This is a genomic window from Streptomyces sp. NPDC059679 (genome assembly GCF_042734105.1).
GTDB lineage: Bacteria > Actinomycetota > Actinomycetes > Streptomycetales > Streptomycetaceae > Streptomyces.
The window spans coordinates 1-93,377 of record NZ_JBHWES010000048.1 but is presented as its reverse complement, the minus strand read 5'-3'; the positions used below and the strand labels follow the sequence as shown (position 1 = coordinate 93,377).

General features: G+C 72.1%; 78 protein-coding genes, 2 pseudogenes and 1 riboswitch. Of the genes and pseudogenes, 53 read left to right on the top strand and 27 right to left on the bottom strand.

Annotation, left to right across the window (positions count from 1 at the left end):
- The 3 genes and pseudogenes from ACFV2X_RS37405 to ACFV2X_RS37395 form a co-directional block, all read right to left on the bottom strand.
- Nucleotides 1-134 (bottom strand): annotated as a pseudogene (locus tag ACFV2X_RS37405) (ABC transporter permease); the annotation flags it as partial.
- Complete coding sequence (locus ACFV2X_RS37400) at nt 131-1,090, bottom strand: ATP-binding cassette domain-containing protein (RefSeq protein ID WP_385625502.1); 960 nt, start codon at nt 1,088-1,090, stop codon at nt 131-133. The pseudogene ACFV2X_RS37405 and the gene ACFV2X_RS37400, both read right to left, overlap by 4 nt.
- A 32-nt stretch (nt 1,091-1,122) precedes the next feature.
- Entirely contained in the window at nt 1,123-1,788 is a 666-nt protein-coding gene (locus ACFV2X_RS37395; RefSeq protein ID WP_385625500.1) for a DUF4097 family beta strand repeat-containing protein, read from the bottom strand.
- A 237-nt stretch (nt 1,789-2,025) separates the two neighbouring features.
- On the opposite strand from ACFV2X_RS37395, the gene ACFV2X_RS37390 reads away from it, so the two are divergent.
- The 4 genes from ACFV2X_RS37390 to ACFV2X_RS37375 all read left to right on the top strand — a co-directional run bounded on the left by ACFV2X_RS37390 (nt 2,026) and on the right by ACFV2X_RS37375 (nt 5,114).
- The gene (locus ACFV2X_RS37390) at nt 2,026-2,778 is read left to right on the top strand and encodes a helix-turn-helix domain-containing protein (RefSeq protein ID WP_385625498.1); all 753 of its coding nucleotides are present in this window, start codon (nt 2,026-2,028) and stop codon (nt 2,776-2,778) included.
- A gap of 137 nt (nt 2,779-2,915) precedes the next feature.
- A complete protein-coding gene (locus tag ACFV2X_RS37385; RefSeq protein WP_385625496.1) occupies nt 2,916-3,053 on the top strand; it encodes a hypothetical protein in 138 nt (45 codons plus the stop codon).
- A 343-nt stretch (nt 3,054-3,396) separates the two neighbouring features.
- Complete coding sequence (locus tag ACFV2X_RS37380) at nt 3,397-4,326, top strand: ABC transporter ATP-binding protein (RefSeq protein ID WP_385625494.1); 930 nt, start codon at nt 3,397-3,399, stop codon at nt 4,324-4,326.
- On the top strand, nt 4,323-5,114 hold the full coding sequence (locus ACFV2X_RS37375; RefSeq protein WP_385625492.1) for an ABC transporter permease: 792 nt from the start codon (nt 4,323-4,325) through the stop codon (nt 5,112-5,114). Before ACFV2X_RS37380 ends, ACFV2X_RS37375 begins: the two co-directional genes overlap by 4 nt.
- A gap of 25 nt (nt 5,115-5,139) precedes the next feature.
- Here the strand turns inward: ACFV2X_RS37375 and ACFV2X_RS37370 are convergent, their stop codons facing one another.
- Nucleotides 5,140-5,607 (bottom strand): hypothetical protein, encoded by a 468-nt coding sequence (locus tag ACFV2X_RS37370; RefSeq protein ID WP_385625490.1) that lies wholly within the window; start codon nt 5,605-5,607, stop codon nt 5,140-5,142.
- A 73-nt stretch (nt 5,608-5,680) separates the two neighbouring features.
- Here ACFV2X_RS37370 and ACFV2X_RS37365 point away from each other — a divergent pair, with 73 nt between their 5' ends.
- From ACFV2X_RS37365 to ACFV2X_RS37350, 4 genes are all read left to right on the top strand, one after another.
- Nucleotides 5,681-7,432, top strand: coding sequence for a serine/threonine-protein kinase (locus ACFV2X_RS37365; RefSeq protein WP_385625488.1), 1,752 nt, complete (start codon nt 5,681-5,683; stop codon nt 7,430-7,432).
- Between the two features lie 88 nt (nt 7,433-7,520).
- A complete protein-coding gene (locus tag ACFV2X_RS37360) occupies nt 7,521-9,554 on the top strand; it encodes a protein kinase (RefSeq protein ID WP_385625486.1) in 2,034 nt (677 codons plus the stop codon).
- A gap of 50 nt (nt 9,555-9,604) precedes the next feature.
- Nucleotides 9,605-11,323 carry a succinic semialdehyde dehydrogenase gene (locus ACFV2X_RS37355; protein WP_385625484.1) on the top strand — a complete coding sequence of 573 codons (1,719 nt, stop codon included), beginning with the start codon at nt 9,605-9,607 and terminating at the stop codon, nt 11,321-11,323.
- A gap of 55 nt (nt 11,324-11,378) precedes the next feature.
- Entirely contained in the window at nt 11,379-13,199 is a 1,821-nt protein-coding gene (locus tag ACFV2X_RS37350; protein ID WP_385625510.1) for a GMC oxidoreductase, read from the top strand.
- Here the strand turns inward: ACFV2X_RS37350 and ACFV2X_RS37345 are convergent.
- Entirely contained in the window at nt 13,196-14,215 is a 1,020-nt protein-coding gene (locus ACFV2X_RS37345; protein ID WP_385625482.1) for an aldo/keto reductase family protein, read from the bottom strand. The two genes, ACFV2X_RS37350 and ACFV2X_RS37345, sit on opposite strands and share 4 nt — an antisense overlap.
- A gap of 133 nt (nt 14,216-14,348) precedes the next feature.
- Here ACFV2X_RS37345 and ACFV2X_RS37340 point away from each other — a divergent pair, with 133 nt between their 5' ends.
- A complete protein-coding gene (locus tag ACFV2X_RS37340; protein ID WP_385625480.1) occupies nt 14,349-15,335 on the top strand; it encodes an aldo/keto reductase in 987 nt (328 codons plus the stop codon).
- 110 nt (nt 15,336-15,445) lie between these two features.
- On the opposite strand, the gene ACFV2X_RS37335 is transcribed toward ACFV2X_RS37340, so the two are convergent.
- The gene (locus ACFV2X_RS37335) at nt 15,446-16,486 is read right to left on the bottom strand and encodes an LAETG motif-containing sortase-dependent surface protein (protein ID WP_385625478.1); all 1,041 of its coding nucleotides are present in this window, start codon (nt 16,484-16,486) and stop codon (nt 15,446-15,448) included.
- Between the two features lie 966 nt (nt 16,487-17,452).
- Between ACFV2X_RS37335 and guaA the strand changes: the two genes are divergently transcribed.
- The 4 genes from guaA (at nt 17,453) to ACFV2X_RS37315 (ending at nt 21,987) form a co-directional block, all read left to right on the top strand.
- Nucleotides 17,453-19,039, top strand: coding sequence for a glutamine-hydrolyzing GMP synthase (gene guaA, locus ACFV2X_RS37330; RefSeq protein ID WP_385625476.1), 1,587 nt, complete (start codon nt 17,453-17,455; stop codon nt 19,037-19,039).
- Nucleotides 19,040-19,197: 158 nt separating this feature from the next.
- The gene (locus ACFV2X_RS37325; protein WP_385625474.1) at nt 19,198-19,986 is read left to right on the top strand and encodes a class II aldolase/adducin family protein; all 789 of its coding nucleotides are present in this window, start codon (nt 19,198-19,200) and stop codon (nt 19,984-19,986) included.
- Between the two features lie 93 nt (nt 19,987-20,079).
- Nucleotides 20,080-21,354, top strand: coding sequence for a hypothetical protein (locus ACFV2X_RS37320; protein WP_385625472.1), 1,275 nt, complete (start codon nt 20,080-20,082; stop codon nt 21,352-21,354).
- 111 nt (nt 21,355-21,465) lie between these two features.
- Nucleotides 21,466-21,987, top strand: a complete 522-nt coding sequence (locus ACFV2X_RS37315; protein ID WP_385625509.1) for a DoxX family protein — start codon at nt 21,466-21,468, stop codon at nt 21,985-21,987.
- Here the strand turns inward: ACFV2X_RS37315 and ACFV2X_RS37310 are convergent.
- Both ACFV2X_RS37310 and ACFV2X_RS37305 read right to left on the bottom strand, forming a co-directional pair.
- The gene (locus ACFV2X_RS37310) at nt 21,980-22,315 is read right to left on the bottom strand and encodes a hypothetical protein (protein WP_385625470.1); all 336 of its coding nucleotides are present in this window, start codon (nt 22,313-22,315) and stop codon (nt 21,980-21,982) included. The genes ACFV2X_RS37315 and ACFV2X_RS37310 overlap by 8 nt on opposite strands.
- Entirely contained in the window at nt 22,312-23,646 is a 1,335-nt protein-coding gene (locus tag ACFV2X_RS37305; protein ID WP_385625468.1) for a PspC domain-containing protein, read from the bottom strand. Before ACFV2X_RS37305 ends, ACFV2X_RS37310 begins: the two co-directional genes overlap by 4 nt.
- A gap of 221 nt (nt 23,647-23,867) precedes the next feature.
- On the opposite strand from ACFV2X_RS37305, the gene ACFV2X_RS37300 reads away from it, so the two are divergent.
- The 3 genes from ACFV2X_RS37300 to ACFV2X_RS37290 all read left to right on the top strand — a co-directional run bounded on the left by ACFV2X_RS37300 (nt 23,868) and on the right by ACFV2X_RS37290 (nt 27,667).
- Nucleotides 23,868-25,598, top strand: a complete 1,731-nt coding sequence (locus tag ACFV2X_RS37300) for a protein kinase (protein WP_385625507.1) — start codon at nt 23,868-23,870, stop codon at nt 25,596-25,598.
- A gap of 63 nt (nt 25,599-25,661) precedes the next feature.
- Nucleotides 25,662-26,930 carry a PspC domain-containing protein gene (locus ACFV2X_RS37295; protein ID WP_385625466.1) on the top strand — a complete coding sequence of 423 codons (1,269 nt, stop codon included), beginning with the start codon at nt 25,662-25,664 and terminating at the stop codon, nt 26,928-26,930.
- The gene (locus ACFV2X_RS37290) at nt 26,927-27,667 is read left to right on the top strand and encodes a LuxR C-terminal-related transcriptional regulator (RefSeq protein WP_385625464.1); all 741 of its coding nucleotides are present in this window, start codon (nt 26,927-26,929) and stop codon (nt 27,665-27,667) included. Before ACFV2X_RS37295 ends, ACFV2X_RS37290 begins: the two co-directional genes overlap by 4 nt.
- An 8-nt stretch (nt 27,668-27,675) precedes the next feature.
- Here ACFV2X_RS37290 and ACFV2X_RS37285 read toward each other — a convergent pair whose 3' ends face one another.
- The gene (locus ACFV2X_RS37285; RefSeq protein WP_385625462.1) at nt 27,676-28,377 is read right to left on the bottom strand and encodes an NAD(P)-dependent oxidoreductase; all 702 of its coding nucleotides are present in this window, start codon (nt 28,375-28,377) and stop codon (nt 27,676-27,678) included.
- Nucleotides 28,378-28,498: 121 nt separating this feature from the next.
- Between ACFV2X_RS37285 and ACFV2X_RS37280 the strand changes: the two genes are divergently transcribed.
- Nucleotides 28,499-29,203, top strand: coding sequence for a TetR/AcrR family transcriptional regulator (locus ACFV2X_RS37280; RefSeq protein WP_385625460.1), 705 nt, complete (start codon nt 28,499-28,501; stop codon nt 29,201-29,203).
- Between the two features lie 13 nt (nt 29,204-29,216).
- On the opposite strand, the gene ACFV2X_RS37275 is transcribed toward ACFV2X_RS37280, so the two are convergent.
- Nucleotides 29,217-29,900, bottom strand: coding sequence for a lipoprotein (locus ACFV2X_RS37275; RefSeq protein ID WP_385625458.1), 684 nt, complete (start codon nt 29,898-29,900; stop codon nt 29,217-29,219).
- A 131-nt stretch (nt 29,901-30,031) separates the two neighbouring features.
- Between ACFV2X_RS37275 and ACFV2X_RS37270 the strand changes: the two genes are divergently transcribed.
- Complete coding sequence (locus ACFV2X_RS37270; protein ID WP_385625456.1) at nt 30,032-31,627, top strand: serine/threonine-protein kinase; 1,596 nt, start codon at nt 30,032-30,034, stop codon at nt 31,625-31,627.
- Nucleotides 31,628-31,712: 85 nt separating this feature from the next.
- Nucleotides 31,713-32,753 carry an alpha-hydroxy acid oxidase gene (locus tag ACFV2X_RS37265; RefSeq protein WP_385625454.1) on the top strand — a complete coding sequence of 347 codons (1,041 nt, stop codon included), beginning with the start codon at nt 31,713-31,715 and terminating at the stop codon, nt 32,751-32,753.
- A 34-nt stretch (nt 32,754-32,787) separates the two neighbouring features.
- Here ACFV2X_RS37265 and ACFV2X_RS37260 read toward each other — a convergent pair whose 3' ends face one another.
- The 3 genes from ACFV2X_RS37260 to ACFV2X_RS37250 all read right to left on the bottom strand — a co-directional run bounded on the left by ACFV2X_RS37260 (nt 32,788) and on the right by ACFV2X_RS37250 (nt 36,157).
- Nucleotides 32,788-33,876, bottom strand: a complete 1,089-nt coding sequence (locus ACFV2X_RS37260; protein ID WP_385625452.1) for a homoserine dehydrogenase — start codon at nt 33,874-33,876, stop codon at nt 32,788-32,790.
- A gap of 106 nt (nt 33,877-33,982) precedes the next feature.
- The gene (locus ACFV2X_RS37255) at nt 33,983-34,918 is read right to left on the bottom strand and encodes a hypothetical protein (RefSeq protein ID WP_385625450.1); all 936 of its coding nucleotides are present in this window, start codon (nt 34,916-34,918) and stop codon (nt 33,983-33,985) included.
- Nucleotides 34,919-35,116: 198 nt separating this feature from the next.
- Nucleotides 35,117-36,157, bottom strand: a complete 1,041-nt coding sequence (locus ACFV2X_RS37250) for an NlpC/P60 family protein (protein ID WP_385625448.1) — start codon at nt 36,155-36,157, stop codon at nt 35,117-35,119.
- A 301-nt stretch (nt 36,158-36,458) separates the two neighbouring features.
- Between ACFV2X_RS37250 and ACFV2X_RS37245 the strand changes: the two genes are divergently transcribed.
- Nucleotides 36,459-36,812: a hypothetical protein gene (locus ACFV2X_RS37245; RefSeq protein ID WP_014177364.1), complete on the top strand. Its 354-nt coding sequence runs from the start codon at nt 36,459-36,461 to the stop codon at nt 36,810-36,812.
- 164 nt (nt 36,813-36,976) lie between these two features.
- Complete coding sequence (locus ACFV2X_RS37240; RefSeq protein WP_089512581.1) at nt 36,977-37,624, top strand: L,D-transpeptidase; 648 nt, start codon at nt 36,977-36,979, stop codon at nt 37,622-37,624.
- A 53-nt stretch (nt 37,625-37,677) separates the two neighbouring features.
- Here the strand turns inward: ACFV2X_RS37240 and ACFV2X_RS37235 are convergent, their stop codons facing one another.
- Nucleotides 37,678-38,886, bottom strand: a complete 1,209-nt coding sequence (locus ACFV2X_RS37235) for an NlpC/P60 family protein (protein WP_385625446.1) — start codon at nt 38,884-38,886, stop codon at nt 37,678-37,680.
- A 7-nt stretch (nt 38,887-38,893) separates the two neighbouring features.
- A riboswitch (cyclic di-AMP (ydaO/yuaA leader) is annotated at nt 38,894-39,072 on the bottom strand.
- Nucleotides 39,073-39,228: 156 nt separating this feature from the next.
- Between ACFV2X_RS37235 and pcrA the strand changes: the two genes are divergently transcribed.
- A complete protein-coding gene (pcrA, locus tag ACFV2X_RS37230) occupies nt 39,229-41,727 on the top strand; it encodes a DNA helicase PcrA (RefSeq protein WP_385625444.1) in 2,499 nt (832 codons plus the stop codon).
- A gap of 69 nt (nt 41,728-41,796) precedes the next feature.
- On the opposite strand, the gene ACFV2X_RS37225 is transcribed toward pcrA, so the two are convergent.
- Both ACFV2X_RS37225 and ACFV2X_RS37220 read right to left on the bottom strand, forming a co-directional pair.
- Nucleotides 41,797-43,491 carry a M23 family metallopeptidase gene (locus ACFV2X_RS37225; protein WP_385625442.1) on the bottom strand — a complete coding sequence of 565 codons (1,695 nt, stop codon included), beginning with the start codon at nt 43,489-43,491 and terminating at the stop codon, nt 41,797-41,799.
- Nucleotides 43,492-43,672: 181 nt separating this feature from the next.
- Nucleotides 43,673-44,476 carry an esterase/lipase family protein gene (locus ACFV2X_RS37220; RefSeq protein WP_385625440.1) on the bottom strand — a complete coding sequence of 268 codons (804 nt, stop codon included), beginning with the start codon at nt 44,474-44,476 and terminating at the stop codon, nt 43,673-43,675.
- A 414-nt stretch (nt 44,477-44,890) separates the two neighbouring features.
- On the opposite strand from ACFV2X_RS37220, the gene ACFV2X_RS37215 reads away from it, so the two are divergent.
- Complete coding sequence (locus ACFV2X_RS37215) at nt 44,891-45,301, top strand: cobalamin B12-binding domain-containing protein (RefSeq protein WP_385625438.1); 411 nt, start codon at nt 44,891-44,893, stop codon at nt 45,299-45,301.
- 255 nt (nt 45,302-45,556) lie between these two features.
- On the opposite strand, the gene ACFV2X_RS37210 is transcribed toward ACFV2X_RS37215, so the two are convergent.
- Both ACFV2X_RS37210 and ACFV2X_RS37205 read right to left on the bottom strand, forming a co-directional pair.
- Nucleotides 45,557-47,602, bottom strand: a complete 2,046-nt coding sequence (locus tag ACFV2X_RS37210; protein WP_385625436.1) for a DUF5691 domain-containing protein — start codon at nt 47,600-47,602, stop codon at nt 45,557-45,559.
- A complete protein-coding gene (locus ACFV2X_RS37205) occupies nt 47,599-49,065 on the bottom strand; it encodes an SWIM zinc finger family protein (RefSeq protein WP_385625435.1) in 1,467 nt (488 codons plus the stop codon). The genes ACFV2X_RS37210 and ACFV2X_RS37205 overlap by 4 nt, the downstream gene beginning before the upstream one ends.
- A gap of 137 nt (nt 49,066-49,202) precedes the next feature.
- On the opposite strand from ACFV2X_RS37205, the gene ACFV2X_RS37200 reads away from it, so the two are divergent.
- The 8 genes from ACFV2X_RS37200 (at nt 49,203) to ACFV2X_RS37165 (ending at nt 61,376) form a co-directional block, all read left to right on the top strand.
- Nucleotides 49,203-50,447: an AAA family ATPase gene (locus tag ACFV2X_RS37200; RefSeq protein ID WP_385625433.1), complete on the top strand. Its 1,245-nt coding sequence runs from the start codon at nt 49,203-49,205 to the stop codon at nt 50,445-50,447.
- Nucleotides 50,444-52,966: a DUF5682 family protein gene (locus ACFV2X_RS37195; protein WP_385625432.1), complete on the top strand. Its 2,523-nt coding sequence runs from the start codon at nt 50,444-50,446 to the stop codon at nt 52,964-52,966. Before ACFV2X_RS37200 ends, ACFV2X_RS37195 begins: the two co-directional genes overlap by 4 nt.
- Nucleotides 52,963-54,174, top strand: a complete 1,212-nt coding sequence (locus tag ACFV2X_RS37190) for a VWA domain-containing protein (protein ID WP_385625430.1) — start codon at nt 52,963-52,965, stop codon at nt 54,172-54,174. The genes ACFV2X_RS37195 and ACFV2X_RS37190 overlap by 4 nt, the downstream gene beginning before the upstream one ends.
- Nucleotides 54,175-54,345: 171 nt before the next feature.
- Nucleotides 54,346-55,200: a hypothetical protein gene (locus ACFV2X_RS37185; RefSeq protein ID WP_385625428.1), complete on the top strand. Its 855-nt coding sequence runs from the start codon at nt 54,346-54,348 to the stop codon at nt 55,198-55,200.
- A 98-nt stretch (nt 55,201-55,298) separates the two neighbouring features.
- Nucleotides 55,299-56,759: a hypothetical protein gene (locus ACFV2X_RS37180; protein ID WP_385625427.1), complete on the top strand. Its 1,461-nt coding sequence runs from the start codon at nt 55,299-55,301 to the stop codon at nt 56,757-56,759.
- 330 nt (nt 56,760-57,089) lie between these two features.
- Nucleotides 57,090-58,265, top strand: coding sequence for an ADP-forming succinate--CoA ligase subunit beta (sucC, locus tag ACFV2X_RS37175; protein ID WP_385625425.1), 1,176 nt, complete (start codon nt 57,090-57,092; stop codon nt 58,263-58,265).
- 20 nt (nt 58,266-58,285) lie between these two features.
- The gene (gene sucD, locus ACFV2X_RS37170; RefSeq protein ID WP_014177349.1) at nt 58,286-59,170 is read left to right on the top strand and encodes a succinate--CoA ligase subunit alpha; all 885 of its coding nucleotides are present in this window, start codon (nt 58,286-58,288) and stop codon (nt 59,168-59,170) included.
- A 238-nt stretch (nt 59,171-59,408) separates the two neighbouring features.
- Nucleotides 59,409-61,376, top strand: a complete 1,968-nt coding sequence (locus ACFV2X_RS37165) for a DUF6350 family protein (protein WP_385625423.1) — start codon at nt 59,409-59,411, stop codon at nt 61,374-61,376.
- On the opposite strand, the gene ACFV2X_RS37160 is transcribed toward ACFV2X_RS37165, so the two are convergent.
- On the bottom strand, nt 61,373-61,495 hold the full coding sequence (locus ACFV2X_RS37160; RefSeq protein WP_385625422.1) for a hypothetical protein: 123 nt from the start codon (nt 61,493-61,495) through the stop codon (nt 61,373-61,375). The genes ACFV2X_RS37165 and ACFV2X_RS37160 overlap by 4 nt on opposite strands.
- A 92-nt stretch (nt 61,496-61,587) precedes the next feature.
- A complete protein-coding gene (locus ACFV2X_RS37155) occupies nt 61,588-62,571 on the bottom strand; it encodes a hypothetical protein (protein ID WP_385625420.1) in 984 nt (327 codons plus the stop codon).
- A 407-nt stretch (nt 62,572-62,978) separates the two neighbouring features.
- Here ACFV2X_RS37155 and purN point away from each other — a divergent pair, with 407 nt between their 5' ends.
- The 13 genes from purN (at nt 62,979) to ACFV2X_RS37090 (ending at nt 78,905) form a co-directional block, all read left to right on the top strand.
- Nucleotides 62,979-63,629 carry a phosphoribosylglycinamide formyltransferase gene (gene purN / locus ACFV2X_RS37150; RefSeq protein ID WP_385625418.1) on the top strand — a complete coding sequence of 217 codons (651 nt, stop codon included), beginning with the start codon at nt 62,979-62,981 and terminating at the stop codon, nt 63,627-63,629.
- Nucleotides 63,626-65,188, top strand: a complete 1,563-nt coding sequence (gene purH / locus ACFV2X_RS37145; RefSeq protein ID WP_385625417.1) for a bifunctional phosphoribosylaminoimidazolecarboxamide formyltransferase/IMP cyclohydrolase — start codon at nt 63,626-63,628, stop codon at nt 65,186-65,188. The genes purN and purH overlap by 4 nt, the downstream gene beginning before the upstream one ends.
- Nucleotides 65,189-65,354: 166 nt before the next feature.
- Entirely contained in the window at nt 65,355-66,281 is a 927-nt protein-coding gene (locus ACFV2X_RS37140; RefSeq protein ID WP_385625415.1) for a bifunctional methylenetetrahydrofolate dehydrogenase/methenyltetrahydrofolate cyclohydrolase, read from the top strand.
- Nucleotides 66,271-66,852, top strand: a complete 582-nt coding sequence (locus tag ACFV2X_RS37135; RefSeq protein WP_385625413.1) for a DUF3017 domain-containing protein — start codon at nt 66,271-66,273, stop codon at nt 66,850-66,852. Before ACFV2X_RS37140 ends, ACFV2X_RS37135 begins: the two co-directional genes overlap by 11 nt.
- Nucleotides 66,853-67,219: 367 nt before the next feature.
- The gene (locus tag ACFV2X_RS37130; protein WP_385625411.1) at nt 67,220-68,473 is read left to right on the top strand and encodes a DUF2690 domain-containing protein; all 1,254 of its coding nucleotides are present in this window, start codon (nt 67,220-67,222) and stop codon (nt 68,471-68,473) included.
- Between the two features lie 317 nt (nt 68,474-68,790).
- Nucleotides 68,791-69,780 (top strand): malate dehydrogenase, encoded by a 990-nt coding sequence (locus tag ACFV2X_RS37125; protein ID WP_089512565.1) that lies wholly within the window; start codon nt 68,791-68,793, stop codon nt 69,778-69,780.
- A 130-nt stretch (nt 69,781-69,910) separates the two neighbouring features.
- Nucleotides 69,911-70,351, top strand: a complete 441-nt coding sequence (locus ACFV2X_RS37120) for a hypothetical protein (RefSeq protein ID WP_385625409.1) — start codon at nt 69,911-69,913, stop codon at nt 70,349-70,351.
- A 59-nt stretch (nt 70,352-70,410) separates the two neighbouring features.
- Nucleotides 70,411-71,250 (top strand): serine/arginine repetitive matrix protein 2, encoded by an 840-nt coding sequence (locus ACFV2X_RS37115; protein WP_385625407.1) that lies wholly within the window; start codon nt 70,411-70,413, stop codon nt 71,248-71,250.
- Between the two features lie 194 nt (nt 71,251-71,444).
- Entirely contained in the window at nt 71,445-72,947 is a 1,503-nt protein-coding gene (locus tag ACFV2X_RS37110) for an aldehyde dehydrogenase family protein (protein WP_385625405.1), read from the top strand.
- Nucleotides 72,948-73,134: 187 nt separating this feature from the next.
- Nucleotides 73,135-74,676, top strand: coding sequence for a GMC family oxidoreductase (locus ACFV2X_RS37105; protein WP_385625403.1), 1,542 nt, complete (start codon nt 73,135-73,137; stop codon nt 74,674-74,676).
- Entirely contained in the window at nt 74,676-75,770 is a 1,095-nt protein-coding gene (locus ACFV2X_RS37100; RefSeq protein ID WP_385625401.1) for a glycine betaine/L-proline ABC transporter ATP-binding protein, read from the top strand. The genes ACFV2X_RS37105 and ACFV2X_RS37100 overlap by 1 nt, the downstream gene beginning before the upstream one ends.
- A gap of 97 nt (nt 75,771-75,867) precedes the next feature.
- The gene (locus ACFV2X_RS37095; RefSeq protein WP_385625400.1) at nt 75,868-77,907 is read left to right on the top strand and encodes an ABC transporter permease; all 2,040 of its coding nucleotides are present in this window, start codon (nt 75,868-75,870) and stop codon (nt 77,905-77,907) included.
- Between the two features lie 2 nt (nt 77,908-77,909).
- Nucleotides 77,910-78,905, top strand: coding sequence for an ABC transporter substrate-binding protein (locus tag ACFV2X_RS37090; protein ID WP_385625398.1), 996 nt, complete (start codon nt 77,910-77,912; stop codon nt 78,903-78,905).
- Nucleotides 78,906-78,984: 79 nt separating this feature from the next.
- On the opposite strand, the gene ACFV2X_RS37085 is transcribed toward ACFV2X_RS37090, so the two are convergent.
- From ACFV2X_RS37085 to ACFV2X_RS37075, 3 genes are all read right to left on the bottom strand, one after another.
- Nucleotides 78,985-79,839, bottom strand: a complete 855-nt coding sequence (locus ACFV2X_RS37085; protein ID WP_385625396.1) for a S1 family peptidase — start codon at nt 79,837-79,839, stop codon at nt 78,985-78,987.
- 255 nt (nt 79,840-80,094) lie between these two features.
- Nucleotides 80,095-80,886 carry an isocitrate lyase/phosphoenolpyruvate mutase family protein gene (locus tag ACFV2X_RS37080; protein ID WP_385625393.1) on the bottom strand — a complete coding sequence of 264 codons (792 nt, stop codon included), beginning with the start codon at nt 80,884-80,886 and terminating at the stop codon, nt 80,095-80,097.
- Nucleotides 80,883-81,383, bottom strand: coding sequence for a carboxymuconolactone decarboxylase family protein (locus tag ACFV2X_RS37075; RefSeq protein ID WP_385625390.1), 501 nt, complete (start codon nt 81,381-81,383; stop codon nt 80,883-80,885). Before ACFV2X_RS37075 ends, ACFV2X_RS37080 begins: the two co-directional genes overlap by 4 nt.
- A 47-nt stretch (nt 81,384-81,430) precedes the next feature.
- On the opposite strand from ACFV2X_RS37075, the gene ACFV2X_RS37070 reads away from it, so the two are divergent.
- The 3 genes from ACFV2X_RS37070 (at nt 81,431) to ACFV2X_RS37060 (ending at nt 84,550) form a co-directional block, all read left to right on the top strand.
- Nucleotides 81,431-82,891 carry a PLP-dependent aminotransferase family protein gene (locus tag ACFV2X_RS37070; RefSeq protein WP_385625387.1) on the top strand — a complete coding sequence of 487 codons (1,461 nt, stop codon included), beginning with the start codon at nt 81,431-81,433 and terminating at the stop codon, nt 82,889-82,891.
- Nucleotides 82,892-82,978: 87 nt separating this feature from the next.
- Nucleotides 82,979-83,326 (top strand): hypothetical protein, encoded by a 348-nt coding sequence (locus ACFV2X_RS37065; protein WP_385625384.1) that lies wholly within the window; start codon nt 82,979-82,981, stop codon nt 83,324-83,326.
- A gap of 33 nt (nt 83,327-83,359) precedes the next feature.
- The gene (locus ACFV2X_RS37060) at nt 83,360-84,550 is read left to right on the top strand and encodes a glutathionylspermidine synthase family protein (protein WP_385625381.1); all 1,191 of its coding nucleotides are present in this window, start codon (nt 83,360-83,362) and stop codon (nt 84,548-84,550) included.
- Nucleotides 84,551-84,560: 10 nt separating this feature from the next.
- Here the strand turns inward: ACFV2X_RS37060 and ACFV2X_RS37055 are convergent, their stop codons facing one another.
- Complete coding sequence (locus ACFV2X_RS37055) at nt 84,561-86,006, bottom strand: DHA2 family efflux MFS transporter permease subunit (RefSeq protein ID WP_385625379.1); 1,446 nt, start codon at nt 86,004-86,006, stop codon at nt 84,561-84,563.
- Between the two features lie 94 nt (nt 86,007-86,100).
- On the opposite strand from ACFV2X_RS37055, the gene ACFV2X_RS37050 reads away from it, so the two are divergent.
- The gene (locus tag ACFV2X_RS37050; RefSeq protein WP_385625376.1) at nt 86,101-86,841 is read left to right on the top strand and encodes a TetR/AcrR family transcriptional regulator; all 741 of its coding nucleotides are present in this window, start codon (nt 86,101-86,103) and stop codon (nt 86,839-86,841) included.
- 85 nt (nt 86,842-86,926) lie between these two features.
- Here the strand turns inward: ACFV2X_RS37050 and rocD are convergent, their stop codons facing one another.
- The gene (gene rocD, locus ACFV2X_RS37045) at nt 86,927-88,156 is read right to left on the bottom strand and encodes an ornithine--oxo-acid transaminase (RefSeq protein ID WP_385625504.1); all 1,230 of its coding nucleotides are present in this window, start codon (nt 88,154-88,156) and stop codon (nt 86,927-86,929) included.
- A 188-nt stretch (nt 88,157-88,344) separates the two neighbouring features.
- Here rocD and add point away from each other — a divergent pair, with 188 nt between their 5' ends.
- The 4 genes from add to ACFV2X_RS37025 all read left to right on the top strand — a co-directional run bounded on the left by add (nt 88,345) and on the right by ACFV2X_RS37025 (nt 91,483).
- A complete protein-coding gene (add, locus tag ACFV2X_RS37040; protein ID WP_385625373.1) occupies nt 88,345-89,292 on the top strand; it encodes an adenosine deaminase in 948 nt (315 codons plus the stop codon).
- A 78-nt stretch (nt 89,293-89,370) separates the two neighbouring features.
- Nucleotides 89,371-89,913 (top strand): VOC family protein, encoded by a 543-nt coding sequence (locus ACFV2X_RS37035; protein ID WP_385625371.1) that lies wholly within the window; start codon nt 89,371-89,373, stop codon nt 89,911-89,913.
- Nucleotides 89,906-90,727, top strand: coding sequence for a MerR family transcriptional regulator (locus ACFV2X_RS37030; RefSeq protein ID WP_385625369.1), 822 nt, complete (start codon nt 89,906-89,908; stop codon nt 90,725-90,727). The genes ACFV2X_RS37035 and ACFV2X_RS37030 overlap by 8 nt, the downstream gene beginning before the upstream one ends.
- A 141-nt stretch (nt 90,728-90,868) precedes the next feature.
- The gene (locus ACFV2X_RS37025; protein WP_385625366.1) at nt 90,869-91,483 is read left to right on the top strand and encodes a DUF4232 domain-containing protein; all 615 of its coding nucleotides are present in this window, start codon (nt 90,869-90,871) and stop codon (nt 91,481-91,483) included.
- 157 nt (nt 91,484-91,640) lie between these two features.
- Here ACFV2X_RS37025 and ACFV2X_RS37020 read toward each other — a convergent pair whose 3' ends face one another.
- Nucleotides 91,641-92,576: a GlxA family transcriptional regulator gene (locus tag ACFV2X_RS37020; protein WP_385625363.1), complete on the bottom strand. Its 936-nt coding sequence runs from the start codon at nt 92,574-92,576 to the stop codon at nt 91,641-91,643.
- Nucleotides 92,577-92,648: 72 nt separating this feature from the next.
- Here ACFV2X_RS37020 and ACFV2X_RS37015 point away from each other — a divergent pair, with 72 nt between their 5' ends.
- Entirely contained in the window at nt 92,649-92,984 is a 336-nt protein-coding gene (locus ACFV2X_RS37015) for a cupin domain-containing protein (RefSeq protein WP_385625360.1), read from the top strand.
- Nucleotides 92,985-93,061: 77 nt separating this feature from the next.
- Here ACFV2X_RS37015 and ACFV2X_RS37010 read toward each other — a convergent pair.
- Nucleotides 93,062-93,377: pseudogene (locus ACFV2X_RS37010) on the bottom strand (hypothetical protein); the annotation flags it as partial.

Sequence of the window (93,377 nt, the reverse complement as noted above, 5' to 3'; positions counted from 1 at the left end):
TAGACGAACAGCAACAGCAGCATGATCGGCGTCAGCAGCAGGTTCAGCGTCAGCGACGGGTAGCGCCGGGCGTGCAGGAGGTTGCGGCGCAGCATCGTGGCGGAGTCGCGTACGGCGAGGGACAGCGAACTCATCGGACAGTCTCCTTGGGCTGAGCGGGCTGGTTGGTGCTGGTGAGGGCGAAGAAGACGTCGTCGAGGTCGGGGGTGTGGACGGTGAGTTCGTCGGCTTCGATGCCGGCGGCGTCGAGCCGGTCGAGGATGGAGCGCAGTTCGCGCTGGCTGCCGTCGCTGGGGATCTGCAGCGACAGCGCCTCGTCGTCCCGGGTGACCTTCCGTAGCGCGAGAGCGGCGGACTGGTAGGCGGTCGGGTCCGTGAAGCGGAGTTGTATGTGCCCGCCGGGGATCAGTCGCTTCAGCTCGTCCGCGGTGCCCTCGGCAGCGATCTTGCCGTCGTTCAGTACCGCGATACGGTCGGCGAGTTCGTCGGCTTCCTCCAGATACTGGGTGGTGAGGAAGACGGTGACGCCGCCGGTGACGAGTTCGCGGATGATCTGCCACATGGTGTGCCGGGAGCGCGGGTCGAGGCCGGTGGTGGGTTCGTCGAGGAAGATGATGCGCGGGTTGCCGACCAGGGTCATGGCGATGTCGAGGCGGCGTTTCATGCCGCCGGAGTAGGTGGAGGCGGGCTTCTTCGCGGCCGCGACGAGGTCGAAGCGCTCCAGCAACTCGGCCGTGACCTGCCGTCCCTCGTGCTTGGAGAGGTGGTGCAGGTCTGCCATGAGGAGCATGTTCTCCTCGCCGGTGATCAGCCCGTCCACGGCGGAGAACTGCCCGGTCACCCCGATCGCGGCCCGCACGGCCTGCGGGTCGGCGGCGAGGTCGTGGCCGCCGACGCGGATCTGGCCACTGGCGGGGCCGGGGGAGATGAGGGTGGACAGGATCTTCACGGCGGTGGTCTTGCCGGCGCCGTTCGGGCCGAGTAGCGCGAACACCGAGCCGGCCGGGACGGCCAGGTCGACGCCGTCGAGGACGGTCTTGTCGCCGTAGGACTTGCGCAGCCCGTTCGCCGCGATGGCCAAGTCGGTCATGAGGGAGTGCTCCTTTTGGCGGGCTGCGGGTTTTAGAGGCTGCGGGCGGTGATGTCGCCGTGCGAGGTGGTGGCGCGGATGCCGAGTTCGGTGGTGCCGTCGTTCTTGAGGGCGTTGCTGATGCGGCCGTAGGCGGTGTCGGCATCCAGGGCGGCCGAGACGCCTGCGGCGGCGCCGATCGTGATGTCGCCGGACTGGGTGCGGAGCACGACCGTGCCGCGCACGGCCTCGGTGATCCGGATGTCGCCCCGTGCGGTGCTGATCTCCGCGGGGCCGTTGAGCCGGCCGATCTCTACATCGCCGTCGGTCGCGGTGAGGCGGACGCTCGCGGCCTCGTCGATCTTGATCTGGCGGTACGCGCCTTCGAAGGCGATGTCGCCGAGGCGGCCGACGCCGCGGAGCTCGGAACTGGCGGTCCTGGCCTCGATGTGGGAACCGGCGGGCAGCTTGACGGTGACCTCCAAGGATCCGGAGTGGGCGAGGAGCTGGTTCTTGGGCTCGGGAGTGTGGATCCGCAGGACGCCGTCGGCGTAGGTGACGGTGGTCTGCTCGGCGGTCTGGACGTCGCGGCTCTTGGCGGGGTTGGCGGGCAGGACCTCGATGGTGGTGTCGGCGCGGTCCGCGGCGATGAACTGGATGCGTCCGGCGGGGATGTCCAGGACGGCGGCGACCGGGGCGGGGGTGTCGAACTTCTGCATCGTGCTCTCCTGAGCTCGTTCCTCGTTTCTGACACCGGAAACGCTACGTTGCTTTCCAGATTCTGGCAACGTATTCGTTGCTCAAGCTGAGTATTTATGCAGGTGAAAGCGGTAAAACTGTTGCAACGGCCTCGAAGATAATGCAACGACGATTGTCTCGATCATTGCAATGGGTAAGAAAGGAACGCTACGGTGGGGGACCAGGGACCATCACGAAGGATCACCAAGGAGATCGCGATGCCAGGAGGCAGGCTCACCCAGCAGGAACGCCAGCAGATCGCGCTGGGGCTGGCCGACAGCCTCCCCTACGCCGAGATCGCCCGACGCCTCGAACGTCCGACCTCGACGGTCACGCGTGAGGTGATGCGCAACGGCGGCCCCACCGCCTACCGCGCCGACCTGGCTCACCGCGCCACCGAGCGCCGCGCTCACCGGCGCAGGCCCGCGTCCTCCCGAGGGGCGGAGTCGGTCCCTCAGCCGCATGGACGCGACGCCGAGGCCGTGCGCGAGTACGAGGAGTTGCTCACCACCGTCCTCATGCAGTCGGGCCTGCCCAAGATGATGGCCCGAGTGATGGCCTGCCTCTACACCACCGACGCGGGCAGCCTCACCGCGTCCGAACTCGCCCAGCGCCTCCAGGTCAGCCCGCCATCCATCTCCAAGGCGATCGCGTTCCTCGAGGGCCTGGAGCTCGTCCGCAGGGAACGCGACGAGCGCCGCCGCGAGCGCTACATCGTCGACAACGACCTCTGGTACCAGTCGATGATCCGCAGCGCCCGGGACAACGACCGGTTCGTCGAGGTCGCGCGGCAGGGCGCTGGCGTCCTCGGCTCCGGCACCCCGGCCGCCGCCCGCCTCGAGAGCGCCGCCCGCTTCCTCGACTTCGTTTCCGAGAGCCTCATCCGCGCCGCGGAGCAGGCCCGCGAAGTCCTGTACACCAAAGCCGAAACGACCTCAGGCGACACCGCCGAGCCACATTCGGATCGCTGATGGGCGGCCGGTCTTGTTCGGCAAACTGAGTGGGGGTGTGCCGCTACCGCTGCTCCGTGTGCCGCTTGACGATCGACGGCGGAGCGCCGTCCACCGAGTCGGCGGAGTAGGGGCGGACCAGTGGCCGGACCGGTCGCATGCAGCCCGACGACCGCGTCCGCCACGGCCTCGACGCGGGCCGGCCGCGCGGACGGGGCCAGCAGATGCCGCCGTCCGAGGCGGGCGCGGCGCTGGGCGGGGGTGATACGGGGGAGGTGGTCGCTCATGGGGGCTGACCGTAGGGGCCATGCCTGTCACCTCCTGGCAGGTGCGCACGCGGTGCGGCGCCGCCCACAGGGCGGCGCCAAGGCCTACGCCCTGCGGCGTATCCGGCGCTGCTTTCCTGGGCGGACATGCTCGCCGCCCATGCCGTGACGTGCGTGGACCCCCGTTGCGGCGGGCCCGCGGGGGCGCCGGAATCCGCGTGGATCTCGGGCCGGACGTGACCCGGATGACCTGGGCGACCCGCGCCAACCTGCGGTGTTCGCCCCGCAGTCCGGGCCGGTACGCCCGTCGGCGTACCACAGGGGCCTCTCCCGGCAGGACGACGCGTGCCCGCGCCATCTGCACGCTGGGGCCATGACACAGCAGGCCCCCGTGGTGACGATTCACCAACTCACCAAGCGATATGGAGACCGGGTCGCGGTCGGCGACCTCACGGTCGAGGTCCCGCGTGGCGTGGTCGCCGGATTCATCGGCCCGAACGGCGCCGGCAAAACGACCACCATGGCGATGCTTCTCGGCCTCGTGCGCCCGACCTCCGGGGACGCCACCGTCCTCGGACGGTCGATCCACCACCCCGAGCGCTACCTGGGCCGCGTCGGCGCCCTACTCGAGGGACCGGCCATGTGGCCCGCGCTGACCGGCGTGGAGAACCTGCGGGTGCTCGCCCGGCTCGGCGGCCACGATGAGCGCCGCATCCCCGAGATCATCGAACTCGTCGGCCTCGCCGATCGGGCGCGCGACCGCTACGGCAGGTACTCCCTCGGCATGAAGCAGCGGCTCGGCATCGCCGCCGCCCTGCTCGGCGACCCCGAGCTACTGATCCTCGACGAGCCGACCAATGGCCTCGACCCGGCCGGCATGATCGACATGCGCGACCTCATCGCGCGGATCGCGGCCGAGGGCCGCACCGTGCTGGTGTCCTCTCACATCCTCAACGAGCTGGAGCAGGTCTGCGACTGGCTCCTCATCATCGAGCAGGGAACGCTCGTCTACGCCGGCTCAGCACGGGAGTTCGCCGACCGGACCGGCAACGACATCCTCCTGGCCCCCGTGGACGGCGCGGATCTCCCGATCCTCGCCGACATCGTCGCCGCCGAAGGGCTGGAGCCCAAGAGTGACGGGAGTCGGCTCATGGTGTCGATCGACCACCGCGACCCGCGGCAGATGGCCGCGTCTCTCAACCGCGCCGCCTTCGCGACGGGCATCGTGCTGGCCGAGCTCACGGTCCACCGGCCCACCCTGGAATCCACCTACCTCCGACTCATTGAGGGAGACGTCGCGTGATCCGCTCATTCCGTGCCGAACTGGCCAGGCTGATCCGCCGCAGGGTGCTCATCACCACGATCGTCGTGGTCCTTGCGAGCTCTGTCGGCGGCGCGGCGATCGAGCTGGGCGGCGCCAAGCCCGCATCGGAGATGTCCCCGAACAGCATGACGCCGACGCTGGAGACCTTCGCCGGGGCCGGTGGCGGCACCGAGGTGTTCCGCGCCGTCGCGGCCTTCTCCGGCACCCTCGTGTTCGCTTTGTTCGTCGGCCTGTTCAGCCTGGAGTTCTCCCGCGGTACCTACCGCACGATGCTCTTCCGGCAGCCCAAGCGGACGAGCCTGTTGATCGGCAGGCTGGGGGCGCTGCTGGCCTTCGCGGCCGCGGCCCTGGCGTGCGGCGAGGTCGCCACGTGGCTTGCCGCCCGGTTCGTGGCGTCCGGCTACGACGTCTCGACCGACGCGTGGACCGGCGCCGACGCCCTCGGCGCGGCCGTCACCGACTACGCGTCCGTACTGGCGTGGGTCACCGGCTATGCCGTGCTCGCCATGCTGATCGCGGTGCTGCTGCGCTCCGTTCCCCTGGCCCTCGCCGTCGGCATCGCGTGGGCCGGGCCCGCCGAACACCTCATCGGGGACGCGTGGGACCCGGGTCGGCGGTTCTTCCCCGGACTCCTCCTCGAGACGCTGGGGCAGGGCGGGACGTCGGAGGTGAGCATGGCCCGAGCGCTGCTCACCGTAGCCGCCTACGTCGTCGTCGCCGCGGCGGTCGCCGGCACCGTCTTCGCGCGCCGCGATGTCACGGCCTGAGCCCACCACGGAGCGCGGTGCCGACTCAGCGGACGTGCGGTGTCGCGGCGGCGATGAAGTCGCGGACGCCCTGCCGGGTCCGCTGGCGGATGTCGTCGAGTTGGGCGCGGTCCTCCGCCTTGTGCAACTCGGTCACGTAGCTCATCAACCGCTCGGCGAGTTCCACGAGTGCGGGGTCGTCCGAGAGCATTTGCGCGCGGAACATCGCCTCCTGCGCCGCGTAACGCATCTCGTAGACGTGCTCCCCCAACTCCGGGGTGTCCTCGTCGGGCCGGTTCTCGTGGGTGACGAACCACCGCTGGATCAGCACCCGGCGGTAGTTGAGCAGCGCCCCCGCGTATGCGCAGTACGCGTCGATGCGTTCCTGCCGCAGCTTCTCCGCCCGGGCGAAGTGCTCGCCGCGTTCGGTGGTCCGCCGCTGGAAGACGTAGGTGACACCGGAACCCAACACCGTGCCGAGCACGGCTATGAAACTCGCCAGAACTGCCTCCATGGGGGAAGTTGACCACAGCACGGGCGGGCGTCGCCGGGGTCGGGGGCGGAGGGCGTCGGGGGAGTGCGGCAAGATGAGGGGCATGGGTAGCTTCGGGGGAAGTGATCGCTTGCTGGCCGGGCGTTATCAGTTGGTGTCACGGCTGGGGCGCGGCGGCATGGGTACGGTGTGGCGGGCCGTCGACACGTTGCTGGGCCGGGATGTGGCGGTCAAGGAGCTGCACTTCGACGAGGAGCTGGACGGGATGTCGGCCCTCGACGCCCAGCAGCAGCATGAGCGCACGCTGCGCGAGGCCCGGACCGTGGCGCAGATCAAGCATCCGAATGTGATCGTCCTGCACGATGTCGTGGAGGAGGACGGACGCCCTTGGATCGTCATGGAGTTGGTCGACGGCAGCTCGCTCGCCGACCAGTTGGCCGCCGAGGGGGCGGTCGGGCCGCGTGAGGCGGCGCGGGTCGGGGTCGCGCTGGTGGACGCGTTGCGGGTGGCGCATGCGAGCGGGGTGCTGCACCGGGACATCAAGCCCGCCAATGTACTGGTGGAGGCGGGCACCCGGCGGGTGGTGCTGACGGACTTCGGTATCGCGCAGGTGACGGGGAGCACGACGATCACCGAGACCGGGACGTTCGTGGGCTCGCCCGAATACACCGCGCCGGAGCGGATGTCGGGGCGCCGCACCGGTCCGGAGTCGGACCTGTGGTCGCTGGGTGTGCTGCTGTGCACGCTGGTCAGCGGCGAATCCCCGTTCCGCCGTGACTCGTTGGGCGGTGTGCTGCACGCGGTCGTGTTCGACGAGATACGGGCGCCCGAGGCCGCCGGGGCCCTGGCCCCGGTCATCGAGGGGCTGTTGCAGCGCGACCCCGACGTACGGCTGACCGGGGACGCGGCGGCGCGGATGCTGCGGATGTGCCTGGCGCCGGGGGACACCCCCGAGATCCCTCTGGAGTACACGCCGACGCAGCCCGCCGTGCCGGTGCCGACCGGCCAGACGCCAGGCCAGACGCCAGGCCAGACGCCCGGCCATGCGCCCGGGTACGGGACTGCCGGGTACGGGGCCGCGGGGTATGGGGGTGCCGGGTACGGGGGCGCCACCCCGGCGGCGGCCCCGGCGGCTCCGGAGCCCCCCACCCCCGTCGCGCCCGCCCCGCTCGGCCGGGGCCCCCGCCGCCGTAAGGCGCTGATGGCGGCCGTCGCGGTGGTCGCGCTGGCCGGCCTCGGAGCCGGGATCGCGGCGCTGGCGCTCGACCAGAAGGACGGAGACGCCGCGGACGAGGGCCGAAGCGGGGACAAGACCTCGGCCACCGCCCCGACGGACCCCGGCAAGAAGCCGTCGCCGTCGGGCAAGCGGTCGCCGACGTCCTCGAAGGCCGCCGTCCCGGACGGCTATGAGCTGGTGGACGACCCGGTCGGCTTCACGATTGCCGTACCCAAGGGGTACTCCCGCGACTTCAAGCCCCCGCGCGTCTACTACAACTCGCCCGGCATGGAGTTCCGGATCGGGATCCACGTCCAGGAGCAGGACCCCAAGGGCCCGCTGCAGCTGAGCCGGGAGGCGGACGCCAGGGGATCGGAGGACTACCCGGGCTACCGCGGCGGCCAGGTCATCGAGACGGACCGCAAGGGGCAGCCCGCCGCCCTATGGGCCTTCATCTGGAACGGCTCGGCCGACGACGGCGGCTCGCGTCAGACCTATGACCTGACCTGGAACGAGGCGGGCAAGATGTACGACGTGTGGGTGTCCGCGCCGGTTGGGAAGAAATCCGAGGGAAAGCAGCATTTCGACATGGCTGTTAACACTTTCTCTCGGCCCTCCGGCCAGAACTGAACAGCAGCGCAACGGCTTTGTCACGAGCGGTCACAGCCGTCCCGGGGCCGGTGGCGGGCCGCGTGTCCGAGAAGGTAATGATGGAGCCATGACGAACGACGGGGGACGGGCGAACGAGCCCACCAGCTACGAGCTGCGGCCGCCGCAGGCTCCGGCCACGCCGGCGCCGCCTCCAACCGAGCCGGTGCCGTCCCAGGAGCCGCCCCGCGACACGGCTCAGGAGCCGCCGGGGCTGCCTGCGCGGGGCGCTCGGCAGGGCGCCGGGGACCGGCCGCACAGCACGTACGAGCCGACGCAGCTCGACGGCCGGACCACCCCCGGGCAGCCGTCCGCCGAGCCCTCCACCCCCGTGCCCTCCACCCCCGTGCCGTCCACCTCCGAGCCGTCCGCCTCCGAGCGGCCGTCCTCCGTGCCGTCCACCCCCGGGCAGCCCCCCGCCGGGCAGTCCGCTCCCCGGCAGCCCGCCTACGGACAGCCCGACCCCCGTACGTCGCCGCCCGCGCCCGCCGCCCAGGACCCCGGCATCGGCCGTGTCATCGGCGGCCGTTACCGCCTCGTCTCGCGTCTGGGACACGGCGGCATGGGCACGGTCTGGAAGGCGCACGACCAGGTCGTCGACCGCGATGTCGCGGTCAAGGAGCCGCGGGTGCCCGAGACCCTGCCGGAGGCTGAGCGGCAGAAGGTCTACCAGCGGATGCAGCGCGAGGCGCGCGCCGCGGCCCGGATCGACCACCCCTCGGTCGTCTCCGTGTACGACGTGGCCGTCGAGGACGGCCGGCCCTGGCTGGTGATGGAGCTGGTGCGCGGCGACTCGCTCGCCGACCGGCTGGCCGAGGGCACACTGGCCCCGCGCGAGGCGGCCCGGATCGGCATCGCGGTGCTGGGCGCGCTGACCGCCGCCCATGAGGCCGGGGTGCTGCACCGCGACGTCAAGCCGGACAACGTGCTGCTCGGCCGGAACGACCGGGTGGTGCTGACCGACTTCGGCATCGCGCAGGTCGAGGGCGAGCAGGGGCTGACGGAGACCGGCGCGTTCGTCGGCTCCCCCGAGTTCATCGCGCCCGAGCGGGTGCTGGGCCAGCGGCCCGGGCCCGAATCGGACCTCTGGTCGCTGGGCGTCGTGCTGTACGCGGCGGTCGAGGGCATGTCCCCGTTCCGCCGCTCGCACGCCCCCGCGACCCTCCAGGCCATCCTCTCCGCCGAGCCGCAGACGCCCGCCCGCGGCTCGGGCGCGCTCGGCACGCTCATCATGCAGTTGCTGCGCAAGGAGGCGGCGGCGCGGCCGTCGGCGGCCGAGGCGCGGCAGGCGCTGGAGGAGGTGGTGCGGCCCCCGCAGCCGGCGCCGACGGTGCTGGCGACCCGCCTGTACGGCCAGGTCGGGGCCGGGACCGGGGTCGGGGCCGGAGCCGGGATCGGAGCCGGGATCGGGGCCGACGCCGGGGAAGGCGCCGGGGAGGCGCAGCGCGGGGGCAGCCGCTTCGTACCGCCCATCCTGCACAAGAACCGCAAGGCGCAGCTGGGCCTGGGCGGTGTGGTGCTGCTGGTGGCCGCCGCGCTGGTGCTGGTGCTGATGAAGCCGTTCGCGAGCGAGGGCAGCGGCCTCCCGTCCGGGTGGACGGTCCGGGACGAGCGCGAGGTGGTCGACGCGTCGCTGGCCGTACCCGAGGACTACAAGAGGGTGCTGGACGACAGCGACGAGGACAACCAGTCCGTCACCTTCAAGGACCCCAGTGGGGTCTTCACCATCTATTTCCTCCGGGCCGTCAAGGACGGCGAGGAGGACGTCACCGGGCTCGCGGACGCGGTCAAGCAGACGATCGCACACCGCGAGAGCACTTCCCAGACCGACTACGCGGACGCCCACAGCAAGCAGGTGAAATCCTCCCAGCAGGGCCAGCCGGCGGAGGACGTGAACACCACCTACCGCCCCTTTGCCAGCAACCGCGACGACTACATCCCCTATCTCGAGCGCACCCACATCTATGTCAACTCCGACAAGACGCAGTGGCGGCTGAGCGTGACCATGCCCGCCAAGGGAGCGGCCCGTGAGACCGGCGACAAGCTCTACCAGGAAGTCGTGAAGCACCTGGAGATCCAGGACCTCAAGACAGCCGCGAAATAGAGTTACCGTCGGGTAGTCAAACCGGCCGGGGCGGGCCTACCCTCGCCCCCATGACGGACTCGCAGGACAGCGCACAGCCCACGCAGGACGCCCCGCAGGAGGCCGCACCGGACGCCTCGCAGGAGGCTGCCCCCGATGCCTCGCAGGACGTCGCATCCGACACCGAGGAGGAGGCCGCACCTGCCCCCGCCGACGGCAACCCGGTCGCCCCCGCCGGCGCTCGTACCGCCGCCCATGTCGTCACCCCCGAGCTGATCGCCCGGCTCGCGCGCGGCGTGGTGGGCAGTGGCAGCACCACCAGCCACACCCCCTTCACCGGGGAGGTCCTGGCCGAACTGCCCGAGTCCACCCCCGAGGACGTCGCCGAGGCGTACGAGCGGGCGCGCAAGGCGCAGCTGGCCTGGGCCCGTACCCCCGTGCGTCGGCGCGCCGCCGTGCTGCTGCGCTTCCACGACCTGCTCGTCCGCCGTCAGGCCGAGGTGCTCGACCTGATCCAGGTGGAGACGGGCAAGACCCGGCTGCACGCCCACGAGGAGGTGCAGGAGGTCTGCCTCACCGCCCGCCACTACGGGCGCAAGGCCCCCGGCTACCTGGGCGCCCGCCGCCACACCGGCGCCGTTCCCGTCCTCACCAAGGTCACCGAGCTGCGCCAGGCCAAGGGCGTCATAGGGCTGATATCCCCCTGGAACTACCCCCTCTCCCTCTCCGTCGGGGATTCGCTCCCCGCCTTCGCCGCGGGCAACGCCCTGGTGATGAAGCCGGACACCGAGACCGCGCTGACCGCCCTGTGGGCCCGTGAACTGCTGATCGAGGCCGGGCTGCCCGAGGGCGTATGGCAGATCGTGCTCGGCGAGGGCCCGGTCGTCGGCCCCGCCGTCGTCCAGCACGCCGACTACGTCTCCTTCACCGGCTCCACCCGCACCGGCCGCGAGGTCGCCCAGCGCGCGGCGGCCCGGCTGGTCGGCTGCTCCCTGGAACTGGGCGGCAAGAACGCCATGCTGGTGCTGCGGGACGCCGACCTCGACAAGGCCGCCGAGGGCTCGGTGCGCGCCTGCTTCTCCTCCGCCGGGCAGCTGTGCGAGTCCATCGAGCGCCTTTACGTCCATACGTCGATCGCCGACGCCTTCCTGGAGCGGTTCGTCGCCCGGACGAAGGCGATGCGCCTGGGCACGGCCCTCGCGTACGGGGCCGAGATGGGCTCGATGGCGGGCGAGCGCCAGTTGGCGACGGTCGTACGCCATGTCGACGAGGCCCGGGAGAAGGGCGCGAAGGTGCTCACCGGCGGCCGCGCCCGGCCCGACATCGGCCCGTACTTCTACGAGCCGACCATCCTCGACGGCGTCGAACCGCCGATGGCGGTGTGCGCGGAGGAAACGTTTGGCCCGGTCGTCTCCATCTACCGCTTCACCGACGAGGACGAGGCGGTCGAGCGTGCCAACGCCACCCCGTACGGCCTCAACGCCAGCGTCTGGACGAAGGACGGGCGGCGCGGCCGAGCGGTCGCAGCCCGGCTGCAGGCCGGCACGGTCAACGTCAACGAGGGCTACGGCGCGGCATACGGCAGCGTCCGGGCGCCGCTGGGCGGGATGGGCGACTCCGGCCTCGGGCGCCGCCACGGCTCGGAGGGGATCCTCAAGTTCACCGAGGCGCAGACGGTCGCGCACCAGCGGCTGCTGCCGCTCGGGCCCGCCTTCGGGATGACGGACGAGAAGTACGCGGCGTTCATGACCCGCAGCCTGCGCGCGATGAAGGCGCTGCGCCTGCGCTGAGCGGCGCGCGGCGGAGGGAGCGGGAGGTACTGCTGTGAACGATGCGTACGACGCTGTGGACAACGACGTGCGCGACGATGCGGACGAGGACGCCTACGACGACGCGTACGACTACGACGTGATCGTCGTCGGCTCGGGCTTCGGCGGCTCGGTGACGGCCCTGCGCCTGACCGAGAAGGGGTACCGCGTCGGGGTCCTGGAGGCGGGCCGCCGCTTCACCCCAGAGACCCTGCCCAAGAACTCCTGGCACCTCCGCGACTATCTGTGGGCCCCCGCCCTCGGCTGCTACGGCATCCAGCGCATCCACGTCCTGGGCAAGGTCATGGTGCTGGCGGGGGCCGGGGTCGGGGGTGGCTCGCTCAACTACGCCAACACCCTCTACGTACCGCCCGAGCCCTTCTTCCGGGACCCGCAGTGGGGCGCCATCACCGACTGGCGGGCGGAGCTCGCCCCGTACTACGACCAGGCGCGGCGGATGCTCGGGGCGCGCCTGAACAAGACCATGACCCCCTCCGACGAGCATCTGAAAGCCGCCGCCGAGCGGATGGGGGTGGGCGAGAGCTTCCATATGGCGCCGGTGGGGGTCTTCTTCGGGGACGGCGACGACGCGGACGGCACGACCACGGCGGCCCCCGGGGAGCGAGTCCCCGACCCGTACTTCGGCGGCGCCGGCCCCTCCCGCCGGGCCTGCACCGAATGCGGCGAATGCATGACCGGCTGCCGCCACGGCGCGAAGAACACCCTCAACGAGAACTACCTCCACCTCGCCGAGCGGGCCGGCGCCGTCGTCCACCCCATGACCACCGTCGTGGCCATCAGCGAGGACCGGCGCGGCGGCTACCGGGTCACCACCGTCCCCACCGACCGCCGCCGCAAGGGCCCGCCGCGCGCGCTGCGCGCCCGCCAGGTCGTACTGGCCGCCGGGACGTACGGCACCCAGACGCTGCTGCACACCATGCGGGACAAGGGCCTGCTGCCCCGGATCTCCGACCGGCTCGGCATGCTCACCCGCACCAACTCCGAGGCCCTGGTCGGCGCGCAGACCTCGGACCGCCGCTACCGCAAGGTCCACCCGGCGCGGGAGCGGGCCGACTTCACCCGGGGCGTGGCGATCACCTCCTCCATCCACCCCGACGACACCACCCACATCGAACCCGTCCGCTACGGCAAGGGCTCCAACGCGATGGGGCTGCTGTCCGTCCTGCAGATCCCCGACGGCGGCCGGCTGCCGCGCTGGCTGCGGTTCCTGGGGGCCAACCTCCGGCATCCGACGCTCGCGATGCGCTCGATGTCCAACCGCCGCTGGTCGGAGCGCACCATCATCGGCCTGGTCATGCAGACCCACGACAACTCGCTCACCACCTACCGCAAGCCGAAGGGCCTCGGAAAGGGCCTGCTCACCGCCCGGCAGGGGCACGGCGAACCGAACCCGGACCACATCCCCGAGGGCGCCGAAGCCGCCCGCCACCTCGCCGAGTCCATCAACGGCTTCCCGGGCAGCAACGTCGGCGAACTGATGGGCACCCCGCTCACCGCCCACTTCCTCGGCGGCTGCCCCATCGGCACGGACCCCGACCACGGCGTGATCGACCCGTACCACCGGCTGTACGGGCACCCGGGCATCCACGTCGTGGACGGCGCGGCGGTCACCGCGAACCTGGGCGTCAACCCGTCCCTGACCATCACGGCCCAGGCGGAGCGCGCCATGTCCCTCTGGCCCAACAAGGGCACCCCCGACCCGCGCCCGCCTCAAGGCGCCCCGTACAAGCGCTTGTCCCCGGTCGCGCCCACAGCCCCCGCCGTCCCCGAGGACGCCTTCGGTGCCCTGAAGCTCCCCCTGCTCCCGGTCCCGAAGGTGCCGCCCGCCGCCGACTAGGCGCGCCAGTCGGGTTCGACCGCCATCATGCGCGCGGTCTTCGACGGGTCCCGATCGACCATCTCGCCGAGCACCTTGTCGACGCGCTCCAGCACCTCGTCCTCCAGGCGCACACCGGCCGCCGTGGCGTTCTCGGTCACCTGCTCGGGCCGCGAGGCACCGATGACGGTGGCCGAGACCCCCGGCTGCCGCAGCACCCAGGCGATCGCGAGCTGGGCCATGGACAACCCGGCATCCTCGGCGACCGGACGCAACCGCGCCACCCGCTCCAGCAGACCGCTGCCGAGCACCCGGCTGACGAACCTCGGGGCCCGGCCCGACGCGGTGGCCCGGGAACCTTCCGGGGGAGCCTGGCCGGGGCGGTACTTACCGGTGAGCACGCCCTGCGCCAGCGGCTGGAAGGCCAGTTGACCGATGCCTTCCCGCAGGCACAGCGGAAGGACTTCGGGCTCGATGACCCGCCACAACATGCTGTACTGCGGCTGGTTCGACACGATCCGGCTGCGCAGCCCGAGCTCCCCGGCCATCCGCAGCGCGGCCTCGATCTGGGGCGCCGTCCACTCCGACACCCCGATGTAGAGCACCTTGCCCTGCCGTACCAGATCGTCGAAGGCGACGAGCGTCTCCTCCAGCGGCGTCCGCTCGTCGAACCGATGTGCCTGGTAGAGGTCGACGTAGTCCGTCCCCAGCCGGCGCAGCGAGGCATGGCAGGACTCCATGACGTGCTTACGGGACAGGCCGCGGTCGTTGGGGCCGTCCCCGGTCGGCAGGCAGACCTTGGTGGCGATCTCCACCGACGAGCGCCGCACCCCGCCAAGGGCCTCTCCGAGCAGCTCTTCCGCGGCGCCTTGGGCGTAGACGTCGGCGGTGTCGAAGGTCGTGACACCGCAGTCGAGCGCCGTTCGCACACACGCCAGGGCCGCGTCCCTGCCGACCGACTCCCCGTGGGTCAGCCAGTTGCCGTACGTGATCTCGCTGACCATCAGGCCGCTGCGGCCGAGTTGACGATGTTCCATGGGCCGACCCTAGACCTTGTCACTCCCGTCTGCCCGGCTGCCGATTCCGGCCGACTGCGTCAAATTCGTTTGACGTGGAGCGCGCTCCAGCTCCTAGTGTCCTGGGCAGTTCCGAGCCCAGGAGGCAAGCAGCATGACCAACGTTTCCATCCGGCACCTCGGCGCACTGGCGGTCTCCGCGCAGGGCCTGGGGTGCATGGGCATGAGCCACGCCTACGGTGCCGCCGACGACGAGCAGTCGATCGCGACGCTGCACCGCGCCCTCGACCTCGGGGTGACCTTGCTGGACACCTCCGACTTCTACGGCGTCGGGCACAACGAGGAGCTGATCGGACGGGCCATCGCCGGGCGCCGTGACGAGGTGGTGCTGGCCACGAAGTTCGGCTTCGCCAACCGCCTGGGCGAGCCCACCCTGATCCGCGGCGACGCCGCATACGTGCGGCAGGCGTGCGAGGCGTCGCTGCGCCGGCTCGGGGTCGACCACATCGACCTCTACTACCAGCACCGGGTCGATCCGCAGGTGCCGATCGAGGAGACCGTCGGCGCCATGGCCGAGCTGGTGCGGGCTGGTAAGGTCCGCCACCTCGGGCTGTCCGAGGCCGGTGCGCAGACCATCCGGCGGGCGCACGCGGTGCATCCGATCGCCGCGCTGCAGAGCGAGTGGTCGTTGTGGACCCGAGACCTGGAGGCGGAGATCGCCCCGGTCTGCCGCGAGCTCGGCATCGGCCTCGTCCCGTTCTCCCCGCTCGGACGTGGCTTTCTGACCGGCCGGTACACCTCGGTCGAGGGGCTGGAGGAGACCGATATGCGGCGGACCCAGCCGCGTTTCGCCGACGGCAACCTCGAACGGAACCTGGCGATCGTCGCGAAGCTGAACGAGCTGGCCGAGGCGAAGGGGGTCACCGCCGGTCAGCTCGCCCTGGCCTGGGTGCAGCACCAGGGCGACGACGTGGTGCCGATCCCCGGCACCCGGCGGCAGCGGTATCTGGAGGAGAACATCGCGGCCCTGGACGTCGAGCTGTCCGCCGAGGACCTTGCCGCGATCGAGGCCGCCGCCCCGTCCGAGCAGATCGCGGGCACCCGCTACGACGCGACCAGCCTCACCTTCGTCAACGGCTGAGCGGCTGCCTTCGCCTTGATCCTCGTACGAAGGGGCCGCCCCGGGCGGGGCGACCCCTTCATACGCGGCTTCAACGCGGACCGGCGGCTCGGGCCGCCGCCGTCAAGACGTTACGCGGCGGCGCCGCCCGCGCGGCGACGGCGCACGACGAACACCGCGCCCGCGCCCGCGGCCATCGCGACGCCGCCGATCATGGCGATGGTCGGCAGCGCGGAGGAGGAGCCGGTCTCGGCGAGGGAGCCCTTGGGGTTGATCTTCGTGTCGCCCGCCGGCTTGGGCAGGGGCTTCTTGCCGCCCTGCGGCTCCGGCTTGGGCTCGGCCGGCGGGACGTGGCCCGGCTTCGAACCGGCCGGGAGCACGTCGAACTCGTAGTAGTCGCCGGTCGAGAAGACGCAGTTGCCCTCGTCGTCCGTGTAGACGCCGAAGGTGAGCGCGTAGCCGAAGCCGTCACCGAGGGCCTTGGCGGACACGCTCAGCCGCATGTCGAGGGTGATGGTCTCGTGGGCGCGTACGTCGGTGTAGCCGATGTAGCCCGCGCCCGGGTCGTTCTCGTCGGTGGAGATCGACGTCCAGGCGCCGGTGTCCGGGTCCTTGTACTGCAGCGTCAGGAACTTGCCGGTGCCGTCGGGGTGCTTGGAGTCCGCGGTGCCGGCGAAGACGCCGAAGTCCACGCGCTTGAGGGACTTGTCCGAGTCGTTCTCGACCTGGAACTTGAAGCCGTGGAAGCCGCTGCCCGCCACGACCTTCGACGGCAGACCGGTGATGGTGGTGGTGAGGTCCGGGTCCTCTTCGTACGACCCGTCGTCGTTGCAGTCGTCACCCGGCGTCGGCCCGTCCGTCGGGTCGTCGGTCGGCGGGGCGGTCGTGGGGGTGTCGGTGGTGGGCGGCGTGGTCGGCGGCTTGGTGTCCGTCGGGGCGTCGGTGGTGGGCGGGGTGGTCGGCGGCTTGGTGTCCGTCGGCTCGGTGGTGGGCGGGTTGGTCGTCGGGTCGGTCGGGGACGGGGTGGTCACCGTGGGGTCGGGGGCCGGGGTGACCGTGGCGGTCGGCTCGTCCGTGGGCTCGTCGGCAAAGGCAGCGGGCGCCGCCAGCAGCGCGGCGGGGACTATGGCGGCCGTCGCGGCGGCGGTCGCCAGGGCGCGGCGAAGCTTCATGAAGACCTCTTCTGGGTCCGTTCGCGCCGCTGGTCGTCAGCGGCACGCGGTGGAAGGCCGTCGCGGTGGGGACGCGGTCTGGCCGTGCGTTTGCACGTACATGACCGGCCGGGTGGCCGAAAGGTTGCCCTTGAGTTTGCTCACAGAATGGTCACAGAAAAACCCGATCAAGGTCACGGGCCCCTGACGGCGTGAGAAGGCGGCGTGCGAAGGGCCCCGGGGGCGTCCGAGCGGGGCGGGCGTCCCCGGGGCCCTAGGCGGTCAGCACCGGCGTCAGGGCAGCGCCGGTGCTGAAGGGCGGCGCCGGGGGGAGCGCCGCTGGCTTTGGAGGCCGCCGGTCTTTCGGTGTGGTGCGCTTTTGAGTCGTACCCCTGCGAGTCATACGCCTGCGAGTCGTGCGTCTGCGAGCGAGCGGTGCGCTTTCGGGTGGAGCGCGGTGGTGCAGCGGCGATACAAGAGGGGCGTACGCCCGCGTGGTCGGACCAATGACGGTAGGGAGGTCCGGGGGCGTCTTCCCTCCGTGCATCGTGGTGGATGTGGCGCTTCCGGCGCAACCGTTTCGACCGGATACGGTCGGCCCCGGGCGTCCCCGGGGCCGACCGTTCTTTGGGGTGGTGACCGGGCTGCTGTCCCCTGCTGACCGGTCACCTCGCCGAAGCGAGGTCCCACGACGCGCCGCCTGAATCACCGCAGGGGGCCGCGTCTCATCGCTTCGGCGGATCTGAGCCACGCGTGGATACTTCCGGGCCGCTCCTGGCTGGCGCGGACAACGGGCTCAACGAAGCGGCTCACGGCCTGGTCACGTGGCGTACGGGTGACGGTCCGTGACGGCGTGGGCGCGAAAAGTGCCGGGAATAGGGGCGGAATGCGCGCGGAAATGTGCCGGGAAAGCCGTGATGGCGAGCCCGTTAGAATCGATGGTCCAACCCCCAGAAACACCGCAACCTCCGCCGGAAGGCCGCCGAAGTGCCATCAGCGTCCCCTGCTGCCGCCCCCGACACCGTCCTGGTCGTCGACTTCGGCGCGCAGTACGCCCAGCTCATCGCCCGTCGCGTCCGCGAGGCCCGGGTCTACAGCGAGATCGTCCCGTCCACCATGCCGGTGGCGGAAATGCTCGCCAAGAAGCCGAGGGCGATCATCCTCTCCGGCGGCCCCTCGTCGGTGTACGCGGAGGGTGCGCCCACCGTCGACCGCGCGCTGTTCGAGGCCGGGGTGCCGATCTTCGGCATGTGCTACGGCTTCCAGCTGATGGCCACCACGCTCGGCGGCACCGTCGACAACACCGGGGCCCGCGAGTACGGCCGTACGCCGCTGACCGTCTCCAAGCCCGGCTCCACGCTCTTCGAGGGCACCCCGGCCGAGCAGACCGTGTGGATGTCGCACGGCGACGCCTGCTCGGCCGCCCCCGAGGGCTTCACCGTCACCGCCTCCACCGATGTGGTGCCGGTCGCGGCCTTCGAGAACGACGAGAAGAAGCTGTACGGCGTGCAGCACCACCCCGAGGTGATGCACTCCACCCACGGGCAGCAGGTGCTGGAGCACTTCCTCTACCGGGGCGCCGGGATCGAGCCGAGCTGGACCACCAGCAATGTGGTGGAGGAGGCCGTCGCCGCCATCCGTGAGCAGGTCGGCACCAGGCGCGCGATCTGCGGCCTGTCCGGCGGCGTGGACTCCGCCGTCGCCGCCGCACTCGTCCAGCGGGCCATCGGCGACCAGCTGACCTGCGTGTACGTGGACCACGGCCTGATGCGCAAGGGCGAGTCCGAGCAGGTCGAGAAGGACTTCGTCGCGGCCACCGGCGTCCAGCTGAAGGTCGTCGATGCCGAGGAGCGCTTCCTGACCGCGCTCGCCGGGGTGTCCGACCCCGAGGAGAAGCGGAAGATCATCGGCCGGGAGTTCATCCGGGTCTTCGAGCAGGCCCAGGCCGAGCTGGTCGCCGAGGCGGGCGCCGCGGGCGAGGCCGTGGAGTTCCTGGTGCAGGGCACCCTCTACCCGGACGTGGTGGAGTCCGGCGGCGGCACCGGTACCGCCAACATCAAGTCCCACCACAACGTGGGCGGCCTCCCGGACGACCTCGAGTTCAAGCTGATCGAGCCGCTGCGCCGGCTGTTCAAGGACGAGGTGCGGATGGTCGGCCAGGAGCTCGGGCTCCCGGACGAGATCGTCCAGCGCCAGCCCTTCCCGGGCCCGGGCCTGGGCATCCGTATCGTCGGCGAGGTCACCAAGGAGCGCCTGGACCTGCTGCGCGAGGCCGACGCCATCGCGCGCGAGGAGCTGACCGCCGCGGGCCTGGACCGGGACATCTGGCAGTGCCCGGTGGTGCTGCTCGCGGATGTGCGCTCGGTGGGCGTGCAGGGCGACGGCCGCACCTACGGCCACCCGATCGTGCTGCGCCCCGTCTCCTCCGAGGACGCGATGACCGCGGACTGGTCGCGGCTGCCGTACGACGTGCTGTCGCGGATCTCGACCCGGATCACCAACGAGGTCGACGAGGTGAACCGCGTGGTCCTGGACATCACCAGCAAGCCCCCGGGCACCATCGAGTGGGAGTGACCCCACCCCCGTCATCACACCGGCGCCGTCGCCCGATCTCTCCGGGCGGCGGCGTCGCCGTGTCCGGCCCTGTCACAGCTCTGGCGTCCTGTGATACCCCCAGGTAGCTTCCGCTCCGAGCCCTGAGAGCACGCAGTGCGCCAAGGAGTGAGCCGCCGATGCCGCCGATGCCGGAGCCGATCCCCACCGACCAGTTGCACTTCACCCTGCCGCCGCAGCACGCCTCGCCGGCGGACGAGCGGCGCCACCGCAAGGAGCGGCTGGCCGCCGCCCTGCGCCTCTTCGGGCGGTACGGGTTCGAGGAGGGGGTCTCGGGCCATATCACCGCGCGGGACCCGGAGTTCACCGACTGCTTCTGGGTGAACCCCTTCGGGATGTCCCTCCGCCACATCACCGTCAGCGATCTGATCCTCGTCAACCAGGCCGGCCGGGTGGTCCAGGGGCGCCACCACGTCAACCAGGCGGCGTTTGTCGTTCACTCGTCCGTGCATCAGGCGCGGCCGGAGGTCGTGGCCGTCGCGCACTGCCACTCGGTGCACGGCCGTGCCCTGTCGGCGCTCGGCGAACTGCTCGAACCCATCACCCAGGACGTCTGCGCCTTCTTCGAGGACCACGCGCTCTACGACCGCTACACGGGCGTGGTCGTGGACGAGGCGGAGGGGCGGGCCATCGCGGCCGCGCTCGGCCCCCGTAAGGCCGTCATCCTGCGCAATCACGGTCTTCTGACGGTCGGCGACTCGGTCGACGCGGCCGCCTGGTGGTTCATCGCGATGGAGCGCTCCTGCCAGGTGCAGCTGGCCGCGAAGGCCGCGGGCAAGCCGGTCCTGATCGACTACAAGAACGCGGTGCAGACCCGTGAGCAGCTGGGCACCGATCTCGTCGCCTGGATCAACTATCAACCTCTGTACCAGCAGATCACCCGCGGCGAGCCGGACCTGCTGAGCTGAGACCCCCCGACTTACGGCACAATCCCCTGTCAAGACATGTCAGTTGGGACCAGAGCGCCGACTGACCCGGGAGAACGATGAGCGGAGCGCCTCGTGGCGGTGAAAGCGGCGGAAGACGCCACGACGGCAGAGCGCCATAAGCACAGCGGATGCGAGTGCGGCGAATGCGCCCGGGACGGGCACCGGCGGGCGGTGGCCGCGTTCCTGGCCCTGCGCGACCGGTTCGCGGCCGGGGAGGGCCTGCCCGCGGCGCTCGCGCACTCCGCCGAGGCATCCCGGCAGTGGGTGTCGGACGAGCTGACGCAGGCGGCCCGGACGACCTGGGACACCGGCCGCGCCGAGAGCTTCGCATGGGGCGGGGCGGTGCGGCGGCGCACGCTGTACGTGGTGTGGGGCGCGGTCGGGGCGCTGCTGATCGGGCAGTTGGCCACGGCGGTCGGCGCGGGCTGGTCGGCGGCGCGTACGGCCTCGCTGACCGTCGCGCTGCTCGCCGCCGGGCTGCTGACGCTCGCCGCCCGGCTGCACCGCGGCAGCGGCGGCCCGCTCGCCCCGCTCGTCGGCGAGGACAACCGCCTGTCCACCTCGCGCGCCGTGGCCGCCGCGTGGCTGCTGTTCGCGGTCTTCGCGGTGCTGATGCTCGCGGTCGAGCTGGCCTTCGCCCCGGAGGCGGGGGAGCGGACGGCCGACGGGCTGGCCCCGGGCGGCGCCGCCGGGCTGCTCACCGTCACCGCCCTGGCCTGCCTGGCCGCGGTCGCGGCCCGGCTCGTGGTGGCGGCGCGGGTGCGGGCGCAGCGGCTGCAGAAGGTCCGGGCGCTGCGGCCGCGCGCCGCGGATCTGCTGACCGACGACGCGGGCCGCGGCAGCCTGGCGGACGCGCAGTACGTGGTGGTGCAGGCGGTCGTGCTGGTTTTTGCCGCGGTGCGGCTGGCGCGCGAGCCGCAGCGGCTGCCCGAGCTGCCCTGGGGCCTGGCGCTGCTGGCCGCCGTCTCGGTGCTGATGTACCTGGCCGGGAAGTACACGGAGGGAGGTCGGCCCACGGTGCTCTCGGTGGTCCGGGTCCGGCCCGAGGAGGGCGGTTTCGACCGGGACGCGCCGATCCGCACCGGGGACGACATCGAGATCCGCGGCAGCGGCTTCGTACCCCCGGGGGCACAGGAGCCGGACCGGCTCGCCCGTATGGTCGTGCGGATCGGGGCGGTGCACGTCCAGGTGCCGCTGGTGCCGGTCGCCGGGGGCTTCAGCAACCCGACCGACACCGTGCTGACCGTGCCGGTGCCGGTGGATGTGGAGCCGGGGCGGGTGGAGGTGCAGGTCGTCACCGCGGCGGGGGCGGAGACAAACCGCTATCCGATCGACGTTCTGGACTGAGTCGCCTGCCCGTTTCCTCCGTAAGGTTTTGTTGACGAGGCAACGGGAGAGGCGGGCGTCATGAGGCATGCTGACAGAACGGTCGGAGCCGGCTCGGGCAGTGTGGGCGGCATGGGCGGCGTGAGCGGGATAGGCGGCAGCGGCGGCACCGGCGGCTGGCGGGACTCCGCCGCGCGGTACGCCCTGCTGCCGCTGCGGATCTTCCTCGGAGTGACGTTCATCTACGCGGGGATCGACAAGCTGACGGACTCGGCTTTCCTGGCCGACAGCGGCACCGGCTCGATGGGTGAGCTGATGCGGGGCGTGCGCGACAGCTCCGCGGTGCCGTGGCTGATCGACCTGGCGCTCAAGGACCCCACCAGCTTCGGGTACGCCATGGCCTTCGGGGAGTTGGCGGTCGGGCTCGGCACGATCGTGGGGCTGCTGGGGCGGCTGGCGGCGTTCGGCGGCGCGCTGATCTCGCTGAGTCTGTGGCTGACGGTCAGCTGGCAGTCGGACCCGTACTACTACGGAAACGATTTGGCGTATCTGATGGCGTGGCTGCCGCTGGTCCTCGCGGGCACCCCGTATCTGTCGCTGGACGTGGCCATCTCCAAGCGGCGCAGGCGCCAGGGCGCGCAGCTGTTCAGCTAGCCGCCTCCCGGTCCTCCTGTACGCCCCTGTCGTCGCCGCCGCTGCCGCGGCCCGCGGGCGGCGCCTCGTAGCGGCGGCGCAGCTCGTCCATGGGCAGATCGCGCAGCGGCGGTGCGGTGTGCTCGGAGAGGCGGGTGCGGCGCCGCCGGGCGCTGAAGGCGAGCGCAGAGACGAGCCCCGCCAGGCACAGCCCGCCCAGGAGGACGGGCAGGGGCGCGAAGGGCGGCAGATCCCACTCCCCGGCGGCGTCCAGACCGTACGCGAGGGCCGTCCCGAGGACGACGAGTCCGGCGGTCAGCCTGCCGGGCTGGAAGCGGTGGCGCTTCATGACCAGCTCACCTCCACATTGCCCAGGCCGATTTCCAGGTCAAGACGGAGCGTGCCCTTCGCTCCATGCCCATCGGCGGGCGGCACGGTCACGGTCCGGTCCCTGTTCGGCTGGATGTCGATGTCGTCGCCCCTCTCGCCCGGCAACCGGATGTCGCCGAACCCCACATGGATGGTCAGCTCGAGCCGCGTGTCCTTGGGCACGGTGACGGCCAGCTTCCCGGCGCCGACCTCGGCGTGCGTGGTGACGGTCTGGCCCTTCTTCAGGGACATGCGGTCCAGTTTGAGTTCGCCGACGCCCCCGCCCAGCGCGTACGAGCCGTGTACGGCGGCCGCGGAGGTGGGCGCCCAGGTGCGGCGCGACCAGTCGGTGGTGACGGACTTGGGGAGCCAGGCGGCGGCCGCCAGCAGCGCGGTGGTCACCACCGCCAGCACGATGGTGCCCGCGCCGGTGCGGCCGTACCGGGAGCTGACCGCGATGCCGAGCCCGAAGACGCCCAGCGCGCACGCGAACCCGATCTCCAGGCTGGTGCCGAGCGGCCGGGAGCCCCACGTCGCGCCCGCGCCCGCCACGGCCGCCGCCAGGGCGAGCAGAAACGTCCAGCCGCCGATCGACGTCCTCTCGGGCGCTCCGGGCGCCCTGCGGGGCCTGCGGAACGCCGCCCCCCGCCAGGCGGCCCCGGTGGCGTACGAGGCGCCGTCCGAGCCGTCGTCGGGGCCCCACAGATAGCCCGTGTCCGCGCCGACCGGGCCCGTCGTACCGTCCTTGACGATCGGGTCCCGCCACCAGGACGGGTTCCCCCAGGCCGGCGGCGGGGCCTTGGTCTCGGGCGGCGCGTCGGCCACCGCCTGGGCCGTCGCCGGGTCCACCACGCCCCCGCTCTCCGCCTGGTGGCGGTGGCGGGACCAGGTGCCGGCGCCCGCCGCGGCGATGGTCAGCATGATGGAGAAGAAGATCACGCTGCCGTTGTTGAGCATGGACAGGAACAGACCGCAGCCCACCAGCGCGCACAGCACCGCGGTGAGCGCCGGGCCCTCCACCCGGCCCGAGAGCAGCTTGCGGCCCTCGTTCTCCTCCTCGCCCTGGAGCGGGACCAGCAGCCAGCAGAAGCCGTACACGATCAGACCGAGGCCGCCCGTGACGGCGAGCACCGACAGCACCACCCGGAAGATGACCGGGTCCACATCGCAGAACCGGCCGAGCCCCCCGCATACGCCCGAGATCATCTTCTGATCGCGGCTGCGGCGCAGCGGCGCCCTCGTCGGCGGCCGCGGATCGCCGGACCCGGGCGCGCCGGGGGCCGGATTCGTGACGGTGGGGGCATCGGTCATGCTCACCATGGTGACAAGCCGCCGGGCACGGCTGTATCCGTGACAACCCTGGGCCTTCCCTGAGATCTTCCCCGAGGCCGCGGCGGCTATCGTGGCTGCCGCATCGAACATATGCGGGGGGACATGGCCAGCAGGGGGAGCGGGAGGGGCACATCGTGTCAGAAGAAGGGCGGCTGATCGCGGGGAGGTACCGGCTGGTCGAGCAGATCGGCCGCGGAGGCATGGGCACGGTTTGGCGTGCCCAGGACGAACTGCTGGACCGCCAGGTCGCGCTGAAGCAACTGCACATGTCGCCGCACCTCGCCGAGGAGGAGGTCGCCACCCTCTTCGAGCGCACCCGCCGCGAGGCGCGCAGTGCCGCCCGTATCGCGCACCCCAATGTCGTGGTCGTCCATGACGTGGTGGAGGACTCGGGGATGCCGTGCATCGTCATGGAGTACGTGCCCTCGACCACGTTGGGCGATCTGCTCAAGACCGGCCGGACCGTCACCCCCGACGAGGCGGCCAGGATCGGTCGCGGCATGATCGCCGCGCTGCGGGCCGCGCACGCGGCCGGGGTGCTGCACCGCGACGTCAAGCCCGGCAACGTCCTCCTCGGCGACGACGGCCGGGTCGTGCTCACCGACTTCGGCATCGCCATGGCCACCGGCACCTCCACGCTCACCAAGACCGGCGAAGTCGTCGGCTCCATCGACTACATCGCGCCCGAGCGGATCAGGGGCAAGACCCCGGGGCCCTCCTCGGACCTGTGGGCGCTGGGCGCGACGCTCTATCAGGCCATCGAGGGACGGCCGCCGTTCCGCAAGGCCACGCCGATCGAGACCGGGTACGCGATCGCCGTCGACCCGCTCGAGCCGCCGGTACGGTCGGGGCCGCTGACCGGGCTGATCGAAGGGCTGCTGGCCAAGGAGCCCGAGGACCGGCCGTCGGCGGAGCAGACCGAGCGCGCGCTGCGCGGCCCGGCCGGGCTGCCCGAGACGACATCGATGCCAAGGCCCGACCCGGCGGCCACCACCCTGATGCCCACGGTCGGCTTCGGTCCCGCGGAGACATCCACGCCCGGGTACGGGCATCCGGCGGAGACGTCCACGCCGGTGTACGGGCACCCGGCGAACCCGTCCACGCCCGTGTACGGGCACCCCGCCACGCACGCCCCCACGCAGCAGCCCACACCGCCGTCCACGCAGCACCCCACGCCGCCGTCCACGCAGATGCCCACACCGCCGCCCGCACACGTCCACGGGGCCGGCTTCCCGCCCGCCCCCGTGCCACCCGTGCCCCCCGCCCCAGGCGGTGGCCGGCGCCGCGGGCGTACGGCGCTGTGGACCGCGTCGGCGGCCGCCGTGGCCGTGGCAGGGGTCGCGGCCGGGTTGTATCTGTCGGGCGTCGAATTCGGCGGGAGCAAGGACGACGGGGCGGGTTCCGGGACCTCCTCGCCCACGGCCTCGGCGTCGGCGACGTACAAGATCCCGGAGCTGCCCGACGGCTACCACCGGGAGGAACTGGCGGACTTCGGCGTCTCCCTCCCCGTACCGGACGACTGGAAACGCCAGCCCGACTCCAGCTCGCAGGGCACGGTGGACAGCACCCAGGAGGTCAGGTTCCTGGACCCCAGCCAGAAGGCCAGGCTGATGGTCAACGTCATCGACCAGGCAGGCTCCGACCATGTGCAGCACTTCGAGGACCTCGAGCCCTCGATCAAGCAGCAGTATCCGGTCTACCAGCGGATGCGCTTGGACAAGACGAAGTACCGGGGCCTGCCCGGGGCGATCTGGGAGTTCAAGTTCCAGGGGCGGGAGCGCATGTACCGCGCCATCGACCTCGGCTTCGGCGAGGAGGGCGGCAAGGCGTACGCGCTCTACCTGAGCGCACCCGCGGACGAGTGGGCCGACTATCTGGAGGTCTTCCGGAACGCCCGGGACGGCTTCAAGCTCGAGGACGGTTCCTCGTAGGTCGGGGAACGATCAGGGGCGACCCTGATACCCGGGCGGAGCCGTTCGTGTGACGATCGGTGCATGACCGCCGCGCCCCCCGCCGCCGAGCCGCCCCCGCGCAAGCTGTACCGCAGCGCCGAGGGGCGGATGGTCGGCGGCGTGGCGCGCGGGCTGGCCGGCCATCTGGGGCTGCCGGTGTCCTGGGTGCGGTTCGTGTTCATCGCGCTGCTGATGGCCGAGGGCTTCGGCGCGCTGGTGTACGCGCTGTTCTGGTTCGTGGTGCCGCTGGGCTTCGGCGGCGTCGAGACCCCCCGCCCCGCGGCCGACCGGGGCGCCGAGGGCGCGCGCCGCATCCTGTCCCGCAAACCGGACAAGGGGCAGGTCTTCGCGCTGCTCGCGCTCCTGGTCGGCCTGGGCGTGTTCGTCGAGAACTTCCAGCTGGGCCGCGCCAACACCTACATCTGGCCGCTGCTGCTCATCGGCGCGGGCGTGGCCCTGGTCTGGCGCCAGGCCGACAACTCCCGGCGCGCCCAGTGGGTCGAGCTCAGCCGCCGCAAGCAGGTGCTGCCGATCGCGCGGGGCGCCGCCGGGGTGGTGCTGGTCGGCGCCGGGGTGACCGGCATCGTCGTACTCCAGGGCTCGGCCAAGCACCTGGGAGCGGTGCTGCAGGCCGCGCTCGCGGTGCTGGTGGGCATCGCGCTGCTGGCGGGCCCGTACCTGGTGCGGATGGCCCAGGACCTCTCCGAGGAGCGCCTGATGCGCATCCGCGCCCAGGAGCGGGCCGAGGTCGCCGCCCATGTCCATGACTCCGTGCTGCACACCCTGACCCTGATCCAGCGGAACGCGGAGGACCCCCGGGAGGTCGCCCGGCTGGCCCGGGCCCAGGAGCGCGAGCTGCGCGCCTGGCTGTACCGGCCGGAGGGCAGGGGCAAGGACGAGGCCGAGGAGCCGGACACGCTCGCGGAGGCGGTCAAGGCGGCCGCCGCGGAGGTCGAGGACCACCACGGCGTGCCGATCGAGGTGGTCGTCGTCGGCGACTGCCCGCTGGACGAGAAGCTGGCCGCGCAGCTGCAGGCAGCGCGCGAGGCGATGGTCAACGCCGCCAAGTACGGTGGCGACGGCGGGGCCGTCCAGGTCTTCGCCGAGGTCGAGGGGGCCACGGTGTTCATCTCCGTACGGGACCGGGGGCCGGGCTTCGACCTGGACGCGGTGCCGGAGGACCGGATGGGCGTACGCGAGTCCATCATCGGCAGAATGCGGCGCAACGGCGGCACGGCGCGGCTGAGGTCCGCGCCGGACGGAGGCACGGTAGTGGAGTTGGAGATGGAGAGGGCGGCGACGACGACATGACCGACGCGAGCGGGGCGAGCCGGCCGGCGGACGGGACCGGGCAGGCGGCGAGCGGGGCGGCGGAGGAGCCGGCACAGCGCCGGGTGCGGGTCGTCCTCGTCGACGACCACCGGATGTTCCGGACCGGCGTCCAGGCCGAGATCGGGGAGACGGCCCGTACGGGCGTCGAGGTGGTCGGGGAGGCGGCGGACGTCGACCAGGCCGTCACGGTGATCGGCGCCACCCGGCCGGAGGTCGTCCTCCTCGACGTCCACCTCCCGGGCGGCGGAGGCGTCGAGGTGCTGCGCCGCAGCGCGGCCCTGATGGCCGCCGCCGACCGGCCGGTGCGCTTCCTGGCGCTGTCGGTCTCGGACGCCGCCGAGGACGTCATCGGGGTCATCCGCGGCGGCGCCCGCGGCTATGTCACCAAGACCATCACCGGCACCGACCTGGTCGACGCGATCTTCCGGGTCTCCGAGGGCGACGCCGTCTTCTCGCCCCGCCTCGCCGGCTTCGTCCTCGACGCGTTCGCCTCCACGGACGCCCCGCCGGTGGACGAGGACCTCGACCGCCTCACCCAGCGCGAACGCGAGGTGCTGCGGCTGATCGCCCGCGGGTACGCGTACAAGGAGATCGCCAAGCAGCTGTTCATCTCGGTGAAGACGGTGGAGAGCCATGTCTCGGCGGTGTTGCGCAAGCTCCAGCTCTCCAACCGCCACGAGCTGACCCGCTGGGCGACGGCCCGCCGTCTGGTCTGACCTGCGGGCTAGTAGCCGATGGTGAACCGCCGCTGGACGAACCGGGGCAGCTCGGCCTCGTCGACCAGCGCGACGGCGGCGTCCTCGATGGAGATCCGGCTGCGCCCCTCGGCGTCCAGGACCGGCTGGTCGCCGCCGAGCCGGAAGCGGCCGGTGCGCTCGCCGGGGGCGATGTCCTCGGCCGGGCTGAAGTAGGTCCACAGCCGGTTCGAGGCGCGCAGCACGTTCAGCGCGTCCCGGTGGCCGCGGACCGCGGCGGCGTACTCCCTCGGCAGGCCGAGCGAGTCCAGCGCCGCGTACAGCTCCTCGTCGGAGTCGGCGCGCGTGACCCCCGGCCTGATCTCCAGGCTTCCCGCGCCGCCGATCACGATCAGCCGGGTCCGGGGATGGCTCTCCAGGGCCTTCAGCAGCACCTTGGCGGCCGTGGCGTAGACGGTCGGATCGGCGATCGAGCGCCGCACGGTGTCCGCCATGTCCTGGGCGGCGTTGCCCGGCTGGAAGCCGCTGATCAGGACGTCCAGACCGGGCAGGACGGCCGCCACGCTGTCGGGGTCGAGGACGTCGACGCTCTTCCACACCACATTCTCGCGGTCCTCCTCGATACGGGAGGCGTCGCGGGTGAACGCGATGACGTCATGGCCCCGGCCGAGGGCTTCGGTGACGACGCGCTGTCCGATGTTGCCGGTGGCGCCAATGATTCCTATGCGCATGAAAGCAGATCTCCAATGGCGGAAGGTGTGCCTATACGGTGTGCCTATACGGCGTGCGGCGACTATACGGCGTGAAGTTTTAATACGGCAACCAGGGATTGTGACGCTGTAGAGTGCTCCCGTGGGCACGACGACGGGACGCCGGGAGAGGCTGCGGGCCGAGACGACGGCCGAGATCAAGAAGGTCGCGCTCGGGCTGATGTCCTCGGGCGGGCCGGACGCGATCACCCTGCGCGCCATCGCCCGCGAGATGGGCATGACGGCCAACGCCATCTACGGCTACTTCGCCACCCGGGACGACCTGGTCACCACGCTGATCAGCGATGTGTACACCTCGCTCGCCGACGCCGTGGACGCCGCCCGGGACGCCTGCCCCGCCGACGACCCGGCCGGCCGCATCACGGCCTGGGCGAACGCCTTCCGTGACTGGGCGCTCACCAACTCCGAGGGCTTCCGGCTGATCTACGGCGACCCCGTACCCGGCTACCAGGCGCCCGAGACCAGCGCCGCGCCCGAGGCCGAACACCGCGTCTGCGCCGGGCTCACCGGCCTGGCCGCGGGGGCCTGGCCGCACGCCAAGGAGCTCTACCCGGAAGCCGAGTTCGAGTGGTCGGACTTCGACCCCAAGCTCGCGGCCGAGGTGCGCGAGGAGTTCCCCGGCCTGCCGCCCGCCGCCGTGGCCATCGCGCTGCGCATCTGGGGCCATCTGCACGGTCTGGTCTCGCTGGAGATCTACGGCCATATGCGCGTCCAGACCCCGCGCCCCGACAAGATCTACCGCGCGGAGCTGGCCCAGCTGGTCCGCGGACTGGGCCTGCCCGCGTAGCGGTGCGGCGCGGTCAGCCGCCGGCGCCCGCCATGGTCTGCTTGGCCAGCTCGTACGCGGGCAGCATGGCGTCGTGCTCATCGCTGTCGAGCCCGCCGAGGTGCAGTACGACGCCGCCCTTCGGGGTCACCACCGCGAGCGCCCGCTCCCGCTTGGACTCGTCCAGATCGGGGTTGTCGAGGATGTAGCTGATCTCCGCGGCGGGCAGGTCGCCGGCCTTCACATCGCTGTACCGGGCGTCGCGTACGCCCTTCTCGTCGGCCATGAACGCCTTCAGCAGCTGCCGGGGCTCGGTGCCGGCCGCGGCCTTGCCCTTGTCGCCGGTCCATACGCGCAGAAAGCCGATGTGCCCGGCGGGCTTCGCGTCGATCTCGCAGACGAGGGTCACCGGGCCTTGTGAGAGGAGGGTGGAGCCCAGCTCGGGGTCGGCCCCCTCCAGCTCCTTCACCGCCTCCGGCTTCCACGACTTGGCGAGGCTGAACCGCACCGGCAGCGCACACGCCGTGTCCCGGCCGCCGAGTTCGCCGCTCGCCGCCGCCACCTTGACGCCGCCCTTGCCGCTCTTCTCCCCCTTGCCGCCCCTGCCGCCCTTGCTGTCGTCGCCGGAGTCCGAGGAGCAGCCCGTCAGTGCCCCGAACATGCCGATCACGCCGATTGCCACAGCGGCGCCCACGGCTGCCCGACCAGGTATGCGCATCGCGCTGTTCCCCGCCTTCTCCACAGAAAAATCGAAAATTCGCCGCAGCATATCCGGAACGGATCCCGGTTGACTGGGGGAGATGTGCCACCGACGAACTGCGGCGACGGCGACGAGAGGCTGTGGGGATCATGAGCGGATCGGAGATGCCGGTTCCGGACGGTCCGTTAGGCGGTCCGTTAGCTGAGGGGCCGCTGCCGGGCCCGGCCCGCGCACCGGACGCAGTCGCCCCGCCGGCGGCCGGGGACCCCGCGCACATCGGCTCGTTCCGGCTGGTCGGGCGGCTCGGCGCCGGGGGCATGGGGCGGGTGTATCTGGGGGTGTCGCGGGCCGGGCGGCCGACCGCCGTGAAGGTCGTACGCGCCGATCTGGCCGAGGAGCCCGTCTTCCGCCGCCGCTTCGCCGCGGAGGTCGCCGCCGCCCGCCGGGTCCAGGGTCCGTACACCCCGGCCGTCGTGGCCGCCGACCCGGACGCCGAACCGCCCTGGCTGGCCACCTCGTACATCGCCGGGCCCTCGCTGGGCGAGACCGTCGACGACGGCGGCCCGCTGACGCCGCCCATGGCGCGGCGCCTTGGCGCCGGCGTCGCCGAGGCGCTGGGCGCCATCCACGCGGCCGGGGTGGTGCACCGCGACCTCAAGCCGAGCAATGTCCTGCTGGACGCCGACGGGCCGAAGGTCATCGACTTCGGGATCGCGGCCGCGGCCGACGCCACCCGGCTGACCAGCACCGGCGTCCGGCTCGGCACGCTCGGGTTCATGTCGCCCGAACAGGCCGACGGGCGCCCGATCGCCCCCGCCTCCGACATCTTCGCCCTGGGCTGTCTGCTCGCGTACGCGGTCACCGGCCGGCCGCCGTTCGGCGACGGGCCGCCGAGCGAGGTGCTGTACCGCGTCATCAATGCCGAGCCGGACCCGGGCTACCTGGACTGCGGTGATCCGGAGCTGAGCGTGCTGATCGGCCGCTGTCTGCGCAAGTGGCCCGCGGACCGTCCGACCGTGGACGAGGTCATCGACGCCTGCGCCACCCGCGAAGGGCAGCCGCCGGGCTGGCCGGACGCCCGCCTCGGGCCCCGTATCGCCGATGCCCATGCCGCCCTGGAACGCGCCTTGAGAGGGGATTCCAGTGGCTCCGGGGGAAGTGGCCCCGGGCGACCTGTTGCTGAGGGCCGTACCGCTGAGGGCCGTACCGCCGGGGGCCGCGGTGCCTGGCGGTCCCGGCGCGGCGCCGTGGCCGGGGCCCTCCTCGGCGTGGCGGCCGTCGCGGTCGTCCTCGCCGTCGTTCTGACCACGGGCGGCGGCAAGGACGGCGGCAAGGACGGCGGCGGCGCCCGGTACACGGCCGGGTACAAGGGGCGGACCCTGACGCTCCCGGACTACGACCACTACATCGACCTGCCCACCGGCAAGGTCGTCAAGGGCGACGGCCGATGGATGCTGAGCACCAACAGCGGCGGCGACGGCCACGGCGCCTTCGAGCTCCAGGACGCCACCGAGGCCCAGATCGCGGGGGAGCGGCCGGTCACCCCCGAGCGCTGCGCGGAGTTGGTCGCCCACCGGCCGCTGCGCGAGAAGGTGCGCTTCGCCCAGGCGCCCGCCGGGCGGTGGTTCTGCATGCGCGACCGTATCTCGGGCGATGTCGCGGTCGTCCAGGTCCTGGACACCGACTCCGGCGACTACACCGTCACCGTCGCGGTCGACTACTACCGCAGGGCCGCGACGGGGTGAAACGTTTCCGGTCCCCGGGAGCCTGTGCATAACGTGCTTGGGCCGCCCGCGACTTGTGATCGCGGGCCGGGAGGAGGGGCAACTGATGGGCACTGCGGAACCCGAGTGGTGGGAGACCTGGGAGGCCGAAGCGGAGCGGCGGCTGCCGCCGCACGCCTACGCGTACTACGCCTCCGGCGCCGGGCGTGACGTCACCCGGGACGAGGGGCTGCGCGACTGGGACGCGCTGCGGCTGCTGCCGCATATGCTGCGCCGCGTATCCGGGGTCGCCACCCGTACGACCGTGCTGGGCACCGAGGTCGCCACCCCGGTGCTCGTCGCCCCCATGGCGGGCCAGGAGTACGCCCACCCGGACGGGGAGCAGGAGATGGCCAAGGGCGCGGCCGGGGCCGGGTCCCTGCTGGGCGTGACGACCTGGACCGCCAGCCGCTTCGAGAACATCGCCGCCTCGGGCGCGCCCTGGTGGTACCAGGTGTACGTCATGCGCGACCGCGGCCTGACCGCCGAACTCGTCCGGCGCGCCACAGACCACGGCGCCCGCGCCCTGCTGTTCACCGTCGACGTACCGGTGCTCGGCCGCCGCGGGGACAACCACCGGGCCGCCGACCTCGATCCGCTCGTGCGCCTGGTCAACCTGGCGGGCCGTCAGGAGTTCCCGCGCGAGGCGGCCCAGATGGAGCCGGACCTGACGCCGGACCTGATCGGCTGGCTGCATGAGATCAGCGGGCTCCCGGTCCTGGTCAAGGGCGTGCTGCGGGCGGACGACGCCAAGGTCGTCGTGGACCACGGCGGCGCGGGCGTGGTGGTCTCCACCCACGGCGGACGCCAGCTCGACCGCAGTGTGACCTCGGCGTCCGCGCTGCCCCGCGTGGCCGAGGCGCTGGCGGGCACCGGCGTCGAGGTCTACGCCGACAGCGGGGTGCGCCGCGGCGAGCACATAGCGGCGGCCCTCGCGCTGGGCGCCCGCGCAGTGCTCGTCGGCCGCCCGGCGCTGTGGGGGCTGGCGACGGAGGGGGCCGCGGGGGTCCAGGAGGCCGTGGACCGGCTCACCGCCGAACTCGCCCACACCATGACCCTGCTGGGCGTCGAGACCCCCGCCGCGCTCACCCCGGACCTCGTCGCCTGAGCCCGGCCCGCCCGGCCCGCCCTGCCCGCCCGTCTCACCCGAAGCCCAGGCGCCGCGGCACCGCCACGTCCAGCGTGTCCTTGACCATGGCGAGCGCCGCGCCGAGCGGGCTCGAGCGGCCGCCGCTCACCGTGATGTCGCCCGCGTCCGGACAGCCGTAGACCACGGCCTTCTCCGGCCCGGTGAGCGCGTGCAGCGGGTCGCCGGGCGCGGTCCGCTCCAGGCGGACCCGGACCAGCAGCGGCTCATCGGCGCTCGCGCTCGCGACCGCGCGCAGCCGGTGGCCCGAGGCGGCGGCCTCCCGCGCGGCCCGCGCCGTGCCGTCGTCCACCGGCTCGGTCTCGGTACGGACCGCCGAGGCGTCCCAGCCCCACAACAGGGCCGCCAGCAGCCGCGCCTTCGTGGCGGCGTCGGAGCCGGACAGATCGGCGCTGGGGTCGGCCTCGGCGATCCCGCGCCGCCGCGCCTCGGCGACCGCGCCGGCCAGGGAGTCGCCGGCCGCGAGGCGGTCGAGCACGAAGGTGGCGGTGCCGTTCGGGCAGGCGCGGATCGTACGGCAGCCGAGGCCGCGTACACCGGCCCTGGCCAGGTCGCCCGCGGGCAGGGCGGCGCCGGTGGCGCCCGAGATCCTGATCAGGCTGCCGCCTTCCGCCGCGGCCCGGCCCAGCTCCCGCCAGTGGCTGAGCAGATGGCTCTTGGTGGCGGTGACCACGTGGACGCCGCGGCGCAGGGCGAGCAGCGCCTCGGCGGCCGCCTGGTCGCGCACCTCGGGAGACGAGGGCAGGCACTGGACCAGCACCCCGGCCCCCGTACGGTCCAGCGTCTCGGCCGGCGACGGCAGCGGGCCCCATGCGGACCGGGGCGGCGGGGGCGCCCAGGTGCCCAAGGTGCCCTCGGCGTCCCGGGTGTCCTCGGCGTCCCTGGTGTCCTCGGTGCCGGCGCCGTTGGCCGGCGGTGGCAGGTACTCGGCCGAGCTGGTCCGTACGGCCGCGAGGCGCAGCCGCGCTCCGTGGCGGTCCGCGAGGGCTTCGCCGTGCGCGGCGAGGTGTCCGACGTAGGCCCGGCCGACCGGGCCGTAGCCCGACAGCACGACGGAGGCCGGGGTGGCGCTGTGCTCCGACACGGATTCAGCTCTCCTTCTCACCTGGCTGGATACGGCCGTTGGGGTTGGGCGGGCCTCCCGCACGGTACGCCCGCCCGTCCACCGGTCCGTCGGCCGGGCCCGTCGGTCAGCCGAAGCGGACGGACGAGATGTCGTTGTCGAAGCCGATGGCCGCCAGGTCGGCGACATCGCCGGTCACGACCTTGGACCTGCCGGTGCAGTCGGGCCCGGACCAGATCTTCAGCGAGCCGTCGGCCGACAGGGAGGAGGCGATGTCGTCGCGCGCCACGTTCTGGCAGCCCGGACCGGCCAGGCCCTGCGCCCCGTTGTCGGCGAATCCGGCGTCGTCGAACAGGACGACGCTGGTGGCCTTGGCGGTCCCGCCGCTCGGGGCAGAGCCCGCGGGGTTGTTTTCGGGTCGACCGGCCTTCTGGCCGTCGGGGGTCACGCCGAACCAGGTGCCGCCGACGCCCTGGCCGTTGGTGTCTCCGGGCTTGACGTCCTTGCTGAAGCGGTAGACCGGCCAGCCGTTGATGGTGACCTGGCGGGTGCCGTCGGCGCGCTTGATCACACCGATCGCGGACGGCTTGACCCCGTCCACGAAGATCTTGCCGCCGGGGGCGATGAGGACCGGCGGCCAGGTGGTGGCGCAGGCGCCCTCGCAGTTGGACTTGGACGGCATGGCGGTGTCCTTGTCGAAGCGGTAGAGGGTGAAGCCGGCGCCGTTGACCACGACCGGGTTCAGCGCCCCGGCCCGGCCCGCGGAGAGCTGGACCCACTTACGGGCCTTGGGGGTGCCCGAGCCCGCCCAGTCGCCGGTCTTCGGGGCCGCGCCTCCCTGCTTGGCGGTGCCGCTGCGGAACGAGAGGTCCATGGCGCCCGAGGCCGCCGAGGACCGCTCCGCCTCCGACGTCTTCTGCGACGCCTGGGGCGCCTTCGAGGTCTGGGACGCCTGGGACGCCTGGGAGTCCTGCGCCGAGTCGTCGCCGCCCCCGCAGGCCGTCAGCAGCAGCACACCGGTCGTGGCGAGGGCGGCGAATGCGGCGGAACGCTTACCGAACATGAGGATCTTCTCCTGTAGGTCATTCGCTCCCGAACCACCCGGGTGCGATCACCCCTCAGCACGTAGCGGTGGCCGGACCGGCCCAGCCGATGACGTATCGGCGACAGACCCTCGACGTGATGCGGACAAGGCCCACGCGGCGGTGACGGAGTGGATGGTTCCGTGACACACGGGCGGGACCGGAGAGGCCGGCCGCCGCTACGCGGGGCGGGTCGCGCCCGCGAACGGCATCTGGTCGATCGGCGCCACGCGGACGGGCGCGCCGGGGCGCGGGGCGTGGATCATGCGGCCGCCGCCGATGTAGAGGCCGACATGGCTGACGCCGGAGTAGAAGAAGACCAGGTCACCGGGGGTGAGCTCGGTGCGCGAGACCCGTCGGCCCGCGTTGATCTGGGTGTAGGTGGTGCGTGGCAGCGCCACCCCGGCGGCCCGCCAGGCGGCCTGGGTCAGCCCCGAGCAGTCGTAGCCCTGCGGGCCGGTCGCGCCCCAGACGTACGGTTTGCCGAGCGCCCCGTACGCGTACGAGACGGCGCGGGCCGCGCGGCCCGACGTGGCGTACGGCGCGGCACCGGCGCCTTGGGCCTTGAGGACCTCGCGGGCCTCCCGGGCTTCCTGGGCCTCGTAGCGGCGGCGCTGTTCGCTGGTCAGCCGGTCGAGGAGGGCCTTGGCGGCGGCGAGCTTCTCGCGGGCGACGCCCCTGTGGCGCGCGATCGCCGCCTGAGCGCCGTGCAGCTGGTCGAGCTTGTCCTGCGCCTCACCGCGCAGCCGGCGTAACTTCCGGGTCTGGCGGGAGAGGCCCGCGACGGTGGCGGCCTGGCGGCTGCTGGCGCGGTCGGCGAGCGAGGCCCGCCGCAGAAACTGCTCGGGGGAGGAGGACAGCGCGAGCTGGAGGGTGGGCGCGACGGTGCCGGAGCGGTACTGGGCGGTGGCGATGGCGCCCAGCGCGTTGCGCGAGGCGTTCAGCCGCGCCGTACGGCGGGCCGCCTCGTCGCGCAGCCGGTCGAGCGCCTGGCGGGCCTGGTCCGCCTGCTCCTTCGCGCCGTTGTACTTCTCGTTGGCCTCCTCGGCCTCCCGCTGGTACTGGTCCACCTTCGCCCGCACCTGGGCGGGGGTGGGGCGGGTCTCGGCGTGGCCGGTGCCGCTGATGGCGGTGACGGCGGCGCCCGCGAGGGCGACGGCGGCGGTCCAGGCGGTCCCGCCCGTGAGCGAGCGCTGCTTGGGCTTCCTGTGCGACGCCACGGCGGCGGGTCACCTTCCCTTTTCTTCGCGGTCCTATCGGTCGGGCAGGTGGCAGCCCGCCCATGAGGCGGGGACCCTCGGCTAACGGGAAGCGGACTGCCACCTGGGGGAGGAAGCTAGGCGGGCGGGCGCGGACGGGCGGTGCGATGAACGGGAGTGGACGGATTCGGCGCCCTGATGCCCGTATCCGACTGCCCGGCGCCCGGCTGCCGATGACTCCCGGGGCGGCCGTGACCGAAGCGGCGATCGTGACCCACCCGGTTGCCGGGGGCTGCTATGGGCAGGGCTACGCTCGCCAACCATGGACGTCCTCATCAATGTTTTCGTCGGGCTGCACATCGTCGGCATCGCCGCGCTGCTCGGCGGCTTCCTGGCGCAGCTGAAGCCGATGCGCGCGGGCGAGGGGCGGATGACCCCGGGGATGCTGCACGGCGCGCTGACCATGCTGGTGACCGGTGCCGCGCTGGTGGGGCTCAACCAGGCCGACGACAACAGCGTCAACAACATCAAGATCGGTGTGAAGCTGGCGCTGCTGATCGTGGTCCTGGGGCTGGTCTATGTGAAGCGCGACGACGAGAAGGTCGAGTCGTCGGCCCTCGGCGCGGTCGGGCTGCTCACCACGGCCAACATCTTCATCGCCGTCCTGTGGACGTAATTTTCGCCCTCTGGGCGTAATTTTCCGTACAACCCCCTGGCCCCGTCGTCTGTCCAACCGGGCAGAGCAGCTGTCTTATCGGGCAAGGCAGCCGAAGGGAGCGGGCAGTGGGGGTACTTGGGGGTTGGGGCCGCCGGACGGGCGTGGCCCTGGGGGTGGCGGGGATGGTGGTGCCGCTGGCGGTCGCGCTCGGCACCCCGGCGCAGGCCGCCTCGTCGTGCACGACGAGCGTCGGGCCGTACCAGAAGCAGGTGGAGAAGTTCCTGGGTCGCCCGGTGGACGGGCGGCAGTCGCGTACGGACTGTCTGGCGATCCAGAAGTTCCAGATCAACCACGGGATCAGCCCCACGATCGGCTATGCGGGGCCGGTCACCTGGGGCGTGATGAAGCTGATCAACTCGCAGAAGGCGGCCGGGCACAACCCGAACAAGGCGAGAAAGTGCCCCACCAACAAGGGCCGTATCGCCTGTGTGGACCTCACCCGCCAGCTGAGCTGGATCCAGGACGGCTCACGGCTGAAGTTCGGCCCGGTGCCGGTGCGCACCGGCCGCGACCGGTATGAGACCCGGGGCGGGCTGAAGAAGGTCTACTGGCGGGACATCGACCACTGGTCGACGCTCTACGACGTCGCGATGCCGTACAGCCAGTTCTTCGACGGCGGCCAGGCCTTCCACTCCATCGCGGGCAGCGTGTGGTCGCCGCCGGGCTCCCACGGCTGCGTCAACATGCGCAAGGGCGACGCCAAGAAGTACTGGAGCCTGCTGCGCAACGGCGACGACGTATACGTCTACGGCCGCAAGCCCGGCACCTGAGCCGCGCAACTGCCTCCCCGGGTCTTTCGGGGCCCGGGGAGGCGGGAAAGCCGCTAGGCGGCCGGGCGGACGCTGCCGTAGATCGGCATCTCGGTGATCGGTGCCTTCTTGACCACATCGCCCGGCTTCGGGGCGTGGATCATCATTCCGTCGCCTATATAGATGCCGACATGGCTGATGTCGTCATAGAAGAAGACGAGGTCGCCCGGCTGGAGGTTGGCGGTCGACACGCGCGTGCCGACCTTCACCTGGTCCCAGGTGGTGCGCGGCAGTGAGACCCCGGCGGCCTTCCAGGCGGCCTGGGTGAGCCCCGAGCAGTCGTAGGAGTTGGGGCCGGTCGCGCCCCAGACGTACGGCTTGCCGATCTGCGCCTGGGCGAAGGCGATGGCCTTGTCGGCCTTGGTGGAGGTCGAGCTGGAGGACCCCGAGGAGCTGGAAGATCCCGAGGTCCCGGACGATCCCGAGGAACCGGAGGAGCTCGACGAGTCGGAGGAGCTCGCCTGCTCCTGCCGCCGCTTCGCCGCCTCCTCCTGCGCCCGCTTGGCCGCCGCCTCCCGCTGCTGCTGGGCCAGCTCCGCCGCCTTGCGCCGGGCCTCCTCTTCCTTCTTCTTCTCGATCGCCGCCAGCCGCGCCTTCTCCTCGACGGTCAGCTTCGACAGCAGCTCACGGGCCTGGGTGAGCTTGCCCTGGACGGTCTTCTTCCTGGTCTTCAGCTGCTGCTGCGACCGGGTCAGCGACGCCAGGCTCTCGCCGGCCTTCGTACGCTCCTTGGCGGCCTTGGCCTGCTGCGACAGGAAGTCGTCGACGGCCTGCTTCTGCTCGCCGGACAGCCGGTCCATCAGATGGGACTGGTCGAAGATGTCCCGCGGGTCCTTGGCGAACAGCAGGGTCGCGGTGCTGTTGGCCATGCCGCCGCTGCGGTACTGCGCCGCCGCATAGCTGCCAAGCTTGCGCCGTGCCTCGTTCAGCTTCTCGGTGCGCTTGGCGACGCTGTCCAGCAGCCGGTCGACCTTGGCGCGCTGCTCGCCCGTGCGCTCCTTGGCGGCGTTGTATGCCTGGGTCGCGGATTCGGCCTGGTGGTAGAGCGTGTCGACCTTCTTCTTGACCTCTTCGACCGTTGGCTTGGGCTTACCGGGCTCGGCGCTCGCCGTCTGGGAGAGGAGGGTGACGGAGGCGAGGGCGGCCGTGGTGACCCCGACGGCGGTGCGGCGGCCGGTGGCCGAGTCCAGTATTCGGGTCCGCGGCTTGCGGTGCGACGCCAAGGGAGGCGACTCCTTCCGTGGACCGCCTACCGGGTTAGCTGTCGGGTTCGGGCGTCGGAAGGTTGCCCTACGGTCCGGGCGGCGGACGGCTGGCGTCGCCGCGCTGGACCGATTCACCCCAGTGGTACGTGGGGGTCCCCGGCTCCGGCTGCCTCGCGGCGGGGCCGGACTCGGCGGAGACAGCCCGTGCCGACGTGGTCGCCGACGGGTTCCGGACCGCCTGATGGAGGACGGTAGTGGTCTTGTGGGGCTCGTGTGAAGGCTGATGTTCGAATTGTCCCGAAACCGTTTCGTGACTTCCGCGCATACGCTGTCAGTGCGGCGCCCTAGACTCGGTGAGCGATGAGCAGCCTCTTTGATGACAGCTTCCTGGCGGACCTCGGGCCCTCGGACGAGGAGCCCCCGCCGCCCGAGGACGACGGCGGGCCCGCCGCTGAGGACGTCCCGAACGACCTCTTCGACGGGAAGTTCGACGCGCCCGCCCCCAGGGAGGCGTACTACCGCGACGGCGCGGCGCGCCCCGCGGTGGATACGGCCACGCTCCTGGAGGGGATGAACGAGCAGCAGAGGGCCGCCGTGGTGCACACCGGCTCGCCGCTGCTGATCGTCGCGGGCGCCGGGTCCGGCAAGACCCGGGTGCTCACCCACCGCATCGCGTATCTGCTCGGCGCGCGCGGCGTGCACCCCGGCCAGATCCTCGCCATCACCTTCACCAACAAGGCCGCGGGCGAGATGAAGGAGCGGGTCGAGGAGCTGGTCGGCCCGCGTGCGAACGCCATGTGGGTGTCGACGTTCCACAGCGCCTGTGTGCGCATCCTGCGCCGGGAGTCCAAGAAGCTCGGCTTCACCTCCTCCTTCTCGATCTACGACGCGGCCGACTCCAAGCGGCTGATGGCGCTGGTCTGCCGGGATCTGGACCTCGACCCGAAGCGGTATCCGCCCAAGTCCTTCAGCGCCAAGGTCTCCAACCTGAAGAACGAGCTCATCGACGAGGAGACCTTCGCCGGACAGGCCTCGGACGGCTTCGAGAAGACGCTCGCCGAGGCGTATGTGATGTACCAGTCGCGGCTGCGCGAGGCCAATGCCCTCGACTTCGACGACATCATCATGACGACGGTCAATCTGCTCCAGGCATTCCCCGATGTCGCCGAGCACTACCGCCGCCGCTTCCGCCATGTCCTGGTCGACGAGTACCAGGACACCAACCACGCGCAGTACACGCTGGTGCGCGAGCTGGTGGGCCCGGGCCCGGCGACCTCCGCCGAGGGCGGCGGTGACGGCGAGGGAATCGGGGCCGCCGAGCTGTGCGTGGTGGGCGACGCCGACCAGTCGATCTACGCCTTCCGGGGCGCCACGATCCGTAACATCCTCCAGTTCGAGGAGGACTATCCGGACGCCACGACCATCCTCCTGGAGCAGAACTACCGGTCCACCCAGACGATCCTCAGCGCGGCCAACGCCGTCATCGAGCGCAATGAGAACCGGCGCCCGAAGAACCTGTGGACCGACGCCGGTGCCGGGGCGACCATCACCGGCTATGTGGCCGACACCGAGCACGACGAGGCCCAGTTCGTCGCCGACGAGATCGACCGGCTGACGGACGCGGGCGACGCCAGGTCCGGCGACGTGGCCGTCTTCTACCGGACCAACGCGCAGTCCCGTGTCTTCGAAGAGGTCTTCATCCGGGTCGGGCTGCCGTACAAGGTCGTCGGCGGTGTGCGCTTCTACGAGCGCAAGGAGGTCCGCGACGTCCTCGCGTATCTGCGGGTGCTGGCCAACCCGGAGGACACCGTCCCGCTGCGCCGGATTCTGAACGTGCCCAAGCGCGGCATCGGCGAGCGCGCCGAGGCGATGATCGACGCGCTGTCGCTGCGCGAGAAGATCACCTTCCCGCAGGCGCTGCGCCGCGTCGACGAGGCGTACGGCATGGCGGCCCGCTCGGCCAACGCGGTCAAGCGGTTCAACGTGCTGATGGAGGAGCTGCGCACGATCGCCGAGTCGGGCGCCGGACCGGCCACCGTGCTGGAGGCGGTGCTGGAGCGCACGGGCTATCTGGCGGAGCTCCAGGCGTCCACGGACCCGCAGGACGAGACCCGTATCGAAAACCTCCAGGAGCTGGCGGCCGTCGCCCTGGAGTACGAGCAGGAGCGCGGCGAGGAGAACCCGGGCACGCTCGCGGAGTTCCTGGAGCAGGTCGCGCTCGTCGCCGACTCCGACCAGATCCCCGACGACGACACCGAGGGCGCCGGGGTCATCACGCTGATGACGCTGCACACCGCCAAGGGCCTCGAGTTCCCGGTGGTCTTCCTCAGCGGCATGGAGGACGGGGTCTTCCCGCATATGCGCGCGCTCGGCCAGACGAAGGAGCTGGAGGAGGAGCGGCGGCTGGCGTACGTCGGCATCACGCGGGCGCGCGAGCGGCTGTATCTGACCCGGTCGACGATGCGCAGCGCCTGGGGCCAGCCCGCGTACAACCCGCCGTCCCGCTTCCTGGAGGAGATCCCGGACCAGTACATGCGCTGGCAGCGGACCGGGCCCTCCACCCCGTCGGCGTCGATGGGCGCGGTCGGGGCCGGCGGTGCCGTCTCGGGGGTTGCGTCCTCGCTGTCCTCGTCGCGTTCGAGGGCGGGGTCCGGGGCCGGTGGCTTCGCCACGCGCCGGGCGAAGGAGCGGCCGGTGGTCGCGCTGGCCATCGGCGACCGGGTCACCCATGACGCGTTCGGGCTCGGCACCGTGGTCGCGGTGAAGGGCAGCGGGGACAACGCGGAGGCGACGATCGACTTCGGCGACGAGAAGCCCAAGCGGCTGCTGCTGCGGTACGCGCCGGTGGAGAAGCTGTAGGGGGGGGCGCCTGGCGGCCCCGGCGCCTACTGGTGTGGGGGCCCGGGGGCTACTGGTGAGGGCCTGGGGCTATGTCGGGTCGAGCCCGTGGGAGCGCAGCCACGGCAGCGGGTCTATGGCAGAGCCGCCGCCGGGGTGCACCTCGAAGTGAAGGTGTGGCCCGGTGGAGTTGCCGGAGTTCCCGGAGTACGCGATGACGTCCCCGGCCTTGACCGAACCGGCCCGGATCTTGGCGCTGCTCAGATGGCAGTACCAGGTCTCGGTGCCGTCCGGGCTGGTCACTATGACCATGTTGCCGTAGGCGTTGTTCCACTGGGCGCGTACGGTGCCGTCGGTCGCGGCCATGACCGGAGTGCCGTAGCTGACCGGGAAGTCGATGCCGGTGTGCACGGACATCCAGTTGATGCCCGCCTGACCGAAGGTGGCGCTCAGCCCGTGCTGCGAGACGGGCAGCGCGAACTTCGGCCGCAGCGCCTCCTTGCGGGCGGCCTCCTCGATCTTGCGCTGCCGCTCGGCGGCCTGGCGCGCCTTCAGGTCGATCCGCTCCTGGGTGCGGCTGGCGCGGTTCCGGAAGTCATCGCCGGCATCGAGGCCCCTGGCGAACTGGGCGTCCAGCTTGCTGTTGGCGACCGAAGGCTTGACCGGCGGGGTGTCGGAGGCGGCTTGGGTGGTCTTGGCGTCCTTCTTGTCGTCGCCGATGTTGGCGACGGAGGCGGCGGCCACTGCGGTGACGCCCAACGCGCAGACGGACGGGACGGCGACGGTGAGGAGCGCTGAGCGTTTGGGGCGGGCCGAGGGGGCGCGGCGGCGGCTGCTGCGGCCGCCGTCACGGCGGGGCGAGGGAACCGACGCCACCTCGGGCGCGGCGTCCTCGAAGTCGGCGGCCGTGCCGCCTTCGGGGTGGGCGGGGCCGGTGGGGTCGGCGGCGTCGGCCCTGTGGGCCGCGTCGGCCTCGGGTGAGTCGAGGTCCAGGGCCATCAGGGCGGTCTGGGTCTCGGCCTCGCGCACGGGCCCCGCCCCGGGTTCCGGCTCCGCCTCGGGGGCGGCGTACGGCTGCTCGGCGGACTGCTGATATCCGCCGTGCTCGTACCCGCCCTCGTGGTACTCGCTCTGGCCGTGGCCGTTCTGGTCGTATCCGCGCCGGTCGTATTCGCCCTGGCCGTATTCGCCCTGGCCGTAGTGCGACTCGTCGACGGTCGCATAGGCGCTCATGTCCCAGAACTGGGTCTGGCCGGTGTCGACCCCCGACGTGTCGTACTGCCCGGTGCCGTCCCACTGGGCGCCGGCCGTCAGATCGGCGCCGGCCGTCAGATCGTGGTGGCCGGTGGTGTCCCAGGCGGAGGCGTCCCAGTGGCCTCCGGTGTCCGAGTCCTGCTGGGCCGGGATGGTGCCGGCCAGCGGAACGCCGGAGCCGGCCCACATCGCGGTGGTGTCATAGGTTCCGGAGGTCCCGGAGTCATAGACGCCGGAGTCGTAGGCGCCGGTCGCGGCGCCCCACTGCGCGGCGTCGTACTGCCCGCTGCCGGTTCCGTCGTGCCCGGTCCCATAGCCGCCGCCGTGGTCGCCGGGGAGGGAGCCGAAGAGGGGGTCGCCATCGCCGTATGCGGCGGTGACGTTGTCGAAGCTGCCGGTGGAGTAGCCGTCGTACCCGGCGTAGCCGTGCGCTGTGCCCTGCTGGTCGTATGCCTCGTAATACGGATATGAGGCGTCAGGAGCGGGGACGGTCGAGGTTGTGATCCCCGACGGGTGACGGTCGTTAACCACCAACTTCTCTTTCGCCTCGGCAGCAGGAGAATTAGCGGCGACTGTACCCGCCGGTTCGGGACGGCGACAATCTTCATCAGGTTTTGAGTAACGCCGGAACGGGCATTTGGCCGCCTTTCGGCTGACTGGCTGGCGTAATTTGGCCGGGTGTTCGATTACTGTTCGGCAACTTCCCGCCCCTTCACGCAACCGAAGCGGCGCCCGAAGCGTCTGTCGGCGCCCCTTCGGCGCCATCCAGCGCCTCGCGGACTTCCGCGGCGATCGCATGGTGCACCGGGAGGGTGAGATGCCCGATTCCGCTGACGCGGATGTTGCGCGCCCGTAGATCCGGATGGTCGATACGGGCCGTCTCCGCGGGGATCATCAGCTGATCCACATCGCTCCAGAAGCCGATGAACCGAGTACGGCAATCGGGCGCGGGGAGCCGCAATTCCTCGATCACATCGGAATCCGGGCACATCTGGCGCACCAGCGGATGCGCGGACAGCAGGGGCGCGGTGCGGGTGCCGGAGTGCGGGGTGCCGAGGGTGACCAGCGTATGCACAAAGGCGTCCCCGCCCAGCCGCTGCACGTAGTAACGGGCGATCAGACCGCCCAGGCTGTGCCCCACGACATCCACTCGGCCGTGGCCGGTGCGCGCGCAGATCTCCCGCACATGGCGGTCGAGCAGCACAGCGGCGGTGCGGATATCGCAGGTCAGCGGGGAGTGGTTGAGCGCTGTCACATGCTGTCGGCCGTGCCGACGCAGGGAGCGGCGCAGCAGGACGAAGACGGAGCGGTTGTCGATGAAGCCGTGCAGCAGGAGGACCGGGCGGTGGGCCTGGTCGTTGGTGGGCAGCCGGGCCGGGGCGCCGGGCGATGGTGGTGCGGCGGGCGGCGGCGCGGCGGGTGGGCGCTCTTGGAGCAGGCCGGTTGGATAGAGGAGGAGATGCCCGGCGAGGATCGCCAGGTCGAGGACGGTAGCGCGAATCCGGGTGAGGCCCATGACGGCCGACCTCCTGAACGGCGCACGGGAGGCGGCACTGCCCCCGTGAACCCTCGCGGGAAGCCTGCAGTGGGTGGACGGTGGTGGTGGACGTCGTGGTCGTGGCAATACGACCGCGCCGTCGCACCGCGGCGCCAGGCGGCTCGTGCTGATGGCGCGGCGCGGTGCGACGGTCCCCGCTGCGGCTCCCCTGGTGGCCGGCCCGATGCGTGGAACCGCCTCGCGGCGGGCGAGGCGGAGGTGGGTGCGGCCGAGGTGAATGTGTCCCACGTGTGATTTCCCCTTTGCCGCGCGCCGTGAAACTGCTGCGTGCGGGATGCTGTAGATAACGTTCGTTCACGTTCACGCCCCGCGACGGAGGTCCACGAGATCCGCGCGCGACGCACCGCGGGGGATGACGACATGGAGGCTGCGATGGGTGTGACCGGTCCGATCCGTGTGGTGGTGGCCAAGCCTGGGCTCGACGGTCACGACCGCGGGGCGAAGGTCATCGCGCGGGCGCTGCGGGACGCGGGCATGGAGGTCATCTACACCGGCCTCCACCAGACGCCCGAGCAGATCGTCGACACCGCGATCCAGGAGGACGCCGACGCGATCGGGCTGTCCATCCTCTCCGGAGCGCATATGACGCTCTTCGCGAAGGTGCTCGAGCTGCTGCGGGAGCGCGACGCGGAGGACATCAAGGTGTTCGGCGGCGGCATCATCCCCGAGGCGGACATCCCGCTGCTGAAGGAGCGGGGGGTGGCCGAGATCTTCACCCCGGGGGCCACGACCACCTCGATCGTGGAGTGGGTCAGAGCGAACGTACGGCCGGTGGCCGCGTAACCCCGCGGGCCGCGCGGGGTGGCCGCGTCGCGCGCGGGTCGCTGACGCGGCACGGCTTGCTGCGGCTGGGAGTCCGGGCGGGCCGTGGCGTGGTCAGCACGACCGACTGGTGCCGCGTCGGCCGAGGTTCGCCCGGCAGCCCGGCAGCCACCAGCCCGGCAGCCCGGTCGCAGCGGCCCAAGGGCGCCCCGATGGCGAAGCAGGCGCCCTGGTGGGGTCAGCTGCAAGGTGCCGGATGGGCCGGCTGACGCGGCGCTAGGAGGTCGGTGCCGGACCGGTCGGAGCCGGGCCGGTCGCCGCCGGGTGGGTCGGAGTTGTGCCGGTCGGTGTTGCGCCAGCTGGTGGTTCGAGCTCGCGGCGCATCGCGGCGCGCAGCCGGAGCGTGCCCACCAGGCGCTGGAACGCCTCCGACCAGTAGCCCCCGGCGCCGGGCGAGCCGTCCGCCGGTTCGTCCGATATCGCGGTGAGCACTTCCAGCCGGTCGGCCTGGTCCGGGTCCAGACAGCGCTCGGCCAGCCCCATCACGCCGCTGAAGCTCCATGGGTAGCTGCCCGCGTCACGGGCGATGTCGAGCGCGTCCACGACCGCCCGGCCCAGCGGCTCGGCCCAGGGCACGGCACACACGCCCAGCAGCCGGAAGGCGTCGGACAGCCCATGGGCCGCGATGAAGTCCGCGACCCACTCGGCCCGTTCGGCCGGCGGCAGGGCGGACAGCAGCTTCGCCGGGTCGCGCCAGGACGCGGCGGTGGGCGGGGCGGCCCCGCCCGGCGAGCCCGGGGCGGTCGGGGTGGTGGGCGCGGCGGGCGGTGCGGACGGCACGCCGAGCAGGGCGCGGGACCACTCCGCATTCCGCTGGCGGACGGCTGCCCGGCACCACGCCGCCTGAAGGTCCGCCTGCCAGCCGTCGGCGACCGGCAGCGCCACGATCTCGGCCGCGCCACGCCCGCCGAACCAGTCGCTCCAGCGCTCCAGCGGGGTCGCCTCCACCAACTGGCCGAACCACCACGCGCGCTCGCCGCCCCCCGAAGGGGGCTTGGCCACGACGCCGTCGCGCTGCATGCCGCCGTCGCATTCGGCCGGCGCTTCGATGGCGATGACCTCGGCGGTGAGGGAGACACAGGCCCTGGACCGCTCGGCCATCCGGGAGGCCAGCGCCGAGCCGGGGAGGGCGGACAGCAACTCGGCGGCCGTGGCCCGGACGTTCCGGCTGCGGTCGGTCAGGGCCTGTTCCAGGAACGGCTCGTCGGACGGCGAGAGATCGTCGCGGAGCGAGTCCAGGAACATCAGCCGGTCCTCGGCGCGCTCCATGGACCAGGAGCCGCCGAGCAGCGCGAGGCCGAGCTCCGGGTCGCGGTGGCGCACCGCCGCCAGCAGCGAGACCCGCTCGGCGAACAGGCCCTCCTCCCACTGGCGCTGTATGTCGACGGGCACGGCCGCCGGGGTATCGCGGGCTGCCGCGGCGCCAGGCGTGGTGGACGCGCCGGGCGCGGCCGAACCGTGGGGAACGGCACGGCCGTCGGAAGCGGACACGGCGGGGTCGCCTGACCCGGGCGCGGCGGGACCATCGGGGACGGCCGGGTCGGGCGTGGTGGCGTCGCCTGGCGTGGCCGTGTCGCCGGGTCGGGGCGCAGCCTCTCCAGGAACCGCTTGGGCAGTGGTACTGGCGGGGACGGCGGGCTTGGGACCGGGCGCGGTCGAGGCGCCCGGCGCCGCGGGGGCCGTGCCCGCGGCGGCCTCCCGGGGGCGCGGCGATGCTGACGGATCAGCATCCACCGCCGCCAACGCTTCCGCCGCGCGCCCGGCACCGCCGCCGCGGAGCGCGAACCTCCATTCCGGGTTCAGCCGGGCCAGCCACAGGACTCGCGCCCCGCCGAGCGTCAGCGCCTCCGGGCGCAGATCGGTGCGCGCGCGGGCCGCGTCCAACAGGGCCGGGAGGAGGGCGTCAGGCGCGCGGTAGCCGTACTGATTGGCCATGGCGAGCCACTGCGGGAGCAGTTCGGCGAGGTCGGGAGCGGAGCGCCGGCCGCTGCCGGGGGCCGAGCGGCCGGCCAGCAGCATGGCCAGCCGGTTGCGGGCGGCCGGCGGAAGCGGCGGGCGCGGGTCCTCGGGCGCGGGGGCGGGGGCCGGCCGGGAGGCGGCGGGGCGCAGCCCGGCCCGCCGCCGTACGGTGCTGAGCGCGGCGGCGTCCAGCAGGGCGGCGGGCGCGTCCTGGCCGGGGCGCGGGGAGATGGGCGGGGTGCGGCGCTCGGTGCCGAGCAGGGCGGCGGCGACCAGGTCGTCCCAGGGTGCGGTGGTGCTCACGGCCTGCCTCCATACGGTGTCGATCCGGTGCCGGACGGGCTCTGGAGCGGGACGGGGGCCGGATCCCAGGTGGTGATCGGGGCGAAGCCGCGGTGGCCGCATTCGCCGAAGACCGTGACGGGACGGCCGCCCGAGATCGCGGTCAGCTGCCACAGGTCCGTACGCCCCAAGCACCGGGGGTCGATCGGCAGGGCGGAGCCGGTCCGGGCGTCCGCCAGCTGCCAGCCTTCCTCGCCGCCCGGGATCGGGGTCACCCCCGCGAGGACGACCGGCCAGGCGTCCAGCCAGGGGTCCTCGCGCAGCGCGTCCCCGTACGCGGCCAGGGCCGAGTCGATGTCACTCCCCGGAGGCACCGGCGGCGCCGCAGACGAGGGCGCGGGCGACGGCACGGGGGACGGCGGTGGGTCCGGGCGGCGGGTGCCGAGCGTGGCGCGCAGTGGGCGCCCGGCCGGGTAGTACGTGAGGTCGGCGTCCAGCACGATGCCGACCGGCAGGGCCAGTTCGGGGGAGTGCCCGGCCGCGCCGAAGGAGAGCAGCAGGGCCATGCGGCCCGTGTCCTGGCCGCGCAGCCAGATCCGGCGCGTCGTCAGCTTGCCGTCGGCGCTGTCCTGCTGGCCGAGGACGAGCCAGCGGTCCCGGACGGCGGTGTCGGAGGCCAGCAGCTCGGCCGTGGTCGTGGTGAGGCCGACGCGCGAGCGGGTCGTGGTGGCCAGCGCCTCCGGGAGCCGGTCCAGGCGCAAGAAGCCCTGGTTCAGCAGGTGGAGCAGGGCGCACTCCTCCAGCAGGCGCGCGGGCCAGCCCGGCCCCGAGGACGGGATGGCGCCCAGCTCTCGCACCCGCGCCTCCAGGCCGGGCGCCTGCGCGTCCACCATGCGCGCGGCCGTCTCGTCCCACGATGCGTAACCGGCGTGATCGGCGCCGGCCAGGCCCTCGCGGAGCAGATCCGCCAGGCGCTGCTCCAGTTCGGTGGCGCCCGCGGCGATGCGCTGGGTACGCCTCTCGGCCCGCCGCCGGGCCGCCTCCGGATCGGCGACGCCGCCCGGCCCCTTCCGCCCCCCAGCGGCTCCGTCGGCTCCGTCCGCGGCCCCGGCGACGGCCGTGGACGCCGCGCGCTCGGCGCGCTCCCGACGCTCGCTGAGCCACTGCCCGGCCCACTCGGGCGGGCCCTCGACCTCCGGGACGCCCCCGCCGCCCGCCCACAGGAGCAGCAGGCCGAGCGCGTGCTTGCACGGGAACTTCCGGCTCGGGCAGCTGCAGCGATAGCCCGGTCCGTCCAGGTCGACGACGGTCTGATACGGCTTGCTGCCGCTGCCCGCGCACAGCCCCCACACGCCGCGGCCATGCGCCCCCGCGCCCGACCACGGGCCGGGCGTGGCGAGCTTGCCGCCCGTCTTGCGTGAAGCGGCGTCAGGAGCCAGGGCCAGCACCTGCTCCGCCGTCCAGCGTTCCCCCTGCGCATTCATGTCCTCGACGGTACGGGCACCCACTGACAACGGCCGTGACCTGCGGGTTCGTTGGCGAACGGGCTGGTTGTCAGTGGTGTGGTGCAGGGTGGTGGATGGGTCCGGAAACGGACGGAGAGACGAGTCGTGGGGGAGCTGTGACCGTGCCTGTGCCCAGCGGAGACGAGACCGCCGAGACCGCTGAGACCGCCCAGATCCGCGGCGGCGCCGACGCCGCCGACGCTGCCACCCAAGCAGCCCAAGCAGCCCAAGTCGCCGGAGTCGCCGGAGTCGCCGACGACGGCACGGCGGGGGCCGCCGAGGGCGAGGCCCTGCGCCCGCATGCCGAGGACGCCTTCGCCGACGAGCTCAAGGCGCTCGCCGCGGCCGACGACCGCCCGCGGCCCGCTCGCTGGCGCCTGTCGCCGTGGGCGGTCGCGACGTACCTGCTCGGCGGCACGCTGCCGGACGGCACCGTGATCACGCCCAAGTACGTGGGGCCCCGCCGCATCATCGAGGTCGCCGTCACGACCCTCGCCACCGACCGCGCGCTGCTCCTGCTGGGGGTGCCCGGCACGGCCAAGACGTGGGTCTCCGAGCACTTGGCGGCGGCGGTCAGCGGCGATTCGACGCTGCTCGTCCAGGGCACCGCGGGCACGCCCGAGGAAGCCATCCGCTACGGCTGGAACTACGCCCAGCTGCTCGCCCACGGCCCCAGCCGCGAGGCGCTGGTGCCGAGCCCGGTGATGCGGGCGATGGCCGAGGGCATGACCGCGCGCGTGGAGGAGCTGACCCGTATCCCGGCCGACGTCCAGGACACGCTGATCACCGTCCTCTCGGAGAAGACCCTGCCGATCCCGGAGCTGGGGGAGGAGGTCCAGGCGGTCCGCGGCTTCAACCTGATCGCCACGGCCAACGACCGCGACCGGGGGGTCAACGAACTCTCCAGCGCCCTGCGCCGCCGGTTCAACACGGTCGTGCTGCCGCTGCCCGCGACCGCCGAGGAGGAGGTCGACATCGTGGCCCGCCGGGTGGCCCAGCTCGGCCGCTCGCTGGACCTGCCCCCGGCTCCCGAGGGCGTGGCCGAGATCCGCCGGGTGGTCACGGTCTTCCGCGAGCTGCGGGGCGGGACGACGGAGGACGGGCGCACCAAGCTCAAGTCGCCGTCGGGCACGCTGTCGACGGCCGAGGCGATCTCCGTGGTCACCGGCGGACTCGCGCTCGCCGCCCACTTCGGCGACGGTGTCCTGCGGGCGGGCGACGTGGCCGCGGGCATCCTGGGCGCGGTGGTCCGCGATCCGGCGGCGGACCGCGTCATCTGGCAGGAGTACCTGGAGACGGTGGTCCGCGAGCGCGACGGCTGGAAGGACTTCTACCGCGCGTGCCGCGAGGTGAGCGCGTGAGTGCCGCCGTCACCCAGGACCGCGCGGCGCCCCCGCCCGGCCCTCGGGCGGTACCGGCCGAGCCGCCGTGGCCGCTGCTCCTGGGCGTACGGCACCACGGCCCGGGCTCCGCGCGGGCGGTGCGGTCGGCGCTCGACGCATGCGAGCCCGGCGCCGTGCTCATCGAGGGACCACCGGAGGCGGACGCGCTCGTCGACTTCGCCGCGGAGGAGGGCATGCGGCCCCCCGTCGCCCTGCTCGCCCACGCGGTGAGCGACCCGGGGCAGGCCGCGTTCTGGCCGCTGGCCGAGTTCTCGCCGGAGTGGGTGGCCATCCAATGGGCCCTGTCCCGCGGCGTTCCCGTGCGGTTCATCGACCTCCCGGCGACGAACTCCCTGGCCCTGGCGGCCCGTACGGGTGCGGATGGGGAGGCCGAGGCGTCGGAGGGGGATCCGGCCGGGCGGCTGCGGGTGGACCCACTCGCGGTGCTCGCGGAGGCCGCGGGATACGAGGAGCCGGAGCGGTGGTGGGAGGACGTCGTCGAGCACCGCGGCCTGGGCCCGGGCGCGGGCGCGGATACGACGGGCGGCCAGGGCACGGCGGACGGGGTGGACGGGACGGGAGCCGGGACCGGGGCCGTCGCGTCGTTCGCCGCGCTCGGCGAAGCCATGGCCGCGCTCCGCGCCGAGTACGGCCACGGCGGACATGAGCACGACGCCGCGCGCGAGGCGCAGATGCGGCTGCGGCTGCGCGAGGCGCGGCGGGAGTTCGGGGACCGGGTCGCCGTCGTGTGCGGGGCCTGGCACGTTCCGGCGCTGGCCGAGCGGACGACCGCAACGGCCGATCGGGGGCTCCTCAAGGGGTTGCCGAAGGCCAAGGTCGAGCTCAGCTGGGTGCCGTGGACACACCGTCGGCTGGCCCGGCACAGTGGCTACGGCGCGGGGATCGCTTCCCCCGGCTGGTACAGCCATCTCTTCCACGCCGCGGACCGCCCGCTGGAGCGCTGGCTGACCAAGGTCGCCGGGCTGTTGCGCGCTGAGGACTTCGCCGTCTCGTCCGCCCATGTCATCGAGGCCGTACGGCTCGCCGAGACCCTGGCCGCCATGCGCGGCCGGCCGCTGGCCGGGCTCGCCGAGACCATGGACGCGGTGCGGGCGGTGATGTGCGAGGGCTCCGATGTGCCGCTCGCGCTCGTCCACGACCGGCTGGTCGTCGGGGACGTCCTGGGCGAGGTGCCCGAGTCGGCGCCCGCCACTCCGCTCCAGCGGGATCTGACGCGCACCCAGCGATCGCTTCGGCTCAAGCCGGAGGCGCTTGACCGCGAGCTGGAGCTGGACCTGCGCAAGGAGACCGATGCCGCGCGCAGCCGCCTGCTGCACCGGCTGCGGCTGCTCGGCGTCGACTGGGGGACCCCGGCCGCCTCGCGCGGCAGCACCGGCACGTTCCGGGAGACATGGCGGCTGCGCTGGGAGCCGGAGCTGTCGGTGCGGGTCGCCGAGGCGGGGGTGTGGGGCACCACCGTGCTGTCGGCCGCCACGACGAGGGCGGAGGCCAAGGCGGTGGACGCCACGGCCCTCGGCGAGGTCACGGACCTGGCCGAGCGCTGTCTGCTCGCCGGGCTCCCCGACGCGCTCCCGGTCGTGATGCGCGCGCTCGCCGACCGCGCCGCCCTCGACGCGGACGTCGGCCATCTCGCCCAGGCCCTGCCCGCGCTCGTCCGCTCGGTGCGCTACGGCGACGTACGTGGCACGGACACCGCCGCCCTGGCCGAGGTCGCCATGGGCCTGGCCGAACGCGCCCTGGTCGGCCTGCCACCCGCCTGCTTCGGCCTCGACGCGGACGGCGCGGCGGAGATGCGCGGCCACATGGAGGCCGTGCACCAGGCCGTCGGCCTGCTGGCCGAGATCCGGGCGGATGGCGGGGACGGTGCGGGCGGCGAGGGCGGTCGGCCCGACATCGGGTTGCGGGGGCGCTGGATCGGCGTGTTGCGGGGGCTTGGCGGGCGGGACGGGATCTCAGGGGTGATTCGGGGGCGGGCCGCGCGGTTGCTCCTGGACGACGGTCGGCTGGTCGAGGGGGAGGCGGCCCGGCTGATGGGGCTGGTGCTTTCGCCCGGGACCGCGCCCGTTGAAGCGGCGGCCTGGATCGAGGGATTCGTAGGCGGCGGCGCGGGCGGCGGGATGCTGCTGGTCCATGACGAACGGCTGCTGGGCCTGCTCGACGGCTGGCTCACGGGCGTTCCGGCGGAGGCGTTCACGGACGTACTGCCGCTACTGCGGCGCACGTTCTCGGCGTACGACGCCGGGGTGCGCCGCACGCTCGGCGAGTTGGTCCGCCGCGGACCGGCGGCGGCCGATGGCCCGCGTCCGGCCGGAGGCCCGCCCGCGCCCGGGTTCGGGCCCGGTCTGGTCGAGGGGCGCGCGGCGGCCGCACTGCCGACGGTCCGCCTTCTTCTGGGGCTTGACGACTACCACAGCAGCCACGACAACCACAGCAGCCCCAACAGTCACGACAACCACGCGTCGGAGGTGGCCGGATGACCGCGCAGACGACCGGGGAAGCCACGGACGAGCGGCTGCGCCGCTGGCGGCTGGTGCTCGGCGGGCAGGGCGGTGACGGGACGGGATGCGCGCTGAGCGGGCAGGACGCCGCGATGGACCGCACGCTCGAAGAGCTCTACGGCGCGGGTGGCGGGACGGGCCCCGGCGGCGGTGCCGCCGCCACCGCCCGCGGCGGCTCGCCGGGGAGCGGTCCGCGCGCGGCCGGGCTCGGCGGCTCCGCGCCCCAAGTGGCGCGCTGGCTGGGCGACATCCGCCGATACTTCCCCACCTCCGTGGTCCAGGTCATGCAGCGCGACGCCATCGACCGGCTCGGCCTGTCCGCCCTGCTCCTGGAGCCCGAGATGCTGGAGGCCGTGGAGGCGGACGTCCACCTCGTCGGGACTCTGCTCTCGCTCAACAAAGCGATGCCGGAGACGACCAAGACCACCGCCCGCGCCGTCGTCCGCAAGGTCGTGGAGGACTTGGAGAAGCGGCTGGCCACCCGGACCCGCGCCACCCTCACCGGCGCCCTCGACCGCACCGCCCGGACCAGCCGCCCGCGCCACCGCGATATCGACTGGGACCGCACCATCCGCGCGAACCTGAAGAACTACCTCCCCGAGCACCGCACCGTCGTCCCCGAACGGCTGATCGGATACGGGCGCGCGGCGCACGGGGTGAAGAAGGACGTGATCCTGTGCATCGACCAGTCGGGGTCGATGGCCGCGTCCGTCGTCTACGCCTCCGTCTTCGGCGCCGTACTGGCCTCGATGCGCTCCCTCGCCACCCGGCTCGTCGTCTTCGACACCGCCGTCGTGGATCTGACGGAGGAGCTGGACGACCCGGTGGACGTGCTCTTCGGCACCCAGCTCGGCGGCGGCACGGATATCAACCGGGCGCTCGCGTACTGCCAGTCGCAGATCTCCCGCCCCGCCGACACCGTGGTCGTTTTGATCAGCGATCTGTACGAGGGCGGCATACGCGACGAGATGCTGGGCCGGGTCGCGGCGATGAAGGCGTCCGGTGTGCAGTTCGTCGCGCTGCTCGCGCTGTCCGACGAGGGCGCGCCCGCCTTCGACCGGGAGCACGCCGCGGCGCTGGCCGCGCTCGGCGCGCCCGCCTTCGCCTGCACCCCCGATCTCTTCCCGGACGTCATGGCCGCGGCAATCGAAAAGCGCCAACTACCCATACCGGACAAGGAGCTGTAACCATCGCCGGGGGGTTGCGCCGCCCCCCGCCCGTCGTGCAAGGATCAACCCATCGCCCCGGAAGTGAATCTGACCTTCCGATTGGTCGATCCAAATCTGCTTCGCCCTGTTCTGTATGCCCGTATGCCCGTACCTCTGGGAAGGCCTCCGATCTTGTCTGCTGTGTCCGCCATGCCTGCCGCAGTGCGCCTGCCGCGCACTGCGGCCGCACGGCGGGCGCTGCTGGCGGCGCTGTTCCTCGGAGGTTTCCTGGCGCTCGCGTTCCTCTTCGGGGGCAGCGCGCACGCCGCGGACCGGACGGACGCGGGCGGGGCGGCCGGCTCGTCGGCCACCTCCGGGCTGCTCGGCCCGGACAGCGCCGACGACACCGTGGCGCGGCATACGAACGACGCCGCCCAGGCCACCGACGACCCGGGGGCCACCAAGGCCACCGACGACGCGGCGCAGGTCGCCAACGATGCCGTACGGGATGCCGTACGGCCGGTGGAGGAGCAGACCCGGGAACTCACCGAGCCGGTCACCGACCTGCTGGACCAGACGGGCAGGTCTCTGCCCGTCCACCTGCCCTCCGACGTGCTCGGCGGGGCGGGCGACGACACCGGTCCGAGCGGTTCCGTGCCTGCTCAGCAGCCGTCCGACGGCCACCAGGCCAAGGGCGACAAGGCATCCGGACACCAGGCCGCGCGCGCCGCTACCCGTATGGGGCCCACGGCCCCGCGGTCGGCCGTGACCGCGCCGCGCACTGTCGCCGATCACGACCGGGCTCCGGTCGTGCGGGCGGCGCACGGCCCGGCCCAGGGCGACGGCGTTCCGGCGCCGCTTCCCTTCCCCTTCCCCGCCGGTTCTCCGGCGGGGGCCGTCGCCCAGTGCACCGGCGACAGCGGTGCCCCCCGTAGCGGGGACACCCATGCCGCCCTGGTGCCCGGCGGCCAGGCCGGCCACTGGCTGCGCCCCGGCGCCGTACGCGCCGAGAGCTCCGCGCCCACGCGTGAGCGGTTCAACGAAGTCCTCGAATTCCCCGGCTAGGGCAGACCTCCACTCCGTCTGTTTGAGACCTGCCGCGCGGGGGCGGGTCAGGTCTGCCCGTCCGAACATCCCCCCTGAATTCGAAGGACTTCCCCCTCATGCGTAACAACATCCGCCGTTCCATCCTCGTCGTCGCCGCTGCCACCGGTATCTGGGCCCTCGGTACCGCCGCCGCCAACGCGGACACCCTCCCCGAGGTCCCGGCCACCGACAGCGTCACCAGCACCGTCGGCGGCGCCGCCAAGACCGCCGGGGACACGCTGCCGACCGACGGCGTCAAGGACGTGACCAACGGCGTGGCCGACACCTCCAAGGTCACCGGTGCCGCCGGCGAGGCCGTGGACGGCGCCAAGGCCACCGTGGACGGCGCGGCCTCGAAGGTCACCGGCACCGCGAAGGGCGCCCTGCCGGGCGTCGGCGACGTGACCGGCCTGACCGACGGTCTGACCGACGGCGTCGCGGGCGGCGCCACCGACAAGGTCGACCCGGCGAAGACGGTCAAGAAGGCCAAGAAGACCGTCAAGAAGGCGCAGAAGGCCGCCAAGAAGGTCACCGGCGGCGTCGACCTGCCCACCGGCGAGGTGCCCGGCGTCATCCCGCAGCTCCCCGGCCTCGGCTCGCTGCCGTCCGTGCCCGCCCTGCCCTCCGTCCCGGGCGAGCTGCCGACCGTCCCGGCCACCCCTGAGCTGCCCGCCACCCCTGAGCTGCCCGCCACCCCCGGCTCGGCCGACGACCTGCTCGCCGCCCTCTCCGGTGCGGGTGTCCGTCCGGAGGAGCTGGCCGGCAAGGCCCAGCGCGCCGTGGGCGACGCCCAGGCGACCGCCGGTTCCATCGCCCCGGGCGAGCTGCCCCCGGCCGGGAACGACGTCGTGGGCAAGGTGACCCCCGTGGCCCAGCAGACCGTCGGTGACGCCGGCATGCTGGCCGACGATGTGTACCTGCAGGTCGCCCCGTACGCCCAGAACCTGGCCAACGGCGCCCAGGACAGCGCGACGGGCGTGGCCGCCGACAGCGTGCTGCTCGTGCAGGGCCTCACCATGACCGTGACCGCCGACGGGCAGATCGTCGTCGGCGACGCGGTCGCGGGCGCCCGGACCCTGGTCCCGTCGCTGCCCGGCGACCTGACCGACCTGACGGACGCCGCCAACATCCCGGGCCTGCCGGTCCTGCCGACCCTGCCGGGCGTCCCCTCGGTCCCGGCGGACCTCCCGGCGGTTCCGGCCACGGGCCTGCCGACGGTTCCGGCCGACCTGCCGAGCGTCCCGGCTGACCTGCCGACCGTGCCCGCGGACCTGCCGACCGTCCCGGCTGACCTGCCGACCGTGCCCGCGGACCTCCCGGCCGTTCCGGCCGACCTGCCGACCGTGCCCGCGGACCTGCCCACCGTCCCGGCCGACCTGCCCACCGTCCCGGCGAACCTGCCGACCGTCCCGGCTGACCTGCCGACCGTGCCCGCGGACCTGCCGACCGTCCCGGCCGACCTGCCCACCGTCCCGGCGAACCTGCCCACCGTTGACGGCATCGACGGTGTTGACGGCCTCGGCGGGCTGAACATCTGATGACACAACCTGCCGTACGCCGTACGGCATCTGCTTGACCGATCGGGCGGCCCTCGTTGGGGAGGGGGCCGCCCGATCGGCATTTCCCCCTCCGAGCAGCACGGCTGTACAAAGATAGGTGGGTATGGTCGCGATCTGTGACCGTAATCACCGCGCCAGTGTGATCTGCGATTTAGGGTCGCAGGTCCTGCGGGGATAACCTGCGAGACGGACATGCCGCGTACCCGGCGCACGTGTGCCGCCTCGTCAAAGATCGCGTCCTCACGCTGCCACCGCGGCACGCCCGCGCAGACAACGAACCGCGATTTCCAGGAAAAGGGACGGACGCGCGTGGACCTGTTCGAATACCAGGCGAGGGACCTCTTCGCCAAGCACGGTGTACCGGTGCTGGCCGGTGAAGTCATCGACACGCCTGAGGCGGCGCGCGAGGTGACCGAGCGACTGGGCGGCCGCGCGGTCGTCAAGGCGCAGGTCAAGGTCGGCGGCCGCGGCAAGGCCGGTGGCGTCAAGCTGGCCTCCGACGCGGATGACGCGGTCGCCAAGGCCACCCAGATCCTGGGCATGGACATCAAGGGCCACACGGTCCACAAGGTGATGCTGGCCCAGACCGCGGACATCAAGGAGGAGTACTACGTCTCCTTCCTGCTGGACCGTACCAACCGCACCTTCCTCGCCATGGCCTCCGTCGAGGGCGGCGTGGAGATCGAGGTGGTCGCCGAGCAGAACCCCGAGGCGCTCGCCAAGATCCCGGTCGACGCCATCGAGGGCGTGACCAAGGAGAAGGCCGCCGAGATCGTCGCCGCGGCGAAGTTCCCGGCCGACATCGCCGACCAGGTCGCCGAGGTGCTGCAGACCCTGTGGAAGGTCTTCATCGCGGAGGACGCCCTCCTCGTCGAGGTCAACCCGCTGGTCAAGACGGGCGAAGGCAAGATCATCGCCCTGGACGGCAAGGTCTCCCTGGACGAGAACGCCGCCTTCCGCCAGCCGGAGCACGAGGCGCTCGAGGACAAGGCCGCGGCCAACCCCCTCGAGGCGGCCGCCAAGGCCAAGGGCCTCAACTACGTCAAGCTCGAGGGCGAGGTCGGCATCATCGGCAACGGCGCGGGTCTGGTCATGTCGACCCTCGACGTCGTCGCGTACGCCGGTGAGAACCACGGTGGCGTCAAGCCCGCCAACTTCCTCGACATCGGCGGCGGCGCCTCCGCCGAGGTGATGGCCAACGGCCTGGAGATCATCCTCGGCGACCCGGACGTCAAGTCCGTCTTCGTCAACGTCTTCGGCGGCATCACCGCCTGTGACGCCGTGGCCAACGGCATCGTCCAGGCCCTGGAGCTGCTGAAGTCCAAGGGCGAAGAGGTCACCAAGCCGCTCGTCGTGCGCCTCGACGGCAACAACGCGGAGCTGGGTCGCAAGATCCTCACCGACGCCAACCACCCGCTCGTGCAGCAGGTGGACACCATGGACGGAGCGGCCGAGCGCGCCGCCGAGCTCGCGGCTGCGAAGTAAGGGAACAGGTCACCAACACCATGGCTATCTTCCTCACCAAGGAAAGCAAGGTCATCGTCCAGGGGATGACCGGCTCCGAGGGCCAGAAGCACACCCGTCGGATGCTCGCCTCGGGCACCAACATCGTCGGTGGTGTGAACCCGCGCAAGGCCGGTACGAAGGTCGACTTCGACGGCACCGAGGTACCGGTCTTCGGCACCGTCAAGGAGGCCATCGAGGCCACCGGCGCCGATGTCACCGTCATCTTCGTCCCGGAGAAGTTCACCAAGGACGCGGTCATCGAGGCGATCGACGCCGAGATTCCGCTCGCCGTCGTGATCACCGAGGGCATCGCGGTCCACGACACCGCCAACTTCTGGGCCTACGCCGGCCAGAAGGGCAACAAGACCCGCATCATCGGCCCGAACTGCCCGGGCCTGATCACGCCGGGTCAGTCGAACGCGGGCATCATCCCGGCCAACATCACCAAGCCGGGCCGGATCGGTCTCGTGTCGAAGTCCGGCACGCTGACCTACCAGATGATGTACGAGCTGAGCGACATCGGCTTCTCGTCCTGCGTCGGCATCGGCGGTGACCCGATCATCGGCACCACCCACATCGACGCCCTGGCCGCCTTCGAGGCCGACCCCGACACCGACCTGATCGTGATGATCGGTGAGATCGGCGGCGACGCGGAGGAGCGGGCCGCGGACTTCATCAAGGCCAATGTCACCAAGCCGGTCGTCGGCTATGTGGCGGGCTTCACCGCGCCCGAGGGCAAGACCATGGGCCACGCCGGTGCGATCGTGTCCGGGTCCTCCGGCACCGCGCAGGCGAAGAAGGAGGCCCTGGAGGCCGCGGGCGTGAAGGTCGGCAAGACCCCGTCCGAGACCGCCCGCCTGGCGCGCGCCGCGCTGGCCGGCTGACGCCGCCGACCGGGCGCTGACCGGGCGCCCCACCGGAGCGTACGGCTCACGGGCGCGGGCCCGCACCACCCACGAGGTGGTGCGGGCCCGCGCCTTTTGCCGTTCCCGTTCCGGCTGCCCTTCCGCCACCTGCGCATATCCGCCCTTACCGCGAAAGCCGCATAAGCGCAATCTTTACGACACGGCGACTAATCGCCTGATGTGCGGATGAAACGGCAGTTATTGGCAGCATGGGCGCGTGACCCAATTGACCGATCGCAGCCCGTCGTTGTCCTCCCCTGGCCGCGCCGCGCTCCGGCGCCCCTCCTCCGAGGTGAGAGAGGCGTTCCTCGGCGGCGTCGTCGCCGCGGGGCTCGGTCTTGGCGCGCTCGCCGTCGTCGTACTCCTGCTGTGGATCACCTCCTCGTCTCCCGACACCAGCCCGGACGGCGCCCTGCACATCGCCGCCGACCTGTGGCTGCTCGCGCACGGCGCGGAGCTCGTACGGACCGAGACGCTGTCGGGGGACTCCGCGCCCGTCGGGCTGACCCCGCTGCTGCTCAGCGCCCTGCCGTGCTGGCTGCTCTACCGGGCCGGGCGCCATGCGATCGAGACGGGCGTGCCGGAGGAGACGGACGAGGCGGCGGAGGCGGCGGGCGGCCCGGGGCTATGGGTGTCCGAGGAGGCCACGCTCCACCCGCGCACTGCCTTCGGATGGGTGACGGGCGGCTATCTGCTGGTCGGGGTGGCCATCGTGGTGTACGCCTCGACGGGTCCGCTGCACGTCGAGCCGTTCAGCGCCCTGCTGCATCTGCCGCTGGTCGGCGCGGCGGCCGTCGCGGTGGGGGTGTGGGCGGCGGACGGGCGGTTCCCCGGACCGCTGCCGCCCGGCCCCGTACGCGAGGCGTGCCGCCGCTGGCGACGCCGGCTGGGTGACTGGTTGCGCGCGCGGTTGGTCGCCCGGGCGCCGCGCGCCGTACGGCTTGTCTCGGCCCGTCACCGGCTCAAGCGCCTGGTGCGTCTGGTGCGCCTGGTGTGTCTCGTGCCCGTCGTACGGCTCCGCTCGGCGGCCGGGCGCCGGGGTGCCGCCCCCGGGGCCGTCGAGCCGCGGCCCCCGGCGTACCGGACCCCTGCCTTCCGCGGCGCTGTGCTGCGGGCCGCCGGGGGCGCGGTCGTCGTGCTGCTCGGCTGTGGCACGCTGCTCACGGCGGTGTCGCTGATGAGCCACGCGGGCGCGGTGCAGCTGGCGTTCCTGGAGCTCAGTGACGTGTGGTCCGGCCGTTTCGCGGTGCTGCTGATCAGCCTGGCGCTGCTGCCGAACGCGATCGTGTGGGGCGCGGCGTACGGACTCGGCCCCGGGTTCACGGTCGGCTCCGCCGCCGTCGGCCCGCTCGGCGTGGCGGACTACCCCGACCTGCCCGACTTCCCCCTGCTGGCCGCGCTGCCGGCCGAGGGCGGGGGCGTCCCGCTGAGCTGGTTGACGGGGTGCGCGGCGGGGGCGTCGGTGGCGTGGTTCGTCGCGGTCGCGGCCGTGCGGTGGGTGGACGGCGCGGAGGGCGGCCAGAGCGCTCAGAGTGTCCAGGCCGTGCGGGTTGTCCAGGCCGTGCACCCCGTCCAGAGCAGGGGCGGGGATGGGAGTGCGGGCGGCGGCGAGGGGCGGCGGGCGCTGCGGTCGGCCGTGTCGGTGTGGGGGTGGGGCCAGACCGCCCTGATGGCCGCGGGCGCCTCGCTCGGCTGCGCGGCCGCGATGGCGCTGCTCGCCGGTGCCTCGGGCGGAGCCCTGGGCACCCACGGACTCGCCGAACTGGGCCCCAGCTGGTGGCATACGGGCACGGCGACACTGGCCTGGACCGCCCTGCCGGGGATCCCCGGAGCGGTCCTTCTGCGATGGCTGCGGCTGTTCGTACCCGCGCTGATGGCCTGGGTGGCCCGTAAGGCGGAGGCCCGGGCCTGGGCGGCCTCGGCGACGCCCCCACCGCGATCGAAGCGATCGGAGGCCGAGCGCCGGAGCTCGCGGGACAGCCGGAGCTCGCGGGACGGCCGGAGCTCGCGGGACGGCCGGAGCGCGCGGGACGGCCGGAGCGCGCCGGGCACCGGGGGTGACGGTGGCGCGGACGCCACCAAGACGCCCGCGCCCTGGTGGCGGCAGTTCTTCCCGCACTACGACACGGCGCCGGGCCCCAAGGCCGACCGGCCTGGGACCCCGCCCACCGACCTGGGTCATTAGGCACCCAGGGCCTGTCCCGCGGGGGAGTGCGCCGGGCGCTTACGCTCCTCCGCGAGCCGCATCGCCGCGCAGGCGCCGGTCAGGATGGCCAGGCCGGTGGTGATGCGCTGCTTCGCCATGAGTCCCCCGGAACTGTTGGGGCACGCGAAAGGGGCGGCTGCGACGTATGCGCGTCGCAGCCGCCCCTGCTGTTCGGGTTCCTCGGACCCGCTCAGTCCTCCGTGCTGAGCAGCGGCCGGAGCTGCTTGGGCAGCAGGTCCTCGCAGGCGTGCCGGGAGGTCTGGGTGAGGGAGTCGTCCACACAGGAGTAGTAGTCGCTGTAGACGATCTGCGTGGTGAAGGTCGCCGCGACGATGGCCAGTGCGAGACCGCCCGTGACCAGCCCGCTGATCGCCGCCGTGGCCTGCGGCTTCGAGGGGCTGCTGCCCGGCGCGGGGAGATGGGCCGGGGTGGTGCCGGGAGCGGGCGGCGGAGCGTTCAGCGGGGCGGCCGAGGGCGGCGTGGGGGCCGGTCGGCGCGGCTTGGCGCGCAGCGAGCTGATGCCCCAGTAGACGGCCAGCGCGCCGAGCAGCAGCGCGATCTCCGGCAGGCTGAACAGCGCGAAGAAGAAGGCCCACATGCCCGCGAGCAGGGCGTAGCGGGCGCGCCGCTGGGCCGGGTCGTTCGGGTCCCAGCGCGGGCCGCCGGAGCCGCCCTGGCCGCCCGTTCCGTTCGGTCGGCCGGGGTTTGAGCCGAAGCCGCCGTTCTGGCGGCCGGGCTGGCGGCTGCTCCACTGGCTGCCCCAGGCCGGGGGCTGCTGTGGCGGGCCGTCCTGGCCGCCTTGACCGCCGCCCTGGCCCTCCTGGTCTCCCTGGCCGCTCTGGCCTCCCTGATCGCTTTGTATGGCGCCGCCGGGGGTGCCGGGGGCGGCAGGCCAGGGGGTGCCAGTCGGGCTGCCCGGACTGCCGGGTTCACCGGGTCCGCCCGGCGCGGCGCGGCCGTCGTCGCCGCTACCGCCGCCAACGCCCTCACCGCCCGGCGCGGTGTCGGGCCGGTGCCTGGGCTGCCAGGGCTGGTCCGGCCGTCCCTCCGGCGGCGGTGCGAAGGGGTTGTTCTCCTCGCGCCCGGAGGGCGAGCCCTCGGGTGAGGCGGAGGAGGACGGGGACTGCTGCTCACGCAGCAGCGGCGTCGTGCGCGACGTGCGGGCGTACCTCATCGCGGCCCCCCGGTGCGCGCAGGGGTCGGCGTGAGGCAGTGAGCCGCGCGGCGGCGTCGGTCCGGCATGTGGAGGTGTCTTCCCCTTGTGTCGTCGTGATGCACGCAAGGCTTCCGTAGGGCCTGCGCCGTACGGCTCCCCTTGCGTGGGACGCGACGGTGGTTCCCACGGCGTCAGTCGGATTCGCAGTCCAGACGCTACCTCCCGCGCTCGCCCCCGTCCCCCGGGGGCCGTTTCGTGTGCCGGTATCGTTGCTGACGGTCGGCGGCTTCGTAGAGTTCCCCGGAATTCATGACTCCGCGTCCTTGTATGTCCACACAAACGCAGTGGCGCCGCCACACACAAGCACTCTGAGCACCCGCGCACCGCCCGCATCGCCCGCATCGCCCGCGAGAAAGATCCCCGCCGTGGCCTCCCCGCCCTCCCTCGCCGCCCGCCCCGAGCGCCCCGCCCGCCTCGTCGTCCTCGTATCCGGCTCCGGTACGAATCTGCAGGCGCTCCTCGACGCGATCGCCGCCGAGGGCGCCTCCGGCTTCGGCGCGGAGGTCGTGGCCGTCGGCGCCGACCGCGCCGGTATCGCGGGCCTGGAGCGCGCCGGGCGCGCCGGGATCCCCACCTTCGTCTGCCGGGTGAAGGACCACGCCACCCGCGCCGAATGGGACCGCGCGCTGGCCGAGGCGACGGCCGCGTACGAGCCGGACCTCGTGGTCTCGGCGGGGTTCATGAAGATCCTGGGCCAGGAGTTCCTGGCCCGCTTCGGCGGCCGGTGCGTCAACACCCACCCCGCGCTGCTGCCCAGCTTTCCCGGCGCCCACGGCGTGCGCGACGCGCTCGCGTACGGCGTGAAGGTGACCGGCTGCACCGTCCATCTCGTCGACGACGGAGTCGACACCGGCCCGATCATCGCCCAGGGCGTGGTCGAGGTCCGGGACGAGGACGACGAGTCCGCTCTGCATGAGCGGATCAAGGAAGTCGAGCGCTCGCTGCTCGTCGAGGTCGTGGGGCGTCTGGCCCGCAACGGCTACCGCATTGAGGGACGAAAGGTAATGATCCCGTGACCGCCGAAGGTACGAAGCGGCCCATCCGCCGCGCGCTGGTCAGCGTCTACGACAAGTCGGGGCTCGAGGAACTGGCCCGGGGGCTGGACGCGGCCGGGGTCCAGCTCGTCTCGACCGGCTCGACGGCGGCGAAGATCGCCGCCGCGGGCGTTCCGGTCACCAAGGTGGAGGAGCTGACCGGCTTCCCCGAGTGCCTGGACGGCCGCGTCAAGACGCTGCACCCGCGCGTCCACGCGGGCATCCTCGCCGACCAGCGGCTCGACTCGCACCGCGAACAGCTCGCCGAGCTGGGCGTCGAGCCCTTCGAGCTGGTCGTCGTCAACCTCTACCCGTTCCGGGAGACCGTCGCCTCGGGCGCCTCGCCCGACGAGTGCGTCGAGCAGATCGACATCGGCGGCCCCTCCATGGTCCGCGCGGCCGCCAAGAACCACCCGTCCGTGGCCGTGGTCGTCAACCCCGAGCGCTACGCGGACGTCCTGAAGGCCGCCGCCGAGGGCGGCTTCGACCTCGAGCAGCGCAAGCGGCTGGCGAGCGAGGCGTTCCAGCACACCGCGGCGTACGACGTGGCGGTGGCGAACTGGTTCGCCGAAGGCTACGCGGCCGACGAGGGCCCCTGGCCGGACTTCATCGGCGTCACCTACGAGCGCAAGCAGGTGCTGCGCTACGGCGAGAACCCGCACCAGCCCGCCGCGCTCTACACCAACGGCACGGGCAAGGGCCTCGCGTACGCCGAGCAGCTGCACGGCAAGGAGATGTCCTTCAACAACTACACCGACACCGAGGCCGCGCGGCGTGCGGCGTACGACCACGACGCGCCCTGCGTCGCGATCATCAAGCACGCCAACCCCTGCGGCATCGCGGTCGGCGCGGACGTCGCCGAGGCCCACCGCAAGGCGCACGCGTGTGACCCGCTCTCGGCGTTCGGCGGCGTGATCGCCGTCAACCGCCCGGTGACGGTCGCCATGGCCGAGCAGGTCGCCGAGATCTTCACCGAGGTCATCGTCGCCCCGGAGTACGAGGACGGCGCCGTCGAGGTGCTGGCCCGCAAGAAGAACATCCGCGTGCTGCGCTGCCCCGACGCCCCGGCGGCGGGCGGCGAGTACCGGTCGATCGAGGGCGGCGACCTGGTGCAGGCCAAGGACCGGCTCCAGGCCGAGGGCGACGACCCGGCCAACTGGACCCTGGCGACCGGCGAGGCGCTGGACGCCGACGGCCTGGCCGAGCTGGCCTTCGCCTGGCGCGCCTGCCGGGCCGTGAAGTCCAACGCGATCCTGCTCGGGAAGGACGGCGCGACGGTCGGCGTCGGCATGGGCCAGGTCAACCGCGTCGACTCGGCGCGGCTCGCCGTACAGCGGGCGGGCGAGGAGCGGGCGAGCGGCTCGTACGCGGCCTCCGACGCCTTCTTCCCCTTCCCGGACGGTTTCGAGGTGCTGGCGGAGGCCGGGATCAAGGCCGTGGTGCAGCCGGGCGGCTCGGTCCGCGACGAGCTGACCGTCGAGGCGGCCCAGAAGGCGGGCGTGACCATGTACTTCACCGGCACGCGCCACTTCTTCCACTGAGCGGTACGGACCGAGGGCCGCACCCCCGACGCGCGGGGTGCGGCCCTCTGGCCGTAGGCGACACACGCCACACGACACAGGACATACACGGCTCGGATCCCGCCAGACCCCGGGTGGGGCGGGCCCTGATTGGAACAGACGTCCCCGAATCCGGGAGGATGAAGCCATGACCGCGCAGATTCTCGATGGCAAGGCAAGCGCAGCCTCGATCAAGTCCGATCTCGTCAGCCGAGTGGAGGCGCTCAAGGCCAAGGGCATCCACCCCGGGCTCGGAACCGTGCTGGTCGGTGAGGACCCGGGCAGCAAGTGGTACGTCGCGGGCAAGCACCGCGACTGCGCCGAGGTCGGCATCGCCTCCATCCGGCGCGACCTGCCCGAGACCGCCACCCAGGAGGAGATCGAGGCGGCCGTACGGGAGCTCAACGAGGACCCGGCCTGCACGGGCTACATCGTGCAGCTGCCGCTCCCCAAGGGCATCGACGCCAACCGGGTACTGGAGCTGATCGACCCGGCCAAGGACGCCGACGGGCTGCACCCGATGAACCTCGGCCGACTGGTGCTGAACGAGACCGGCCCGCTGCCGTGCACCCCGTACGGCATCATCCAGCTGCTGCGCCACCACGGCGTGGAGATCAACGGCGCCCATGTGGTGGTCGTCGGCCGCGGTATCACCGTCGGCCGGTCGATCGGGCTGCTGCTCACCCGCCGCTCGGAGAACGCCACGGTCACGCTGTGCCACACCGGCACCCGCGATCTGTCCGGGCTGCTGCGCCAGGCCGACATCATCGTGGCGGCGGCCGGCGTGCAGCACCTGATCAAGGCGGAGGACGTCAAGCCGGGGGCCGCGGTGCTCGACGTCGGCGTCAGCCGGGACGAGCACGGCAAGATCGCCGGCGATGTGCACCCCGATGTGAGCGAGGTCGCGGGCTGGATCTCCCCGAACCCGGGCGGCGTCGGCCCGATGACCCGCGCCCAGCTGCTGGTCAACGTGGTGGAGGCGGCGGAGCGCGCCGCCAAGGCCGCCGACGGCGACGCCGACGGCGAGGGCGAGGGTGACAGCGACGGCGGCAGCGGTGCCGGGCATGCCGGCTGAGGCCGGTGAGCCGGCCGCCGAGCCGGCCGGACAGCGCCCCGCGGCGGCGCCGAACGGAGCTGCGGCGTCGAACGGGGCGGCAGGGCTGAACGGAGCTGCGGCCCCCAACGGGGCTGCGGCACAGAACGGAGCAGCGGCGCACAGCGGAGCAGCGGCGCACAGTGGCGCGGCGGGGCGCCCTGCCGCCAGATCGCGCCGATTCCCCCTGATCACCCGGGACACCGCGCGCCCCGAGGGCGGTGGCCGCGCCGCGTCCGGCGGCGCCCCGGCGCCCGCGCGCCAGTGGCCGCTGCTGGTGGTGATGGGCGGCGTCGGCGTGGGGCTGCTGGTGGTGGCCCTGGACGCGTTCCGCGCGGGCACGATCCTGGTGGGGCTGTCCCTGCTGGCGGGCGCGCTGCTGCGGTGGGCGCTGCCGGAGGTCGGGATGCTGGCGGTGCGCTCCCGGTTCACCGACATGCTGACGTACGGGGTGCTGGGGTCGGCGATCGTGCTGCTGTCCCTGATGGCCCAGCCCAAGCCCTGGCTGAAGGTGCCGTTCCTGGAGGACGTGGTGCACTTCACCGTCCGATAGGGCGATGAGGTCTCTGCCCCCACCCGACCGCTCAGCGCCCGTGCACGACGACGGCCCGTCCTCTCCCCCGAAGAAGGACGGGCCGTCTGAGATAAGGGTTCTGTTAAAAGCCCTGCTGGATCAATGGACGTCGAGGGCCTGTGGCCCGGAAGTGACCATTCCGGTACGACGTCTCGGGTGCGCAACAGCCCTATAGGGGCGCATTGGGAGCGCGCCCAGGTCCGGAATGCTCCGGTGCGCCCCTGCTGGGGGAACTGTCATTCTTGGGCGGGGCATCTCCCTGGGTAGCGGATCCAGGACTCTCAAGGGTGCCCAAACGGGGGCAGGGCACGGGAAGTTCACGGGCACGGGGGGACAGGGGGAGGCAATGCCTCGTTGGAGGGGGCTGCCGGACGAGCTCGATCCGCAGGTTCGGGAGTTCGTCGGGCAGTTACGCAGGCTCGTCGAGCACAGCGAGCTGAGCCTCGTCGCGGTCGCCGACCGCACTGGCTACAGCAAGACGTCGTGGGAGCGCTACCTCAACGGTCGTCTGCTGCCGCCGCAGGGCGCGGTGGTGGCGCTGGCAGAGGCGACGGGCACGGACGTCGAGCATCTGAGCACCCTGTGGGAGCTGGCGGAGCGCGCGTGGAGCCGTTCCGAGTTACGGCACGACGTCACGATGGAGGCGATCAGGGTCGCGCAGGCGCGGGCCGCGCTGGGGGAGACGGGCCCGCTGCCGCACTCGAGGAACGGCCGTGCGGCGGAGGAGGCCGAAGCCGGGTGGGCCTATACCGAGCCGCCCCGCAACGAGTCACCCCGTACGGAGACGCCTTGGGCCGAGGCATCCCGTACGGAGACGCCTTGGGTCGAGACACGCCGTACGGAGCCAGAGCCGCAGAGGCCCGCGACGCCGCGCACCGAGCCACCCCACACCGAGCCACCCCACACCGAGCCACCCCATATCGCTGAGACGGCGGTTCGCAGGGCGGCTGCCGTGCCGCCTGAGCCGCCTGTGGCGGACCCGCCGCTCGTCTCCGGCGCACCGGCCCTGCTTCCCGATCCGCCCGAGCCGCGTGATCCGCCAGGCCCGCCCCCGTCGCCGGACAGGCGCCGCCGACGCGTCCCGCTGTTCATCGCCACGGCGGTCGGGGTGCTGCTCATGGGCGCGGCAGTGGTCCTCCTGGTCAACCCGGGAGGCCAGGCCGACGAACGGGCCGAGGACCCGACGCCCGGGCCGACCACGACCAGCGGCCCCCGCCTGCCCAGCGGAGTGAAATGCACCGGCCGGGAGTGCACCGGCAAGGACCCCGAGACCATGGGGTGCGGTGGCGCGTACGCCAGGACGACCGCGAGCGTGACCGTTGGCAGCGCGTATGTCGAGGTGCGCTACAGCAAGGTGTGCGGCGCGGCGTGGGCCCGGATCACCAAGGCCGCCCCCGGCGACCGGTTACAGGTGACCGCGCCCGCCCAGGGCGCGGTCGGCCCGGCGCGCACCGAGTACGGCAAGGTCGACGCCGACGGCGACGTCTACACCCCGATGATCGCGGTCGGCTCCACCACCGAGGCCAAGGCCTGCGCCACCCGCACCACCGGACAGCGCGGCTGCACCACGACGGCCGCGGGGCGCACCAGCGCGCCGTGAGGGCCGCCGGGCGCCGTCGTCCGAAGGGATCTCAAGGAAATATCCGGGTCGGGCGGCATGCGCTCGCCGAATCGGGGCAGGCGCAGGCCGACCCCCCCACGGGTGCGGCATGGCACCGTGGCGGCCGCCTGCTACTCCCCCTCCTCGTGCAGGCGGCCGCCGAATGCTGCCGGGAGCCGAATGGCTGCCGGGCCTTGTCTGTCGGCGGTGAGCGGTTACACAGTGGCCCCTGGGGCCCCGTGTGTCCCCGTCGGATAGCCTGACGCCGGTATCTCGACACCAAGAGATCGACAGAAAACACAGCGCAGGAGACCGCCATGACCCGCACTCCCGTCAATGTCACCGTCACCGGCGCGGCCGGCCAGATCGGCTACGCGCTGCTCTTCCGCATCGCCTCCGGTCAGCTGCTCGGCGCGGACGTGCCGGTCAAGCTGAACCTCCTGGAGATCCCCCAGGGCCTGAAGGCCGCCGAGGGCACCGCGATGGAGCTCGACGACTGCGCCTTCCCGCTGCTTCAGGGCATCGACATCACCGACGACCCGAACGTGGCCTTCAACGGCGCGAACGTGGCGCTGCTCGTCGGCGCCCGGCCGCGGACGAAGGGAATGGAGCGCGGCGACCTGCTGGAGGCCAACGGCGGCATCTTCAAGCCGCAGGGCAAGGCCATCAACGACCACGCCGCGGACGACATCAAGGTCCTGGTCGTCGGCAACCCGGCGAACACCAACGCGCTCATCGCCCAGGCCGCCGCGCCGGACGTACCGGCCGAGCGCTTCACCGCGATGACCCGCCTGGACCACAACCGCGCCCTCTCGCAGCTCTCGAAGAAGACCGGCGTCCCGGTCGCGGAGATCGCCAAGCTCACGATCTGGGGCAACCACTCCGCCACCCAGTACCCGGACGTCTTCCACGCCGAGGTCGCGGGCAAGAACGCCGCCGAGGTCGTGAACGACGAGCAGTGGCTGGCCGAGACGTTCATCCCGACCGTCGCCAAGCGCGGCGCCGCGATCATCGAGGCGCGCGGCGCTTCGTCGGCCGCCTCCGCCGCCAACGCCGCCATCGACCACGTGTACACCTGGGTCAACGGCACCCCGGCCGGGGACTGGACCTCCGCCGGTGTGGTCTCCGACGGCTCGTACGGCGTGGCCGAGGGCCTTATCTCGTCCTTCCCGGTCACCGCCAAGGACGGCAAGTTCGAGATCGTCCAGGGCCTGGAGATCAACGACTTCTCGCGCTCCCGCATCGACGCCTCGGTGAAGGAGCTCGAGGAGGAGCGCGAGGCCGTGCGCGGTCTCGGCCTGATCTGACGGCCGCAGATATCCGAAGGGCCATCTTCCGGTATTCACTCCGGAGGGTGGCCCTTTTGCTGTGCTCTATGACTGTGGCTCAGCTTCCCCTATTTTGGGAGGAGTTGACTGCCTGGCTCGGGGGGAGAGCATGGCTGAGAACACGAACACGAACACGAACACGGACACAGGCGCGGAGAACGACGAAGAGCCCGCGGGGGCGGGCGGGCGCGCATACGGCGATATCCGTATCGGCTCCGTCCGTGGTGGCGCCGTCGGCATCGGTGACCACAACTACATCGTGAATGTGCGGGCGGAGTCGTCGGTGGCGCGCGACCCCGCGTACGAGCGGCTGCTGGAGGCCATACGACAGCTCGGCGCGGATCTTGCGCGGCTTGTCGAGAGCCCCGAGGTCAGCGCGCTGGCGGATGAGCTGTCCGAGACCGAGGACGAGATCCGGCGTACCGGGGCGGCGGCCCCCGGACGCCTCGCCCGGCTCCGGGCGGTGTTGCAGGACGCGAGTGCGAGCATCGGCATGCTGGCGTCCGGCGTGGCTCTGGGACAGGCGGTCGGCGCGCTGCTGGGCGGCTGAGCAAAGCCGTCGCGCGAGGGGAAGCCGGCGCGCAAGGGTCGAAACATCGGGGGGCTGGGATGAGCGACGGAGGCGCGGAACAGAGGGAGTGGGCGGACGGTGGCGGCGCGCCGCCACCGCCTCCTCCGTCGGTCGGCGATGCGCGGCGGGGTCTGCGGGTGGCCGCCGTGGCGGTGGTGCTGTGCGCCGCGCTCGCGTTCGCCGGATGGGTGGCGTTCGGGAGCGATGGCAAGGCCGGGTATCGGGCGGGCCCCGTCCCCGGGGTCGGCGACAGCTCGGTGCCCAGGCCGTCGGAGACGGACGGGGTATCGCCCGACGGGGCCTCTCCGGCCCCTGGCGAGGAGTCCGGCACCCCGACCAGCACCCCCTCCGATGTGCCGTCCGATACGCCCTCGGCCTCCCCGTCCGGGTCCCCGGCGCAATCCCCGTCCCTGTCCCCCTCGGCCTCGCCCGGCGCGTCCCCGCCCGCCGGTTTCCGTACGGAGGACGACCCGGCGGGCTTCACCCTCGCCGTCCCGGACGGCTGGCGGCGCACCGTCGAGGGGCCCAGCGTCTTCTACACCTCGTCCGACCAGGCCACCATGGTGCAGATCTTCGAGCTGCACGGCCCGGAGCAGACGCCGTACGAGTCGGCGCAGGAAGCCGAGCGCATAGCCTCCCGCCAGCGCGGCTATGAGCAGATCACCCTGGAGCGGACCGGGCAGGGTGCCATGGACCCGGCGGAGCTGGAGTACACCTACGACAGCGAGAAGTACGGCGGCTCCCGGCGGGTCCTCGACCACCGCTTCACCGCGTCCGACGGCACGATGTACGCCGTGCTGGTCATCGGCCCGGGCGACGACCGCGCCGGACAGCAGGAGATACAGCGGGCCGCCGTCGATTCCTTCCGTCTGAGCTGATCCTCGCCGTTCCGAGGTGATGCGATTCATCCCCTGGGGAGCATCTGTGCGCGAACGCGTACAGCTTGTGACCAAGTGAGCCCGACCACTTTCGAATGACAATCACGCATAGGTCCGCACCTTTCGGGGAGGGGCTTCGCGTTGCCGACGCGGTCGGCGGCGCCAGTCCAGTAACACCGGAAGGCGGAGCAGACGTGTCGGCAGTCGAGACCATTCATGTGGACGGGGCGTGGCGTGCCGCCGCGTCCGGCGCGCAGCGGGAGGTCCTTGACCCCGCCGACGCCAAGACCCTCGCGGTCGTATCCGAGGGCGGCGCCGAGGACACCGACGCGGCCGTCGCCGCCGCCCGCCGCGCCTTTGACACGGGCCCCTGGCCGCATACGCCCGTGGCCGAGCGGGCGGCGCTGCTGCGCCGCGTCGCCGATCTGCTCCAGCGCGACCGCGAGAAGATCGCGCTGCTCGAGAGCCGTGACACCGGTAAGACGCTCGAAGAGGGGCGGGTCGACGTCGACGACGTCACCAACGCCTTTCGCTACTTCGCCCAGATCGTCGTCGGCGAGTCGGCCGGGCGCGTGGTCGACGCGGGCACCCAGGATGTGCACAGCGTGGTCGTGCATGAGCCGGTGGGCGTCTGCGCGCTGATCGCCCCATGGAACTATCCGCTGCTTCAGGCCAGCTGGAAGATCGCCCCGGCGCTCGCCGCGGGCAACACTTTTGTCGTCAAGCCCAGCGAACTGACCCCGCTGTCGACGATGTATCTGATGGAACTGCTGGTCGAGGCCGGGCTGCCGGCCGGGGTCGGCAATCTGGTGACCGGCACCGGGGACCCGGTGGGCGCCCGGATGGCCGAGCACCCCGATGTGGATCTGGTGTCCTTCACCGGCGGCCTGGTCAGCGGTACGAAGGTGATGCAGGCGGCCGCGCCGGGCGTGAAGAAGGTCGCGCTCGAACTCGGCGGCAAGAACCCCAACGTCGTCTTCGCCGACGCCTGCGACACCGCCGAGGGCTTTGACACCGCCGTCGACCAGGCCCTCAACGCCGCCTTCATCCACAGCGGCCAGGTCTGCTCCGCCGGGGCCCGGCTGATCATCGAGGAGTCCGTACGCGAGCGGTTCGTCGCCGAACTCGCCCGCCGGGCCGAGAAGATCAAGCTCGGGCGCGGCACCGAGCCCGGTGTGGAGTGCGGTCCGCTCGTATCGGCGCGCCAGCTCGACAAGGTCGAGGCGTATGTCGCCTCCGCGCTGGAGGAGGGCGCGCTGCTGCGCTGCGGCGGTGCGCAGCCCGAGCCGTCCGACGTCCGCCCCGCGACCGGCTACTTCTATCTGCCGACGATCCTCGACCAGTGCAACCGCGAGATGGGGGTGGTGCGGGAGGAGACCTTCGGGCCGATCCTCACCGTCGAGTCCTTCCGCACCGAGGACGAGGCCATCGCGCTCGCCAACGACACCGAGTACGGGCTCGCGGGCGCCGTCTGGTCCAGCGACACCGCGCGGGCGCGGCGCGTCGCGGGGCGGCTGCGCCACGGCACCGTATGGATCAACGACTACCACCCCTATCTCCCGCAGGCCGAGTGGGGTGGCTTCGGGAAGTCCGGTATCGGACGCGAACTCGGCCCCTCGGGCCTGGCCGAATACCGCGAGACCAAGCACATTTACGAGAACCTGCGGCCCGCCCCGGTCCGCTGGTTCGCCGGCTGAGCCGTAGGCCCGTCACCCCGCCAACCCGTCACCCCGTCACCCCGCCAAAACCCCTTCCCCGTCCCCCTACGCACACGGCACGCCGCACGTCCCCACACCCCGTACACCCCCACCCCCTGCGTACGTACGCGCCATGTATGTACGCCCCACGCCCGGGCCTCGGTCCGGGGCCGCGAGGAGTAACCCCATGTCCGTACCTGACGCAATCGATCGTTTCGACTATGTCGTCATCGGCGGCGGCACCGCGGGATCGGTGATCGCCTCCCGCCTCACCGAGGACCCGGACATCCGTGTCGCCGTCATCGAGGGCGGGCCGTCCGACATCGACCGGCCCGAGGTGCTGACCCTGCGCCGCTGGCTCGGTCTGCTCGGCGGCGAACTGGACTACGACTACCCCACCACCGAGCAGCCCCGGGGCAACTCCCACATCCGGCACAGCCGGGCCCGGGTGCTCGGCGGCTGTTCCTCGCACAACACCCTCATCTCCTTCAAGCCGCTGCCGGGCGACTGGGACGAGTGGGCGAAGGCGGGTGCGGACGGCTGGGACGCGGCCTCCATGGACCCGTACTTCGCGGGGCTGCGCAACAACATCGTGCCGGTCGACGAGAAGGACCGGAACGCCATCGCCCGCGACTTCGTCGACGCCGCGCACACGGCGCTCGGCGTGCCGCGCGTCGAGGGGTTCAACAAGGAGCCCTTCCACGAGGGCGTCGGCTTCTTCGACCTCGCCTACCACCCGGAGAACAACAAGCGGTCCTCCGCCTCCGTCGCGTATCTGCACCCGTTCCTCGACCGGCCCAACCTCCAGCTGATGCTGGAGACCTGGGCGTACCGGCTGGAGCTCGACGAGTCCGGCCGGGCGACGGGGGTGCGGGTCCGCACCAAGGACGGCGCGGAGCTGCTGGTCGAGGCGGAGCGTGAGGTGCTGGTCTGCGCGGGCGCCGTGGACACCCCGCGGCTGCTGCTGCACTCCGGTATCGGGCCCCGGCGCGATCTGGAAGCGCTCGGCATCCCCGTGGTGCACGATCTGCCGGGCGTCGGCGAGAACCTGCTCGACCACCCCGAGTCGGTGATCGTCTGGGAGACGGACGGCCCGATCCCCGAGAACTCGGCGATGGATTCGGACGCGGGCCTGTTCGTCCGGCGCGACCCCGGTGCGCAGGGCCCGGATCTGATGTTCCACTTCTACCAAATCCCGTTCACCGACAACCCCGAGCGGCTGGGCTACGAAAAGCCCGAGCACGGTGTGTCGATGACCCCGAACATCCCCAAGCCCCGCAGCCGCGGCCGCCTCTACCTCACCAGCGCGGAGCCGGACCAGAAGCCCGCCCTGGACTTCCGCTACTTCACGGACGAGGAGGACTACGACGGCCGCACCCTCGTCGACGGCATACGCATCGCCCGCGAGATCGCGAAGACCCAGCCGCTGGCGGGCTGGCTCAAGCGCGAGGTGTGCCCCGGGCCCGAGATCACCTCGGACGAGGAGCTCAGCGAGTACGCCCGTAAGGTCGCGCACACCGTCTACCACCCGGCGGGCACCTGCCGGATGGGCGCGGTCTCCGACGAGTCGGCCGTGGTCGGCCCGGACCTGCGGATCCGGGGGCTCAAGGGCATCCGGATCGCCGACGCGTCCGTCTTCCCGACCATGCCCGCCGTCAACCCGATGATCGGGGTGCTGATGGTCGGCGAGAAATGCGCGGAACTGCTCACTACCGGAGGTGAGGCGTGATGAGCGCGACCGAGACCAAGGCATCAACCCCCGCGTCAGGGCGCGACGGCGCGGCAGGTGCGCCGGTGTTCTCCGTACAGGGCCTGTGGAAGGTCTTCGGGCCCAAGGCCGACCGCGTCCCCGGCTCGTCCGTCGCCGATCTGCCCGCCGAGGAGCTGCGCCGCCGTACGGGGTGCACGGCGGCCGTCCGCGATGTGTCGTTCGAGGTGCGGCAGGGCGAGGTCTTCGTCGTCATGGGCCTGTCCGGCTCCGGCAAGTCCACCCTCGTACGCTGTCTGACCCGGCTGATCGAGCCCACCTCCGGCACCCTCCACATCGACGGTGAGGATGTGCTGGCCATGGACAAGGCGCGGCTGCGCGAGCTGCGCCGGCACCGGGCCGCCATGGTCTTCCAGCACTTCGGTCTCCTGCCGCACCGCACCGTGCTCGACAACGTCGCCTACGGCTTGGAGATCCAGGGCATGGGCAAGGCCGAACGCCGCGCCAAGGCCACCGAGATGGTCGCCAAGGTCGGGCTCACCGGTCTGGAGCGGCGTCGCCCAGGCCAGCTCTCCGGCGGTCAGCAGCAGCGCGTCGGCCTGGCCCGCGCGCTGGCCGCCGACCCCGAAGTCCTGCTCTTCGACGAGCCGTTCAGCGCGCTCGACCCGCTGATCCGCCGCGATATGCAGGAGGAGGTGATCCGGCTGCACCACGACGAGGGCCGCACGATGGTCTTCATCACCCACGATCTGAGCGAGGCCCTGCGGCTCGGCGACCGCATCGCGCTGATGCGCGACGGCGGCATTGTGCAGCTGGGCACCCCCGAGGAGATCGTCGGCTCCCCGGCCGACGACTACGTACGGGACTTCGTCCGCGATGTGCCGCGCGAGCAGGTGCTGACCGTGCGCAACGCGCTGCGCGCCGCCGAGGACGGCGAGCGGGACAGCGGCCCCGCGCTCGCGCCCGACGCGACCATCGCCACCGCCATCGAGGCCGTCGCCCGCTCCGGCGGCCCGGCCCGGATCATGGACGGCTCGCGGCTGCTGGGGGTGGTCGACCATCAGCGGCTGCTCGCGGTGGTGGCGGGGCTGCGGGTGAAGGGGGCGCCGGCATGATCCCGGGCACCCGTCACCTCGGCATACGGCACCCCGGCATACGAGGGGCGTGCATGACGGCCGCGACCACCTGCCACTCCGGCATACGGGGGCGCGCATGACCGCCGCGACCACCAGCCACTCCACCTCCGCCACTTCCTCCACTTCCGCCACCGATGGCTCCGACGTCTCTGACGTCTCGAAGTCCACCGACGCGCCCCCGGGCGCGCTGCGCGCCGCGGCCCGCCGCCCCGCCGTCCGCAAGCTGGCCCTGCTCGCCCTGATCGCCGCCGCCCTCGTACCCCTCGCCGCCATCCGCTGGCACAGCGGCAGCTGGCCGGGCGCGCTGACCGTCGATGTGTCGGAGCCGCTGGGCAAGACGAGCGACTGGATCATCGACAACCGCGACAGCCACTGGATCTTCCTCTACTTCTTCGGCCACATCAGCAACGCCGTCATCGTCTCCATCCGCGCCGTCTACCTCACCCTGCTGGCCCTCGGCTGGGCCGGGGTCACCGCCGCCGCGACGCTGTTCGCATGGCGGGTCGCCGGGGTGCGGGTCGCGGTGACCGCCGCCGTGTCGTTCGCGGTGTGCGGGCTGCTGGGGATGTGGGTGCCGACCATGCAGACCCTGGCGCTGATGGCCGTCGCCGTCGCCGTATCGGTGGCCATCGGGATGCTGCTCGGGCTGGCCGGCGGGCTCTCGGAGCGTACGTACCGGGCGCTGCGGCCGGTGCTCGACACCATGCAGGTGCTGCCCGCCTTCGCGTATCTGCTGCCCGTCGCGATGGTCTTCGGCATCGGCGTGCCCGGCGCCGTGCTGGCCACCGTCATCTACGCGGCCCCGCCCATGGCCCGGCTGACCGCGCTGGGGCTGCGCGGCGCGGACGCCGGGGTGATGGAGGCCGTGGCCTCGCTCGGCGCCACCGGGCGGCAGCGGCTGCTGTCGGCCCGGCTGCCGCTGGCCCGTAAGGAGCTGTTGCTCGGCGTCAACCAGACGATCATGATGGCGCTGTCCATGGCCGTCATCGCCTCCGTCATCGGCGGCGCCGGGCTCGGCGACCGCGTCTACCAGGCGCTGTCGGCCGTCGACGTGGGCAAGGCGCTCGCCGCCGGCATCCCGATCGTGCTGCTCGCCGTCGTCCTGGACCGCACCACCGCCGCCGCGGGGCTGCGCCTGGGCACGGACCGGGAGACCGGCCCGCGGTGGCTGCGCGGCTGGTACGCCTGGGCGGGGGTCGCAGCCGGCACCGCCGTCGTGGCGCTGGCCGGGCGGGCCGCCGGCTCGGCCACCTGGCCGGAGGGCTGGACCCTGGCCATCGCCGAACCCGTCAACACCGCCAAGGAGTGGATGGTCGACCACCTCTACTCCGGTGTGCCGGTGGTCGGCGGCACCGCCGACTGGGCGTCCGGCTACGTCACCCATGTCCTCGACCCGCTGCGCAGCGCGCTCCAGGGCCTCCCGTGGTGGTCGCTGCTGCTGATCGTCGCGGCGCTCGCCTGGCTGATCGGCACCTGGGGCACCGCGCTGACCGCCGTCCTGGCCCTGGCCGCGATCGGCGTGCTCGGCGTGTGGGACCCGGCCATGGACACCCTGTCGCAGGTGCTGGCCGCCGTCGCCGTGACGCTCGTCCTCGGCTTCGCGATCGGTATCGCGGCGGCCCGCTCGCCCCGCCTGGAGCGGCTGCTCCGCCCGGTGCTGGACATCTGCCAGACCATGCCGCAGTTCGTCTATCTGATCCCGGTGGTCGCGCTGTTCGGCGTCGGACGGGCCCCGGCGGCTGCCGCGGCCATCGTCTACGCCCTGCCCGCCGTCATCCGCATCACCACGCAGGGCCTGCGCAACGTCGACCCGGCCGCGCTGGAGTCGGCCCGCTCGCTCGGCGCCACCCGCGGCCAGCAACTGCGCCAGGTCCAGCTACCGCTGGCCCGCCCGGCGCTGCTGCTCGCCGTCAACCAGGGCGTGGTGCTGGTGCTGGCCGTCGTCATCATCGGCGGCCTGGTCGGCTCCGGCGCGCTCGGCTACGACGTGGTCTTCGGCCTGGCCCAGGGCGATCTGGCGACCGGCCTGGTGGCGGGCGCGGCGATCGTCTGCCTGGGCCTGATGCTCGACCGGGTGACGCAGCCGACGGCGCGCCGCCCGAAGAAGGGAGCCTGACCGTGCCGAGCACCCATACCCGGCGCCGTACCCGCACCCGGCTGCTGACGGCCGCCACGGGGGTCACCGCCCTGCTCACCGCGACCGGCTGCGGCGCGGCGGACATGACCAAGCAGTCCTCGCCGTACGCGAACGTCGGCGGCACCAAGAGCGTCACCCTGTCCGTCCAGTCCTGGGTCGGCGCGCAGTCCAATGTCGCCGTCGCCGAATACCTCCTCGACCACGAGCTGGGCTATCGCGTCGACACCGTCCAGGTCGACGAGGTCCCCGCCTGGGACGCGCTCAGCCAGGGGCGGGTTGACGCCATCCTGGAGGACTGGGGCCACCCGGACCAGGAGCAGCGCTACGTCAAGGACAAGAAGACGATTGCGCCCGGCGGCGATCTCGGTGTCACCGGCCATATCGGCTGGTTCGTCCCCAAGTACTTCGCCGACGCGCACCCCGATGTCACCGACTGGCGGAACCTCAACAAGTACGCCAAGACGTTCCGCACGGCTGAAAGCGGCGGCAAGGGCCAGCTCTTGGACGGCTCGCCGTCGTATGTCACCAATGACAAGGCGCTGGTGAAGAACCTGGACCTGGACTACCAGGTCGTCTTCGCGGGTTCGGAGGCGGCGCAGATCACCCAGATCAAACAGTTCGCCAAGGAGAAGAAGCCGTTCCTGAGCTACTGGTACGCGCCGCAGTGGCTGTTCAACCAGGTGCCGATGGTCGAGGTGAAGCTGGCGAAGTACACGGACGCATGCGCCGCGAAGGGCGCCGAGGACCCCAAGTCCTTCGACTGCGCCTATCCGACCACCCCGCTGCAGAAGTATCTCAACGCGGACTTCGCCAGGAAGGGCGGCAAGGCGGCGGAGTTCCTGAAGAAGTTCCACTGGACCGAGGACGACCAGAACGCGGTCTCCGAGTTGATCGCCTCGGACGGGCTCTCCGCGGAGGACGCGGCGGAGAAGTGGGTCAAGGAGCACCCGGACGTCTGGAAGAAGTGGCTGCCCTGAGACAGGTACAGCCGCACGCCGACGTGTGTCGGCGTGCGGCTGTACCGCGTTTCGGACTTCGTCAGACTGGTCGGCCTCGTCAGCCGATGACGCTGTTCAGCCAGGAGCGGTGGTAGTGGAGGTCGGTGTAGATGTCCGGGGTCGACCCGCAGATCTCGCCGACGCCGCGGCTGTCCACGCCGACGAGCTGCCAGCGGCCGTTGACCTTCTTCAGCAGCGGTGAACCGGAGTCACCGCCGCACGGACCGTAGGTGTCCTGCGGGTTGTCCGTGCACACATCGCCCTCGCGGATGCCCCACGAGTCGTCCCCCGTGGCGTCCACCCGGCACTTTTCCGTGGTCGGGTCGATCACCTTGGTGTCGAGCTCCTGAAGCTTCACCGGAAGCTTTGTCGGGTCGCCGACGTCGGCGGTCGCGGTGTAGCCCCAGCCGAGCTGCCGGACCGCGGTGCCCGCCTTGGTCGACGTGGACGCCAGGGGGACCGTTTTGTTGGTCAGCGCGGTGTCGAGCTGGAGGAGCGCCACGTCGTAGCCCTCGGAGCGCTCGTCGAGCGCCTTGTACCCGGGGTCGACCTCGATCTTCTTGACCTTCGCGACGGTGCCGCCGGTGGTCCGGTCATTGGAGCCCACCCGGACGTGGAACAGCGCCGGGTCCATGACCGTGTACGGGGCCGAGTCGGTACCCGCTGTGGTGACGCAGTGCGCCGCGGTAACGACCCAGTCCTTGCGGATCAGCGCGCCGGTGCAACGGTGACCGTCGGGGTCCCCGTTCCTTTCCTTCTGCAGGGAAACGATGAACGAGTAGTTTTCGGTGGCGTCATGGCCGCCGATAATCCTGGGGGTCGGAGTCGAGGGATTTTCCTCGGCCTGCGCCGTCCCGGCCCCGGCGAGCGCGCCGACGGAAAGCGCCGCGGCCAGCAGCGCACGGGTCGCCAACCACCTTGCGGCCCCCCGGCGTTCGCCCGCTGCGCGCTCCCCTGTAAGGTTGTTCATTCTTTTGTTGCTCCCCGTTTTACGTACTGCTTTTCGCGAATTTCGAGTGCACGATAACCCCGCCCCGCAGACGTGTCCAGCGGCTTTGTATGCCGCTTTATTGCCGGGGGAATCCGGTTGGCGATATTGGTCAGTTTTGCGGTGATGAATCAGGAGAGCTGCATTCTTTTGGCGGGTTCTCTTGTCGGGAATGTGACATTACGCCGGGCGTAGTTGTTCGGCGATGTCCTCCACCGCCGCCAGCGCCCGGCGGAAGAGGCGGGGGCCGAACGTGATGCGGGTCGCACCCGATTCGCCGAGTTCGCGGATGGAGGGGCCGTCCGGGTCGGCCATCGCGTTGAGCGGGGCGCCGATGCCGGCCGCGAGCCGGGGGAGCAGCCGCGGGGGCGCGAAGATCGGGTAGACGCAGTCGGCGCCCGCCGCCACGTAACGCCGCCCGCGGTCGATGGCCTCCTCGACCAGCCGGTCCTGGTCCGCCGGGTCCGTCCTGCCGCCCGCCCCGCGGCCCCTGGCACCTTCGCCGCGTACGAAGACATCGACGCGGGCGTTGATGACCAGGCTGTCGCCCGCCGCCGCGCGGACCTCGGCGAGCCAGTCCGCCTGCCGCCGCGCGTCCTTGAGCGCGTCCGCCGCCCGGTCGCCGTCCTCCAGGTTGCACCCCACGGCGCCGGCCTCCAGCAGCCGGTCGACAATTTCCGCGGGGGCGAGCCCGTAACCGTCCTCGATGTCCGCCGTCACTGGCACGTCCACGGCGCGGGCGATCCGGGCGACCGCGGCGAACATCTCGTCGGCCGGAGTCTCGCCGTCCCGGTAGCCCAGCGAGGCCGAGATCCCCGCGCTCGGCGTGGCGAGCGCGGGGAAGCCCGCCGCGGCCAGGACGCGGGCGGTGGCCGCGTCCCAGGGGTTGGGTAAGACGAGCGGGTCGCCGGGGGCCCGGCCGTGGTGCAGGGCGCGCAGCGTCGTCGCGCCGGTCGTGCTCGTGCCGGTCATGCCTTGCCCGGCACCATGCGGGTGCTGACGCCGATGCGGTTCCAGGCGTTGATGGCGATGATCGCGGCGATGACCTGGGCCAGTTCGGCCTCCTCGAAGTGGGCCGCCGCCCGCTGGTACACCTCGTCGGGGACGAAGCCGTCGGTCAGCACGGTGACGGCCTCGGTCAGCGCGAGCGCCGCCCGCTCCTTCTCGGTGAAGAAGCCCGACGCCTCCTCCCAGGCGCTGAGGAGGTTGATGCGCTCCTCGGTCTCGCCCGCCTTGCGCGCGTCCCGGGTGTGCATATGGACACAGAAGGCGCAGTGGTTGATCTGCGACGCACGGATCTTGATCAGGTCGACGAGGGCGGGGTCGAGGCCCTTACGGGCGGCCGCGTCGAGGCCGACCATCGCCTTGTAGAACTCGGGGGCCAGATTGGCCAGCCGCATACGGGGGCCGTGGTCGTGGGTGCTCTGAGCTGTCTCGGGTGTCTCGGGTGTCTTGTTGGTCGTCGTCATGGCTACCACGCTAGGACGTCAGTAGCCCAGGAGTATGGTCCATTTCCATGGAGGATTCATGGGCCACTTCCCAGGCCGGCCTCGGCGCCGATCTGCATCTTGATCTACCGGAGCGTGGCGGGGCCGGGGTGGGCGCCGCGCTCATCCGGTCCCTGCGCGACGCCGTACGCGGCGGCCGGCTCGCCCCCGGCACCCGGCTGCCCTCCTCCCGCTCGCTCGCCGCCGACCTCGGCATCGCCCGTAACACCGTCGCCGACGCGTACGGCGAACTGGTCGCCGAGGGCTGGCTCACCGCCCGGCAGGGCTCGGGAACCCGCGTCGCCGCGCGCGTCGTACCGCCCGAGCCCACGCCCCCGCGCACCCCGCCGACCGCCGAACCGCGCCGCCGCCCCACCTACGACCTGCGGCCCGGCTCGCCCGATGTCTCGTCCTTCCCCCGCGCGGCCTGGCTCTCCGCCGCCCGGCGGGCCCTGACCGCGGCGCCGCACGACGCCTTCGCGTACGGCGGGCCGCGCGGGCGCCCCGAGCTGCGCCGCGCCCTCGCCGACTATCTGGCGCGCGCCCGCGGGGTGCGGGCCGACCCGGAGCGGATCGTGATCTGCGCGGGGTTCCAACAGGGCCTGGCCGTCCTCAGCAGGGTGCTGCGGGCCGCGGGCGAGCGGGAGGTGGCCGTCGAGTCGTACGGTCTTGACCTCCACTGGAATGTCATGCGCCGCGCCGGGCTGCGCACCGTACCGCTGCCGGTCGACGAGCGCGGCGCCCGCACGGACGAGCTGGCCGGGCTGACCGGCGTACGGACCGTACTGCTCACCCCGGCGCATCAGTTCCCGACCGGGGTGTCCCTGCACCCCGACCGCCGTGCCGCCGTGGTCGACTGGGCCTCCCGTACGGGCGGTCTGGTGGTCGAGGACGACTACGACGGGGAGTTCCGCTACGACCGCAACCCGGTCGGGGCGCTCCAGGGGCTCGACCCCGAGCGGGTGCTCTACCTGGGCACTTCGAGCAAGAGCCTGGCGCCCGTGCTGCGGCTGGCCTGGATGGTGGTGCCCGGCCACCTGATGGACGGGCTGCTGGCGGCCAAGGGGACGGGGGAGTGGCCGACGGGCGGTCTCGACCAGCTGACGCTCGCCGAGTTCCTTGAGTCCGGGGCGTACGACCGCCATGTGCGCGGTATGCGGCTGCGCTACCGGCGCCGGCGTGACCAACTGGTCGCGGCGCTGGCCGAGCACGCCCCGCGGGTACGGGTGCGGGGGATCGCGGCGGGGCTGCACGCGGTGCTCGAACTCCCGCCGGGGACCGAGCGGTCCGTGCTGCAGGGCGCGGCCTGGCAGGGCCTGGCGATGGACGGACTTGCCCGCTTCCGGTACGCGGCGGACGACGATGACGACGTGCGGGGGGACGTACTGGAGGACGCGGTGGGCGACGCCCTGGTGGTCGGCTACGGGACCCCGCCCGACCACGCCTTCTCGGGCGCGCTGGAGGCGCTGTGCCGGGCACTTCCCATATGAGCCCCGCCGTTCAAATGTGCGACCGCGCCCTTTAGGCTGGCGGCCAGTCAAAACACGGTCGAAAGAACAGGCCACGGGGGAGACGCCATGGAGCGGACAGGGCGGCGCAAACTACGGTCGAGCACGGTGATCCTGGGCGGCATGGGCGCGCTCGCGGCCGCGCTCACCTCCTGCGGTTCCGAGCCCGACAAGCGCTGTGTGGACCGGAACAGCTACGACGCGATCAAGGGCTACCGCGTCGTCGACTCCAACAACTGCAACTCCTCCTCCTCGTCCACCGCCGGCAAGAAGAGCCGCGGCAAGAAGAAGTCCGTCGACGGCGACTGGTACTACGACTCCGACGTCGGCGGCGGCTGGGCCGACTACGGCACCTTCGACAAGAGCAAGGCCGCGGACCGCGGCGGCTTCGGCTGCTCCGGCTCCGGCGGTGGCTGACCGGCCGGCACGGACTGTGAAGCAGCTCGGACCATGAAGCGTCACACCCTCACCCCGCGCCCCGACTGGCAGCCCACCGTCGAGGAACAGGGCGTCATCTATCCGCTGACCCGCTACCCCGACGGTTCGCTGCGCCCGTACTGGGACGAGAGCGCCTACTACGAGTTCTCCCTCCCCGAGGTCGAGGCGCTCGAAGAGGTCGTCGAGGAGCTGCACCGGATGTGCCTGGCCGCGGCCGAGCACATCGTCGAGGCGGACCGCTTCGCCGACCTGGGCATCGATGATCCGCGGCTGGCCGACCTGGTCGCCGAGTCCTGGCGCCGCCGGTCCGAACAGCCCAGCGTGTACGGGCGGTTCGACCTGCGCTACGACGGGGGTCCGGGCGGCCCGGCCAAGCTGCTGGAGTACAACGCCGATACGCCCACCTCACTGGTGGAGGCGGCCAGCGCCCAGTGGTTCTGGATGGAGGACCGCTTCCCCGGCGCCGACCAGTGGAACTCCCTGCACGAGCGGCTGGTCGACGCCTGGAAGCGGCAGGCGGCGCTGCTGCCGCCGGGCGCGCCGCTGTACTTCGCGCACTCGGCCGGGGACGAGCTGGGCGAGGACCTGATGACGGTCGCGTATCTGCGCGAGACCGCCGAGCAGGCCGGGCTGCGCACCGAGGCGATCTCGATGGAGGACATCGGCTGGGACCGTCTCTCCGGCCGCTTCGTCGACAAGCGGTTCCGCTTCATCCGGGCCTGTTTCAAGCTCTACCCCTGGGAGTGGCTGGCCACCGACCGGTTCGGCCCGTATGCCCTGGACACGCTCGACAACGGCGGCGGCACCGGCTCCACCCTGTGGATCGAGCCCGCCTGGAAGATGCTGCTGTCCAACAAGGCGCTGCTGGCCGTCCTGTGGGAGCTGTTCCCCGGCCACCCCAACCTGCTGCCCGCCTACCTCGACGGCCCCCGCGAGCTGGCCCGCACCACCGGGTACGTCGCCAAGCCGCTGCTGGGCCGTGAAGGCGCGGGCGTCACGGTGCACCGGGCGGGCGCGGAGCCCGTCGTACGGGACGAGGCATGCTGCTACCAGGAGCTGGCGCCGCTGCCCGACTTCGACGGCAACCGGGTGGTGCTCGGGACCTGGGTCGTCGAGGGCGAGTCGGCGGGGCTCGGCATCCGCGAGTCGGCGGGGCTGATCACCGACGAATACGCGCGCTTTCTGCCACATGTGATCCTCTGACAGTTCAGGCTCAGCCGTGCGCCTGCTGGGCGTGGGTGGGCAGCAGGCCCACCAGCAGCAGCGTCAGGAAGTTCAGGCCCGCGGCGATGCCGAAGACCAGTTCCGCGGCGGCGAAGCAGGAATGGCCGGACGGGTGCCCGACCCGGGCGAAGAACACCGTGCCGAGGGCGGCGACGCCGATGGCGCCGGCGAACTGCTGGACGGCGTTGAGCAGGCCGGCGCCGGTGCCGACTTCTTCGGCGGTGGCATCGCCGATGATGAAATCGACCAGCGGGACGAACACCAGCCCGGAGCCGAATCCGGCGAACAGCAGCGCGGGCGCCAGCTTCCAGACGGTGATGTCGGCGCCCCAGTGGGCGATGGACCACCACAGGGCCAGCAGGCCGACGACGGCGATGGACAGCCCCAGGTGCAGGCTTGCGCGCCCCAGCCTCTCGGCCAGCACGGCGCCCGCGAGCAGGACGGCGACGGCGGTGCCGAGGGCCCAGGGGATCAGCGTGAGGCCGGTGTGCAGCGGTGTCCAGTGCATGCCCTGCTGCAGCAGCAGGTTGATGACGAGGACGAACGCGCTGAGTGATGCGTAGAACCCGGCCACGATCACCAGGCCGACGACGAAGCTGCGCTTGCGGAACAGCGACGGGGTGATGACCGGGTGCTCGCTGCGCCGTTGGGAGACGACGAACAGCGCGAGCAGAACGACCGCGGCGGCCATCATGACGTACGTCCAGGCGGGCCAGCCGAGTTCGCGTCCCTGGATGAGCGGGATGATGAGCAGCGCCGAGGCCGCGGTGAGCAGGCCGACGCCGGTGAGGTCGAGGCGGGCGGCCGGGTCCTCGCCGCCGTGGCGGGGCAGCACCCGTCGGCCGAGTACGGCGGCGACGATGCCGAACGGGACGTTGATCAGGAAGATGGAGCGCCACTGGCTGCCGAACAGGTCCAGGTGGAGCAGCCAGCCGGCCAGGATGGGCCCGGCCACCATGGTCAGGCCCATCAGCGGGCCGACCGGGGTCAGCGCCTTGCGCAGATGCTGGGGCGGGAACACGACCTTCACCAGGGCCAGCCCCTGCGGGATCATGACCGAACCGCACAGGCCCTGCAGGGTGCGGGCGATGATCAGGAAGACCGCGTCGGGGGCGAGACCGCAGGCCAGCGAGGTCAGGGTGAAGCCGGTCATGCCGAGCAGGAACAGCCGCCGTCGCCCGAGCAGGTCCCCGAGCCGTCCCGAGGTGACCAGGCCGAGGGCGAAGGCCGCGGTGTAGGCGCTCAGCACCCACTGCACCGTCACCTCGCCGCCGCCGAGATCGGCGCGGATGGACGGGCCGGCGAGGTTGGCGATGCTCGAGTCGATCAGATCCATGATGTCGGCCAGGACCACGACGGCCAGGACGAGCCATGCGGTGCGCAGTGGCAGGGGGCCTTGGGCGGGCGCTTGAGATATGTGCTGGTCAATAGACACGAACACTGTTCTATGACAGAACTGTGTTCTAGGCAATGCGAACACTGTTCGGAGTGATGTAGAACACTGTTCGTCGATTCGCTAGACTGCCCGTATGTCACCGACTCCGCAGGAACGGCGCGCAGCGCGGCACCAGCTCGGCACCGGTTCGAGCGCACCAGCGGCCCGGCGTGGACCGTCCGGCGGGCGCAAGAAGCCGATCACGGTCGACGCCATCATCGGCACCGCGTTCGGCATCGTGGAGAAAGAGGGATACGAAGCCCTGACGATGCGGCGCCTGGCCACCGCGCTGGAGACGGGGCCGTCGTCGCTCTACGCCCACGTCGTCAACAAAGAGGACCTGGACGAACTGCTCCTCGGCCGGCTGTGCGCCGAGATCGACCTGCCCGAACCGGACCCCGCCGGCTGGCGGCAGCAGATCATCAGCGTCTGCACCCAGCTGCGCGACCAGTATCTGCGCTACCCGGGAATCTCCCAGGCGGCGTTCGCCGCCGCTCCGTCCAATCTGGACACGCTGCGCGTCAGCGAGGGAATGCTCGCCATCCTGCTCGCCGGGGGCATCGCCCCGCAGGCTGCCGCCTGGGCGATCGACTCACTGTCGCTCTACGTCAACGCCTACAGCCTCGAACTCTCGCTGGCGAACAGGCGGCTCAGCCGCGGCGACGACGACTGGGTCGTCAGCCGCGATGAACTACTGGGCCGATTCGCCGCACTGCCCGATACGTTCCCGCAGACCAAGCGCTACGCCGCCGAGCTCACGGCCGGAACGGTCCACGATCGCTTCGACTTCACCATCGGCTTGATGATCGACGGGCTGGGAGCTGCGAGTCCCTGACAGGTGATCCTTCGGAGGGCCGCCGAGCGCTGCGGGGCGCCCGACGGCCCTCCGGCAGCTCCGTCAGTCGGTCAGGCGGGGGCGCTCACCCGGCCAGGACGGCCCGCAACTGGTCCAGGCCCCAGTCCAGGTCCTCCTTGCTGATCACCAGCGGGGGCGCGAGCCGGATCGTGGAGCCGTGGGTGTCCTTGACCAGCACGCCCCGGTCCATCAGCTTCTCCGAGATCTGCCGCCCGGTGCCGTACGAGGGGTCGATGTCCACCCCCGCCCACAGCCCCCGCCCGCGTACGGCCCGTACGCCGCCGCGCTGGTGCGCCGGGCTGTCCACCAGCAGCCCCAGCTCGCTGTGCAGATGCTCGCCGAGCTCCGCCGCCCGCTGCTGGAACTCACCGGTCCGCAGGATGGCGATGACCTCCAGCGCTACCGCGCAGGCCAGCGGGTTGCCGCCGAAGGTCGAACCGTGCTCGCCCGGCCCGTACACGCCAAGCACCTCATGCGAGGACACCACCGCCGACACCGGCACCACGCCCCCGCCGAGCGCCTTGCCCAGCACATACACATCCGGGACGACGCCCTCGTGCTCACAGGCGAAGGTCTTGCCGGTACGCCCCAGGCCGGACTGGATCTCATCCGCGATGAACAGCACATTCCGCGCCCGGGTCAGCTCCCTGACCCCGGCCAGATAGCCGGCCGGCGGCACCAGCACCCCCGCCTCGCCCTGGATCGGCTCCAGCAGCACCGCCACCGCGTCCTCGCCGGCGCCGCCCAGGGCCGCCTCCATCGCGGCCAGATCGCCGTACGGCACGATCTCGAAGCCCGGCGTATACGGACCGAAGTCGGCCCGGGCCTCGGGGTCGGTGGAGAAGCTGATGATGGTGGTCGTCCGGCCGTGGAAGTTGTTGTCCGCGACGATGATCTTCGCCCGGCCGTCCGGGACGCCCTTGACCCGGTAGCCCCACTTCCGAGCGGTCTTCACGGCCGTCTCCACCGCCTCCGCCCCCGTGTTCATGGGCAGCACCATCTCCATGCCGCACAGCTCGGCCAGCTGTGAGCAGAAGGTGGCGAAGCGGTCGTGATGGAACGCGCGGGAGGTGAGCGTGACCCGCTCCAGCTGGGCCTTCGCGGCGTCGATCAGCCGCCGGTTGCCGTGCCCGAAGTTGAGCGCGGAGTACCCGGCGAGCATGTCGAGGTACCGCCTCCCCTCGACATCGGTCATCCAGGCGCCCTCCGCGGACGCGACGACGACCGGAAGCGGATGGTAGTTGTGCGCGCTGTGTGCCTCGGCGGCGGCGATGGCGCGTTCCGTTGAGGTCAAAATCATGCTCCGTTCGGTGTCGGCGCTGATCTGTGCTCTTTTCTATCGTCGCCCGGGTGGTTTGCGAAGAAACTTTACGGCGCGGGGCCGGCCTGCGAGGCCGGTCCGCTGGGGCGGGCCGACGCCCGGCCGCGGCGGCGTCGAAAATAATGTCGGCGCCGCGGGCCCCGACTGCTTAGGGTCCTGCCGTGAGAGATCTTCGGCTGTTGCCCAAGGCCCATCTGCACACCCACCTGGAAAGCACCGTCCGCCCCGCAACGATCCGCGAGCTGGGAGGCGAGCCGCCCGCCCAGGACCGGCCGTTCACCAGTTTCCGGGAGTTCGCCGACCAGCGGGCCGCGGTGCGCGCGCTGCTGCGCGACCATCGGCACTTCCGCCGTATCGCCGAGGAGTTCTGTCAGGACGAGGCGGGCCAGGGCGTCCGCTACGCGGAGGTCACCTTCACCGCCGCGGCCCACGGCGAGCGCGTCGGTGATCCGGAGATGCCGCTGCAAGCCGTGCTGGAGGGACTGGCCGCCGGCGCGGAACGGTACGGCATCCACACCCGGGTCATCCTGGACCACTCGCGCCGCCGCCCCGTCGAGCGGCTGTGGCACAGCCTCAAGCTGGCCACCCGGTACCCGCAGGTGATCGCCATCGGCCTCGCGGGAGACGAGTCCTACCCGGCGGCGCCCTTCGCCGACGTACTCCAGGCCGCCCGCGAGGCGGGGCTGCACCTGGTCCACCATGCCGGGGAGACGGCCGGCCCGGACAGTGTCCGGGAGGCCCTGACGGTGGGGCATGCGGAGCGGATCGGCCACGGCATCCGCGTACTGGAGGATCCGGACCTGGTGGCCGAGGTGCGGAGACGCCGTGTGCCGCTGGAGGTCTGCCCCTCCTCCAACGTCCTGCTCGGCCTGGTGCCGTCACTGGCGGAGCACCCACTGCCGCGCCTGGTCGAGGCCGGTCTGACGGTCACCGTGAACACAGACGGGGAGACGTCGCTGGCGGCGGAGTACCAGCACGCCCGGGAGATTTTCGGGTACGGCGACGCCGAACTGGCCAACCTGGCCCGCGCCTCGGTCGAGGGCAGCTTCGCCCCCGCGGAGTTGAAGGCGCAGATCAGCACCGAGATCGAGCAATGGCTGAGCGGGTGAGGGCGGCTCATCGGGCAGGGGATCGTCGGGCGAATCCGGCTTGACCCTCACGTTGCGTGAGGCCGGAGGGTGGGGCGCGTGAGCGACTACTACAACGCGTTTGAGATGAGCCCCGTGCCCGATCCCGGCCCGGACGCGGTTCCGCCGGAGCCGTTCCGTGGCATCTACGGAATGCCCGCGTTCGTGACGATCCCCACGAGCGATTTGGCGGCGTCGGTGGACTTCTGGATCCGTGGGCTCGGGTTCTTCGAGCTGTTCAGCATCCCCGGCAGGCTTGTGCATCTGCGCCGGTGGGCGTTCCAGGACGTACTCCTCGTCACGGCGGCGAGCGTTCCGGAGCAGCCACCAGCGATGAGCTTCAGTTTCTCGGGTGTGCTCAGCCAGGTCGATTCCCTTGCCGAGGCATGCCGTGCGCTGCGCCCGGACTCGGTCGACGGTCCACGGGACACTCCCTGGAACACCCGCGATGTGGAGGTGATCACCCCCGAGAACGCACGGATCGTTTTCACCGCGGCCAAGCCCTTTGATCCGGCCGGCCAGGAGGCGCGGAACCTTGCAGCCATCGGGATCGCCCCACCGGGCGACGGCGACGGCCACGGCGACAATGAGGAACATGCCTGACGCCGCTGACGCCGCTGACGCCGCTGACGCCGCTGGCCTGACCGTCGGCCAGGTCGCGACGCGTCTGGGCGTGACAGTCCGCGCGCTGCACCACTGGGACGAGATCGGTCTGGCGCGACCGTCGCTGCGCACGGCTGCCGGATACCGGCTCTACACCGCTGGCGATCTGGAACGCCTGCACCGCATCGTCGTCTACCGTGAGCTCGGTCTCGGCCTGGACAGGATTCGGGCCATCTTGGACGACTCGACCGCGGACGTGCCCGGCGCATTGCGCGCGCAGCGCACCCAGGTCGCCGAACGGATCGACCGCCTCCAGCAGCTCAGCGCCGGACTGGACCGGATGATCGACGCCCACGAGCGCGGCCTGCTGCTGACCGCCGAGCAGCAGGCCGCGATCTTCGGCCCCCAGTGGAACCCGGACTCGCCCGCCCAAGCCCGTCAGCGGTACGGAGACACGACGCAATGGCGGCAGTACGCCGAACGCTCGGCCTCCCGCGGCCCGGAGGAATGGCAGACCGTCGCCGACGCCGTTGCCGGCCTCGACCGCGCCCTCGGGGACGCGATGGACGCCGGTGCCGCACCTGGTAGCCCGGAAGCGAATCAACTCGTCGAGCGGCACCGCGAGGTCTTTGCTTCGTACTTTCCCCTCACCAGGCAGATGCAGGTCTGTCTCGGCCGCATGTACGACGCCGATCCGGGATTTGCTGCCCACTACGACGGCATCCGCGCCGGCCTTGCCACGTGGTTCCGCCGCATCATCGACGCCAGCGCACGCGCCCACGGCATCGACCCCGACACCGCGACCTGGCAGTAGAGCGCGGGTCCGCGGGGCGTTAGTGGGACGTTAGCGGCTCGGCAGCCGGGCGGCAGTGGCACGACAGCGGGGGGCGGGAGGCTTGAGCCGTACCGAGAAAGACACACCGGAAACGGCCAAGTCCATCTGGGGGGAACTCACATGTCGATCACCGCCTTCACCGCCCGCCGAGCCCGTACCATGCGCCTGGCCGCCGTCGGCCTGACCGCGGTCGCCGCCCTGACCCTCACCGCCTGCAACAGCAACGAGGGCACCGGCACCAAGAGCGAGGCCCCGGCCGAGCACAGCGATCAGCGCCTCGACGCCGCGGGCGGTGCGAAGAAGGGTTCCGACAACTCGGAGCAGGAGATCGGCCCGTGTGACATCAACAAGCTGACGGTCGGCGTCAAGTCGGTTCAGCGGCCGGTGAACTACATGGTGCTCGAGGTCAACAACCACGCGGGCGTGGACTGCAACATGCCCGGCTACCCGATCCTGAAGTTCGGCGAGGACGCCCAGGCCGCCACCCCGGTGTACGAGGACAGCAAGCCGCAGGCCGTGGTCACCCTCGCCCCCGGCGAGACTGCCTACGCGGGCATCCGCACCTCCTCCGCCGACGGCTCGGGCCAGAACGGCTACAAGGCCACCTCCCTGGAGGTCTACCTCGAAGGCTCCGACGACTCCAAGTCCGTCGAACTCCCCGGCGGCTCCGTCTACATCGACAACAGCGCCAAGGTCACCTACTGGCAGAGCGACCTGACCAACGCCCTCGACTAACGCCCCTCCGGGCTCGGCCCACAGACTCGGGGAGCCGCCTCCCCCCGGCTTCCCGCCCCGATGGCCCCCGCCCCCGCGGGGGCCATCGGCTTTCCGCGCAGGGGGCATCAGGGAGGGTGGCACTTCCCAGCGGTGGCTAGGTGTGCTGTCCAGCGAATCATGGGACCCGGAACGCTCGCCGGTAGGCGCCCGGGGTCGTGCCTGTCTGGGCGCGGAAGCGGCGGCGCAGATTGACCGCAGAGCTGAGGCCGACGCGGGCCGCGATCGCCTCGACTGGCAGGTCCGTCTCCTCCAACAGGGTGCGTGCCGCGGCCACCCGGCGGGAGAGCAACCATGCACCCGGACTCGTGCCGAGCTGGTCGGCGAAGCGTCGGGCCAGGGTGCGGGGTGAGACGCCGAGGTACGCGGCCAGGTCGTCCACCGACAACGGTGTCTCAAGGCGCTCGTCGGCCCATCCGAGCAGGCCACCCAGCGCATCCCCGGGCGGTGGAGGCGGCGCGTACTGCGCCTGGCCGCCCTCGCGATGCGGCGGCAGCACCATGTGCCGTGCGAGCAGGGCGGCGTACGCGGCCCCGTGGTCGTGCCGGACCAGATGCAGGCACAGGTCGAACCCCGCGCCCGCACCGGCGCTGGTGGCGACGTCACCGTGATCCACGTAGAGCCTGTCCGGCTCCACGCGCACCCGGGGGAACTCCCGCCGCAGCTGCTCGGCGCGCGCCCAGTGCGTGGTGGCCGAGCGGCCGTCCAACAGTCCGGTGCGGGCCAGCGCGAACACCCCGGAGCAGATCGTGACCAGCCGCGCCCCACGCGCGTGCGCCCGCAGCAGAGCCCGGCGTACGGGATCGGAGAGCGGCTCTTCCACCGGCAGCCAGCCCGGGATGATCACGGTGTCCGCGGCCTCGAGCGCCGACAGGCCCTGCGCCACGGATATCGCGTACCCGCCCGTGGTCGGCACTGGGCCGGGTGTCTCCGCGCATGTCTCGAATGTGTAGTGCTGCGGTACCCCTGACCGCTTCGTGCCGAAGACCTCGACGGCGCAGCCGAGTTCGAACGTCGACTGCACTGGCCGCACCAGGGTTACCACGCGATGCATGGCAGGAAAGTACCCCATGATGTCATCTCAGACTCTGTCCTGCCGCGGCCCACGCACGGCACTGTTGCAGGCATGCACCCCGAGATCCTCGCGCAGGAGGGCTACACCTCCGTCTCTGTCGACGAATCCCCGGTCCGTGAGCTGTTCCCCGGGATCCGGCTGCGTCCCCTGTGGCGGGGACCGGCCGGCGCGCACGCCAACGTGCTGGAGATGGAGGCGGGCACCTCCTGGCCGCACCGCGATGTCCACGAGCCCGGCCCGGAGGAGGTCTACGTGGTTGCCGGCACCTTCAACGACGGAGCACGCGACTACCCGGCCGGCACGTTCCTGCACGCCCCGGCCGGGTCGTGGCATGTGCCCTCGACCACCACCGGCTGCACGCTGTTCCTCTTCTACCCAGAGGGCTAGCGGTCCGCCGCTCCCACGCACAGTCCGCCGACCAGCGACCCGAGACCACGACGGTCACAAGATCCGCCGGACAGGACTTAGGGGAGTGTCGGGCAGGGGATGGTCGGGCGGGTCCGGTTCGCGCTGCAGGCGACCAGCTGCACTGAGGCGAATCCGGTGCCTCGCAGGTACCAGCCGCCGATGACGTCTCCGCCCCAGCTGAGGCGGTCTTCTGCGGCGGCGAAGCGTTCGGCTTGTCGGGTGGGGTTTTTGTCGTGGTGGGTCATGAAGGTGGGGGTCAGTTGGGTGACCTGGTCTTGGTACCAGGCCGAGGCTTTCTGAGGTTCCTGGAAGGTGGCTTTGATCGTTCTGGCTGGGCGCAGTAGCCAGTGTGCTACCTCCAGGGGTGGTACG

What these genes read in the sequence shown, in the direction of transcription:
- ACFV2X_RS37265 (WP_385625454.1), top strand. Translation starts at nt 31,713, where the DNA reads ATGGGCACTGCGGAACCCGAGTGGTGGGAGACCTGGGAGGCCGAAGCG.
- ACFV2X_RS37115 (WP_385625407.1), top strand. Translation starts at nt 70,411, where the DNA reads ATGAGCGACGGAGGCGCGGAACAGAGGGAGTGGGCGGACGGTGGCGGC.
- ACFV2X_RS37070 (WP_385625387.1), top strand. Translation starts at nt 81,431, where the DNA reads ATGGAGGATTCATGGGCCACTTCCCAGGCCGGCCTCGGCGCCGATCTG.
- ACFV2X_RS37305 (WP_385625468.1), bottom strand. Translation starts at nt 23,646, where the DNA reads ATGACCGATGCCCCCACCGTCACGAATCCGGCCCCCGGCGCGCCCGGG.
- ACFV2X_RS37385 (WP_385625496.1), top strand. Translation starts at nt 2,916, where the DNA reads ATGCAGCCCGACGACCGCGTCCGCCACGGCCTCGACGCGGGCCGGCCG.
- sucD (WP_014177349.1), top strand. Translation starts at nt 58,286, where the DNA reads ATGGCTATCTTCCTCACCAAGGAAAGCAAGGTCATCGTCCAGGGGATG.
- ACFV2X_RS37345 (WP_385625482.1), bottom strand. Translation starts at nt 14,215, where the DNA reads ATGGAACATCGTCAACTCGGCCGCAGCGGCCTGATGGTCAGCGAGATC.
- ACFV2X_RS37105 (WP_385625403.1), top strand. Translation starts at nt 73,135, where the DNA reads ATGTCCGTACCTGACGCAATCGATCGTTTCGACTATGTCGTCATCGGC.
- ACFV2X_RS37125 (WP_089512565.1), top strand. Translation starts at nt 68,791, where the DNA reads ATGACCCGCACTCCCGTCAATGTCACCGTCACCGGCGCGGCCGGCCAG.
- ACFV2X_RS37360 (WP_385625486.1), top strand. Translation starts at nt 7,521, where the DNA reads ATGACGAACGACGGGGGACGGGCGAACGAGCCCACCAGCTACGAGCTG.
- ACFV2X_RS37240 (WP_089512581.1), top strand. Translation starts at nt 36,977, where the DNA reads ATGGTGGTGCCGCTGGCGGTCGCGCTCGGCACCCCGGCGCAGGCCGCC.
- ACFV2X_RS37365 (WP_385625488.1), top strand. Translation starts at nt 5,681, where the DNA reads ATGAGGGGCATGGGTAGCTTCGGGGGAAGTGATCGCTTGCTGGCCGGG.
- ACFV2X_RS37080 (WP_385625393.1), bottom strand. Translation starts at nt 80,886, where the DNA reads ATGACCGGCACGAGCACGACCGGCGCGACGACGCTGCGCGCCCTGCAC.
- ACFV2X_RS37130 (WP_385625411.1), top strand. Translation starts at nt 67,220, where the DNA reads ATGCCTCGTTGGAGGGGGCTGCCGGACGAGCTCGATCCGCAGGTTCGG.
- ACFV2X_RS37220 (WP_385625440.1), bottom strand. Translation starts at nt 44,476, where the DNA reads ATGGGCCTCACCCGGATTCGCGCTACCGTCCTCGACCTGGCGATCCTC.
- ACFV2X_RS37060 (WP_385625381.1), top strand. Translation starts at nt 83,360, where the DNA reads ATGAAGCGTCACACCCTCACCCCGCGCCCCGACTGGCAGCCCACCGTC.
- ACFV2X_RS37270 (WP_385625456.1), top strand. Translation starts at nt 30,032, where the DNA reads ATGAGCGGATCGGAGATGCCGGTTCCGGACGGTCCGTTAGGCGGTCCG.
- ACFV2X_RS37180 (WP_385625427.1), top strand. Translation starts at nt 55,299, where the DNA reads ATGCGTAACAACATCCGCCGTTCCATCCTCGTCGTCGCCGCTGCCACC.
- ACFV2X_RS37340 (WP_385625480.1), top strand. Translation starts at nt 14,349, where the DNA reads ATGACCAACGTTTCCATCCGGCACCTCGGCGCACTGGCGGTCTCCGCG.
- ACFV2X_RS37245 (WP_014177364.1), top strand. Translation starts at nt 36,459, where the DNA reads ATGGACGTCCTCATCAATGTTTTCGTCGGGCTGCACATCGTCGGCATC.
- ACFV2X_RS37370 (WP_385625490.1), bottom strand. Translation starts at nt 5,607, where the DNA reads ATGGAGGCAGTTCTGGCGAGTTTCATAGCCGTGCTCGGCACGGTGTTG.
- ACFV2X_RS37310 (WP_385625470.1), bottom strand. Translation starts at nt 22,315, where the DNA reads ATGAAGCGCCACCGCTTCCAGCCCGGCAGGCTGACCGCCGGACTCGTC.
- ACFV2X_RS37380 (WP_385625494.1), top strand. Translation starts at nt 3,397, where the DNA reads ATGACACAGCAGGCCCCCGTGGTGACGATTCACCAACTCACCAAGCGA.
- ACFV2X_RS37285 (WP_385625462.1), bottom strand. Translation starts at nt 28,377, where the DNA reads ATGCGCATAGGAATCATTGGCGCCACCGGCAACATCGGACAGCGCGTC.
- ACFV2X_RS37155 (WP_385625420.1), bottom strand. Translation starts at nt 62,571, where the DNA reads ATGAGGTACGCCCGCACGTCGCGCACGACGCCGCTGCTGCGTGAGCAG.
- ACFV2X_RS37030 (WP_385625369.1), top strand. Translation starts at nt 89,906, where the DNA reads ATGCCTGACGCCGCTGACGCCGCTGACGCCGCTGACGCCGCTGGCCTG.
- ACFV2X_RS37025 (WP_385625366.1), top strand. Translation starts at nt 90,869, where the DNA reads ATGTCGATCACCGCCTTCACCGCCCGCCGAGCCCGTACCATGCGCCTG.
- ACFV2X_RS37075 (WP_385625390.1), bottom strand. Translation starts at nt 81,383, where the DNA reads ATGACGACGACCAACAAGACACCCGAGACACCCGAGACAGCTCAGAGC.
- ACFV2X_RS37395 (WP_385625500.1), bottom strand. Translation starts at nt 1,788, where the DNA reads ATGCAGAAGTTCGACACCCCCGCCCCGGTCGCCGCCGTCCTGGACATC.
- ACFV2X_RS37050 (WP_385625376.1), top strand. Translation starts at nt 86,101, where the DNA reads ATGTCACCGACTCCGCAGGAACGGCGCGCAGCGCGGCACCAGCTCGGC.
- ACFV2X_RS37400 (WP_385625502.1), bottom strand. Translation starts at nt 1,090, where the DNA reads ATGACCGACTTGGCCATCGCGGCGAACGGGCTGCGCAAGTCCTACGGC.
- ACFV2X_RS37140 (WP_385625415.1), top strand. Translation starts at nt 65,355, where the DNA reads ATGACCGCGCAGATTCTCGATGGCAAGGCAAGCGCAGCCTCGATCAAG.
- ACFV2X_RS37255 (WP_385625450.1), bottom strand. Translation starts at nt 34,918, where the DNA reads ATGTTCGGTAAGCGTTCCGCCGCATTCGCCGCCCTCGCCACGACCGGT.
- ACFV2X_RS37190 (WP_385625430.1), top strand. Translation starts at nt 52,963, where the DNA reads ATGACCGCGCAGACGACCGGGGAAGCCACGGACGAGCGGCTGCGCCGC.
- ACFV2X_RS37215 (WP_385625438.1), top strand. Translation starts at nt 44,891, where the DNA reads ATGGGTGTGACCGGTCCGATCCGTGTGGTGGTGGCCAAGCCTGGGCTC.
- ACFV2X_RS37160 (WP_385625422.1), bottom strand. Translation starts at nt 61,495, where the DNA reads ATGGCGAAGCAGCGCATCACCACCGGCCTGGCCATCCTGACCGGCGCC.
- ACFV2X_RS37300 (WP_385625507.1), top strand. Translation starts at nt 23,868, where the DNA reads ATGGGCACGGTTTGGCGTGCCCAGGACGAACTGCTGGACCGCCAGGTC.
- ACFV2X_RS37015 (WP_385625360.1), top strand. Translation starts at nt 92,649, where the DNA reads ATGCACCCCGAGATCCTCGCGCAGGAGGGCTACACCTCCGTCTCTGTC.
- ACFV2X_RS37295 (WP_385625466.1), top strand. Translation starts at nt 25,662, where the DNA reads ATGACCGCCGCGCCCCCCGCCGCCGAGCCGCCCCCGCGCAAGCTGTAC.
- ACFV2X_RS37120 (WP_385625409.1), top strand. Translation starts at nt 69,911, where the DNA reads ATGGCTGAGAACACGAACACGAACACGAACACGGACACAGGCGCGGAG.
- ACFV2X_RS37275 (WP_385625458.1), bottom strand. Translation starts at nt 29,900, where the DNA reads ATGCGCATACCTGGTCGGGCAGCCGTGGGCGCCGCTGTGGCAATCGGC.
- ACFV2X_RS37355 (WP_385625484.1), top strand. Translation starts at nt 9,605, where the DNA reads ATGACGGACTCGCAGGACAGCGCACAGCCCACGCAGGACGCCCCGCAG.
- ACFV2X_RS37390 (WP_385625498.1), top strand. Translation starts at nt 2,026, where the DNA reads ATGCCAGGAGGCAGGCTCACCCAGCAGGAACGCCAGCAGATCGCGCTG.
- ACFV2X_RS37335 (WP_385625478.1), bottom strand. Translation starts at nt 16,486, where the DNA reads ATGAAGCTTCGCCGCGCCCTGGCGACCGCCGCCGCGACGGCCGCCATA.
- ACFV2X_RS37095 (WP_385625400.1), top strand. Translation starts at nt 75,868, where the DNA reads ATGACCGCCGCGACCACCAGCCACTCCACCTCCGCCACTTCCTCCACT.
- ACFV2X_RS37315 (WP_385625509.1), top strand. Translation starts at nt 21,466, where the DNA reads ATGGGCGGCGTGAGCGGGATAGGCGGCAGCGGCGGCACCGGCGGCTGG.
- ACFV2X_RS37185 (WP_385625428.1), top strand. Translation starts at nt 54,346, where the DNA reads ATGCCTGCCGCAGTGCGCCTGCCGCGCACTGCGGCCGCACGGCGGGCG.
- ACFV2X_RS37205 (WP_385625435.1), bottom strand. Translation starts at nt 49,065, where the DNA reads ATGAATGCGCAGGGGGAACGCTGGACGGCGGAGCAGGTGCTGGCCCTG.
- ACFV2X_RS37135 (WP_385625413.1), top strand. Translation starts at nt 66,271, where the DNA reads ATGCCGGCTGAGGCCGGTGAGCCGGCCGCCGAGCCGGCCGGACAGCGC.
- ACFV2X_RS37065 (WP_385625384.1), top strand. Translation starts at nt 82,979, where the DNA reads ATGGAGCGGACAGGGCGGCGCAAACTACGGTCGAGCACGGTGATCCTG.
- ACFV2X_RS37100 (WP_385625401.1), top strand. Translation starts at nt 74,676, where the DNA reads ATGAGCGCGACCGAGACCAAGGCATCAACCCCCGCGTCAGGGCGCGAC.
- pcrA (WP_385625444.1), top strand. Translation starts at nt 39,229, where the DNA reads ATGAGCAGCCTCTTTGATGACAGCTTCCTGGCGGACCTCGGGCCCTCG.
- ACFV2X_RS37325 (WP_385625474.1), top strand. Translation starts at nt 19,198, where the DNA reads ATGCCGCCGATGCCGGAGCCGATCCCCACCGACCAGTTGCACTTCACC.
- ACFV2X_RS37290 (WP_385625464.1), top strand. Translation starts at nt 26,927, where the DNA reads ATGACCGACGCGAGCGGGGCGAGCCGGCCGGCGGACGGGACCGGGCAG.
- ACFV2X_RS37020 (WP_385625363.1), bottom strand. Translation starts at nt 92,576, where the DNA reads ATGCATCGCGTGGTAACCCTGGTGCGGCCAGTGCAGTCGACGTTCGAA.